Source organism: Veillonella sp. VA139, assembly GCF_003992005.1.
Classification (GTDB): domain Bacteria; phylum Bacillota; class Negativicutes; order Veillonellales; family Veillonellaceae; genus F0422.
In genome coordinates this window covers 1-95313 of the sequence record NZ_RQVL01000005.1, presented here as the reverse complement: position 1 = coordinate 95313, position 95313 = coordinate 1, and the positions used below count along the sequence as shown (strand labels likewise).

Here is a 95313-nt window from a genome sequence, read left to right as displayed (position 1 = left end):
ATTGATTATGAAGTACATAGGTTACGTTACGAGTACTCTTTTGATGAAGCTTGTTATACACAGGATAAATTTATGACTTAATACTATCTTGATTTCCAATTACGCCTATGTTTAGTTATTTTTTATGACAAATTAATTTGTGCTTGACATATATTAACCTAGCTATGGAGTATATATAATGTATAGCACTATCTAATACGTCCTGTAGCAGATTATAAGCCGACCTTCTTGTACTATCTTAACATCAACTTTATAGTATTTACATATCGCTAACACATCTCACAGATATATCCACATTCCTCTTATCTTCTTATTTTGCAAAGGATACATTCATTTCATCTAAAGACTTAGTCAAACTAGGCACATAGACTTTCAAAAATAGATCTACTTCTGGCAATTGCATCTGTACTAATCGTTCGTGAATCGTATCATAGGCTGCATTGAATTCATTATTGCCAGCAGATTTTTCCGCCACGCATTTCATGAATGCTGATAAAGTGTCCGCTGCTTTCACAAGTACTTCGTATTCCTCTGGAACAGATACTAAGGCTTCCTCATAGGCTGGTTGCACCGGTTCTGGTAACGTACGCCATAAGGTTTCATTGGCCAACTGTTCCACTTCCCCATAGAGAGCACGCAATTTAGGATTAAAATATTTCACTGGCGTGGGCATATCCCCAGTGAACACTTCACTCACATCATGGTACATGGCAAGCACTGCCAAGCGATTCACATCCAATGTACCATTAAAATATGTGTTACGTAGTACTCCCAATTGATGAGCAATCATAGCCGTTTCTAAACTATGACCTTGCAAGTTTTCTACTTCTGTATTACGCATCAAGCTCCAACGTTGAATATATTTCATACGCCCTAAAAGAGCAAAAAAATGACTTTCTTCCATGGTACACGCCTCCTTAATCCAATATATTCATTATACAAAAAAAAGCCCGTTACCGCCATTCTGGTAACGAGCTATCTAGTTCGACACTTTCCTTTATACTTCATACATATCTCTACTTTCCTATTCTATTAACTTACACACATGGGTCATACACTTCTGCAGAAGCAAATACGTCTATATACATGACATCCTCCTTTATATTCACACTATCAACAATATACTTTTCTGAATACTTACACCTCTACGACACCTTCCCAATATCCATCATCTAACAATTCTACCCAATATCCTTCCTCATCTTGTACAAACCATGGTTCACATACATATTGCATTTCTAACATAGTATTTCTCCTTTTTACAACACACATTTCTTATACTTCTTACTTTTACTATTACAACACTAACAATACATACAAGCTCATCTTATCACCACCTTCGCTATATCACTACCCATCTATCTTACCACTCTATATATACATCTATTTCAAAATCCATGTTCTCATCTCCTTTCATCTATATCATCACACCACACTTCTTACCATTCTATGTATACTTCTAATTCCATATTCTCATCTCCTTTCACCTATATCACCACTTCACACTTCTTACCATTCTATGTATACTTCTAATTCCATGTTCTCATCTCCTTTCGTCTTACCTCGTGAACATAGTATACTTCATCTCAAATCTTACTTTTTATAAAAGTCCCGATAGTTACTATATTAGCCATTGATATATAAAATATACTAAAATCAATATCCCCTAGGTTCCATTTTATGGTACTATAACTATATACTAACAGACTTTATTGCTCACTAACTACAGATACACTGAAAGGAGCTCACATGGCAGGGAACACAAATTTTTTTGCTACTAGCGATGAAACAGAATCCCGCTTTTACCGATTCTTAAATTTAATCGCTAAAGGTGGGGTGTATAAAAGTGCAGATAAGGATTTCCATCCTTTTAAAGGTACTTCCTATCAGGAAAAAACAAAGCAAGCTCATTTTTTTATAGATGCCTTATCTCCCCAATCACTGTACGAATTTTCCTATGGTCGCGCTAAGCTATTAACATTACCTGGTCTAAGCTATTCTCCTTATAACCTAAATCCCTTAGCCTTTGCCCATGCAGTACGCAAAATGTTGCCTACAGACCTTCGTCGCAGTCTATTGCTATACCATCTAATCGCTACAAAAGATGTTGGTGAAGATGATACTGCTATAAATACCTATCAAAATGGCTTACAATACCCCTTGTCATATTATGCTAGCCATTTAGATACCGCCAACAAGGATGAAGCCCTATTAACAACAAAAAAACTAAGACGGTACTTAACATCTATTCACCAAGATATACTGTTGACCCAAGATGCAAGCAACGAGTCCATAATTAACAGTACTCAACTCTTCGACAGTGCCTTCGGTACGCTACAAGCAATGGGAGTCATAGCTCCTCATCCTACCACCAAAGATGCCTATGATATCACACCTAACCCTATCAGTGAATCCAATCTCACCGAAGAAGAGCGGAAAGAATTAGTCTATGCCTTAGACTTTCAAAAATATCTATCGCCTATCTCATCCTATGCTCATTATGTACAGTTTAAATTATCCCTAAGAAGTTTAGACGATGATGCGCCGGAAGATATCCTCAGTGATATCAATTCTGGGCAAATGCCACAAGTACCTTCCCCTATCTTGGTGCGCCAAGTGCCTCCTTTCAAAACACTACTGGATGACAAACGATTGTCTTTCTTAGCCGGCATGAATACATGGACCACGGTAACAACCATTGATCGGAGCAACCCTAAATCCACTTCCAAATTACACACCACTAAAACGATTGTGCACATAGATAACCTCGAAGAACATCGAAATGATTCTAGAGAATACATATACAGCACCAGCAAGCATGGTCGCCCTATGTCGCCAATTTCATTAGATGCCGTACATCACATCGACCTATACCCATCTACACCGCATTCACGAAAGCAGACTAAACCACCTACTACCTATACGGTGTACTTCGCATTTCATTCCTCCCCCTATAACGGGACGGAATTACAACAAGCCTTACATCAATTTCGTACGAAGCGTCTATCCATTGATTGCATGCACGAAGTTTCAACAGAAGATTGTCCATTTCTCGTAAAAGTCACCTACCTAGAGCCTTCTGCAGTATTACCATTGCTCTATCAATGGGGACCTTATCTTCATTTTGCCACCTCCACGGGAGAACCCCTCACAGAAGAGGACTTACAAAGAGACCCTATCAAAACATTACAAGACCTGGTATTAACTAGAGTAAGGAGTATCGTATCCCATTATGAATCCTAATCCATTTCTCCAATCCTATACGAATCCAGACCACGCCTCAGTCGGTGCCTATACCTTTTATTATATCCGGTTCATGCAACTTCTCCATTTCATTTATGTAGATCGTTTGAATTGTGATGATTTAAAAGTAGAATATAATCATTTAGACCCTCAAGAAATCACTGCTTGGTTGCTACAGGACTATCAACATACAATGGACAATGGCAGTGCTGCGGACATAGTAGAAAAAATCATTGAGTTATTCTTTCACCCTAGTACCGAAGCAGGAAAAGTACAACCTTATTTTATTCCACACATGCCAGAACCCTATCTATTCACAGACCGTGAGGTCCTAGCACTGTATTTACTCATCCACGATGAACGGGTATTCCCATTCCTATCACAATCTGTACGAGATAAACTAAAAGCTGCTATGGAACAACATCCCTTTCACCAAACGTTCAAAACGATCCTAGAGAACTATCAATCTACTCGACCAGCAACGCAAATCGATGCCCATACGTTAGAAATAACGCATACCTTGTTCCGTACCATTATAGAGGAGTCGCATACGGTAGAAATAGCTACCACAGATGGTAACCATATGGTAACCCCTTGTCATTTGCGATACTTTGCCAACACCGAGGACTATCACCTGTTAGGATTGCTCAATGAAAGCAAATACATCTATGTCCCTGTGAAAGATATACAAAGTGTCTGCCTTCGCGAAGACAAAACTGTATCCAACCGTTACACCATACTCACAGAGTTACTCGAACAGGATGCGATCACCCTCAAACTACGTGTAACGAACGATAAAAATGCCCTAGAGCGGGCCTATCATCTATTTGCCGATTATACAAAGGAAACTACCTTAGTGGAAACTATACTCGATGACGAAGATGAACTACAAGATCATACCTATCATCTGAATATCACCTATTATCCATTCGATGAAGATGATATATATCAAAATATACTCGCCCTCAGCGCTATGGTGACGGTCTTGGAACCTATATCCATACGGAATCGCGTTCTACAACATTTCACCACATTCCTAGAAAGATGGGGATAACCTACATCCAGATTAGACACCCCTACTACACCCTTAGGGAGCTACGTAACACCCTAGCCATAGATTCAACCATAGGAGGATTCATGACAACTCAAAACTCACATCTTGCCCCGTCTACACTACGTAGTGGTGGCTATGTCGATATACACAATTCCGCCATCACTGTGACCTATGACATGCCCTATTATGCCATCAGCACAAGTCCTTTCAACGGTGGCTTGCATCATGTCATGGCAGTGCGCAATCAACAACTCACATTTTTCGTCAACGATGAAAGTGAATTGCCTGGTGGATCCACCTCTGCTTATTTAGCAAAAGAATGCGTACAACAAGACCTACCGATTCATTTTTGTACAGCCTTATTGACTAGCGCCTCTATGGATCGACATGCCTATGTATGCTTACAAGAGGGAAGCATCATAGTCGAAGTCATTGCCACCGCTGGCGTTGAAAAAACAGCGCATCGAGCAGGTGATGGCTATACCTACTACGAAAAAGATGGCGCCTTCCATGCTGGAGGCACCATCAACCTATTAGTATTTACCAATTGCGCCCTCACCGACGGGGCTCTCACAAAATCATTGCTAACCATAACGGAAGCCAAAACCGTAGCACTCCAATCCAAGGGGATTACTAGCATCCTATCTGGACAACCTGCCACAGGCACATCCACAGACGGCATCATTATGACCATCGACCCGAACGGAGAACTCCTCACAGACTCAGGCACATTCTCTCAATTTGGCGACACCTTAGCGAAAGCTGTACGATCCGCCATTGAAACAGCATTAGAGAACGCAGCTACCTTGGATCTATAAATAGTACGAGCTTATTTTGCTACTATTCTATTGACCTAAACCGCCGTAGACTGCATAGCACAACAATAGAAGATTTAATAGAGTGCAAACACGTTCTCTAAATCTTCTCGACTTCGTTCTTGTTGTAACGCTAACATCAATAAGATTCTAGCTTTCACAGGCGACAGGGAATCGCTAACGATCAATCCCTCTTTCACATCCGATGAATTGCTAGATACAATACCATTTCCAATGCGGGATGACCGCACTTTGGGAATGGTAATTGTTTTGAGCGTATCACGAACACCCTGTGGCAATGTGCCATGGCCAAAACCACCCACAATTAACCCTTGTGATCGATTTGCTACCATAGTGAGTATTTCTGTATCCATCCCCCCATAAAGATTCACAATCCCTACGGATGGCAATTCCACTTCCTCACGTAAAATAAATTCGCTGTCACTCGTATGCTTACGACATGGAGTATAGTAAAAATAAGCTGTTCCATTTTGTACGCACCCCATATGACCTAATTGGGCATTTCCAAAGGTAGCCACATCGGTAGTGTGTAGCTTTGCCACCTCTCTGGCACTATCTATGTAGCCATTCATGACCACTAATACCCCTTGATTCCACGCACTTTCACTACGCGCTACTTGCACTGCTTGCAATAAATTTACAGGACCATCTGCACTAAGTGCTGTTGCAGGACGCATGGAACCAGTCATCACAACTGGTTTCTTCGTATGCACCGTCAATTGCAAGAAATAGGCAGTTTCCTCCATCGTATCTGTGCCATGGGTGATGACAATGCCACCAACATCCTCCCGATCAGCCACTTCATTGATAAGTAGTGCTAACCGTACCCAACGATAGGGGCTCATTTCAGAACTGTCTATATTAGAGAATTGCACACTTTCAAACGGTCCATACCCCTCCAAGGCTGGCACAGCTTGCATCAAATCATCCACACCTATGGATCCCGCTCTATATTCCGTTAATGCACTAGACCCATTTCCAGTACCTGCAATGGTGCCTCCTGTGCCTATCATTATAATCTTTGTATCCTTCATGTGGTAACCTCCTTTACAATCATTACTTGTATTATAGCATTCCCCACCATACACTTTCACTAGGAAAATATCATTTCTGAAAGTACCCTACTCCCTATATATTGACCCATTACAATGAAAGGAGTATAGTTAATGTATTAAATATTTCATCCATAATTAGAAAGGTACAATTATGACGCATACAAAGTATACAGCTAGTGTATTACACTGGTTCCATGAAATCAGTCAAATCCCTCGTGAGTCTGGCAACGAGCAAGGCATTAGCGATTTTCTAATGCAATTTGCCAAAGATAGAGGTTTAGACGCAGAACAAGATGAAGAATTAAACGTAATCATTCGTGCTAATGCAACTGCGGGCTATGAAAATCATCCACCGATCATTTTACAAGGTCATATCGATATGGTAGCAGAAAAATCTGACACATCCACTCACGATTTTTCCAAGGATCCTATTGAGCTCATCGAGGACGGTGAATGGTTACACGCCAATGATACTACTCTAGGTGCCGATAATGGCATCGCCGTAGCGATGGCACTGGCCGTGCTAGATGATTCAACCATCCCTCATGGACCTTTAGAATGTCTATTTACTACGAACGAAGAAACCGGTATGAATGGTGCTATGGCTGTGAAAGGTGACCGACTACACGGACAATATTTGCTCAATATTGATACAGAGCAAGAGCATGAATTTATCGTAGCCTGTGCCGGGGGCTGTCGTTTGGACCTTACATTACCAACGAACCCCGTACCAACACCAGAGGGATTAAGTGCATTCCACATCACTGTAGACGGCTTACACGGAGGTCACTCTGGCATTGAAATTGGTGAACAACTTGGTAATGCTGTGACAATCCTAGCTCGCTTATTAGTGGAAGCACAACAAGCATCTCCTATTTCTTTGAGCCATTTTACAGGCGGGTCCAAACATAATGCCATTCCTCGCTTTGCTGAGGCCACTATTCTTTGTCGCCCAGCTGATGCAGCTACATTGCAAGAACATATCCAAGCCAATGCCGAGATCATTCGTCACGAATTATCTCCACAAGATCCAAATCTACAAGTGAAAGTCACTCCTTGTGACACACCTGCTACAATCTACGCAGATACACAAGCACAAGCGTTCTTGCAATTCTTGTACTTAGCACCACATGGTGTATTCGGCATGAGCAAAAAGTTAGAAGGATTAGTAGATACTAGTAACAACATTGCCATCGTAGAAGACCATGGTACGCAATTAGACGTGCTCATCTCCGTGCGCAGTTTGACTATGAGTCAATTGACGTACCTACGTGACCGCATCATGACATTGGCAAAAGTACATGGCTTCACTGCTTCCGAGCAAGGTCGTTACCCCGCTTGGGAATACGAACGCGGTAGCCATTTAGAAGAACAAGCCATCGCACTCTATAAAGAGGTCATCGGAGTAGAACCACATGTAACAGCCGTTCATGCTGGTCTTGAATGTGGCTTATTGAAAGCACAATTACCACATACACAAATGATTAGCTTTGGTCCTACTATCTTAGGTGCTCATACACCAAAAGAACGACTACACTTACCATCAGTAGATACAGTGTCCAAATTCTTATTAACCTTATTAGAAAAATTACAATAACACCATGCGTAAGGGGAATCGCCATGCGATTCCCCTATGTCATATACAAATCACTATCCATGCACCTAGCTTTCAGATTCGTCATCCACCTAAAAAGATCTGTACTCACATGTAATATATACATGCAGTACAACTCTTTTGGGGTAATGACTCGGTGCACTATCTATAGTGGCCGAAGATAAAACTAGTTATGTTGCAAAAATCCAAGACGACTGAGATCCGCGAGGATACCATCCACCACAGAACGTCCTTGTAATGGAACTACTTGTCCATCTTCCTTTGTTTCATTCACAGTTAGCACGTCGTCAGCCAAGGTATATAGCTCATCCAACGTCTTAGGATCTGACAAGGCATTCATGATGACCACATGACCTGCATGTAAGCCTTCAATACTATCGTTGAATCGATCTGATACATTGATAAATTCATTTCCATTGCGATTGACAACGGTTTCCACATACTTTGCTGACTCTTTAGGTACCCTGGAGATACCCTCTTGGAATGGTTGCACATCTTTCGTTTCTGTAAAGACCGCTACTAAACCACATAATAAGAAACGAATTAGCATACTGTACATATCTACCTTAGGAAACTCCTCATTCTCCAGTAATCCTTTAATCTCCCTTTCATAGTCTGCTACAGTAAAGAATCCACCTTTTTTACATACGTTCACTAAACCCTGTTCTATCTTGTATTCTGTATCTTTCAAGTCCTCTACCCGACGGGTATAAATAAAATACAATTCATCTAAGGTACTCATGAGAAACTCTTCTTGATGGCGCAGCTTATGGGCTTGCGAGGCGTGACATAACATAGAGCGTCTAAACTGCGTATCATAATAATAATCTAAGATTTGTTCTTTTGTATTCCAGTCTCCACCAGATAAGGCGTCAATCATAGCTCTTTTTTCTGATTGTATCCAGCTAATAGCCGACAACTGAAAGTCCGTATCTGCCACATAGACCAAATGATGTGTTTCAGCCCGCTCTATAAATTCATGAATATACACTGGGTCATTAATAGGTTCCAAATACTCATGAGCAATGTAATAGCTCTTATGTGCCAAAGCAGAATCAAAGCTATCTGTTTTCCATTTCAGCTTCGGTACTACTTCCTCAGATTTTTTCAGTAAAGAATTTATCTGTTCTACAAACGCAATCCCTTTTTCTGTTTGCTCTAATAAACCCATGTCCTGATCATCTCTGATAGCATACTTCATCATTTCACGGACTTGAGATAAACGATGCCATCCTGGATACACATTATAGGATACATAGGCTACCCCTCGTTCTGAAAGGTTCACATCACAAATTTCTAGAATTTTATCTTTCACCATATCTGGTACCCAAGACCAAATGCCATGGACAATGATATAATCGAAGGTACCAAAGCTTGCATCAATGCTCATAATATCGCGTTCCAAAAGGGTTATATTTTGCAGTTCCATGGACTGAATCAACTGGTTTCCTATGTCGATTTGAGAGGCACTCAAATCCACTCCCACATAGGTTCCCTTAGGATGATGCACAGCTTGCCCTATTATATTACCGCCCATAGAGCAACCCAATTCTAGGACACGAGCCTCTGCCACAGGCACTGGATCTAAGCCCCATATTCTCGCTTTTGCCTCTAAACTATTCACCGATGTGACCCCAAATGATTTGGAATGATACACCAATTCATTATAGGAATCTTTTGTTTTCTCTATAGTTGATACTTCTTTCTTCTTCATTGATGTCGTTTTGCGCATTTTCATGACAGAGTCCTTTCCATCTTCCAGATTTTACATATCCATACAACAGGATACACCTCTTAATTGCATTGCACATAATATAGGTTAATTATATCAAACTATTCGCACTTTGGCCAATAATAACCTAGAAATTCTCTGTCATTCTAAAACATACATCTACCCTATTAGAGAATATGTAACAACTGTAAAAGAATAACAATCGTATATATGGCAAATCCCGCATATAAAACATGCAATATCCGAATTACCACAACCTCAATATCTATACGACCTTTTTTAAATATCCTTTCATGGCGCACTAAAAAGAGGTCTGGATGACGAGAATTAGATGCACTTAAGACAATGCGATATCCCTCAACAGCAGAACGAATTCCCGCTATAATACTCGCACAAACAAGACCTAGTAACATATAATCTAACCATTGTGGATCACGTATGAAGCCTTTCACAAGCAAGACCCCTAACACATCTGCTGCCCCCGTAAAAATAATTCCACTCATGGCCAAAATTGCTACTGCCTTAGGCGACACAAAGTCTAACACATCCTGCAATGCATGACCAGCAGTTTCAGCTTTTTCCTCTTTTGATTCTGATTTCATCCATCTATGGATGGACCACAACTGATACATCGCCCAGGCTATTAAATACGCTAAATACATGTGTAATTCTGTCATACTATCCCTCCGTTCTACTGATTGTTATCCCCTTAAATTTGATGCGATAAGCTTAAAAATAATGCGTTATTCTATCCTATGATTAATACTACCACAGTACGTTAAAATGTACTACTAAAAAATGATTGATACTATTGTTTTAGACTCACTTATTTATCCATTGCAGAAGTAACTCAATAATTTTTTCATGTATTCTTGTGCGACTTTTGCTTATGCTGGTATTCAAATTCCAATTAGAATCTCACAGTACATCATAGATTTTATAATGCCCTAAGACCTGTAAATAATTGGAAAGCTCTCGTACTTCTGCTAAAGCTTGTTGTAGGTCTGCTTCGCGGTCTTCCCCCTCAATGTCGATGTAGAAAAAGTACTCCCACGGTGTATGCATGGATGGTCGTGACTTGATGTTGACCATGTTCAGTTGGTGGTCCTCGAAAACTCGTAGGACTTTCACCAGTGCCCCTGGTGTATTCGGCGTTTGTACGATGATGCTCAACTTGTGTGCATCATGAATCATTACGTCCTTATGGGTGATGATGAAGAATCGTGTAAAGTTTTCCTTAAAATTTGCAATGTCTGGCGCCAACAGAGTTAGGCCGTATAGTTCTTGAGCAGATGCATTGGCGATGCATGCTTTCCTCACATCCTGTGTATCACTTACATATTTCGCACTCATAGCGGTATTGTTCATCGGTCCCAATTGCCAGGAACTGTGCGTCGCCAAAAATTGCGAGCATTGCATGAGGGCTTGTTCGTGAGAGTACACTTCTTGAATCATATCTAGGCTAGCACCTGGTACGCCTAGCAAACTATGACTAATGCGGTGGCGCACTTCCCCAACGATGTGAATGTTCTTATCTTTGATTAAATCCGTGCTGTCCCTCACTTCTCCAACGATAGAGTTTTCAATGGGCAATATAGCATAATCGATGCGCCCTTCATGAACAGCCTGTACGAGCTCACGATGGCTTTGACACCGTTCAATCTGTTGCCCTTCCACGGAGCCCCCTTTTTCTATATATTTTGAAAGCAAGTTCTGCAACACTTCATAGGCATAGGCACCAGGTACACCTGTATAGCCTAGCACAGAGTGTGCCAACTGTAGATCTGTAACTCTTTCATCTGCCATGGTTAACCCTCCTACTTTCCTGTTCCTAACATTAATATATGTAGTCTATTATACACAAAAGTACATGAAAACTTAACTAGAATATACATCTACCCCCTTTTATGATTCATAGACGTCTCATACGCTAGTACTCTTATTGATCAAGTTTCCTTCTGTTATACCTATGAACTTTCTTATAAAATACCCTTGTTATCTGAATACACCTATGCTAGAATTTAGTTAGCCGAGTCATGTCTCGGCTTTTCTTTTTATCTGATAGAAGATTACGTCCAACTATAAAGGAGGATACTATGCAACGAATTATCTATCTCGCTGGGGGCTGTTTTTGGGGCTTAGAGGCCTATTTCAAACGCATTCCTGGCATTGTAACAACATCTGTAGGCTATAGCAACGGACATCATGCCAACCCTTCTTACGAAGAGGTCTGCCGTGGCAGTGGTCATGTAGAAACTGTAAAATTGACTTACGATGATGCAACCATATCCCTGTCCCAAATCATTCAATATTTTTTACGGGTAGTGGATCCTTTCAGTATCAATAAACAAGGTGGAGACGAGGGCATTCAATATCGTAGTGGCATCTATTATGAAAACCCTGATGATAAAAGCACTATCGAGGAGTTCTTAGCCCTAGCCAACTCGCACTATCGTGAACCCTTTGCCATTGAAGTACTGCCCCTCGATTCCTTTTACCCTGCCGAAGACTATCATCAAGATTATTTAGACAAGAATCCTGGTGGATACTGTCATATCAATGTAGCCAAAGCCTATGAGCCTCTCATTGAGGAAGATGGGTATACGAAAAAATCTGACGAGGAGCTGCAACGTGAATTGGATCCTTTAGCCTACGCAGTAACCCAACAAAGTGACACCGAAAGGCCTTTCTCCCATCACTATACCGATGAGTTCCGCCCTGGCCTCTATGTAGACGTAACTACGGGAGAACCTTTGTTTATTTCCGCTGAGAAATTTGATTCTGGCTGTGGTTGGCCTAGCTTTGCCAAGCCTATCAACAGCGATGTCATTCGGTACTATCAGGATGAGAGCCTCTTTGGCCATTCCCGCATCGAAGTGCGTAGCCGCATTGGTGATGCCCACTTAGGTCATGTCTTTGAAGATGGACCTAGAGATATGGGTGGCCTTCGATACTGCATTAACGGTGCTGCCCTCCGCTTCATTCCCCTCGAAGAACTAGAGGCACAAGGCTATGGGGCTTTACAAGAAATAGTGCGAAAATCGATGGATAAATAGATCTTCACTCTAGTTGACATGCCTATACTTCTGTGATAGGATTGACTTGTAAATGTATATCTACAAGTGCGGAACTTTATCGTTGGTGATCCCCACCATAGAATGAATTATCATTCTGAAAGCGAGGGATTTTACTGTTGGTGCACCCCCACCATAAAATGAGTTATCATTTTTAAAGAGAGGCCCATAAAGATGGTGCTCCCCACCATGGATATACTTTATTTGCAATATAAGCCGGGATGTATCTCGGCTTTTCTTTTTTATCCCACTTTATTCGTCCCCTAGAGCCCCACCATAGCGCACTTAGGCTAGGCAATGCTTATATAGATGGAAATCTAACTTACACAAACGAAAAAGAATGCCATATACTCCGGAGTAAATCTCAGTGGAACGTAAATTTACGGAGGAGTATATGGCATTCTTTCATTTGCTATATAAAGGATTTTCCCAGAAGGTAACGCTTACCCTAAGTGCGCTATGACCGCGTCAGTCATACCTTGAGTATTTACTTTCGTGAATCCTTCACGATACATATCGCCTGTACGGTATCCCGCATCAAGAACAGCTGTCACCGCTTCTTCAATGGAGTCTGCTACTGTTGGCAAGTCCAAGGAGTAACGACACATCATGGCAGCAGACAAGATTGTTCCTAGTGGATTGGCAATGCCTTGTCCTGCAATATCTGGTGCCGATCCATGAATTGGTTCATACAAAGAAGTGCCTGTACCAATGGAGGCAGATGGCAATAAGCCAAGAGAGCCAGAGATAACAGCTCCTTCATCGCTCAAGATGTCTCCAAATAAATTCGTTGTCACTAGCACATCAAATTGACCTGGGTTCGTCACCAGTTGCATGGCTGTATTATCTACATAGTAGTAATCCATGTTGATGTCTGGGTTTGCCTCTGCTTTTTCTTTCGCAATTTTACGCCATAAACGAGAAGATGCCAATACGTTAGCTTTATCTACGCTCACCACTTTGCCAGACCGTTTACGTGCTGTTTCCACTGCTACGTCCATGATGCGTTCCACTTCATAACGAGCGTAGGTCTCTTTGTCCCAAGCAAATTCTGTTGGGCCTTCTCCTTGTGCTTCTTCCCGTTCCCCAAAGTAGATGCCTCCTGTTAATTCACGAACGATAACGAAGTCAACATTTTCTACTAATTCTGGTTTTAACGGAGAAAATTCACGCAATGCTGGGTAAATTTTCACTGGCCGCAAGTTACAGAACAAACCCAATGCTTTACGCAAACCAAGGATGGCTTTTTCAGGACGGATGGATGGATCTACATCATCCCATTTAGGACCGCCTACAGCACCTAATAATACAGCATCTGCTACTTGGCATGCATCGATGGTATCTTGTGGCAATGGTTCACCGAAGGCATCGATGGCCGCACCACCCGCTTTTTTCTCAATCCAGTTGGCTGTTACACCAGCTTTGGCAAAGGCTGCGTCCACCACGGCACGCGCCGAATTTGTTATCTCTTCCCCAATGCCGTCGCCAGCAATTAGGACAATTTGTTTTTCACTCATAGTATTCCTCTTTTAAAAGTCTCTACACATCTACAATATACCAAGATATTCTACCTAGTTAGTATCCATACTATAGGGAATACCTCTAGGCTAATCAATAGTAGCATTGCCTAGGGCCTCCTATTAGATATATTAGTTTTGTCTTGTTTTTGCAAAGTTTACCAATCCACCTGCTTTGGCAATATTTTGCACAAATTGTGGTAGTGCCGTTCCTTGGTAGCTTTCACCGGTAGTCACATTATGAACAACACCTGTGGCTATTTCCACAGCAATTTCATGACCCTCTTGAATACAGTCCACAGCCTCACCAATTTCGATCACAGGCAAACCGATATTGATAGCATTGCGGAAAAAAATGCGAGCAAAGCTATCTGCTACGATACAAGAAATGCCTTTTTCTTTAATCACTGCTGGTGCATGTTCACGAGAGGAACCACAACCAAAGTTTTTGCCAGCTACCATAATTTCACCAGCTTTCACATTCGGTGCAAAGGTAGTATCAATGTCTTCCATAGCATGTTCTGCTAGTTCCGCCATATCCGCGATCGCCAAGTAGCGCGCTGGAATGATTACGTCTGTATCTACATTGTCGCCGTAGCGCCAAATCGTTCCTTGAAAGTCTGCCATATTATACCTCCTCAGGGCTTGCTAAATACCCTGCTACTGCACTTGCTGCCGCCACATAGGGGCTTGCTAAATATACTTCACTGTCCACGTGTCCCATACGACCACGGAAGTTACGGTTTGTGGTAGATACGGTACGTTCGCCCTCTGCCATGATACCCATGTAACCACCTAAACACGGACCGCAAGTTGGTGTACTTACGGCACAACCTGCTTCGATAAAGATGTCCATTAAGCCTGCTTTTACAGCTTGGTTATATACATCTTGGGACCCTGGGATCACGATGCAACGCACGAAGTCCGCCACCTTGCGACCTTTAAAAATTTCTGCACACATTTCTAAATCTTCAAAGCGACCATTTGTGCAAGAACCGATGATGACTTGGTCGATTTGAATGCGGTCTTCTTTCACAATATCTTTCATGTAATGCGTATTGGAAGGAAGGTGTGGGTACGCCACCACTGGTGTTAATTCGTCTAATTGAATGGTCACTACTTGGCAATAGTCTGCATCTTCATCTGCTGCAATCGGTTCAATAGGACGTGTAATGCGACCTTGGATATACTCCTCTGTCACTGCATCGTATGGGAATACACCACATTTACCGCCCGCTTCGATAGCCATGTTACAGATGGTCAAACGGTCTGCCATTGTCATATATTGCACACCAGAACCATGGAACTCAAGAGCTTTGTAACGAGCGCCATCCACACCGATTTTACCGATTAAGTCCAACACAATATCTTTACCAGAAATCCATTTCGCTGGTTTTCCTTCTAACACGACTTTGATTGTTTCTGGCACTTTGAACCAAGTTTTACCTTCTGCCATAGCCACCCCTGCATCTGTAGAACCCACGCCGGTAGCAAAGGCATTCAATGCACCGTACGTACAAGTGTGAGAGTCAGCGCCAATGATCATTTCCCCAGGTCCAATCAAACCTTGTTCTGGCAACAATACGTGCTCAATGCCCATACGACCTACTTCAAAATAGTGCGTAATCTTATGTTGTCGCACGAAATCGCGCATCACTTTCGCTTGTGTAGCAGATTTAATATCTTTATTTGGCGTGAAATGGTCTGGTACTAAGTAAATGCGGTCTGCATCGAATACAGGTTTACCGATTTTTTCAAACTCTTTTTTCGCTGGTGGAAATGTAATATCGTTCATCAAGATGAAATCTAATTGACACTCGATCATTTGACCTGCTTTTACTTCTGCTAGCCCTGCGTGACGAGCCATATTTTTTTCTGTTATGGTCATACCCATGACATTAACCCTCCTGGTTTCCAAACTCTTGTTCTAATTCTTTTGCTAAATAAATTGCATTGACTGCGTTAATATAGGCATTTACACTGGATTTTACGATATCTGTGCTCACCCCACGGCCTTGGAATCTGCGGCCATTATAATTGACTTTTACAACCGCCTCACCAAGGGCATCCTTACCCACTGTTACGGAACGGATTTGGAAATCTTCCAACACAAATGGTGTGTTCACTAGTCGTTCGATGGCTCTGAAAGAAGCATCTACCGGACCATCACCGACAGCGGCGTCCATGCGTTCCCCACTCGGTGTTAATACACGAATGCTAGCAAGAACATAGCCATTTTGATCGGAATGGTAATCGTGTTGTACCACGTGGAATGCTTGTTCGTGATGCATCGTATCCATCACCAAAGCGTAAATATCTTCATCATAGACTTGTTTTTTCTTATCTGCTAAGGCTTTGAATTGAACGAACAACTCATTCACTCGTTTTTCTTCTAACTGAAAGCCTAAATTCACTAGATGATCTTCGAAGGCATGACGACCAGAATGTTTACCTAATACGATGGACGTTTTTTCCGCTCCTACACTAGCTGGGGTCATAATTTCATAGGTGGTTGGATTGTTCAACATACCATGTTGATGAATACCGGACTCATGAGCGAAGGCGTTAGCACCTACGATGGCTTTATTAGGAGATACAGCCACACCACAAAGTTTGCTCACCAATTTGCTAGTACGAGTAAATAGTGGTGTGTTGATGTGTACATCAAATGGATAGTGGTCATGACGAGTTTTAATAGCCATCACGACTTCCTCGATAGCCACATTACCAGCTCGTTCACCTAAGCCATTCATAGTACATTCTACTTGGCGAGCCCCTGCTTCGATAGCTGCCAACGTGTTCGCATTCGCAAGGCCTAAGTCATTGTGACAATGTACACTGATGATTGCCTTTTCAATACCTCTTGTATGCTCTTTAATGTAGCGAATACGATTGCCAAACTCTTCTGGTGTCATATAACCAACTGTATCTGGCACATTCAAAATAGAAGCTCCACCTTCGATAGCCACTTCAAAGACACGGCATAAATAATCTAAATCTGTACGAGATGCATCTTCTGCGGAGAACTCGATTTCATCGAATTTACCTTTCGCAAACTCAAGGATATGTTTCACAATGTCTAACACTTCTTCACGAGTCTTTTTCAATTTATATTCTAGATGAATATCGCTAGTAGCGATAAACACATGTAGACGGCTGCGTTCTGCACCTGCTAGTGCTTCTGCTGCTTTCGTCACATCATTCTCATTGGATCGAGCAAGCGCTGCAATCGTACATCCACGTACTTCTTTAGCAATTGTGGATACTGCTTCAAAGTCACCTTCCGATGCCGCAGGAAACCCCGCTTCTATAACATCTAATCCAAGGCGTACAAGAGATTGTGCAATTTCTACTTTTTCTGGTGTTTGAAGGGAAACACCTGGAGTTTGCTCCCCATCGCGAAGTGTAGTATCAAAAAAATAAATTCTGTTATCCATGATTGTTCCTCTTTCTGATTAATCTATATCTGTTCGTATTTCTATTCTAACGAATGATTCTAAGAAAACTGAATATGTGGCCTCCATATCTCACCTTTGATAAAATCATTCCTATGGTGGTTTTGACTACGTGACGCTGAAATTGCTTTCAGAGAATAGAAAAACGCCCCCAGAGATGACAATGCATCCCTAGGGGCGTTATATGTTGCGTATTGGCTTCATAGAGGTTTTTACATTTTACATACTGTATGTTCTAGTCGTACTACATCATAGATTCTGCCTCTATCTTGTGCGTTGTTTGTCACAATCAACGGCATATTCTGCTATTAGTAAACTGTGCTTAAAACTATCAGAACATTCTAATAGAGTTTACATGTACTGTATACCTTATACAGATCTCATCGTAAAATGTAAGAAACACTAATCAACCTATGATACAAAAAAGCCCCTCAATGTGCAGTGCACATCAAGGGGCATTATCATTTCAATAACACGGTCCCACCCTAGTTGGTTCTCACAGTTATAACGGAACTACCGTCGATGACTACTCGGTTTCACCATCGCTGCTCACAGGGGAGTTTCAATATAACCGTTCTACTACTTCACACCAACCAGTAGCTCTCTGAAAGCAACTAACTATATCTTTATACCTGTTCATCGCATTTGCTTTATGTAACTGAAGACTATTCTATAGCATTTCCAGTCGCTTGTCAATAGACTAATGTATTTTTTATTTATGTGTATACACAATACGAATAGATTCTGCTATAATAAAATCACAGAAAAGTCTTCAACGTGCGTTGGGCTCATCTCTTCCTACTCTATAGGAGGAGGTGGTACTATGAAAAAGTTTTTTAAAAAAGTCAATATATTGATTTTGATTTTAAAACTAATAGTACAAATCATTGATTTGTTCAAATAATTAATGATGAAGCCTAACGAAAGAGGTTCGCACCCTCTACACGTTAGGCATCATCAATTTACGCTTTTGAGATGAGCCTAACGCCAGCACACGTTGATGGCTCTTCTTGTTTGTGTCTTAAGTATAGCACTGTTTGGAATAAAAGACAATAGAATAGCTGCATCGTAGGGCTCAAAATATCCTACAACTCTTCTGTTTTATACAAGGTATACCCTTCATAGTAATAACTATGATCAATGCCCTTCATATAAACTTCTCTATCATCTATCCGATCAGTTAATGCTCTTTTTAAAAGATGCTTGATTTCAATATCTTTAATAGGGCTTCGTTCCATGGCTAGTAAATAATCGTCTTTATCTACTAAGCTCCAATCTACAACGTGATGTAGTTCTTGCTTCAACATTAGGTCTAGCCAGATTCTAGCACTTCTTCCATTGCCTTCTCTGAAAGGATGTGCCACGTTCATCTCCACATATTTTTCAATAATTTCATCAAAAGTAGATTGTGGCATGTTCTCTATACTTTCAAGGGCTGCCTGTAAATACATTACAGGCGCAAACCGGAAATTACCTTTTGCTATATTAACAGACCTAACTTTTCCTGCAAAGTCATAGATACCTTCAAATAAATATCTATGTATCGCAGCTAATTGTGCAAAAGAACCTACAGCATACTTCTCTAGTACAGCAGTATCAAACAGATCTAACGCTTTCTTCTTACTAATCCGTTCTTCCTCCCTAGCAAGTTCTACAGAGTCTGTAAGTCCCAACTTATTTTGCAATACCATATCATCACCACCTTCTAGCATAAAATATGCAGATGCCTCTAACATTCATCATTCCGATAAAAATCTTACAAAAGGACTGCACCCAGAATCTATTGTATTCTGTTGCAGTCCTTTCTATGTTACATACTCACTATGTCTTATTTTTTATTATCAATAGCCGCTTTCACAAATCCTTTGAACAATGGATGTGCATTGTTTGGACGAGATTTCAATTCTGGATGGAATTGTACGCCTACGAACCAAGGATGATCCGCTACTTCAACGCATTCTACTAGACGATTATCAGGGGATGTACCGGAGATAATCAAGCCTGCATCTGTCAATTGTTGACGGTATGCATTGTTGAATTCCCAACGGTGGCGATGGCGTTCGTAAATCAAATCTTCGCCGTATGCTTCATGTACTTTTGTACCAGGTACTGTTTTACATGGGTATACGCCTAGGCGCATTGTACCACCTTTTTCATCTACATCTACTTGGTCATCCATTAAGTCGATCACAGGGAACTCACAGCTTTCATCAAATTCTGTGGAAGTAGCGCCATTCATATCCAATACAGAACGAGCAAATTCCATTACAGATGTTTGCATGCCCAAGCAAATGCCAAGGAACGGCACTTTGTGCTCACGAGCATATTGGATGGTCGCAATTTTACCTTCTACACCACGGCAACCAAAACCGCCTGGTACCAAGATACCGTCTACATCTTTGTATACTTCCGCTAGGTCTGTACCTTCTGCTTCTACCGCTTCAGAGTCAACCCATTTAATGTTAACTTTTGTATCTTCTACGATACCTGCATGACCCAATGCCTCGGCTACAGAAATGTACGCATCATGTAATGCTACGTATTTACCAACAAGAGCGATAGTAATTTCTTGTTTAGGATGTAAGATTTTATGAACCATGTCTTTCCATTCTGTCATGTCTGCAGGACGATCTTCAAGGTTCAATTTGCGTACAACAATGCTATCTAATCCTTCCTCTTGCATCATCAATGGTACTTCATAGATGGTGCTGCAAGTGCGGTTTTCCACGATAGCATCTGGATCCACGTCACAGAATAATGCCAATTTATCTTTCATGTCACGGGAAATTTCTTTTTCTGTACGGCATACGATGATATCTGGTTGGATACCAATACCACGAAGTTCTTTTACGCTGTGTTGTGTTGGTTTTGTTTTCAACTCGCCAGCTGCGCTGATGTATGGTACCAATGTAACGTGGATATATAACACATCATCACGGTTGACTTCTTTTTTTACTTGGCGGATAGCTTCCAAGAACGGTAAGCTTTCAATATCGCCCACAGTACCGCCGATTTCTGTAATCACCACATCTGCATTATCTTCTTTACCTACACGGAACACAGCGTTTTTAATTTCATTTGTAATATGAGGGATAACTTGTACTGTGGAACCAAGGTATTCCCCTTTACGTTCTTTATTGATGACAGACCAATACACTTTACCAGCTGTAATATTGGATGTTTTACCTAAGTTAATGTCAATGAAACGTTCATAGTGACCTAAATCTAAGTCAGTTTCTGCACCGTCGTCAGTGACGAACACTTCACCATGTTGATAGGGACTCATGGTACCTGGGTCGATATTGATATATGGATCAAATTTTTGAATTGTCACCTTATATCCACGATTTTTCAACAAACGTCCCAAGGATGCTGCAGTAATGCCTTTACCTAATGATGATACGACGCCACCTGTTACGAAAATATACTTTGTTGACATGATGCCTCCCTAATAATTATATGCTTCTGATTACATTTTTTCAGGAGCGGAAATACCTAAGATACCTAGACCATGTTGCAATACATGTGCTGTTGCCGTAATCAAGCCTAAGCGAGCTTGTTGCAATTCTGGCTCAACGCCCATGATACGACCTTGTTTATAGAAGGAATGGAATAGACTGGCTACATCGTACAAGTATTTAGCAATACGATGTGGCGCTTTATTATTAGCAGATAACTGAATTTCTTCTGGATAGGCTGCTAATTTTTTAATCAATTCCACTTCTTGTTCGCCTTGCAATGCTGTGAAAGTAGTATTCGCCCAGTCGCCATAGGCAATACCAGCTTCTTTCACTTGGTTGAAAATACTGTGAATACGAGCATGGGCATATTGGATGTAGTACACTGGATTATCGTTAGATTTAGAGGATGCCAAATTGATGTCGAAGTCCAATTGGCTATCTAAGGAACGCATCAAGAAGAAGTATCTCGCTGCATCTACCCCTACATCTTCGATTAATTCGTCCAACGTAATGGTTTCTCCTGTCCGTTTAGACATTTTCACAAGTTCTCCATCACGGTATAAGAATACCATTTGTAATAGTAGAACCTCTAATTTATCTGGGTTAAATCCAAGCGCTTCCATAGCTGCTTTCACACGGGCAATATACCCATGATGGTCAGCACCCCAAATATTGATTAATTGTTTGTAGCCACGTTCGTATTTATCTTTGTGATACGCAATATCTGCCGCCAAGTACGTTGGTTCTCCATTGTCACGGATAACTACACGGTCTTTGTCATCCCCATATTGCATAGATGCCAACCAGTAGGCCCCATCTTTTTCATACATTCCGCCAGATTCCAATAGCTGATCCACTAATGTGCGAATCTCACCACTTTTATGTAAACTACGTTCGCTAAACCAACGATCAAATCCTACACGGAAATTACGCAATGTTTTACGTAATCCATTTAATTTTTCTGTTAAGGCAAATTCTTTAAAGAATGGAACACGCTCTTCTTCTGGAAGTACTGCAAAGAAATCGCCTCTCCAGTTAATCAATTCCTGCGCTGTATCAATGACATCTTGACCACGATAGCCAGACTCAGGGAACTCATGTTTCATATCTAATAATTCTAAATACCGAGCATTCACAGAGGCCGCTAAGTTATCGATTTGCTTACCTGCGTCATTAATGTAATATTCAGCAAACACATTATATCCAGCTGCACGCATTAAATTTACCAAGGCACTACCATAGGCAGCACCACGACCATGACCTACATGTAACAAACCAGTTGGGTTCGCACTGACATACTCAATTTGCACAGTATCTTCTTCACGAAGTGGTGCACCACCATATGTGTCCCCTGTTGTTAATATGTTTTTTAAAGTATCGTAAATCACATCAGAAGCTAAGAAGAAATTAATAAACCCAGCACCTGCTACCTCTGCTCGTTCCAACCAATCGTAGTTCATATGGGAAATGATCGTTTCCGCAATGGCCCTTGGATTAGATTTCGCCACTCTTGCAGATTGCATAGCAATATTGGTGGAAAAATCACCAAACTCTTTCTGCGGTGGCACTTCCAAATGTGCCTCTGGATAGGTACCTTCTGGTAACTCTCCTTGTTCCAGAGCTATCTGCAAAGCATCCTTAATGGCTGCTTTCAAAACTTCTTTCATGTCCATAATGTACATCCTCCCGAATCTCTACATACAGTTGGTTGTAAAATTGCCATTCACCACCAACAGAGATATCATATCCTAAACAAATATGGCCCTTGCCATCTTTCAAATCTATGTCTAATTCATGGGTTAGCATAGCTAGTTCTAGCGCCCCATATGGGGTTTCCAAACTTGCAATATTAGTCTTCCCCAGTTGATACTCATGGCGCATAGAAAATTCACCAGTTCTTAAGAGTACCACCGAATCCTTATAGGCTTTAATGGTTGTTTTCGTATTCCCCAAACCAGTGACTTCACTTTCATCATAAATGATATGTTTCGCCAAGGCTGTTTCATAATACTTACCAGAGGATACTAATTCCACCACCGTATCTTCTCCATCCGCATCACGTTGCGTACTTTTCACGGACACAATGACTCGTTTCATTAGCATTCCTCCTCTCGTATTCACGCACTATCTGTATCATTTCATTATATCACAATTTGCCGCAATGAGGGCATCTTTTTGAGACCGTTCCATGCGCTTTACTTGCTGTTCCATAGATTGAGCATCTTGCTTTCTACTGAAAGCTGTGCTCCATACCAAAGTGACTGGTCTTCGACTTCGTGTATACTTGGCGCCCCCTTTAATTTCACCATTATGAGCTCGTATACGTTTTTCTAAATCTGTAGTCCATCCCGTATAGAGAGATCCATCTGCACAGCGTACCATATAGGTATAAAATTTTTCTTCCATCTTATTCACCAGCTGGGATTGGTGCTAAATCAACAGACTGAATCACCACTGGTTCTTTTGGTGCATCCCGTTTATCTCTCGGCACACGACTGATCGCTTCTACCACATCCATACCTTGTACCACTACGCCAAAGATGGTGTGTTTGTTATCTAACCATGGGGTTGGTGCCACAGTAATAAAAAACTGCGCATTCCCTGTATTGGGGCCTGCATTAGCCATCGCCAAGATACCCATTTTATTAAAGTGCAAATCATTGCTCACTTCATCAGGAATTGTATACCCTGGACCACCCTTTTTATTATCTCCACCTTGAATCATGAATCCATCGATAACACGGTGAAAGGTTAAATTATTGTAATATCCTTGCTCAATTAAACTTTTAAAGTTTTTCACAGTAATAGGTGCCTTACTACCATAGAGACGGACTTTGATATCGCCTTTATTTGTATGAATCGTTGCATATTCATCGGCGATTGGTGTCGCATCAAAGCTAGGCATTTTTGTTTCTACTTTTACGTTCTTTGTCACTTCTGACTTTGCTTGCTCAGCAGCGTCAGTACCACAAGCGGCCGTCACTACCAGCGTGGCTCCTAATAGTGCACTCAATAAGATTCGTTGTATATTCATTAGTAATTCCCCATTTCTAAAATAAAAAACCACCGTTAGATGAAACCTCTAACGGCGGTCTTTATTTATTGTATCATACTTGACGCAGATGTGCAAAAAGAATCTACCCTATCTCGCTAAGACTTGACGAATATAATAGCCACGTGCTCGCAAGGAACCATTCAAGTAAACAATCTCATTCGATTTCACACGAATCAAATACAATGCATCATCACGTTCTAAAAGTTTTTCCATACCAATTTCTGTTAGTACCTTAGCATACGCTTCATCATCAGGGCCTAGCACCGTTGCTACACCTTGAATCTGAACACTCTTTGCCGTACCTGGACCCTCATAAGGATCGAACACAGTAAGCGATACATTTTTATCTTCTTCTAAGTGAAAGAATTTCTCACCACCTTCAGAGAAAATATCAATATATCCACCATGTACAGTATACGATAATGGCGTGCATCGTACACCCGTTTCACTATGCGTTGCTAACGCACACGTATGATGAGCTTTCAAAAAATCAACAATCTCAATATGCAATTCATCTGGGTCCATCTTTCTTGCAGTTTTATCCTTCTCTGTCCAAAAAGAAGCTGCCACTTTATAATCCATCAGTTCTCCTTTCAACCCCTGCACGAACTTACCTCATTCTATTATAGCACTAACAGCCATGTCCATTTCAAGTACTTGCAGAATAATTTTGAAAGTTATTATTAAAAACAGACCTCCACCCATTGAGGAACGCCGTTACGAGTAGCAGCCTTATGGCGTTCCCTTACTGACCAAATCACACAAACACAAGAAGAGCACGGCATGTTCTCAAACAACACCATCTTCCCCCCAAAGGAACGCAGTTAGGCGTAGCAGCCTTGTGGCGTTCCCTTACTGACCAAATCACACAAACATAAGAAGACCGCAACATGCTCCTGAACAAACCTAACCACTGTATCAGTTTGAGAAGGAGTATGTTGCGGTCTTCCCTTTATCTTATTTAGTTACGAACGCCACAAAGCAAATAGCGTCACAAGGGTCGCTCCCAACATAACAAGAACTGCCACATAATCAATGCCCTGCAAGCTCACTTTCCGCATAAATGTATGTTGCTGATTTCCAAATCCTCGAAGTTCCAAGGACAATGCCATTGTCTCCGAACGACTCAAAGATTTCAGCATCAACGGTTGGATTACCGTCATGTAAGATTTTATCTTTGTCAGCCAATTCCCTTCTAAGGACATACCTCGACATGCCTGCGCCTCTTGAACGGCTTTACTTTCACGTAAAAAGTCAGGCACAAAGCGTAGGGCCGCTGTAAACATAAAGGCATAGGCATAGGGAATGCGACATTGTTGAACCAGCGCCACTGTTAAATCCTGCGTTTTCGTTGTCACGATAAGCATCATAAAGATGGTAGTCATCGTCAACATACGTAAAGCTGTTACAACCGCGGAGTCCACAGACCAGCTACCCAAGTACTGTACGATACCTAAGAACGCAGAAAACCCGATTAAGGCGAATAATGCTTTCCATTGACGGAACAAAATACCACCTATGAGCATTACCAGCAATTCTACTCCAAATAATGCTAACAATAGTTCCGGAGTTTTCATAGCAATGGCTAAGATGGACACGAAGATGGTTGCCCAAATTTTTGTTAATGGTACAAATTTCATCGGTCTCCTCCTATCCTTTCACATACTCTGCATAGCGCAGTTCAAACTCTTTCATAGATTTGCAATACCCTAAGGCTGGCACCGCTTCACTAAGCACCACGCTCGGTGGCTTCGTTAAACCCAGTTCTAACAGATCATCACGATGTGTAAATAGCTCTTCTGGGGATCCATCAAAAGCTTTTGTGCCATATCCCATAATGATCACTCGTGTAGAATATTCTGCCATAATTTCCATATCATGGGTAATGAGTAATATGGTCAAACCTTGGGCTTGCAATTCTTGCAACAACACAAGTAAACCTTTTGTTTCCGTCCCATCTTGACCGCTCGTTGGTTCATCAAGAATCAACAGTTTAGACTGCATCGCTAACGCTGAGGCGATGGCTACTCGTTGCTTTTCTCCACGGCGTAAGCCTAATGGATAGGATTCTGCTAAATGGGAAATGCCTACTCGTTCCAACGCATCTTTCACGATACTACGAACGGTTTCTTTGTCATACCCCAATTGTTCTGGCCCAAATGCCACCTCTTCTGCCACAGTTTGGCGGAACATTTGACGATCTGGCTGTTGAAATACATAGCCAATAAAACGCCCTCTTTCAGAGGTAGGCATATTCGTAATATCTTGACCGTCGTAAGAAATCTTACCTTCTACAGGCGTTTCTAAACCGACTAATAAACGGGTCACAGTGGTTTTTCCACAACCATTTCGACCGCCTAATGTAATGAACTCACCATTCCCAATTGTGAAAGTTACGTCTTTCATAATATCTTGTCCTGGTACATAGGAAAAGCGCAAATTTTCAACTGTCAACATATTAGCGTTCTCCTTTCATAAGACTAGACTGCGCAGATGCTAAAGACAACCATGGTGTATCTAAATCAATCCCTTTTGCTACTAAGGATTTATAGGTTACAAATAAGGATGGCAATGCATCTACGTATGTGTTCGTATCATACATATAAGACAATACATCTTCTACAGAGCTGTCGATTTTTAGCTCCCCACCATCGATTAATACCATACGATTTGCGTATGGTAAGACAGCATGTAAATCGTGGTCAATAACCACAACAGTAATACCATGGTCACGATTCAAGGAACCTACTAAGCGATATAACTCTTCTGTGCCTTCTGGATCTAAAGAGCTTGTGGGTTCATCTAAGACCAAAATAGATGGGTTTACAGCTAACACAGAGGCAATTGCCAACCGCTGACGTTGCCCCCCAGACAAGCTGTACACATTGCGATCTTCCAATCCAGTTAAGCCTACTTGTTCTAACACGATGGCTGTACGCTCTTGAATCGCCTCCGCTGTATAGCCACGATTTTCAAGGGCAAAGGCTACTTCCTCTGCCACCGTCATGGTCACTAGTTGTGTATCATAGTCGGCTAAGACGATACCGATATCATCTGCGACGTCTGGAATTTCTAATTGCGTCACTGCTTTGCCGTTGATGAACACCATACCTTCCATAGTTCCGCCATAGAACTTCGGTACCGCTCCTGCCATAGCCATACAGATGGTAGATTTACCACAGCCTGCTGGTCCTGTAATGACAAGAAAATCTCCTTCATGTACTACTAAGTTAATGTCTTTCACGGCATACTTTGTTTGGTTTCCATAGCGATAACTCATATGGTCAATGACAATTGGTGCTTTCACAGATGGTACAATATGTAAATCACTGTGGTCACTACTGTCCGTCAATTGTTGACCTTTCACAGTTTGACGAGCCAATAATTTTTGCGCCGGAATGTACAAAAATGGTGCCACTACGGCATTACAAAGGGCCACCATCAATACCAATGGCCACATAGCGTTCCAATACACATTGCTCGGCAATCCTAACACGAGGTATAAACAGGTAATGAAAGCTCCACCAGACGCCACGGTACTGATGAAAGCACTCAATATAGGCATCAAATTTAGTTTACCAATTTTTAGATTAGAAATGTAATGTACTAACACGGCGCATGTGAAAGCCCCCAAAGGCTCACTAATCAGGTTCCCGTAGGGCAATGCCGATTTTGACGTGAATACATTGATTAAAGCTGCTACCAAACCAATCCCCAAACTTTGTCTCAGTGTGGGACGTGTTAAGTTGATAGCTACACAATAGGTAGCTATAGTCCAGTTCGGCGTCACCCCTGCCACACTTGGCGATACTGCATGCAAAATCGTTCCCAATGCTAGCATGATGGTACTTACTGTTATCCAACGAAACTGACCGCCTTGTACATGCGTATAAGTCAATTTCGACACATCTTTGATTTCTTTCATTCCATCCTCCCTATCTTCCATATCACTTGTATTGTATATTCTAAAATACAATTATACTATTTTTTTACGATTCATGCTATCACTAGGGTAATATTTATTTCAACAAAAAACCGCAACACTTTCTTCAATAAGAAACTGTTGCGGTCTTTACCACTTCATAGACGATAGCCATTTACCCACGGCTAGCTGCCAATAATTGTTTTGTATACGGATGCGTTGCCAATCCCAAATCTTTTGATGCCAAAGTTTCTACAATCGTACCTTCTTTCATCACAATAATACGATCCGTAAGGGCTTGCAAAACGCCTAGGTCATGGCTGACGAACACATAGGTAAACGGTTGCTCTTCATAAACATTTTGAATGAGTTCGACGACCCGCGCTTGATTGCACACATCGAGGGCACTGGTCGGCTCATCAAATAAAACAAGCTCAGCGCCGACTGCCATCATACGGGCTAAAGCCAATCGCTGTAACTGACCTCCGCTCAATTCATGGCGGTATTTCTTCCACACCGATGTATCCAATCCCACCTTTGAAAGCCACCATTCACAGCGCTCTTTCGCCTCTTGTTTTGTGCCTATCCCAAAATTTACGCAAGGCTCTAGCATAAATTCTCCTAATGCCATACGAGGGCTAATGCTGTAAAAGGAGTTTTGGAACATCACTTGCAAGGAACGATAGAGCTCTCTCTCATTTCCTTTCCATTGGGAGGTAGATTTTCCAAACAAAGAAAGGGTCCCAGAAGTTGGCTCTTCTTGCAAGGATAGCAATCGCAACAAGGTACTTTTACCAGATCCACTGCCACCGGCAATTCCGATGCGCTCTCGTTCTTGTACAGACAAACTCACATCTTGCAGTGCTGTCACCGTTTCCCCTTTGCGGGTATATAGTTTGCTGACGCCCTGAACTTCTAGTATCATACTTTCACCTCCTGCAAGGACTGTAAAAGCAGTTTCGTATATTCATGTTGCGGATTCGATAAGACCTCTTCGGTCTTACCGATTTCCACTAACACACCTTCATGCATAATGCCTACTCGATCCGCCAATCTACGGGCTATCTGAATATTGTGTGTGATAAACAGCAACGTATTCTGCAACCGCTGTTGCACCTCTTCTAGGACTTTTACAATATCCTGTTGCACCAATACATCAAGAGCACTAGTCGGTTCATCTGCAATCAGTAGTTGTGGATGTATGAGTAAACTCATAACGATGGCCACACGCTGTTGCATGCCCCCACTCAGTTGAAATGGATAGGACTCAAGTAGTGCCTTTCCTTGTGGTAAGGAAACAGCCTCTAGCAGGTTCAAAATGTCGCCTTCATCGTAGGCCTTTCCATGGGAGGCTAAGATTACTTTCATCTGCTCTCCAATGCGTTTGAATGGGTTTAAATAATTACCTGGATTTTGATAAATCATGGCTATATGTACACCACGTACACCCTGCCATTCTTTAGGTCCATAAGTGAGCAAATTATCTCCCCCATAGTGGATGGCTCCCGTCAGGTCTGCCTGTTCTAACAAACCTAAGAAAGCTTTCGCTACAGTAGATTTTCCGGACCCACTTTCACCAATGATGGCAAAGATTTCATTCTGTTTTAACGTGAAAGATACTTCTTTCACGACCTTTACTCCATCGTAAGAGACGGATAAATTATCTACGCTTACTAAATCTGTATTAGTCAATGGTACTATCCTTTGTCATTACATAAGAATCAAATTGGGCTAATATTTCGCCCTTTACACATGCCTACCATCTTGTAAGGCATCACTAATGTAATTTAATAACACAACAGTGATAAAAATTGCTAACCCTGGATAGATTAATAGCCAAGGCGCTGTTTGCAAGAAATCTCGAGCATTCAGCAAGATAGCACCCCATTCTGGTGTAGGCGGTTGTACGCCAATGCCGATCAAGGAAAAGCTTGCCACCGTAATAATCGTGTCTCCCATATGTTGAATGATGACCAACAATAGAGTCCCTCGAAGATTGGGAATCATGTAGCGACGGATAATGCGCCACAAGGATGCCCCAGACATGCGTGCTACAACCACATATTGTGCTTGCTTTTCTAAATTCACCAAGTTCCGCGTAATCTTTGCGTATTCTGCCCAACGAGTTAAACACAGTGAAATGATAATATTTTCCACAGACGGCCCCAATATACCGATGCAGGCAATGGCCACGATCATGCTAGGGAACCCTAGTACCATATCGATGCAACGCGATCCCAATTCATCAATATACCAAGGGCTCATACTTAGCAAACCACCGATACAAATGCCAATGATACTGCTAATGGCAATGATGGATATGGCTATGAACAACGAATCTTGTCCGCCCCATAATATCCTTGAAAGTACATCACGCCCCAATTGGTCCGTGCCTAATAAATGCGTTGCACTTATATCTTGTAATCTAGCCCCTAAATTTGTCTCATTAGGGTCAAAGGGAGCTAAGTGAGAACCAAATAGAAAGAGTCCCATCCAAAGTATAGTCAGTAAAATGGCCCCTAAGAGTAGCTTATCTTGTTTCCATATACGAATCATGGGCGCCCTCCATATCTTCTTTCAGGATGAAGTAAGTACATCCATATATCCACCGATGTATTGACTACCACATAGACTAGAGAAATCCATACGATATAACTTTGAATCACAATATAATCACGACTAATAATACCATGCACCATGAGTTGGCCCATCCCTTTGACAGAAAATACCGTTTCAATCACTGCAGAACCGCCCAACATAGCACCGGTCGTAATCCCTAACATGGATAACAGCACAAGGCGCACCTGAGGAATGATGTAATCACGATAGATATATGCCGTACGTATACCCATCGTTTTTGCTCCTATTACCGGCAACGACGCATAGGCTTGCACCACTGCGTTGCGAACACGACGAATGTATAAGCCACAAAACCAAATCGCCAAGGTAATACTCGGCAACACGTAAGCACTTAGCCCCTTCGTATTTGTCACAGAGAAAATAGGAATCTTCACAGCTAGGGCATATAATAATAACAAACCTACCCAAAATGCTGGTACCGCCAATGCTAGAAAGGATACTATACGCACCACATAATCGATCCAGGTATCTTTATAATGCGCTGCCAGTCCCCCTAACCCTATGGATAGGATACTGCCTAAACCAATGGAAACTGCCACCAAGGCTAAGGTTCTTGGCAAAGCACTTTGCAACAAATCTACAACAGGCACATTCAGGAAGATAGACTGCCCAAAATCTCCATGTAACATTTGCCACAACCAACGACCATATTGTATATACCAAGGGTCATTAAGGCCTAACTCTTGTCGAATTTGTTCCACTATAGTGGGATCTGGTGTCATACCTTGCAGATAAAACCGTGCTGACACTGGATCTACAGAAGACATTTGCATTAAGAGAAACGTTCCCAATGTGACTGCCAATAATACACCTACCATAGATGCCAATTTATATAATAATATTCGTACCATATCAATCCACCTTTCTTATATACATTCTCTATTAAAGTATATAGGATAGGACCTCTCTTTGTAAATATAACAATTTAATTTTATTCCTTATGTTGATTAAATATATAATTACAAAGGTATTTAACAACTTATACCCTTCCAATATGCATCCATTTTTATGAGAATTATTGTCTTTTATAGAGGAATACAGTATACTATAGTTGTTCTTTAGTTTTTTATAAGGAGGATATATGAAAAAATGGGTTGCATTAGCAATGACGCTGTTTGTTGCTATCGGTTTAATTGCTGGCTGTGGTTCTGATGAATCAAGCAAAAATGGTAAGCATTTAAATCTTGGTTTATATTGGTTTGGTGAAACATTGAATCCTACACATGAATGGGATGCTTGGACATTGACACGAATCGGTGCCGGTGAAACGTTGGTAACGGTAAGTTCAGATATGAAATTCGAACCTCAGTTAGCCGATTCCTGGGAAGTGGTGGATCCTTTAACATGGAAATTCCATATTCGCGAAAACGTAAAATTCCATAATGGTTCTATGATGACACCTACGGCGGTAAAAGCATCTCTTGAGCGCACAATTGCCGAAAGCAAGCGTTCCAAAGAAGCTGTAAAGATAGACTCTATTACAGTGGATGGTCAAAATCTAATTATTAAAACAACAGAACCAAATGTTGATTTACTAGCTAGTTTAACTGAGCCTGCTTTTGTCATCGTAGATGTACAAGGCACAACAGATATGGATAATACGCCAATTTTGACTGGCCCTTACAAAATTGTAAAACATACTAAAAAAGAAGAAATTCAGTTGGATCAGTTCAAAGAGTACTGGGGTGGAACACCTGCGTTAGATTCTTTAACAGTTAAAGATCTAGAAGATAATAATAAACGTGCTATGGCTCTACAGTCTAAAGATGTAGATATGATCCAAAAGGTAGATAGTGCTAATCGAAGTTTATTTGAAAAGGGTGATTATAACATCATTGAGTCCGCAGGGGTTCGCACATATATGCTACAGCTAAATGTTCGTGAAGGCAATGTATTATCAAATCCAACCGTACGAGCAGCTATCGCAAATATGATTGATTATGATGCATTAGCAAAAGTAATCGGTAATGGTGCCGTTACTGGAGGTGCGCCATTCCCTCCAACAGCCAACCTAGGCTTTGACGAACTAAAAAATAAACAGCATAAAGATTTAGCTAAAGCAGATGAATTACTAAAACAAGCTGGTTACACAAAACAAGGTGCTACCTACATGAAAGATGGCAAACCATTACACTTAGTGTTAGCTCTTTTTGGTAAAGATAGTAGCGTTTACGAAAAACTTCAAGATGATTTAAAACAAGCTGGTGTTGAAGTGGAATTAAAACGTGTACAAGGTCCTGATGAATTACTAACTTTAGCTCCTAATGGTTTTGATATGGGCGAAACAAACTGGGTAACAATGTCCACAAATGATCCATATTGGTTCCTTAGCCTAGCTTTCAAAAGTGGTGCCAAATCCAATCGTGGCGACTATTCAAATCCGAAGGTTGATGAGTTAATTAATAAAATGACAACCACATTTAACGAAGAAGAACGCACAGCGATTGTCAAGGATATTCAAAATGTGTTGCTAGAAGATAGTGCTGGTTATTTCTTATACTATCCAAGTGCTAATGTAGTAACAACAAAACGAGTAAAAAATGTGAAAGTATTCCCTATTGACTACTATGTGATTACAAAAGACACCACTGTAGAATAACGGTATACTAGATTCAATTTCTTGCATATAAGAGCTGTATAAAATGTAACTACAATAAAATAAAAAGAAACATAAGTGAGATGCATGATATATATCTGATTTCAGGTATAACAAAGTAGCCTCACTTATGTTTCTTTTTTTTATAGTTTTACGTTTCTCATCAAAAGGACATCATGAATACAATTGGGGTTATAGTCCAAACCGCGCCACTTCTGAAAACTTTCATCCAGTTTCAGAAATGACGCGGCTTTTTGCACTATTATCAGAAGTGCTACATCATGTATTCAGTTCTTCTTAGAATTTATATTCCACTTGTCCGAAGTATTTCGCAGCAGGTGCCACAGCGCCATGATAAATTTCCACTGGGCTGCCTTTGAAAGCATATCCCACTTTCACATTTGCATTTTTATCAAATGCATAGTTTACAGTGGCTACGAATCCTTTCCAGTTTTTAATATACCGAGCGTCATAAGTAGAAGATGCTAAGATTGGACTGTTTTGTCCCAAATGGAAGTATTGCAAGCCTAGAGTTACATCACCATAGTTGTAGCGAGTACCTACCATCCATGCATTACGTCCTTTTCCTTCACGAAGCACTGGCAATGCCATTTTATTGTCTTCCCCAGCTGTACGTTTTGCGTATTCTCCGTTCCAACCAAAACGACCATGGTCACCTAGTAAGGCTACTCCATAAATACGGTGAGAGAATCCTACATGACTACCGATGAAAGCTTGTGCCAACGCATTATTCGGCGCTTTATGAGAGTTTAAGGACGCCATGTAGACTTTACCAGAAATATGTTTTGTAATTGGCGCTTGCAATTGACCATAGGTCATGATTTGACCAATTTCCTTCGCATTTGTTGTCAATTCAGTTGGATAACCATACCCTACAGTAAGTTTTGTTGTACCAAGTTTAGTCGTTCCTATGATGCCGTCAAAGTCTCCATCAAAGACTAAACCGTCACCAAACATGGCCCCTAAACGACCAGCCATCACTTGCGATGTACCGAAGCGATGAGATACCCATAAACGATCTACCTCTGTTTGCTTTTGCGTACCTGCACCAAACTCACTTTCCTGAGCCAAACGAATACCGAATTTTGTGTGTTCGTTCACATCTGCCATGGCATTTACACGCACACGATAGGACGTAGTAGATTGCTTTTTGCCTTTTAGACCGTATTGCTGGGATAAATTGTAGATGTATTCTGGGAGTTTGGAACCTTCGTAGTAAGCTTGATACCGATTCTCTATCTCGGTATACTTGTCTCCCAAGCCTTTTTTATGTGGCTGTGCAGCTTCATATACCATTTTCATAGCTTCATAGTTTGTCGCTGTATCTGGTATGTTTAAATTCACAGTGAATACTCTAAGTGCATTTTTCCATAATTCAATCTGATCTTTAAAATCTGGATTCAACGGCTTATTTGCCTCTTTATAACTTTCGACAAAGCCTTGTCCATTATGAACTTGATCACTAGCAAGACCTCTCAAAAAGGCCGTAGCAGCTTCATTTCCATCAACACTTGGGCCTATTGCATCAGATTGGACATCCAACTTCCCAGCCCCATCAATGGTATCTCCAGAGAAGTGCACTTCATGCATGCCTTTGTTCAAAGTCACTTCTTTACCGTTTACCTTAATTTTTGTATTATCTGCCGGTGCATTGAGGTAAATGCCATGCTCCTGTTGTCCATCGAAGCGGAAGCGCATCTCCCCAGTAAAGCTAACGTTGCCCACTTTACGTTCTAAGTTTTCCACTCGAACTCCAAGATTGTGTAACTCTTCACTGAACTCTTGAGCCAATTTATTCAATACCGCTTGTTGCTCCCCATTCATGCGATCTTGTTGATTCAAGGCTTTTGCTACCATTTGTGCCATTTCAAAGCGAGTGATATTATTACCACCTTGGAACGTGCCATCAGGATAGCCATTCACCACCCCTTGCGATGCCAATCGTGCCACTGCTTGATACGCCCAGTCCTGTGGTGTTACATCCGTGAAAGGATTAGCCCCTAACACAGTAGTCATACCTAGCATAGTCGTTACCGCTAACGCTGAAATTGTTTTCTTCATAATTATACCCCATCTCTAAATACACAACTACTACATATACAGCATACAATCAATTCTACATATATTACAAAAAGTCTCCATGTTTCCTTTTTATGATAATCTATCTCCTTTTGATTATATACTTATTTTTATGTTACCATATGCCAATTCACAAAATCAACACTAACCTTTTTAAAACCATAACAATTGTTCATAATTCAGTTGCAAATAATACGTATCGAATAATAAATTAACAACAATACCCCTATATAAAACTTAATACATCGTCTATTGTACACAGACTTAGTATAATGACACCAGATTTTACTTATGCTATACTATAGACGTATAGGTTGAGTGTTTCCATCAAAACAAAGAAACCCCACAGCGCCTACTGTGGGGGTTTTGCTTTTTTTAGATGACAATTCTCTCTATTTGTGATAAACTATAAGCAACAAGTTGATTAAGTTCCATTGGGACGACGAAACCCCACAGCTGCTACTGTGGGGTTTCTACTTTTTAAAGAGAGCTACCTCCATACTAGGCTAGTTACCCTTAAATCTCCTGTCTAACCATTTGCAGAAATAATAACTAACTATTCCTGCCACAACAGAGATTGTAAAGCTGATTAAGAAATCCATTGGTTCACCCCCTTCCTGTCACCAGTATTGGGGAGGTAACATCTACAGTATAGCAAAAATTCACAAACTATAAAACAAATATTCCAAACAAACTATACAATCCCCCTAAAAACACATCACTCCACAAAACATCTATCAAGAAAAGCCGCGTTACTTACTAAAAACTTTAGCGTAGGTCAGTTTTTAGAAGTGACGCGGCTTTTCCTCCCCCTCGAGTCCCCCCAATAGAAACAACATATCTCACCACATACTATAGTAATGCAAAAGAAAAGCTGTGTTGCTTACTGAAAACTTTCGCCAGTTTTCAGAAGTAACACAGCTTTTCTATCACTCATACTTTTAATGGAGATATGTTGTTTCTATTTAAACTCGTTGCAAAGAGCTTCAAACATCTCTGCATCTGGTTTCACCACGTCATGCACTAATGCACGAGCATGTGGACCACCATTAGCAGCATATAATGCTTGTTCAAAGGATGGTTTTGTTGTATCTTGATAAATCAAACCTGTTACAAGACCATTAGTTTCCCCTAACATAGCAAATGCTTCTGCACGGTTTGTTGGATCGTAACCTTCTGGCAAGTTTACTAGATTATCTTTGAAGTAATCATAACCATTTTGTTTATTGTAGGTTACGCAAGGGCTGAACACGTTGATGAAAGAGAATCCTTCATGTTGCATACCTTGTTTAATCAAGTCCACCAATTGTGCACGGTTTACCATGTAGCTTTGTGCTACGAAAGTAGCCCCAGAAGCGATAGCTGTTTCACAGATTGGCAATGGACTTTCAAAAGAACCATGTGGAGACGTTTTTGTCACAAAACCCACGTCAGAACGAGGAGATGTTTGTCCTTTTGTCAAACCATACACATGGTTATCCATAACTACATAGGTAATATTCACATTACGTTTGAAAGCATGGATGGTATGGCCCATACCGATAGCGAAGGCATCACCGTCACCACCACAAACTACAACGTTCATATCTTCATTCGCCAGTTTCACACCTTGTGCATAGGGAAGTGCACGACCATGTGTAGTATGCGCACCATAGGCATAGAAGTAACCACCGATACGGCTAGAGCAACCGATGCCGGAGATAACAGCCAATTTTTCAGGCGCAATATCAAGAGCTGCTACTGCATCAGCGATAGCTGCTTGAACCCCATAATGACCACAACCTGGGCACCAGTTAGGGCGGATGTCATTTCTATATTGATTTGCTGTTGCCATTATAAAACCTCCTTAATTGCCGCTTTTACATAAGATGTTGTAAATGGATTACCATCGTATTTTAAGCAACTAGAAAGTTTTTCTTTATTCGGCATGTTGATGCGGAACAAATTAGTCAATTGACCTGTTGCATTTTGCTCACAGATCACAACTTTTTTAGCACTGTTATAGAATGGTAGCAATTGTTCTTTCGGGAACGGTTTAATCAAACGAAGTTGTAAATGGTTCACTTTGTGGCCTTCTGCCTCTAATTCCACCACTGCTTCTTCGATAGCACCACGGCTAGAGTTAATACCGATCACAAGAACATCTGCTTCCTCATGTTTTGCATTCTTTAAGAATGGTTCATATACGTCCGCTACTGTAGATAATTTACGGAAACGTTTATCTGTTTGTGCCACGTGCATAGAAGGCGCTTCTGCTGGTTTACCTTCTTCATTATGCTCAAGACCAGTAGACAAGAATAGACCGTTTTTCATGCCTGGGATGGTACGAGGGGAAATGCCGCTTTCAGTCAATTCAAAACGTTTGAAATATTTAGGATTTTCCAATGCTGGTAAATCTTCTTCTTTCATCAAATTGCCACGTTCAATACCAACACGGTTCAAATCGAATGTTGGTACAGATTGTTTATTCAAACCTTGTTGTAAATCAGGCATGAAAATTACTGGACATTGATATTGTTCTGCCAAGTTGAAAGCATGTTGAATTTCGTAGAAACATTCTTCAATGCTTGTTGGGGCGATAACGATATTGGAATAATCGCCATGCGCATTGTAGCAAGCTGCATCAATATCGGATGTTTCCACTTTTGTCGCCATACCTGTAGATGGGCCAGAACGTTGTACGTCGATAATGAGCATTGGCAATTCCGCCATAGATGCCATAGACAAGGATTCAGCCATCAAGCTCAAGCCAGGGCCAGATGTACATGTAAAGCCCCGTACGCCAGCGTATACACCACCCATCGCCATCATGCAAGCTGCAATTTCATCTTCTGTTTGTACCACAGTAGAACCAACTTTATCCATTTTCTTAATCATGTATTCCATGACTTCAGAAGCTGGAGTAATTGGGTAAGATGCCATGAAACGGGAACCCGCTGCGATGGCACCTAATGCTAATGCTTCATTACCAAGTAAGAACATTTGGTCTTTTGGTGTTGGTTTATCTAATGTATCTACTTCTACATCACCCAATTGTTCTTTCACAAGATCATAGCCCAATTGGAATGCTTGTAAATTTTTGGTAATAATATCTTCGGATTTTTTCGCAAAACGAGCTTTAATAGCTGTTAAGAACAACTCTGTTTCAAAGCCCAATAAGGCAACAGACATACCTAATGCCACGATATTACGCATCAACAAGGAACCTTGTTGTAATGCTGTTTCAGAAATTGGCAAGGAAAGACATGTGACTCCAGTACCTGTGAACGCTTCAAAATTAGGATTTACTTTGCTGTCGCAAATGATAAAACCACCTTCACGTACTTCTTTACCATGCATATCTACAGTTTCTTGGTCAAGTGCTACCAAGAAATCGATATGCTCACCCACTGTCATAATTTGTTCTAATGCGATACGTAATGCAAATGTTGTGTGACCACCTTTGATACGAGATGCAAATAAACGTTGGCTGTACAAGGAATATCCTTCTTTGGCAAGTATGGTTGCTAAAATTTCGCCGCAACTTTCAATACCTTCACCTTGCTGACCGCCCATTTTCCAGATAAAATCTTTACGTTTTTGCAAGAGATTCACCCTCCTTAGGATTGTAATATAGGACTACAGAAAGACTGTATTTACTATGTGTTTTTCATACACATCAATCTCTCAAAGCTTACTTCTAATGATAGCATTTTTACCGCTTTTCATCAATCATATTCCCATCATTTATATTCTATTTTCTATATCTCTCTTCGTCGTTCTCCATATCTATGTACCACTATAGGTCATTCATTAATACGTATTACATCCTACCTAGATTGGAGAGTAGCATACATCATACCAGTGATACCACAGATAGAAAAAATACAAAAACCCCGACCAAGAGAATAAAGCCGAGGTTTTTGTATTTGAGAAAAAAGAGAGAGAACATTTGAAATAGATTCAAATGTTTGTTGGGGCAATGGGGGGCGCCCCTTCGGTAAAAGTAGGGTCTTTTACCTGGGAAGGTATAAGATGAATCCTTCCCTATTGTAAGTTAGGTAGATAAAGAGAGAGATCTTTATCTTGCAAAGGTAGTGTGAACCCTTTGCTTAGTCATTATAGCAAATGCTTGTGTAAAAGTAAACACATGAATTTATAAATTCCTAGCCTTTTTATATATTTTTTATTTATTACCGCTATTAACTTACTAACATCGTAACCTATAAACGCCGTAATGACTGGATTTCTTACTTCTCCTTTTGCTTTGCTAATAGCTCTGCATGCGCTTTTTTAAATACGAAGGCATTTCGCACGTGAGCTCGCATCCGTTCTTCTGCTAATTGCCCATTGCGTTCATGGATAGCTTCCATAATTTGTTGATGTTCTAAATCGCATGAAATAGTACGTGTCTTATCTGATGTACTGATATACATATCACGATTCACCATTTCCCGAAAATCTGCTAAATAATCTGCCACACGCTCATTACCCGAAAATTCTGCAATCAATGTGTGAAAGCGACTATTAATGGCAACCCGTTCTTCTGGCTCTTCCGTCTGAATCCCTGCATCGCACACTTCTTGTAACTCTGCTAACTGCTCCTCTGTACATCGTTCTGCACAAAGTCTAGCCCCCAAGCCTTCCATTACTTCACGACATTGATACATGGCTACAATTTCCTCTGGAGAGTAGCCTTTCACCGTCACACCTTTCCATGGCTTGATAACCACCAAATTATCTTTCGCTAGTTTACGAAATGCTTCACGTACTGGTGTAGCGCTCACATGTAATTGTTCTGCAATACGCACTTCACTCAATTTCATATTTGGTTTTAAAGAACCCGTCAAAATAGATTGCTTTAACGACATATACACTTGTTCACTCAACGGCAGTCGCCCAATTGAAATACTATGTAAACGATATTCTTCCGTCTTATCCATCAAATCACCCTCCAGGATGTTACCGTTCTATACTTTCACCTACTCTTGGCATGCGTAACATTGTTCTTTCATTATACGTGAAATAGCTCCTAAAAATCAATGAAATCTACAGAAATAACCCTTTTCCACAATCAAATTTCCTATGATATAATAGTCATAACAAATGTATCTGTGTATAGAATAGGAATCAACCATGAGTCGTTGTCTAATTATTATAAACCCTGTATCAGGCGGTGGTCGGGCTCGCCGATACGTAATGGAACTACAATGGCAATTAAGTGCCCTCTTTGATCGCCTAGAAGTAAAGTTTACCCGACAAGCTGGTGATGCAACCCGCTTCGCCATCGAAGCCTCCAACGAAGGATTCGATGCCATCTTTTGCATGGGCGGTGATGGCACCATTAATGAAACTGTTAACGGCATTGTAAAAGCTGGCTGTCGCTCCAAGTTCGGTTTCATACCCCTTGGCACTGTCAACGATATGAGCCGTGCTTTAGGTATCCCCTTACAACCATTAGAAGCTATTCACGGCTTAAAAAATAGTACTATCCGTCATGTGGATGTGGGTCGTTGCAATGATTCATTTTTTTGCAACAATATTGCCATTGGGGTCATCCCCGAAGTAGTGGCATCCGTCACACCAAAAGAAAAACAACTATTAGGACCTCTAGCCTACTTCGCCAAAGGTGGACAAGCCTTATTTACAACCAAGGATTATAAGTTCCGCATCACCACCGAAGAGGGAACCAAAGAGTTTATGTCTCCATTGGTCATCGCCTTACTAACCAATGTAGTTTCTAGCTTTGAACATTTCATGCCTACCGCTTCCGTAGATGATGGGTATATGCGTATTATTATTTTCAAAGAATACTTCATCATGAACCTATTCTTCATCTTGCCACTCATTCTAAGCGGTTCTATTTATAACTCCAAATATGTCACCATCCTAAAAGTCAAACAAGCTCGCATCGAGGTGTGTGACACCATGGATGCATCCACCAACATGGATGGCGATATCGGACCTGATGCGCCAATAGACCTAGAAGTATTACCTAAGTTTTTACAAGTCTACGTGCCTAGCAAGCGCCGCAAAAAAACACAGGGCTTATTCCACAATCCATTGCAACCATAAATCTAACCCTAACCGATAGTGAATAGACAAAAACAGAGGAAAGTTGATGCTTTTTAATCAACTTTCCTCTATTTTATTGAGAACTATGTTGTTACAGCCCCTATGTTTTTGTTGGTTTTACAATTCCACCGTACTGTGAATCCATTCCACCGGACTATTCCGTTTAGTCCCTGCATCGATTTGTTGTGTAATGCCCTTTAAGTATGCCTCTTTCACAACAATATCACGAATACCTCCACCTATGGTTGTAGTCTCCCGAACACGCATAGCTAGTAGTACATCTTCCATAGTCAATCCTTGTAAATACATATGTTGAATCCAAGTATTTCCTGTATTGGCAAAGACAATGCCTACACGACTATGGAGAATCTGTAAATTGTACGCATTCCACTGCTCCGTTACACTAGATCCTACAGGATGTCCTGCTAATACCACAATCCCTTGTTGCATGCGTTCCATGATAAGGTTGTGCGTCAGTAACCCTACCCCATCCCAATGCAAGCCATCGCCACTATGCATGCCTTCCATACGTACATCTTGGATGTTCAGCCCGTCTACTTGTGTAGCATCCACCATATGAGCCGCTGCATTTCTTAACACCGTATGTTTCAGTAAAATATCCTTACCATAATGGATAACCACTAAAGACGACAGTGTGGAATTTCCTTTTTCATAACTAGCCCCTCTACGCATCGCAGCTTGCACTTCCGACTTACTTAATAAACCAGTATGATCAAGAATATCGTGCGTCACTGCATCCGCTTCGGGTGCGCTCTCCTCTTGTAAAAGGTCTTCTTTCCATCCATATCCATCAATGGTCCCACCACGAATAACAACATTTTCAATAGGTCCTTGCTCATCGCCTTCTAACTGTAAAAGTCCTAAATATGGCGTACCTCCAGTCACCACATAATTAGGCTTTACAAAGGCGGAACTATCATTGACCGCCATCAGCACAGCATCCTCATCTAATTCTAAGGTCATATAGCTGTGCAAAAATAGCGTTCCTGTGCGATATACACCTTTACTAAGATGTAAGATACCTCCAGCTGGGGTATCATGTATCGCTTTTTGCAACGCTAACGTATTGTCCGTGATTCCATCTCCTACAGCACCATAAGCGGTAGCCTCTAAACGCGGTTCTTGAGGTAATGTTTTAACTGGTACCTTGGAAGAATCCGACAAGATAGCACCCCTATCATCCACAGCTTTTACTTGCACTAAGTATACCGTATCGGATTCTAATCCATTCAACTCTAGTCTAGGAATGATAGATATGCCCTTTGCACTAGGACGAATTTCTTTCACTTTTTCTTGATTAACGTAAATATCATACCCCGCCAATCTGTCATCATTCACTGGATTCCAAGCTAAAGAGATAGTTGTACTCGTTACACCTAACTTAGGGATTTGCAATTCAAAATCGCCTGCTTCTACCACATATTTCGTCACCGGCGTTGTATATTTCACATACATATTCCAGCCTAACCCTAGCAACGCCAAGATGAGGCTCAACCCTATGGCCCACCACCCATAGGTTCTATATCGTTGTTGTTTCATTATGTCCATCCTGTTCTCATGTATTCACCATGGCTCGCCTATCTAGCACATAGCGTATATGTACCATTCTACATGATTTACAAAAATGGTCAATACTCAACCAATGGTGGTAACCCGCATAATATGAGACATAGGTACAAGCACGTCTCCTACCGTCATCGTTCGATACACTGTATCAATTTGTTGTAATCGCCCTTGCACCGTGTCATAGGCTCGTCCATTATGATAGACTACACTGACTACATTCCCTATCACTAGTCCCTTACACTGTGCATCTAATACTTCCAATTGTTCCTCTGAAAGTTCTTTACGATTCTCTTTATATCGCGCTGTTTCTTCCAATAACTCCTGAAATCCTTTCAAAGCAGCAAAGGGCATAAATTGTTTAGCCCTCTGTAACAATGTCATCTTCGGTCGTTTATGTTGCATTATGTCCTCCTACCAAGGTATTACGAAACTGCATGGTCCCCTCTTCTTGCAAACTGCTAGCACGAAGTATGGCATTACCGCCAAACTTTTCCTTTATGGTCAATACGGTCCGTTCCACTTGGTATGCCTTTTCTTCCCTATCCTGAGACGTAGAAAACAAATCTTCTTCCCAAGGTACGGCCTCACGGTTCACTAAATCATCAAATCCCACCGACAACTGCCGTATCTCCTGATGAGGATAAGTAGTTTCTTTATACAGTTCCAATACTGCCTGTGAAAGTACCTCTAAGGAGCACGTATACTTCGATAATCGTCGTGACCCGCCGGTACCTTTCACTGTCCTATCTGCATACCGTACCCCTAAGGAAATATATTTTGTCAGTGCCTCCTCTGCAATCAATTCCAATAATAAAGATTCCACCATCTCCCGAAGAGGGACAAAACACTCCTCGTAGGAATAATTTCGCAGCAAAATTTGCCCTCTCGACAAGGAATGTTTCGCTGGTCGGTACGCATGAATCTCTTTCATGGTGCACGTCTCACGCCCCCAAGCATGATCGATGAGCAATTCTGCATTGACCCCAAATTCCTTGTACCAGCGCTCCTCAAGCACAGTCGTAATACCATGTAAATCCACTACGCCATACTTATGTAACCGACTTGCGATTCCCCTTCCGATTTGCCAAATATCTGTGATGGGTTGATGATGCCATATCTTTTCTTTAAATAATTCCTCATTAAGAATACCAATTCCTTGCGGTGCATGCTTAGCCAATACATCGAGGGCGACCTTAGCTAAAAACAAATTAGTTCCTAATCCAACCGTAGCATGAATATGAGTCCGTTCCAGTATCTTATCTTTGAATAACAAGGCTAATTCCTGCCATGTTTTCTTATACAATCGGCTATAGGGGGTCACATCAATAAAATATTCATCAATGGAATACACATGAATATCTTCTGGTGCCACATAGTCCAATAAGACGCCATAAATAGCGGCAGATACTTCCATATATCGTCGCATCCTAGGCTTTACCGCCATATACTCAATAGTAGATGGAATCTCAAACAATCGACATCGGTTCTTGACGCCTAATTGCTTTAACGCAGGAGAAATAGCTAGTGTAATCGCTCCTAGCCCACGTGATGCATCCGCCACAACCAATGGGGTTGTAAAAGGATCTACCCCCAAATCTGCACATTCTACAGAAGCATAAAAACTCTTCAAATCTAAACACATATACACTGCCATACTATCCCTCCTCTATCGTAGTATAGTAGTATATTAGCATATTTGTTCTATTTTTTCAATATATATGTTCTACATTTTAACACAAAAATACTATCGTAATTAACTATATTCTTATAACATCACTATACATTAAGTCCACATGTGACTTGATACATCATTGGTAACACTAGATCATTTTATCTTTCTCAAAAATTCCAAAGCAACTTTAACATTCAACCCCTCTAGTATATGACAGTCTCATCGCTATTAAACCCAACTCATTTTGTCCTATAACCCCATTTTGTCCTATAACTCTATGACTCTATAACCCTATAGATCCCAAAAACAGGTTGCCCCGAGGGACAACCTGTTGTAAGTTTGTGTAATTCAATTGTAAGTTTACGATTATAAGAAACGGTTCAAGGAAGCAGTGCTTGCCAAGTGACGATCTGTCATACCCATTTCTGCTGGAGTGCAACCCAATGCAAGACCAATTAATTGGCTCATGTGGATGATAGGCATATCGCCATTCATTGCAACAGTTGCTTTTGCTTCTTTTTGGAACATATCCAATTGCATTTGGCAAAGCGGGCATGGTGTTACTACACAATCAGCACCTTCTTTTTGTGCATCTGCATTGATAGAACCAGTCATTTGCATTACAGAATCATGTGCAGGGTATACTGCATGGAAACCACAGCAATCTAATTTACGGGAGAAATCGATTGGAGTAGCACCTAATGCTGTAATCAAATCTGCCAAACTTGTTGGGATTTGCATATCTTCGAAGCCCATTTCCTCTTCTGGACGAAGGATATGGCAACCATAATATTCAGCAACACGAAGACCAGTCAATGGACGAGTTACTTTTGCTTTCAAATTATCTAAACCATATTCGCGGATAAGCACCCACAAGAAATGTGTTACTTCGCTAGTACCTTTGTAGTTCATACCAGCTTCGCCAAGGATGTTATTTACTTTTTGACGAGTTACTTCATGATCATCAAGCTCTTTTTTAGCTTCACGAAGCATTAATGTACAAGTGTTACAAACTGTAAGAATATCTAAGCCTTCTTTTTCAGCTAACGCGATGTTACGAGCGTTAGTGGAAAGAGCCAATAATGGATCGATATCTTGAACATGGGACGCGCCGCAGCAAGTCCATCCGTCTAATTCTTGGATTTCGATACCTAATTTTTTCGCTACTGCAACGGTTGCTAAGTAGTCTTCTTTAGATGCGCCTTCTAATACGCAACCTGGGAAAAATCCGTATTTCATTATTTTCCAGCCTCCTCTACTGCACGACCGATTGTACGAACACCTTCAATACCATTCACTGGTTTATGAGGAACTACCAATTCGAATGGATTGATTTTACCATGTTTCCATAAACGAAGAGCATATAGACCTTGTTTTGCGGAATCCAATAATCCGTCTGTTTTCAAGCTCATTGTTACTTCGTTTAGGCGACCAGTTTTTAACAAGTCTTGTTTGAACGCGATCGCATGACGAGTACCTTTGTTGGACAAGCCAGCTTGTGTCGCTACACGGCGAAGGTTGGAAATATCTTTTTCTGGTTTCAAATGTTTAGGACAACGAGTGATACAGTTCATACAATGTACACATTTCCACAAGCCATGGTTGAAAGCTGGTGTAGTATGCGCCATTGGAGACACATCACGGGAATCCATTACAAAGCGGTTAGCTTTTGTATATACATATGGATCCAAGAAGTCTTCACGGTTAGCAGACAATTTGTTACATTCGGAAGCACAGCATCCGCAAAGGATACACTCTGTGTTCATAACGAATTTTTTGAAGTCTGCAGCAGATTGACGAGTACCAGTTTTAGTTGTAAATTCTGGTTTTACGAAAATCCAAGGAGCTACTTCTTTCAAGCGGCTAACTTTTGCTTCCCAGTCAACAACTAAGTCACGGATTACATCGAAGTTACCGATTGGTGCTACTGTGATTTCATCAGAACCAAAACGTTCAGTTACTTCGTCGATTTTAGCTTCACAACCAAGCATTGCTTGACCGTTAACTTTCACAGAGCAAGCGCCACATACTGCGGAACGACAAGCTGCAACGAAAGTTAATGTTGGATCGATTGTATCTTTAATTTTTTGTAAGCCCCAAAGGATAGTACGGTCTGCTTCGTAATCGAAAGTATAAGACTGTACATACGCGCGGCCTTCGTTAAAGCGGTGGATATGATAAGTAATTTGTCTCATCTTAGTACTTCCTTTCTTGTGGTTCGTATTTAGTGAACACTACATCGCGTTCGGACATTTCGTATTCGCCATTTGCGCCAAGTTTCCAAATTGTATGTTTTAAGTATTGGGAATCATCACGTTTAGGGAATTCTTCACGAACGTGAGCACCACGGGATTCTTTACGGTTTAACGCACCTAAAGCGATAGCTTTCGCAACTGTTAACATAGATTTGATTTCTACATAGTTAACGAATGCCATGTTATAAGTACGGTTGGAATCGCCTACGTAGCAAGTTTCATACTCTTTTGTTAAACGATCAATCACTTCAAGAGCTTCTGTGATACCTGCTTCATTACGGAAGATACCTACTTTATTCCACATAGCTACTGCCAATTCATCACGAATTTCAGCTACTGGACGACCAGAAGTACGGGATGTAACTTCCACGAATTTAGCTTCCCATTCGTCAGCTTTTGCTTTCAATTCAGCATCGCAATCTGCGAATGTGCTAGCTTGTGCATAGTCAGCAGCGCCTGCACCGGATACCTTACCGAATACAACGCCGTCTGCCAAGGAGTTACCACCTAAACGGTTAGCACCATGGATAGAGATACAAGAAGCTTCACCAGATGCGAAGATACCAGGAACTTCTGTAGCACAAGTTTTGTAGTCAACTACGTCGATACCGCCCATAATGTAATGGCAAGTAGGACGAATTGGCACTGGATCAGTTAATGGATCGCAATGTTCGAAGCAAAGAGCCAAGTCACGGATACCATGAAGTTTTTCGATGATAACTTCTGGTCCTAAGTGACGAAGGTCAGCTACTACGTATGCATCAAGGCCAGAACCATTGAAACCACGACCAGCTGCGATTTCATCTTCGATTGCTTTCGCTACAACGTCACGAGACGCTAATTCCATTTTGTTAGGAGCGTATTTTTTCATGAAACGTTCGCCCTCAACGTTTAACAAGTATCCGCCTTCACCACGAACCGCTTCGGACATCAAGATACCAGTTTTACCAAGACCAGTTGGATGGAATTGAATCATTTCCATATCTTTCAAACCTACACCAGCACGGAAAGCTACTGCCATGCCGTCACCAGTAGAAAGGAATGGGTTAGTTGTACGAGTCCAGAATACACGGCCAGCACCACCAGTGGATAATACGATGGATTTAGCTTTGATAATTTCTACTTTACCTTTTTTCATATTCCAGATAATAGCACCACCAGCTTTACCGTCTTTTACAACGATATCTAATAGGTACCATTCTTGTAAGAAATGTACGCCTTCTTTAAGACATTGTTCATATGTTGTATGAAGAATTACGTGACCAGTTTTATCCGCACTGTAGCATGTACGTGGATAGGATTGTCCACCAAAGTTACGTTGTGCGATTTTGCCTTCATCTGTACGAGAGAAAGGAGTTCCCATGAAATCCATTTCTAATACGCCTTCTGGGCAACGTTGACAGAAGAACTCGATAGCATCTTGGTCGCCAAGATAGTCAGAACCTTTTACAGTGTCGAATGTGTGAACTTCTGTGGAGTCTTCTTTTGCTACGTTATTCAACGCCGCATTAACACCACCTTGTGCCATTGCTGTGGCAGAACGTGTTGGGAAAATTTTTGTGATCAATGCTACACGCAAACCGTCGCGTCGTGCAGCTTCTAAAGCAGCTCGTTGGCCTGCTCCACCACTACCTACTACGAGAACATCATATTGTTCCATACGTACCTCCTCAAAAACACTTGTCTTATTTTGAACTATACCTCTTACATACTGTTCTTAATAAGTAAATATTTTTACATTGCATATATGACTGATATATGCACCAATCTATAGCCTTATTATATACGGTTATCTCAAGTGTTACAATTGTCACAGACAGCGTTAAAACCCCTATTTTTACAAGGGATTAGCCCGTTTTGATAACGTTTTTCACAGGCTTTCGGGGCATGTATAACCGCATGCCATTTTCAAGGTGATTATCATTTAATTTATACTTATACAGTGTACTTTTATCTTTTGCCCCAACTATCTTGTTATTACACAATTTTTTAGGTTATATAATTTTTTGTCATTATTAAATTTCATTTCAACAACATATTATTAAAATACTTTTAAAATGTTTATTTTTTTCTATGTGATATTTTTTCTCATTAATTATTTTTACATTCTATTATACTTATTTAGCATTAATAGTATGACTTTAATTTATAACACAATATATTGATTTTTATCATGCATAAGCTACAAGCCATATCTATTTTTTTCCATTTCTTTTTTTCTGAAAGTACCCATTACAAACTATCTGATACAAAAACAGCGAAATTTTTCATCCTCTTTATTTTGTAAAGTATCTTTTCCTCATTATGGTATGCATTTTTGACATTGCTAAACCATTGTGAAAAAAAGACTGGTATAGTATAATTTTAGAAGATATTGTGCCAAAGCACTTTATCTCTATACAATATATTGATATTGAGTCCATGTGAAAACATATCTATGCACTCTCATTTGCGATTCGTAAATGGGAGTCCTTTTATGGCCAAGGCCTAATACATATGTTAAACGGATATGCTTTCACATATATTCAATATATGTGAATACTCTTTACAATGGATACAAACATTACATCGTCAGTAAAAGGAGACACTCATGAGCATTATGATCAAGAAACGTGATGGCCATTATGAGCCATTGTCGGTAGAAAAAACGAAGAAAATGGTTGCCTTTGCTTGTTTAGGTTTAGATTCTTGTGACCCTATCGAGCTAGAAATGGACTGTAAATTGCAGTTCGTGGACGGTATGACTACGAAACAAATTCAACAAACTCTTGTTCAAACTGCCATCGAGAAAGTCATCCAAAAAGTAGACGATGGTTTTGGCAACATGGTAAACCGCATGAACCAAGACTGGCAATTCGTGGCTGCTCGTCTATACTTATTCGATTTATACAAAGAAGCTGCTATTAACCGCAAATATAAGGCCTTTGGGTATGGCAACTTCACTGATTTAGTAAAAACCTTAGTGGATGCTGGTCGCTATGCGGACTTCTTCTTAACACAATATACGGAAGCTGAATTGGAAGAACTTGGCGACTATATTAAGCCTAAACGTGATTACCTATTTAACTATGAAGGTATTAAACTATTAGCAGACCGCTATTTAGTGAAAGGGTTCAATAAAGAAATTTTTGAACTTCCTCAAGAGCGTTTCATGGCTATCGCTATGCACCTAGCTGTCATTGAAGGTGACAAAAAGGTATACTACGCAAAAAAATTCTATGACTTAATGAGCGAGTTAAAGATGACTACTGCTACTCCAACATTGGCGAATGCAGGTACACCATTCCATCAATTGAGCTCTTGCTTCATTTCTGGCGTAGAAGATAATCTTTGGTCCATTTACGATGTGAACGCAAAGTTCTCCCGTGTATCTAAACATGGTGGTGCTCTTGGTATTTATCTTGGTAAAGTACGTGCCTTGAACTCCGACATCCGTGGCTATAAAAATTCTTCTGGCGGTGTCATCCCTTGGATTCGTTTATACAATGATACTGCCGTTGCGGTAGACCAACTAGGTAAACGCAAAGGTGGCGCTACGGTAACACTTGACGTGTGGCACAAAGACTTCTACGAATTTGTTGAACTTCGTACGAACAATGGTGATGACCGTCGTAAAGCGCACGACATCTTCCCTGCTCTATCTGTACCAGATATTTTCATGGAACGTGTTATCAATCGTGAGCATTTCACATTGTTCGACCCACACGAAGTCTCTCGTGTGATGGGCTTTCAATTAGAAGACTATTACGATGACGATACGAATAAAGCTTTCACAGAAAAATATTTAGCTTGTGAAGCTAGTCCAGATCTACACGGCATCGAAGTCAGTGCTTTGGATATGATGAAAAAAATCATGCGTTCTGCTGTAGAAACAGGTACGCCGTTCATCTTCTTCCGAGATACTACGAACCGGGCGAACCCTAACAAACATGCAGGTATGATTTATGCTTCCAACTTGTGCCATGAAATTGCTCAAAATGTTGGTTTCACCGATTTAGACGAAGAAATTATCCAAGACGATGGTTCCATCGTGACTCGCACGAAAGCGGGGGACATGGTAACTTGTAACTTGAACTCTATCAACCTAGGGCAAACCTCTGATGAAGAATTGGAAGAAAATATCGCTTTACAAGTGCGTATGCTGGATAACGTTATTACTATCAACCAATTCCCGGTGCCTGAAACACGTGTGACTAGTGAAAAATATCGTGCCATTGGTCTTGGAACAAGCGGTTACCACCACTATTTGGTGAAACATAAAGTACAATGGGAAAGCGATGCACACTTGGAAATTGCTGATACATTGTTTGAAAATATCGCCTACGCTGCCATCAAGGCGTCCATGGAATTAGCGAAAGAAAAAGGTGCTTACCCTGCTTTCAAAGGTTCTCAATGGGAAACTGGTGAATATTTTGAACGTCGTGGGTATACCTCTGAAAGATGGCAACAACTGAAAGCCGACGTGGCAAAATACGGTATCCGTAACGGTTACTTAATGGCTATCGCTCCTACAGGCAGCACATCCAATATTGCTAATACTACCGCTGGCATTGACCCAATCTTCAAAAAGTTCTTTATTGAAGAGAAAAAAGGTAGCTTCACTCCGAAAACAGCACCTGATTTGAGCAACGAAACGATGTGGTTCTACAAAGAGGCCCACACCATCGATCAACAATGGTCTATCAAGGCTTGCGGTATCCGCCAACGCCACATCGACCAAGCACAGTCTTTCAACTTGTACATTACACCACAAATGAAAGCGAAGGAAATTCTCGATTTATATGTGGAAGCCTATAAACAGGGTATTAAGACAATTTACTATATTCGTAACCAATCCTTAGAAATGGATGAATGCACTAGCTGTTCCTCCTAATCTTTGGAGCGTATAAGCCTAATGAATGGAAAGAGCACGGCATGCTCCTCACAAACGACATTTCATGATGTTTGTTCGGAGCACACCGTGCTCTTTTTGCATATTTCGAGTTAGGCAAATCCCCCGCCAAAGATGTAGGAGGAACGACGTCGTTTCTTCGGGGAGAGGGGGATTTGTATTCTGTAAATAACTATGGTATACTTTACTTAGAAACAAGAAGAGCCTTCAACGTGTGGTGGCGTTAGGCTCATCTCAAAAAAATGGTGAAATGAAATGGCCTAACGTGTTGAGGTGGTGAGATACCTCTTTACGTTAGGCGTTTTCATTATTTATATAAAGCAATAATGTTGACTACTAATGATAAAATAGAAATGATTAAGCTGATTTTTTCGTATTTCGTCATAGTACCACCTCCTTCCATAGTAGGAAGAGATGAGCCCAACTCACGTTGATGACGCTTCTTTGTCTTTTTATATCACAAATGTTTGCAATATGTTAATAATTCAAAGGTTTTATATATAGTACGATTGATATGTATTTTGTTTATGATCGAAACTATACTAATATCCTATAATACTTTCGACTATAATCGAAATGGTATGCATAGTCTTTAATGGTTTCGACTATACTCGAAATTATTATTGGAATATGCATCTATTTCGAGTATAATAGAATCAATGAAAGTGAGGTGTTAGTTATGGAATATATTAAACGCCCTAAGTACTTAACGCAAATAGAACCATTCATTGATAAGCCTGTAATTAAAATTCTCACAGGTATGCGCCGTGTTGGGAAGTCTACGTTATTAACGATAATTAAAGACACTATCTTACAAGAAGTGCCTGATGAACGTAAAGTTTATATTAACTTTGAATCCTTAGAGTTTTTAGAGATAAACAATGCCACATTATTGGCAAAATATCTCATAGAAACAACGAAACACTTAAATGGGAAGCTTTACTATTTCTTTGACGAGATACAGTTAGTGGAAAATTGGGAAAAAGTTGTAAATGGTCTACGTGTTGATAAAGATTGCGACATCTATATTACTGGTTCCAACTCCACCTTAATCTCTGGCGAACTTGCTACGCTCCTTGCGGGTAGATATGTAGAGTTTGAAATACAGCCATTTACATTTGATGAGTTTATTGAAGTATTCCAAGAAAAACAGCTTAGTAAGGAAGATCTATTCACTAAGTTTATCCAATTAGGTGGCATGCCTACCTTAAAATACTTTAACTTAGAAGAAAACAGCAGTTATAAGTATCTAAATGATGTGTATCATACAGTTTTGATCAAAGACGTGTTGACCCACAATAAGATTCGCGATGTAGATATTTTCAATCGCATCTTATCATTTACTATACAAAATATAGGGTCCCCCATTTCTGCAACTAGTATTAAAAAATATTTAAAGAGCGAGCATCGGGATGTTTCCATTGATACGATCCTGAATTATCTAGACTATTGTCAGCAAGCTTTCATCCTGAAAAAAGTGCCTAGATTCGATACCGTCGGCAAGAAGAACCTTAAAATAGACGAAAAATATTACCTTACAGATCATGGATTTCGGGCTGCCAAAGGATATTCTAACACAAAAGATATTGAAAGAGCCCTGAAAAATATCGTATATATTGAGCTGATTTCCAGAGGATATACTGTACAAATCGGTAAAGTAAAAGATATGGAAATCGATTTTATCGCTATGAAAGATAAAGAGCGACTATACTTTCAAGTATCCTATCTCATGGAAACAGAGTCCACTCGACAACGTGAGTTTGGTGTGTATGCGCATGTACAAGATAATTACCCTAAGTTTGTTCTCTCCATGGATACCGTTGACTTTAGCCAAGATGGAATCGTTCACAAACATATAGTGGATTTTTTGTTGGAAAACAGTCTATATTTATAATCGTTCATTCTTGTCTACAACAAGGGATTGATTATTATTAATAAAAGTGATAGACAACTATATATGAATGTATTATCTGACTTAGATATAAAAGGATTAACCAGTATGGGAATACAATTGTCAAAAGAAGAGAATACCAGGATGAAGATTATTAACAATGCTGAATCCGCGTTATAAAAAAGCACAGGGCACCTGTCCCTGTGTTTTTTATTATACTATGCAAACTATAGCGTTCTGCATTCCCTTATGTATTGTTTAATTTTGCGTAAATATCTTGCAATGCTGCTTTTACTTGTGCATTTTCTGCTTTTATTTCTGCATTTTCAGCGATTAAGCGGTCCACTGCTTTTTGTAACATGTCTACTTTGGATGATTCTGTTTGTGCTGTTGCACCTGGTCCAAATCCAAGTGTTACACCAGCATTCCCCATAAAGCTATGTGCACCACCTAGGCTTACACCGGCATGGTACATGAGGTTTTGACTCGTATAATGAGCTACCCCCAAGGCACCTGCTGTTTGTCCACGGTATGTACCAACCCCTGCCATGATTTGTGTCGTTTGTCCTGCATTGTATTGCAATGGTTTCAATGCTGCCAATGCCGCTGCATTTCCACCTACTTTTCTCACTTCCGTTTTATTAGCATTCACATCATGAATCAAACCTGTCATAATATCTGCAGCTGGATCAGGTGGGTAATAGAACTCCTTTTCGGCGCTTCCTCCGGTTTGAATCTGTCCATGTACCACCCCTGTGATGACGAGCAATGCAGCTGCCAACATGGTAGCCTTCTTCCCTTTTTGTTTCATAATTTCGAGCATACTACTCTTCCTTTCAAACTACTAATACCTCCTATAGAGGTTTCATACAATGTGACTGTGTATCTACTGTCACAGTATTTCCTCTTGTATACTATCATTTATAAGAAAGAAAAGCAATCACCTGTATGGCAGTATACATAGAAATTTTATTTCTCTAGCAACGCCTGATATAGTTTCATTAACTCTGCTACGCATTCTTCTTCTGTCATTTTTAAATCAAAGCCATAGGCTCGCATCACAGCTCGATTGTTATCACGATGGGCTTCTCTTAATTCGATTGGCATAGTCACTTCATCATATAACTCTGCCAAGGTAGAATTAGGATACAGTTTTCTAGCCTCTAAAATCTGCTTTGCAGTCTTTTCAATGGCTACTCGATGTTGCTCCTGTAATTTTGGCCATGGGAATGTGTTATATATAACATCTTTTGAATATCTATAATCACTCTTCAATCGTCCTGCAAAGGCACGCATCCATGCCATGTGGACATTAGATGTGATGATACCAAAATCATATAAAGTAGCATTAGGAACGATTTGCACCGCATTAGTCACCTTTATATTACCATCCATAAACCCAATTGGAATATATCGTCTTTTTTCAGATGATGTGCAAGGTATAATTAAATAGTTACAATCTTCTGGTTGTGTAATCTGAGCAAAGATAGCTGGCACATCGGCAAACTTCCGAATCCCTGCAGCTTTACTATTAGTCCTTACTTCCTTACACTTAGAAACTCTATCATATAGAAAGGGATTATTTTTAATAATGGATGGATCTACTCCTTTTAACCATAAACAATATCTTTCTTCATTATATAAATACTCCTTAGCGCCTACTAAAGGATGTATATATTTCACAATATCAGGGTAGTTTTCACAAATTTGAGGATATTCATCCGCTTCAATAATCAAATTGCCTCCGTCTACAGGTTTATTTCCATACGCCATTGGATTTACATTTGAAAGAGGTTTATTTCTACTTTGAATCAGAATATCTGGTCCATCCATTAAATATTTATTAATTGACTCTACTTTCAACGATTTCCCATCATCAAATAGCCATTTGTCGCCATTCCCTTCCATGGAAAAGCCTATAATCACGCAGTGAACATTGGCACTATTTTTAGATTCACTGCTCCAAATAAAACTTCTATGTGCAAAGTTTATACAAACAGGTATGTCTTCCCACATTCTAGCAACCGTTTCTCCTTGGACAATAGAATTAGTCGATACGAAGGCACACTCTACTTCTGTATCCTTCATATACTCATAGGCCTTTTTATACCAACAGCAAACATAGTCTAAATTTTTCTTTTTAGGGAATAATAACTGTAGATCTTGTTTCTGAAATTCATTCATGTACGTAAACCCTAAAAACGGAGGGTTTCCCATAATATAAGTTAGTTCTGCAGCCGGAATCACAGTTTCCCAATCCATTTGCAAGGAGTTTCCTTCGTGAATATTAGCATTCGTATGAAGTGGTAAGAAGTCCATCTCTTTATGAATAATCGCTTCTGTTTCCTTAAACATCTGTGCCTCTGCAATCCAAATGGCAGTTTTGGCAACAGATACAGCAAAATCATTAATTTCGATTCCATAAAATTGTTGAATACTCACCTTAATAGGGTTAAATTCTTCTTCATCAAATCCAAGTACCCCTGTACCAGCTGCATCTGTTATGGTTTCTCTAAGGATATCATTTTCTAATCTTCGTAAGGATAAGTAAGATTCTGTTAAAAAGTTCCCCGATCCTGCAGCAGGATCAAAAAATGTTTTCGACGACATTGATTCTTGCAACTGTTTCAGAGCTTTCATTCTAGCCTTGCCAGTTTTTAATGTCATAGCTTCTTTATATTCATTTTTGAATGCATCTAAAAATAATGGATCAATGAGTTTATGAATATTTTCAATACTTGTATAATGCATACCTCCGTGACGTCTTGTTTCCGGATTCAATGTACTTTCAAAGATAGCACCAAATATGGTGGGAGATATTTCACTCCAATCAAAATTACATGCATCTTGTAATATTAGCTGAATGGCTTCTTCTGAGAATTGAGGAATTTCTACAGCATCGCTAAATAAACTACCATTGACATAAGGGAAGGCTAACAAACTTTCAGTTTCATAGGGACTACGATTACTTTCTGGCGTATCCAAAATACGAAACAAGTCCATCAAAGCGTTACGAACTTGATGAGGTTGGAAATCTTTTAAATAATCATGAAATATATTTTTCTTACCAAATAAACCAGAATCTTCTGCATATAGACAAAATACAAGTTTTACACAGAGCTTATTAATATTATGCAGAATCTCAGTTTCTGTTAACAGAGCATTAATTTTGTATTGTTGTAATAAACAATCATATAGTCTACCAACTAATTCGCCAGCGCCTTTTGAGATTTCCATCTCACGCTCAATATGGCTACTTTTCACGTCTACCAAAAAATTAAGTCGATAAAAGTCTGTCCCTAATTGTTTTAATTCTATAATTTCCACTGAATCATTAGGCCGTTCCATATCTAATACATGAAACTCTTTGAAATTACAACTCACAATCCATCTAGCTCGTTTACTATAGGACAAGTTAGCTGCGTACCGTTTTGCTTGCTCTACTGGTGTCAATTCAGTACCATCTGATTGACGAATAGGCGCATGTAAATCCTTCCCTAAACTTTTTTGTTCAATCAGTGTATGTGTTGCGGGAATCATAGCATCAATATAGCTAGTATGCTCCAGTTGCACACGTTCTTCAAAGCAAATTATATCAGCAGGATTCTCCACCCCATACACGGTTTGCAATAATTCCATCCAAAACCTTTGTGTATCCTGCTTTTCATCGCCCTTATTTTCCCATTTTTTAGCAAACTCTTTGGCTGCTTTTTCTTGTTGCTTCAGTGTTAATTGCATCATATATCCCTTTATAGAAAACTGCCATCACCTAAATTTGTATCTGTAGATATTCTTTTTACTCGCACCCGATTCAATGTATCTCTTTCTTATATCATTGCTTCTATTATATCATATGCGTATCTAATACTAGCTCTACTGAAAGCTATTGCAACCCATTTTGCCACTTTTTATTATCTGCTACTATTCTAGCAACAATGGCCAGTTTCCTCTTCCAATATCTCTACTATCATGCTATAATAAAAACGTACTAAATTAACAGGAAACGTATTCTAGCGTAGGGTACACAAAAAAGCACAGGACTCGTACTCCTGTGCTTTTTGCTTGTTATCCGATAAAATAACAATAGGCCAGTCACTATTTATTGTTACTATCTAGCCATTTGCAAATGAAATAACTAATTACATTTGCCATGATAGAAACAATTAACAGGATAACTAAATCAAGCATAAGATACACCTCCTTCCTGTCACGGAATAGGCATAGTGACACTTTTAGTATAACATAAATATTATGAGTTTTATTCTTATTTTCTGCCAATATACTAAATAGAAAAATTTGAAACTTTCATCCCTGTTTAGTATAATAAAAATAATCCCTAAGAGGGCAAAATGTATATTATGTAATTGTATTAGTGAATGTCATCTCCTATGTTGACTTTCACCTAAACACATAGGAGATCTTTCATGGAAAAGAAACTGATTTTTAATGAACATGGCGACCGTGGCACGCAAAGTATGGTGGGCGGTAATACGACGAATTTACGGGAATGGAATCGTATTAAGTACGATTGGGCGAATACATTGTATCGCACGATGCTGAACAATTTCTGGATTCCTGAAGAGATTTCTTTGAACGAAGATATTAAGCAATTCCCTTATTTAACGGATAGCGAGCGCCGTGCCTTCGACAAAATCATTTCTTTTTTAAACTTCTTGGACTCCATTCAAAGCGAGAACTTGCCAAACTTGAGCCGTTATATTACAGCATCCGAAGTGGCTTCTTTATTGAACATCCAAGCCTTCCAAGAAGAAATTCACGCCCAATCCTATTCTTACATTTTGGATACGGTAACAAATCCAATTACTCGTGACCGCATTTATGATGAGTGGCGTACAGATGAACATTTACTAGCTCGTAACCGCTTCATCGCTGACATTTACCAACGTTTTAGCGATGAGCCATCGGAACACAATTTGATTCGCACGATCATGGCAAACTATATTTTAGAAGGCATCTATTTCTACTCCGGATTTAGCTTCTTCTACACATTGGCTCGCCAAGGTAAAATGACCGCAACTTCCACGATCTTTAAATACATCAATCGTGACGAAGTAACTCACCTAGTGTTGTTCCAAAACATCATCCGTGAACTTCGCATCGAACGTCCTGAACTCTTCACTGCTGAACTAGAGGCTGAATTGACACAAATGCTCCGTGAAGGTACAGAAAATGAAATCGCTTGGGGTCAATACATCACTGATGACAAAATCCTTGGCATCAACAACACATTGATCGAACGCTATATCAAATACTTAGCAAACCAACGTGCTGATTCCATCGGCTTGCAACCGTTATATCCAGACATCAAAGAAAATCCTATGGCTTGGATTGAAAGTTTCTCCAACTTGAACAGTACGAAAACTGACTTCTTCGAGGCAAAAGTGACAAACTATACAAAAGCAGCGGCTTTCGACTTCGATGATTTGGAATAAGAATGCCTATAAGGTTATATACATAAAAGCTACACGTAGATACATTCTACTGTGTAGCTTTTTGTGTTTCCTTATTATATAAAATACTCTTAGTTAGCTTTCACCAACGCCCGATGGATCATTCCAATCACGAATCCTACGCCGCCGAATACAATCCAATCCATTCCGATGCCGTGCATTGGCACTTGTGTAGCGAAGAATTGTCCTACGCTACCTAAGTCTACGCTGGCTGTTTCTAAGCCAGATACAAGGGCTGTGATAAACGTTGCCCCTACTGTCCAAGCATATACGCATTGGCGACCGTTGAACAAGGGATGTAAGAATGCCAACACAATCAATGCGATGGATAATGGATAGAGGAACATCAACACAGGAATGGCTGCGGTAATGATGGTTTTCAATCCAAACATGCCTACGCCGAAAGAAATCAACACGAATAGCACTGCATAGGCTTTATAGGATAAGCCACCAAACTGTGAGCTAAAATACTGCGCACAAGAGGTAACAAGTCCGATACTCGTCGTCAAGCACGCTAATAATACGATGACTGCCAAGATCATAGCCCCTAAATCGCCGAATAACAAACGAGCAGATTCCGCTAATACTGGTGCGCCTGTTTCCAAAATGCCTAACTGTTCTACGCTGGTAGCGCCCAGGCTAGCAATGAAGATGTACACCACACCTAAACAACCTACGGCGATTAAACCCGCTTTCATCGTAGCTCGTGTTATTTCATCACGTGTTTGTGCCCCTGAAAGTGTGACAAATTCGATAACCAAAATGCCAAACACGAAGGATGCCAAGGCATCTAATGTGTTATATCCATCTAGGAAACCTTGCAGGAATGCAGTACCACTAGTTGCGTACGCCTCTGTCGGTGTGCCGTAGCCACCTAATGGGGTAATCAAGGATTTAATAATTAACACCACGATTGTCACTAGCAAGGCTGGTGTTAAGATTTTACCAATGCGATTCACCAATTTTTGGGGATTAATGGAGAGCCACAATGTGACTACGAAGAACCCTACAAGGAACAAGGATAATGATGTATCTGAGGCAGCGCCGCCTAAGAATGGTTTCACTGCAATTTCATAAGATACTGTGCCCGTACGAGGGATAGCAAAGGCCGGGCCAATGGATAAGTATAACGCCAATGTAAATAAAACCCCAAATACTGGATGCACGCGGCTTGCCAAACTTTGTACGTTGCGGCTGCCGGAGTATCCCATGGCCATAACCCCTAATAATGGTAAACCTACACCAGTTACGATAAACCCTAAGATGGCCCACCACACATTGGTACCTGCATGTTGACCTAAAGTAGCAGGGAAGATTAAGTTACCTGCCCCAAAGAATAAAGCGAAGAGCATAAGTCCTATAGCGATATAGGCTCGCCCCGATAGTTGAGTATGATCTGACATACTTCCTCCTTTCAAATACATCCTATAATAACAAATATACACTGTATAAAAACACTTTTTATGCTTATTTTGTTATTATATCTAATTATAGATAAAATAAAAAGCCATTTTCTTTGTAGAAAATGGCTTTTTCTATGCTAATTATGCATATATGCTCGACCTATCATTGATAGATACACTATATCTATTAACTATAACCCAAGCATCACTCTTTTTTAGTCACAGGATTCCACATTTACTTTCACATCATAAAAGGTGCTGCCCCAACCATAATCGGTAGGTCGTGAGGCAGTTAATACATTGATTGTATGCTCTGAATCATGGGATTGAGATTGCCACCACACACCACTACTCACAATGGTCCCCTGTGGTACTGTATCGTCAATGACTAAGGCAATCCGTAAAGAACCACGCTCATTAGACAAACGCACAAATTCACTGTGTAATACCCCTTTGCGGTTCGCATCCTCTGGATGCATACGAGCGACCATCTTTGGTGTATCCTCTTGGTTCTCACAAAAGGACGAGTCTAGTATGCGTGGATCAGCCCCATTGATGAGGAAGAACTCCCCTGTATCTCCATAAGCTTCATGATATACAGGATAGGGCTCACGCTCTAGTGGATTATATAATTCAATCTTACCAGATGGTGTACCGTACTCTAGTTTATATGTATCTGATAAATCCATCTCTACCAATTCCCCCGATAAGATTCTGTCTTGCACTTCCGTTGCAATTGGAGCATGTCGCACAATATCTTCAATCATCTCTAGTTCCGACATAGCAAACACAGGGTTGTCGATGCCCATCACTCCAGCAATACTACAAATGGTATTCCAGTTAGATCGGCTTTCACCTACCGGAGGTATGGCTTGGTATCCACAACCGATAGTGTAATGTCCATAGGAATTATAGATATCATTATGCTCTACGGACGTCGTTGCAGGGAGCACAATATCTGCATATTTCGCCGTATCCGTCATAAATCGTTCGTGTACCACCGTGAACAGGTCTTCTCGTGCCAATCCTTTGCACACCACCATTTGGTCCGGCGAGGTCACTGCAGGGTTGCTGGAATATACATAGAGGGCTTTAATCGGTGGATTGTCGGCCTCTGTTAACATGGGCCCTAAATGAATCATTGGGTTCAGCCGTGTTTCTTTTACCTGAAAGCGCTCCCAGCTAACACGTTGTCCCCCTACAAATGTACTGCCTGAGGCGCTGGATAAGAGTCCGCCCCCTTTGTGCAAATACGCCCCCACTAAGGCAGGCAATGCCACCACACATCGCACCGTATTCGCTCCGTTTCCATATCGTGAAAGTCCACTACCTAAGCGAATAAAAGGTGCTACTGCTTGTCCATAGGCACGAGCAAACTCAATAATACGCTCCTCTGGTACGCCTGTGATCTGCGCCACTTTCGATAGTGGATACTGCGAAATAATAGAATCACGGAATCCCTCATAGCCTTGTACATACTGATGAATAAACTCTGTATTCACCAAGCCTTCTTCTGCTAACACATGAGCCACACCCAACGCAAAGGCGCCATCTGTACCTGGTCGTATGATAATGACTTCATCTGCTAATTTCGTTGTCTCTGTATAGTACGTATCAATTACCCAAAGCTTGGCACCTCGTTGGCGAGCTATGGTCACATCATGTAGAACATGTACGTCCGTAGCCACTGCATTGAGGCTCCACAACACTACGCAATCACTGTGTTGTATATCTTGTGGACGATTCCCCAAAGTATTCCCCATAAGGCTAACCCAGCCATAGCGTTTGGCAGGGGAACAAATGCCCTTGTCTTGGCGGGTAGCGCCTAATATGGCAAAGAGTGGATCCCCTGCACTTTTTTGTAAGATTCCCATGGTCCCTGCATAGGAATAGGGCATAATACTTTCAGAGCCGTACGTATCAATACAATATTGAAACTTCTTAGCAATTTCTTGTAGTGCCTCATCCCATGTGATGGGTGTAAACTGTCCACTTCCTTTAGGGCCTGTACGGCGCAAAGGAGTTGTTAAACGTCCACTGTGGTGGACAGTTCGTTCGTAATATTGCATTTTTTGACACAAAGTTCCTCTCGTGAAACTGTGCGTTTTCATGCCTCGCACCTGTTGCAAACGGTCTCCCTCAACGGTCAAGGTCAATCCACAGGCATCTGGGCAATCGTAGGGACATACTGATGTCCTTGTATGTATGGGCTTCATCATCATTCATTCCTTAATCATCATCAAAGTTATCAAACAAGTCGAAATCAACGTCAAAGTCGAAATCAAAACTATCTCCAGAATCGTAATCATAAGAACTATCAGCCTCGTGCTCGTCATATTCTAACTCATCTTCCATAATATCATTGTAGTTGTTATGGAAAAATCGATCCTGTTCTGTTTCATTCGCACTAGAAAAACCATACCCTTCATCAGAGTTCTCTGGCAATACATCCAATTGGCTATAATCTCGAATCGTCATTGATTCATAGGGATCCACAGGTACACGATTTTCTTCTGACTCTTCCATCTCCACCATATCCATAGCTCGGTTCAAATCCTTTGGCGACCCCTCTTGTTGTACCATGTCCAAAAACTCATCCGAACTCACTTCACTCACCAGCGTATTCATGTCTTCTACCACGGATGGATCCTTCTGTGATTCTATGGTTTGTAATTGTCCTCGTCGTAAAAATCGATTCATCCTCTATCGCCCCTTTCTCAATCCCTCATCTAGTATTTGTATTGTACCACCTGGCAATGAAATTTTACAATATACGGTTACTATCACCTTTCAAAGGTATGCCTTATATATTAAAAGAACCCCCAGCAGGGGGTCTCTTGTCTAGTTCTCTAGTTGTATCGTGTTAGTCATATTCAGGATGTTATCCAAAAAGTTCCCGCTACCTTAGGGTAACGAGAACTTATAGTATATATTATTCACGTTTCTTAATGAGCCCCTGTGTAGCGCTATACAAACAGAACCACACAAAGAAACTAGCCCCGGTGATAATCAGATACATAGTATCCGTTAATTCCCCCGAACGATACATGGCCAATGTGTAAAAGAAAGCTGTCATGGTCATCAGAATATAGGACAATACATAGCGCATGCCACGTTCTACCTCTGCATCGGTAAACATGTCTTTCTTAAAACGTATCCAGTAAATCCCACAAAGGGCAACGCCACCCAACATATTGGCGGCTAGTAAACTCGTGTCAGCACGACCATTAAAGAACCAGCACAAAGCCAAATGATTAATACACAACATCCATTTCATCATAGTGGTCAAACGGGCTGTCGTAATCGTTGGCTGTGGTTGTGATTCATGTTGTTTCCGTTTCTTTCTCTTTCCCATAGTATCCTCTCCATTGAATCTATTCTCTATGTTTTAGAACAATACGTGGGATGTGTAAATCAAACGCAAGGCTAAGATACCAACCCCAATAGATAAGCCAATCAAAATTGTTTTTGCACGCAAGCGTTTTGCAATATAGGCTCCTAATTGACCACCTAGTAAGGCACCAATACCGCAAGGGATAGCCACTTCAAAATGAATATGTCCACTCAAAAAGTGAGTCAGCGTACCAACAGATGTGGAGGTAGCTAAAATAAAATGGCTTGTAGCTGTTGCCATATGGGTAGGGAACCCCATCATATAAATTAATGCTGGTACATGGATTAATCCACCACCAATGCCAAACAAACTAGACAAGAAACCTACTACTACACTAACGAGGACACCTACCACTTTATTATAGGTCAACTCTTCTAATTGCAAGGACTCTTCTTTGCGCTCCCCTTTTCGCATGTTTTTGTAGCCAATAAAGCCAGACATGATGAGCAAGAAGGAGCCAAACCAGAATCGGAATCCATTACCATCAAAATATTCCGCCACATAAGCGCCAACGATAGATCCAGGGAAGGTAGCAATACTAAACAAAATGGCTGCACTATAGAGAATTTTTTTCTGCTTCACATAGGCAATAGTACCCGAAATGGCATTACAGGTTACCGTAAACAAGGATGTACCTACCACCATGGCTGGCGTCCACTCTGGAAAGAAATATAAAAATACAGGCACAAAGATAATACCACCACCAGCACCAATGATCGTTCCCAAGGTAGCTACGGCAATACCTAACAAGATAAATCCTAATATACTTACTACATCCATACCTTAGTCCTCCTTAGTTAGCTTCGCAAATCGATCTAACTTATGCTTCTTAAAGAGCGCTTTCATGCCCCGCTTTTCCGCTTTTTTCTCCGCCTTTTTGGCTACTTTTTGCAAGACTTTTTCTGTCCACGCATCGCCATGCTCTTCTGCATAGCGTTCCCATTTGGATAACTTTTTCGCCCATTTGTCTACAGAAGGAATCTCTTTGTTAGATTTTTTCTTATCTTTGCTTTTTTCCTTTTTTTTCTTTTTTTCTTGTTTCACAATGCAACATTTTTCTCGTTCTTCTGGGATGGGAGAATGTTCTGTGCAATGTTTACAACGTTTTTTATGTTCTTTTTTAGGTTTTCCCATCTCAAAGGTATCATACAAATTAGACTCTGTATGAGTTTGTTTTGTTAAGTCTATAGAAGTATCCTCTTCTTCAGTAGAATCCTCACTATCATCGGAAAAGTCCCAATCCTCATAGTCATACTCTTTGATACGCTTCGTTTCACTAGTATTACTGAATAAATCCATAAAAGAACTCGATGCTGGTTTCGGTTCTGCTGTCTTTGCAGCTACTTCCCCTTGCCAACGATCAGCCATCACAAAGTCTACTCCTAATGCAACCCCTACATCATAGCCTTCCACACCTTCATCCGCCACAGTTTCTACGGTTGGTGTCTCTTCTAAGGAAGAGATCATATCATACAGATAGTGCTCTGTTACCATATGTTGGAGCCCACGTAGTTCTTCCCATTGTTTTCCCAATAGAGCCAACATATGCGCAAAGTTTTCTAAGTCTTCTACCACTTCCATAGCCATTTCAGGGGACTCCATATGGTGCGCCTCTAAATTCGCCACATATTGCTGTTGTATTTCTTTGCAATGACTATACGCTGTCTGCAAGCCTTGTAACAATGTTTCAATCTGTTCCTGGTCCAATATATATTGTTGCATACTATCCTCCTAGGACGATGTGGTATCATCCTTCCATTTTCGTTTCCACATAGCTCCCGTGGTAACAATATCTTCTCCAAACCGTTCTTCCAAAGTATCTAGCACTTGTGCTAACCGATCTGGCTCTGTTTCTTCACGCTGAAAGAGCGACTCTTGCTCCACCTCTTGGTGAAAGCCACTAACCGTAATCCCCAATAAGCGGAACGGCCCCTGTACATTAAGTTTATTATATAATACACAGGCCGTCTCATACAATACAGTTTCTCTATCTGTCTGATAGGATAATCGTTTTTGCCGTGTCTTCGTAGTAAAATCTGGCAACCGTACTTTGATGGCTATGGTATGACCTTTCAGACCTTTTTGTCGCAACCGCTTAGCCACATGATGCGCAAAATAGCGCCATTCGTTGTCGATTTCCTCTGGGTCCATTAAGTCCCTTTCATAGGTCAATTCATTGCCTACGGATTGCAACTCACGATTCCACTCAATAGGACGATCATCAATGCCTTTGGATAATAAATAGATCCGCTCACTTTGATGACCGCAATAAGGTTCTAACTCATGATACGAATCTAACTGCGCAATATCTTGAATCCGATGAAAGCCACCTCTTTGTAACACTTGCTCCATATGAGCCCCTACGCCCCACAATCTACGTACAGGTAAGTGTTTAATATGATCTACCTCTTGTCCATGGGGGATAATATATAACCCATCTGGCTTTTGTAAATCTGATGCTAGTTTGGCTAGAAACTTATTCGGTCCAATGCCCACAGATGCGACCAACCCCGTTAGATCCTTAATTTGTTCTTTCACGGCACGCCCCACTGCCATAGGGGAATGATAGAGTTTTCCTAGCCCTGAAATATCTAAAAAAGCCTCATCCAAAGAAATGGGTTCTAAATAGGGACTAAACCGATGCAACACGTCATGAATTTGTTCAGAAACTTCATGATACCGCTCCATTCTTGGCAATAGATAGATACCATCTGGACATAATTGTCTAGCCTTCCCAATGGGCATAGCAGAACGCACGCCAAATGTCCGAGCTTCATAACTGCACGTAGACACTACACCACGTGAAGAAAGGCCACCCACGATAACTGGGTGACCTTGTAGTTCTGGACGATCATGTTGTTCTACAGATGCAAAGAAAGCATCCATGTCTACATGCATAATCCAACGTTTCATATTATTCTGCCACCGCTTGAGGAGCATCTTCAATACGGCAGTATTTGATTTGTGCACAAATACACTCATCTTTTGTTTTATATAATTCAGGTAAGAATTTAACAAATTCATCAAACGCTTCTTCATTAATAGAATAGCGAGTCCACAATCCACTGCGCACAGAATTCACAATACCTGCATCAATTAAAATTTTCATATGATAACTAAGGGTAGATTGAGATAACTCAAAGCTAGCCAAAATATCACAAGCACATAGTTCATTACAGGACAACATATCTACAATTCGTAATCTTGTTTCATCACTTAAAGCTTTAAAAATTGCCGCCAATCGTTCGTATGTAACTTCTAACATTCTCATTCTCCTATATGTGTTCTAGCTGTAACCTTACACTCTTATTATATACAAAATTTCAAAGTAAATCTAATACTTTAAAATACTAAAAGTATACTTTTTAGGTATACTACTATATGTTTTTAGAAAGATAAAGACGACAAAGCATAGCCTTGTCGTCTTTATGGGAAGTAAAGGATCTAAGATGTGTTCTTAGGAAAGTTTACAATTATCGTCAACATACTAATTTAATGAGGTGGTTTAAGATTCGAGAGAGGGAGAGGAGACTTAAACCATGAATAAATTAGATGTTTATTTACTTTAGATTTTGCCAACTAAGCCAAGATCAGCTGGATTCAATGTCTTTTCACCAGGAGTCCATTTAGCTGGGCACACTTCACCATGTTTCGCAACAAATTGACAAGCTTGTACTTTACGTACTAACTCAGCCGCGGATCGACCAACGCCCATGTCGCAAATTTCTGCGGCACGAATGATGCCATCTGGATCGACTACGAAAGAACCACGATACGCTTGACCAGCTTCTTCACAGAATGTACCGAAGAAATCAGCTAATTCATGCTTAATATCGGATATCATAGTGTATTCGATTTTATTGATAGTAGGAGATGCATCGGACCATGCTTTGTGAACAAATGCAGAGTCAACAGATACGGAGAATACTTCTACGCCCAAGTCTTTCAATTGTGCATATTGATCTTGTAAGTCTGCCAATTCTGTTGGACATACAAATGTGAAGTCTGCTGGATAGAATACAAACACGCTCCATTTACCTTCGATATCTTTATTGCTAACTTTAATGATTTCTGGTTTACGGAATGCATCTAATTCAAAAGCTGGTAGTTGTTTACCGATGATTGCCATTCTAATATCTCCTTTAACATTACAAATTACGCATAGCACATACTAGGTATGTGACTATAGAATTAATCTATGTATCTATCATACACTATACTTTTAGAAAAATCAATATATAATTGTTCTCATTCTCTATACCAATAATGCATAGATTACTTTTCTAGCATAGTTTCTAAAATGACAACATCGGTTTGTTTCATCCCTTCACGAGCAATGGTTGCCACCGTTTGTACGGTCTTGTCAATATCTTCTTTTACAATACCTTGGCCCGCTTTAAAACTATTATCTGTCCTTGCCTGTGTATAGGCTAACAAGGAATTACCAAGGGACATACCAATTTTCATCGCACAGGACGCTTTTGCTCCATCACAAACCACACCAGATGTGCCTGCCAATGCATTTGATAATGTTTCCCAAACCACTTCCTTGGATTCATTGAGCAAGAATGCTACACCAGCGGCCGTAGCAGAGGCAGCACTCACTACGCCGCAGTACGCACTCAAACGACCAATATATTGTTTGATGTATAAGGCTAACACATTGGCTAAGGCTAAAGAGCGCAACGTATGGTCACGATCGATACCGTATTCTTTAGCATACATCATGATGGGTACGGAAAGGGTAATCCCTTGATTGCCACTACCGCAGTTAATCATAACAGGCATGGAACAACCGTCCATCCGTGCATCAGAACCAGCTGCTGCATAGGCACGAGCTTTATCTGCAATGGATGAAGAATTGGAAATAATCAATTTACCAATGTTAGATCCATAATTATTTTTCATACCTTCTTCGGCAATGGCCATATTCAAATCTAATTGTGGTCCTAAAATATCTTCCAACTCTTTCGCATCTACAGTACTAGCAAATTCATAGCAAGAGTCAAAGCACAATTCCATGGAATGTTTTGCCACGTCTTCCGCAGATAGAGCAATGAGCACTTCCCCATCTTTTTCTGCATAAGAAATCGTAGTATGTGTATTTTGAACAATAACCTTAGATGTATGTTCACCAGCGACGGCACTAACTTCGATAAATAAGTTTTCTACTCCTTCTGCTAGTTCAATATCACAGTAATCCGCTTCAAATAGACGGTCTGCTTCGACCACTTGTTCATGGGTAAGGTCTTCTAACACTTCCAGCTCTTTTGCTGCCGTACCCACTAAGGTTCCTAAAATGAGGCTATAGTAAATGCCTGTGCGACCTTCTGAATTAGGAATGGTGACGCTTTTCGCATTTTTAATAATATTACCACTTAAACGACCGTGAATATGATCTGGTCGAACGCCTAATAATTCTGCCGCTTTCGCCGCTGCAAAGGCCAACGCAATTGGTTCCGTACAACCAAATGCGGGTTTCACCTCTCGCTTTAACAATTCTATATATTCGTTCATCATAACCTCCTATCGTCTTGCTTCCCCTTCTAAAAGGGTCCCCATATATAGTACCACGAGTTGTCATACTTGTATAATAACTACTAGTCCTAGATTAGCCTACCAACACACATATACATCAAATGTTCTCGCTCGAACCATTACAATGTTCCGTGCACGCAATTTCGCACTGTCACACCTCACTATGCACCCAGTCCTATGCCATTATATCTACCGTGCCCCCATTGTATATGTCTTATCTCATACTGTATGTCCATGTTTCCTTGGCTATACTATAGTGTTCTAGCAACGTTTCTTGTACCGTCGCCCCTAGACCTATTCCATTCGGCACTGTCATATACCCATCTGTGAAAGTTAACCCGGGGTCTGTTAAATCTTGGTGAAAGTATCGCAAGGAGTCCGACAAATCCCCTGCCATATAGGCATCACCCAAGGCAGCTAGTTGCACATGTAACAACTTGGAAATACTGGATTCCACCATGGATCCAATCCAATACCCAATCCCATGAGTACGGCAATACTCAATGGCTTGCTTTGCCATCCGTAAGCCCCCTAAACGACCTACTTTCACATTCAATACATCGAGTAATCCATGCGTGTGAGCATAGACCAAGTCTTCGAAGGAGAGTACGGATTCGTCCAAGCAAATCTTTGTTTCTATGTTCCACTTCGTGCCTAGACTCTGTTTCCATTGGGAGTACTCCTGTAAGTTCACCATCTGAAAGGGCTCTTCTAGGCAGGCCAAATGAAACGCATCATAAGCCCGTACACTCTCTAAGTCATCATAGGTATAACTTTGGTTGCCATCCACTGCCAACGTAAGGTCTGGAAAGGCACTCCGCACTAATGCCACACGCTCATGACCATCCTTAGGGGATACTTTCAGTTTCATACGCTCGCAACCTAGGTCCACATAGGCTTTTACAGCGGGTACCACTTGGTCTAAAGGAATGTCCCCAATGACGACCCCCATAGGGATTCGTGTTCCCAAGGGCTGACCCATCACATATTCTACAGTATTCACGCCTAGGCTCGCGCATTTCACGTGAAACAGAGCGTTTTCCACGGCTGCCACCGTCATAGGGCATCCGTCTTGCGCCCAAGATGCCACCACATTCGGATCTACCTGCGCCCCTAACAAGGTGGGCAAATATCGTTCTTTCAACGCACGCCAACAGGACCCGACGGTTTCCGCCGTATAAAAAGGGTCTACAAAGGCCACGCATTCCCCGTAGCCTACATGACCCTTGTCATCTTCTAGACGAATCACGATGGTGTCTCGCACCTTCACCTCGCCCTTCGCAGTTTTGAAAGTAAACTTCATCGGCAGTTGCACATGGTACAAGGTAATATTTGTAATCATAGGCGCCTCTCATTTCTATCCTGATAACTAGCACTATATACCTAGTTCACTTCATAACACAGTCCATCTATGTCCCTAATACACAGGAGGATACAAGTCTGTCACGGTAGTATCCTCTATCAGTCATGGGTACACAAAAATTCTTCCAACATGTGCTGATATGCCGTTGGTGCTTCCACATGTACATTATGCCCCACCTGTGGCACGATGCGATGGACATCACCAAAATACCTAGCCCCAATAGTTGTATATTTCGTATCTAATTCTCCGCTAATATAACAAACAGGCATGGTTAATTCCCACAAACGATGACCTACGTAAGGCATAGTCCCCTGTCCGCTTCCTTCCAATGTGAAAGCCAACGCATGAGGACTATTGAGTACGCGCCGTCCTTGAATCTGCTGTTGTACCTTCAGAGGTAAACTTTGTTGGGTCTTGAAGATATCTAGTTTCGCCCAAGTCTCACTAAACCAAGTAATATCACGTGCCCGAATCCGTTCAGCCAAAGCACGATCCGCTACATACCTCGCTTGTCGTTCCCCTTCCTCTTCTATGCCTACCGACCCACTTTCCAAGACTAGGTGCGTCACTTCTTCTGCATACTCCAATGCATATAATAAAGCCATCCTCGCCCCCATGGAGTAGCCTAGAAGGCCGTATCTTTCACCAGCTACGGCGTAGATAACCGTATGCAAATCGCTAAGCATCTGAGGCAATGTGTAAGGTTTTACTTCCATAGGTCGAGCCGACCTACCATGGCCCATACTATCAATGCGTATCAGTCGATAATCTGGTACCTCAAGACCATCCCAGGTAGACCCAGATTCGGAAAATCCATGGAAACAAACCAGCGGTTTTCCTGTACCTATTACGCTCACCCCATAGTGGTACTCCCCTATGTTAATCTGCATGCGTTGCATATCTAAGGTTCGTATATCTTGAATCATTGACTTCATATTATTGCACCCGATACACCTTGTGCAGTTCACGGCTAATTTCTTTAGAGGTAGGCACTTCGATAATATGAACCCCCTCTGTACCGATGTACTGTTTCATAGCTGAGTCTAGCTCTGCATTGGTGGTGACTTTTACATAGTCTAAGCCGTACATGATTGCTAAACCGCTGTAATCAATACCTTGCGGTGTGTTGAAGAGGTAATCGAAGTCATCCGTTCCTTTTTGTGGCAAGTATTGAAAAATACCGCCGCCATCATTGTTATGTAAAATGATGGTCAAATTCATACCATGTGTCTTGCCAATGGCTAGACCGTTCAAATCGTGAAAGAAACTTAAATCCCCTGTAACCATGACGGTAGGTTTGCCATTCGTGCTAAGCCCTAAGGCCGTAGACACAGTCCCATCAATACCATTGGTGCCACGATTGCCATACACCATAGCTTGGGAACGCCCAGAAGCCCAAAAATAATCCATATCACGAATAGACATGCTGTTCGCCACAAGAATTTGGCCTTCATCAGGCATCATTTGTTGTAACATGTGGATCGTACGGCCCTCAAATAGAGTTGGTTCATGTTGTACCTTGTCCAACTGTTGACGGCTGTTGGATTCGATTTGTTGCCACACTCTCACATACTCTGTATTAGCTATAGTATGGTAAGCAGATACACCTTTACCGTCCTCTTCTCTATGTTTTTTATCTATATCTATATTTTCTTGTTGCAATCCTAATTCATAGCCGACAGTGCTTAATCCATCGTCTTCCGCATCACGCTTATCTAGCGATTCCTGCACTGTATCTCCGATTCTACTACCTAGACCCAATACAGCAAACAAGCCACGATAGAGCTCCGATAAGAATACCTCTACACTCGCCATCACATGTATGGTAGTCGTCAAACTAGGATTCACCACATCTGCATTAGGGCTAACAGTCATATAATCGATATCCGTCAAAGTCGCCATCCATTGTTGAATCCGCTTTGACACAGGAATTTGCCCCAATTGGATGACCACATCTGGTCGCAATATTTCCCATCGTTCATGATGAGCCAAGAATGCATCATAGGTACTGATAACGCTCTCGTATTGGCGCAAATTGGACAAAGGATCCCCTATGACAACGGCGCCAATCCGGTCTGCGAAGTCCACCACTGCTTTCGGATTCATCACAGTAGGACCACCCAAGATGAGCACACGTTTTGCATTTAGCAATGTTCCCAAGGATGCAATCTCCTGATGTTTCACCAGTCGGAACGGTTTCGCACTTCGACCTTGTTTAAAATACTCTTCCTCACGATGGGGCACCAAGGGCTCAAACAATGGCACATTGATGTGTACCGGTCCCAGTTTGTGATCATTCGCTTTCAAATAGGCACGGCGTGCTACTTGACGAGGGTATGTGTAATAGTGACTTTCACTAGGCACAGACAGTTCCTCATAATAGTTCACGGCGGTGCCAAAATATTTCTGTTGGTCAATGGTCTGCGGTGCCCCCACCTGTTGCAAGGTGTACGGACGGTCCGCAGACAAAATAATCATAGGTACGCCGCTGTGCTTTGCTTCCACCACAGCAGGACCATAATGGGTCAACGCAGACCCCGATGTGCACACCAATACGGCAGGCTCGCCCTGCGCTTTGGCAATGCCCAACGCCATAAACCCAGCAGACCGCTCATCAATATTCATATACGTGTGAAAGCCCCCATGACTTTGAAAAAGCATGGCTAATGTAGTGGACCGTGAACCAGGGCTGAACACTGCATGGCGCACCCCTAATTGGTGCAACTCATCCACCAAACTTGCTATATATTCATTCATATCGTATCTCCCATACCAATCTGTGGTATTACCTTATCGTTACTAGTGACTATCTACTAGTATTATACCATTGTTTAGGAGTTCTGAAACGCAAAAAAGGAATGCTGATCACTCAACATTCCTTTTCATCCTATAACGCATCCAATATAGTACCCATTTTATTAATCGTTTCTTCGTACTCTTCATCGCTATTGGATTCGCTCACAATGCCACATCCTGCATAGGCATAGAGGATATTTCCCATGATAAGGGCAGACCGAATAGCAACCACTAGAATGCCATCCCCCATATCTTTCATAAATCCGAACGGCGCCGCATACATGCCACGCTCATGGGCTTCATACTTCGCCAGTAAATCCATGGCCAGTTCTCGCGGCTCTCCCCCTAATGCTGGTGTTGGGTGCAATAATTGGCCCCATTCGATGAGAGATTTCGTGCTATCCTTGGCGGTGATGATGGTCCGCAAATGGTATAACCGTGAAAGCTCCATAATCCCCGTCTCTCCTACGGTCACATCCTCCGTCACTTGTCGCATCGTATGCACAATACGATCTCGCACAATATTGTGTTCCACCCGATTTTTATGGTCATTTAGGAATCGCTCTTTCGTCCACGCTTTAGGGCCAAACTTCGGTGCCGTTCCTGCCAAGGCATAGCTTAGAATTTCATCCCCCCGATGGCGCACGAGAATTTCAGGGGATGCCCCCACAAAGGTGCGCCCCTCTTTCTCATACCCAAAAATAAAGCAATTCGGGTTGTTCTCCACCAAACGGTCCAATATGCTCACCACATCAAACGTTGTAGGACTGGTAAACTCTACCTCACGCGAGGAAACCACCTTCGTCATGCGCCCTGCGTGAATATTCGTCAAAATGGCATCCATCAAGGTATCCCAATCTTGTTTATCGTCACTGGTTTCCGTGAACGTATGGTCCACGCGCTCAATCCTATGGCGCTGTATATCTACACCCTCCCCCGCATGCAGGTAAAAGGACTCCCCATTTTCTACGATATAGTAATGGGTGAAAGCCACCATTTCATGGCCCATATTGCGCCATTTTTCGTCTTTCACAGTTGGAAAGAAGGTTCCCCCATAAAATACATACGCATATTGTTCCCGATCAACATCGTCTTTCACCACCGCCAATCGTTTGGCACCTACCACCACACGATCACTTTGACGGTCCACCCAAAAGACCCGTTCCTCGCCCTCGAAATTTAGCCAAAACTCCAAAGGATTATCTAATTGTAAAGGCTCCTTAGTATATTTCATATGACACCTCATCATCAATTGCTACATCATACTTTATTACAATTATACCACATCTACAACAGCTAATCGGGTCTCAAAATTAGCTGCGACCATTACACACTTTTTTTCACAGCACCTCGTGTAAACAAAGGCCCTTTTACTGGTTCTATCAACGATGTATCAGATTGCTGTTTAAATAAATAGTCTTCTCGGATACGTTGGATACGATTTACTTTGATGAAAGGCTTTTTAAAAAATTCCTCTGATGCATCATTGATCATATTCAACTTCTCATTCACCTCAGAATCAGTACCTTCATTGGTATCAAAGGATAATGTATAGGTCTGCTCTGTACGGTGATCATAGTACTCTGCCTTCCGTGCGTGCTTATCAAAGGTAATGGTAAAATCATTATTTTCTTTTACCCACCAAAAGTACCATAGGAGATGGCGCATTTGCAAATGATGACCATTCACCACCTGTACATCCCCTTTGTCCTCAAAGGTCTGTTGTGGTACATAGCTCACATAATCAGGAACAGTCCCTCCTCTATGAACATACCCTACAATCCAGCCTGGAGGCGATGTTATCGTTTCAACGCCTCGCATACTAAACAGCATACCTACCGTAAAAACAACTCCAAAAATAGCACAAATCCACTTTTCCTTCTTCGTGAAAGTGAACAGTTCCCGCAAACTCATGTCCCCTAATTCGTTCCATGCATCTTTCCATTTGTCTTTCCAATTCATGTTCATACCTCTTTCTGTCTTTACAACATACTATAAAACTATTGATGCTTTCAGTATATCGAAGAGGAATGACAAAATATGTCATTAGGAAGGAAAATATTTTTATAACTGTCATAGTTGGGTTATAGGACAAAATGAGTTGGTAGACTAATCCCAGCCTTTTGTCAAAGATATATCATAATTATGTAAATCACTCCATACAATTTCATCGCTAGTAATATAAACTCTTTGCTCTATAGATGTATGCTAGAGCAAAAATACATGCTAGGATACACCGTGGAGTATACCTAACATGTATTTCTGCTTATAGATCTAGTTTGTATACAAAAAGGAAAGGAACCCATTGTATGGATACTATATTCGACTTATTTAGCTTGTAATTTTACATAAATATCGTGCAATGCTGCTTTCACTTGTTCATTTTCAGCTGTTAATCGAGCTACTACACTTTGCAATGCAGCTACTTTCGATGATTCTGATGTTGTGGTTTCGCCACTACCAAAGCCGATTGTCACACCCGCATTAGCCATAGTCCCATGCGTCCCACCAAAGCTAATACCACCATGGTACATCAGATGTTGGTTCGCATAATGTGCTACCCCTAAGGCCATCGCAGTTTGCCCACGATAGGTGCCAACACCTGCCATGACTTGTGTTCGTTGCCCACCATGAAATGGCAATACTTTCAATGCCGCTAATGCTGCTGCACTGGCACCGACTTGTTTCACATCTTTTTCTACATTGGCAATACGCACTTCATGGGCTTGTTCAACCGCTTTCAGCTGAGCAATATCTTTATTATGTTGCTCAATCTTAACGGTTTTGTCACTTAAATCCTTTAATTTTCCATTAAATTCCGTCTTTGTGGCTGTAATCTTCGCATCCGTCTCCTTACCAGCTGCTCCAATAGCTTCCGTTTTGGCTGCTGCAATATCATTAGCAATGTCAGCCTTTGCTTTGGCAATCTTCGTATCTGCCTGTGTACCTGCCTCAGCGATGGCTTCTGTTTTTGATTTGTTTATCTCTTTAGTAATATCAGCCTTAGCTTCCGTAATTTTTTGATCAGCTTGCTTTCCTGCCGCTGTAATAGCATCTGTTTTAGCCGTAGCAGCTGCTTGCGTTGCTTCTTGTTTTGCCGCATCGATTTTAGCTGTTAACTCATTTTTGGCAGTAGCTATTTTTTCATCAGCTTTATTACCAGCTTCTGCAACTGCGGCTTCTCTAACTCCATCGATTTTATTTTCTAACATTCCTAGCTTATTGGTATTTGCTTCTACTTTTGGTTTTAGGTCATCAATATCTGCTTTATTTTGTATCGATTTATCTTTATTATCAGCGATCCATTTGTCTTGAAGTTGTTCTTTTTGCTCTGCAGCCTTGCTATTTGCTGTCAATGTATCTACTTTGCTAGATAATGCTTGTGTTTCTGTATCTAATTGTTTTACTTTATCCGTTAATTTATACGTTGGTGCAGTTCCTTTCGTTCCCACAATATCTTCTAATTTCGATAACCGTTCTGCCGTACTAGGATCCGTCTGAATCTGCGCACTCACTACTCCACTTGCGAGCAAAGTAACTGCTCCCATAACAGCCACTTTCTTCCCGCTCTTTTTCGCAAACTCTGACGTTACTCCACAACACTGTTTTGTCGTGGTAGACACAATTTGATATAACCGTTCCATAATAGCCTTTCTCCTTTTTTAATTACTACTACTTACATGCCTTTCATAACACTGTAGGAATTTCTTAATCCCATATCTCCCACAGTGCATCCGAGCCCATAATATCAGCTATAGATACAGGTGTCAAAAGGATTTTTCTTCATGAAATCTTCATAAATGCTCTTACTATATATAACAGTTATGACATACATAAACCATTTTTATCGGTTATCATTATTGTATATTCATGTGTGCACTGAGTATACATTTTATTCCCCATACTATGCCAATTATAGTATGTATCGGCTATCTCCCCCTGCAATCAATCCCTACTTTTAGTTATAACCAATTCAAAATAGCACTATGGTGTATCATTTTATCCATATCTGATATACTTATAGGTATATTACCGTACAAGATACACCACTCACAGCAACCTATGAGTGAAATGTTACATGACAGAACAAAGGAGTTTATATGAAATACAACACACGAATGACTAAAGAGCAAGCCAAAGAAATCTATGCTGACCTAGGGTATCTGTCTCAGCCTTTTCCCTATGCGTCTGCTCCCTTCCTTGAAAGTTACGCTCGTCTATTAGGTCTTTCACCGGCCCCTGCTAGCACAGCGCGCATTTTGGAAATCGGATCTTCCTACGGCGGTAATTTAATTTCCCAAGCCCTGTTCTATCCGAAGGCTACTTTCACAGGCATCGAAATTGCCCCCACCCAAGTGAGCGTAGGCAAGACCTACATCGACCAATTGGGCATCACTAACCTTGACTTGTTAGAAGGCGATGTGAATGAAAGTCACCAGCACCTCGGCACCTATGATTACATCATTGCCCATGGCTTCTATTCTTGGGTGGACGAGGATACAAAAGATAATTTTCTCCGCCTCTGCAAAGAACATCTAGGGGCGAACGGTATCTTGTACATGTCCTATAACACTTACCCAGGTTGGCATAAGATGGACAGCGTTCGCGCTCTCTTAGAGTTTGCCAACAAAGATGTGGACACATTAAACCATCGCGAAAAAGTACGTCACGGTAAAACAGTGGCGAGTAAACTAGGGGCGCTCATGCTCGAATACGACTCGGTAAAAAACCAACAAGCATCCTTTTTACAGTCCTTGCGTCAAACATTACAAAAACAAGATTGCTACGTCGGTCATGACCATTTAGAGCCAGTGAACACGCCGGTGTACTTTCACCAATGCATGGACCATATGGCAGAGCATGGGTTTACCTACCTCTGCGACTGCGATTTGAATTTATCTTTCCCCGATGTGTATGACGAAACATTGCGCGCTAAATTACAAGAACTGGCCCCACACGACCCATTGGCACGAGAACAGTACATCGATTTCATGCTGAACACAGCATTCCGCAAATCCTTATTCACCCACAAAGGGGCTACACCAAAACGCATTACCGAAGCATCTGTCACAGATGCAGGATTCCAACACAGCTTGGAGCAATTCCTATTCACCTTACGCATTCCATCGGAGCATTTAGAACCAATCTTTGAAGACTTAGCGAAACGGATGCCAATCTCGGAAGACATAGTAAACCAAACACCAATATCTGATAACTTAGTAAACAAACTGCCGATTTCTGGTGACTTAGTAAACCGAGCGCCAATCTCGGAAGACATAGTAAACCAAGCACCAATATCTGATGATTTAGTAAGCCGAGAGCCAATATCTGATGATGCAACTACTAACACAACTAACAATAGTGAAAGTTCTCATTCCCTGTTTGCTACTCCAGAATCAGACCAAACAGATATAACTAACATTCATGATTGCCGACGTGAATTAACAACAGTTCCTTCCTCTATTTCTCACTGCCAAGGTAGTTCAGACACAACTAAACAATCTAATTTTATAAATTCAATTTCTACAAATCCATTCACCATGAAAAGACTTGTACATATTTTTCAACAAGAAGGCCCTCATTTCTACTTAAAAGGAAACACATTAGTAACCTATACAGGGGAACATGCAATCCCAGACATGTGTTTGCCATGGTTCTATCAATTCTTGGTAGAACACATCATTCAAAGTGGTATCAGCCTGTCCGTATTGGAAGCAGATCATCCTTTTAAACATCATATTTTTGAAGAAAAGAAAAGCTACATCCCTGATCGATACATCCCATTCGTAGAGATTATGCCACAAGAAGGTGTGAACGCCTACATCTACCCTGGCAATCGCTACAATGACCCTATCTCCGATTTTAACGAAGAAGATTTAGAGTTCATGAAACTCCTCAGCAAACCAACCACAAAACATGATGTAATGTGCAAAATCTACGAGGCTATGACAGAAGAATCCATTAGCCCTCTAGCCTTACAACAATCCAACAAATATACCATGATTTTGGCTTTCTACGAAGAAATGATACTCCGTATGGAATACTTTGGCTTCTTGGAAGTGGACGAAACACAATTTAGCTAAATATTAAAAAATTCATCAGTTCTATGATACTAGTAACAACATAAATTAAGCGCTAAATAATTCTCTATATACGGATTAAAATGATTCTATATTTACGGATTAAAATGATTCTTGTATAAGTACATCAATATTTGACAATCAGCAACATAGACAATATATTATGAGCAAAACAGCGACTCCATCCCACGGGACAGAGTCGCTATTTTCATATATTCAATTCATTTTATTTCGGATCTATACTCTATTTTATGGAACTAAAAAAGAATCTATACTAACATTAACGTATGAAAGAGAATAAGTTATGGGTTGCGTCATTTTGAACGTTTCAGAGTTCGTATACTTCTATTAAGCAAAAAGAATAGCACTAGCTATTTAGATAGCTAGTGCTAAGAACTTCTTATATGAACAGCCCACACATTTAATAAAGAGCCCCTATAACGCAAAAAAGGCTGCAACAGAATGAGTGGAACTCATCCTATCACAACCAGATTGCTGTTGATTATACAAGCTCAAGAATAGCCAATGGAGCTGCATCGCCTTTACGAAGGCCAAGTTTAATTACACGAGTGTAACCACCGTTGCGCTCAGCATATTTTGGAGCAATTTCATCAAATAATTTTTTAACTGCATCTTCGTTCATAAGAAAAGCAAGAACTTGACGACGAGCATGTAAGTCGCCACGTTTGCCCAATGTAATCATTTCATCAACATATTTACGAAGCTCTTTTGCTTTTGCTTCTGTTGTTTCAATGCGTTCATGTACGAAGAGAGATGTTACCATACCGCGGAACAACGCTTTACGAGCGGAACTGTTGCGGCCTAATTTTCTGTATGCCATTAGTCTTTCTCCTCTTATTCGCTTTGAGATGTTAAGGAATCATTACCCTCATTGTAAGATTGTAATTTCTCTAGAATTTCTTCTACAGATTTTTTCCCTAAATTGCGGATTTTTCCTAATTCGTCTTCTGTTTTACCAGTTAAGTCACCGATTGTATGAATGTTAGCGCGTTTCAAGCAATTGAAAGCACGAACAGACAACTCAAGATCTTCAATAGGAATTGTCGTTGGTCCTTTAGGTTCAGCATCAATATCGCCACCTTCTTGACCATTTGCACTTGTTAATTCTACTTCACTTTCCCCTACATCGATCATATCAAGAGAATGAGCTAATCGAGTAAAGTTTCCTAAATAGGAAATCATGATAGCTGCAGATTTAGCAATTGCATCAGTTGCTGTAATAGAACCATTAGTCCAAACTTCTAAAGTAAGCTTATCAAAGTCCATTTCATTGCCCACACGGACATCGCTGACTTCATATTTTGCTCTTAGAATTGGCGAGAAGATCGAGTCAATTGGAATTTGACCAATCATATCATCTTCACGTTTATTCTTAGTAGATGGTACATATCCTTTACCACGTTCGATACGCACATCCATTACAAGATGAGCTACTTCATCCATTGTAGCAATTACTAATTCTGGATTTAAGACTTCGATTTCAGGAGGCATAAATTGAGTCAAATCACCTGCTGTTAATACTCCATCTTTACGAACATCAATATGTACATCCATCGGTATAGGTGCTTCATCTTCAAGACGAATGCACAACTGCTTAAGGTTCAGAATAATATCGGATACATCCTCACGAACACCTTCAATCGTAGAGAACTCATGAAGTACTCCGTCAATCTTGATGGAAGTAATTGCTGCTCCATCTAAGGATGAAAGCAAAATGCGACGCAAGCTATTACCGAGAGTAATCCCATAACCACGATCTAATGGTTCGCAAACGAATTTACCATAGCGACCATCTTCGGTCATTTCTACTTTCTCGATTCTAAGTTTTTTTTCTTCGCTCATCAGGTATACCCTCCTCTAAAACTTGTCACTTTTCTAAGTATATAGCTCAGATTATACGCGACGACGTTTTGGAGGACGACAGCCGTTATGAGGAATTGGAGTCACATCTTTAATGCTTGTTACTTCAAGACCAGCTGCTTGCAACGCACGAATCGCTGCTTCACGACCAGATCCTGGGCCTTTAACAAATACTTCTACAGTGCGAAGACCGTGTTCCATAGCTGCTTTTGCCGCTTGTTCAGCTGCCATTTGTGCTGCAAATGGAGTGGATTTACGGGAACCACGGAAACCTAGACCACCAGCAGATGCCCAAGAAAGAGCATTACCGTTTACGTCTGTTACTGTAACGATAGTGTTGTTAAAAGTGGAGCGAATATGCGCTGCACCAGATTCGATATGTTTCTTTTCTTTTCTTTTGGATCTAACTGTTTTCTTAGCCACAATATCCCTCCTTTATTATTTCTTCTTACCTGCGATTGCTTTACGAGGACCCTTACGAGTACGAGCATTTGTCTTCGTACGTTGACCACGACATGGAAGTCCCATACGATGACGTTTACCGCGATAGGAGTTGATTTCAATTAAGCGTTTAATGTTAAGGGCTTCTTCACGACGAAGATCACCTTCTACTTTATACTCTGCATCAAGAAGTTCACGGATTTTAGCTACTTCATCTTCACTTAAATCACGAACGCGAGTATCTGGATTGATACCAGTTTTTGCTAATACTTCTTTAGCAAGAGTAAGACCGATACCGTAAATATAAGTTAAACCAATTTCCACACGTTTGTCACGTGGTAAATCTACACCGGCTATACGTGCCATCTATTCATCCACCTCCTATCAATTATCCTTGTTTTTGTTTATGTTTTGGGTTTTCGCAAATAACCATTACACGGCCTTTACGTTTAATAATTTTACATTTTTCGCATATCTTTTTAACTGATGGTTTAACCTTCATAAGTACCTCCTTTGTGGATCCTATGCTTACTTAAAGCGATAGGTGATGCGACCACGGCTTAAGTCATATGGTGTCAGTTCCATAGTAACTTTATCACCAGGAAGGATACGGATAAAATTCATACGCATTTTACCTGACACATGAGCCAAAACAGTATGCCCATTTTCCAATTCTACTTGGAACATGGCATTCGGTAATGCCTCAACGACCGTACCTTCCACTTCAATAACGTCTTCTTTTGACATATCTTTCATCCTCCGGTTACTGGTTATTGTATTAACCTCGGTGTATCACGCATAGTAAGAATTTCTGTACCATTTTCAGTAATGGCAATGGTATGTTCAAAGTGAGCAGCCGGCTTACGGTCCATTGTAACCGCTGTCCAGTTGTCTTCAAGCACTCTTACTTTGTGCGTCCCCATAGTAATCATTGGCTCAATACAGATGACCATTCCTGGTCTAAGTTCTGGACCTTTGCCCTTAGTACCATAATTTGGAACTTGTGGATCTTCATGCATGTTTTTTCCTAAACCATGTCCTACAAAGTCTCGCACAACGCCATATCTATGACGTTCTGCATGAGATTGTACTGCATGGGAAATATCTCCTATATGATTACCCGCTACAGCTTGTTCAATCCCTTTAAAGAGACATTCTTCTGTAACCTTTAGCAATGCATATACTTTAGGACTTACTTCTCCTACTGGAACAGTAATCGCAGAATCTCCATGATATCCATCAATAGATGATACTAAATCGATGCTGATGACATCACCATCTTTGAGTATACGAGATGCGCTAGGAATCCCATGTACTACTTCATGATTTACGGAAGCACAGATAGTTGCTGGATACCCATAGTAACCAATGCAGCTTGGAATTCCTCCATGACTACGAATATATTCTTCGGCAAATTGGTCTAACTCAAGCGTTGATACGCCCGGCTTTACTAGTTTAGCAAGCTCGGTTAACGTCGCTGCTGTCAGTTGAGATGCCTTTCGGATATGCTCAATTTCTTCGGGCGATTTAAAAATAATCATTGATTATTTCTCCAAAGCCGTAACGATATTTGCAAATACTGTGTCCACATCCTGTAAGCCGTTGATTTCTACATATTGACCGCTATTACGGTAGTAATCGATCAATGGTTTAGTAGACTCTTCGTATACAGCAAGACGTTTCTGTACTGTTTCCGGTTTGTCATCATCACGATTTTCAAGACGTGCTCTTTCACTGATGCGTCGAACCAACTCTTCAGATGGAACACTCAAATTAAGTACAGCATCAAGAACGATATTCATTTCTTTTAAAATCGCATCCAAGGAAACAGCTTGTGCTGTAGTTCGAGGGAAGCCATCTAAAATGAAACCTTGTTTACAGTCATCCTTGGACAAGCGTTCACGAACGATGCCAATGGTAACGCTATCTGGAACAAGTTGTCCAGCATCCATATATTTCTTAGCTTCTAATCCTAATGGAGTAGATTCTTTTACAGCGGCACGGAACATGTCACCTGTAGAAATTTGAGGGATACCATATTTTTCAATCAGACGAGCTGCCTGCGTGCCTTTACCAGCACCTGGAGGTCCCATTAATAAAATATACATATCATAATCTCCTATTTCACAAAGCCCTTATATTGGCGTGTTAATACTAAAGATTCTACTTGTTGCATTGTATCTAATGCTACGCCCACTACGATGAGTAGTGCTGTACCACCAAAGTACACACCTTGAATGCCTGTCAATCCACCTATCATATTCGGCAAGATTGCAACGAAAGCTAAGAAAAATGCACCTACTAGTGTAATTCGAGTCATTACTCGGTCTACATAGTCAGCAGTCGGTTTTCCTGGGCGAATACCTGGGATAAAACCACCGTGTTTTTTCATATTATCTGCCATATCCGTAATATTGATTGAGATAGCTGTATAGAAGTATGTAAAAAATAAAATCAATACAGCATACAAAATTGTTTGTATCGGCGTTCCCCATTGGAAATAACTTGCTACAGTTTGTACCCAAGGTACTTGTACAAATTGTGCCAATGTAGCTGGGAACATCAATATGGATGACGCAAAGATAATTGGGATAACCCCTGCTTGATTGACTTTCAAAGGCAGGAATGTTGAGTGACCACCATACATTTTTCGTCCTACCACACGTTTAGCGTATTGGATAGGGATACGACGTTGGCCTTGTGTCACAGCAATTACAAGAACGATCATAGCTACCGCGATGATAGCAAATAGAATCGCTTGAAATACATTAATTGTACCTACTTGTAGGTATTGGTATATAGTTTGAACCCCATCAGGGAATCGTGCTACGATACCAGCAAAGATAATGAGTGAAATACCATTACCTATGCCATGAGCTGTAATTTGTTCCCCCACCCACATCAACAGACATGTGCCTGCTGTAAGGATGATAGAAATCAAAATAACAGACATGAAGCTATTGTCTATAAGCGCATTGCTTGCACGTAGTGCATAGGTCATACCAAAGGCTTGGATAAAGCCAAGGATCACTGTGCCATAACGTGTTACTTTTGCAATTTTTTTACGCCCTTCTTCTCCATCTTTACTCCATGCTTCAAATGTTGGTACTACAGCCCCTAACAATTGCATGATAATCGATGCGTTGATATAAGGTGTAATACTCATTGCAAAGATAGAGAATTTACTTAACGCACCACCGGCGAACAAATCTAGTAAACCAAATAGGTTACCACTGGTGAATAAGCTTTCAATAACAGATGCCTCTACGCCAGGTACCGGGATATGGATACCTAAGCGAAAGACAATGAACATAAGTAATGTATAGACTACTTTGTTGCGTAATTCCGTTACTTTTGTGATGTTCAAGAGGCTATCTAGCACCCTAGATCACCTCTACTTTTCCACCTGCTGCTTCGATTTTTTCTACTGCAGATTTTGTAAAGCCGTTAGCGATAACAGTTAATTTACGTTCTAAAGTTCCGTTACCAAGGATACGGATACCATCACGTACGTTTTTCAAAATACCAGCTTCAATAAGAGCTACTGGATCTACAGTTGCACCGTCTTCGAAACAATTCAATTGAGATACATTAACTTCTGCATATTGAAGTGCAAAGATATTTTTGAAACCACGTTTTGGTAAACGACGATAAAGAGGCATTTGGCCACCTTCGAAGCCAGTGCGCACACCGCCACCACTACGAGAGTTTTGACCTTTTTGACCACGACCGGAAGTTTTACCTAAACCGGATCCAAGACCACGACCTACACGAGTACGAGTTTTTTTGGAACCTGCAGCCGGAGCTAATTCATGAAGTTTCATTCGTGCACCTCCTTATCTATTATACTTCTTCTACTTTTACTAAATGTCTAACTTTGTGAAGCATACCTTCGATTTGAGGTGTCACTTCTTTCACTACTTGGGAGTTAGTTTTTTTCAATCCAAGAGCTTTAACAGTCGCACGTTGATCTGCAGGACGACCGATTAAGCTTTTTGTTAATGTTACTTTAACTTGTGCCATTATTGGTCTCCTTATTAACCGTAAATTTCTTCAAGAGTTTTGCCACGAAGTGCCGCCACGTCTTGAGCTCGTTTTAATTGAGCTAAACCTTCTAGTGTTGCGCGAACCATGTTGTTAGGATTAGAAGATCCTAAGGATTTAGTTAAGATATTACGAACACCAACTAATTCCAATACGGCACGAACTGGGCCACCAGCGATAACTCCAGTACCTTCTGCAGCTGGTTTCAAGAATACGCGACCTGCGCCGAATGTCCCTGTAACTGTATGAGGGATTGTACCATTTTTAATAACAACATGAATAAGGTTTTTCTTAGCATCATCAATGCCTTTACGGATTGCATCAGGTACTTCCGCAGCTTTACCTAAGCCAACACCTACATGACCGTTGCCGTCACCAACAACTACAAGGGCGCTGAAGGAAAAACGACGACCACCTTTAACAACTTTGGCTACGCGGTTGATGAATACTACTCTTTCTTTAAGATCAAGAGTTGTGTAATCAATTCTTGCCATGTCTATAGTTCCTCCTTCTTAGAATTTTAAGCCTGCTTCACGAGCGCCTTCTGCAAGGGCTGCTACACGACCATGATAAATGTAACCACCGCGGTCGAATACTACTGTATCGATACCTGCAGCAATTGCTTTTTTCGCAACAGCTTCACCAACTGCTTTAGCAGCAGCTACGTTACCGCCGTAGGAAAGATTTAATTCTTTATCTTGAGAGCTAGCAGATACTAATGTTTTGCCAGCTACGTCATCAATGACTTGAGCATAAATATTGCTTAAAGAACGGAATACGTTCAAGCGAGGACGTGCAGCCGTACCGGAAATGTGACGACGTAAACGTAAATGACGTTTTGCACGAGCAATTTTGCGTTTGGATGTTCCTGCCAAGATGTCCACTCCTTTCTAATGTAAACTGTTATTACTTACCTTTAGCGCCAGCTTTACCTGCTTTACGACGAACAACTTCGCCTTCGTAACGGATACCTTTACCTTTGTAAGGTTCTGGTTTTCTCCATTTACGAATATCAGCTGCTACTGCACCAACAACTTCTTTGTCAGCACCAGAAACAACGATTTTATTAGGAGCTGGGACATCGATTGTAATACCAGCAGGAGCTTCCATCTCTACTGGATGGGAGAAGCCCAATGTTAAAGCAAGTTTGTTACCTTGCTTAGCCGCTCTGTAACCAACGCCATTGATTTCTAAAGTTTTAGTAAAGCCTTCATGTACGCCTGTTACCATATTTGCAACAAGAGCACGAGTTAAACCGTGTAGAGAACGGTGTTCTTTTCCATCGCTAGGACGAGTTACTGTGATTACATTTTCTTCAACAGCAATGTTAATATCCGGATGGAAAGTACGAGTTAATTCACCTTTTGCACCCTTAACTGTTAACGTATTCTCGTTTTGAGATACTGTTACGCCAGCTGGGATCTCGATAGGCATTCTACCGACACGTGACATTCTTTCTACCTCCTATTGCTATGATTACCAAACGTAAGCGATTACTTCGCCACCTAAACCTTCTTTACGAGCTTGTTTGTCACTCATAATGCCTTTAGATGTAGAAATAACTGCGATACCTAAACCACCAAGTACGCGAGGAAGTTCTTCCTTTTTCGCGTATACACGTAGGCCTGGTTTAGAGATACGTTTAATACCGGTAATTACTTTTTCATTATTAGAACCATATTTCAATGTTACTTTTAAAGTAGCATGTTTTTCATTTTCAATTGTTTCAACTTCCTTAACGAAACCTTCGTCTTTAAGGATAGCTAAAACAGCAGCCTTCATTTTAGAAGCAGGGATTTCAACTGTTTCATGAAGTGCAGAGTTTGCATTACGGATGCGAGTCAGCATATCCGCAATCGGATCTGTCATTACCATCTTCTAAAAACCTCCTCTCGTTATCCTATTACCAACTAGCTTTTTTCACGCCAGGGATTTGTCCTTTGTACGCCAATTCACGGAACGCAATACGGCTAATACCGAATTTACGCATATAACCATGAGGACGACCTGTTAAGTTGCAACGGTTGTGCAAGCGTGTTGGGGATGCGTTGGCAGGTAATTTGGATAAACCTTCGTAATCGCCTGCTGCTTTTAACGCTTCGCGTTTTGCTGCATATTTTGCAACGATACGTGCACGTTTTTTCTCACGTTCGATCATAGATTTTTTAGCCATCTATCGTTTCCTCCTAATTATTTTTCAAAAGGCATGCCGAATTGTGCCAATAATTCACGAGCTTCTTCGTCAGTCTTAGCTGTTGTTACGAAGATAATATCCATACCTGTTACTCGTTCTACTTGATCGTATTCGATTTCAGGGAAGATTAATTGCTCTTTTAGGCCTAATGCATAGTTACCACGACCATCAAACGCTTTAGCGCTGATACCACGGAAGTCACGCACGCGAGGCAATGCCGCATTAATCAATTTATCGAGGAATTCATACATGCGTTCGCCACGAAGAGTTACTTTTGTGCCAAGAGGCATGCCTTCACGAACTTTGAAGTTCGCAATGGATTTTTTCGCGCGAGTTACAACTGGTTTTTGACCAGCGATAATTTCTAAATCTTTAACAGCTGCGTCCAATGCTTTGGAGTTACCAACAGCATCGCCTACGCCGATATTGATTACGATTTTTTCTAATTTAGGAATTTCCATTACGTTGCCATATTGGAATTTCTCTTGTAAAGCCTTCTTAATTTCAGAAGTATATTTTTCTTGTAAACGAGACATTTTGTAAAAGACCTCCTTTCCTTATCAATTAAAGTTTAGCGCCACTTTTAACAGCTACACGAACGAAAGAACCATTTTCCTCAACTTTTTTAGTACGAGTTGGAACTTTTTGTTCAGGATCTAACACCATTACGTTGGATACATGGATTGTACCTTCTTTTTCAATGATGCCACCTTGAGGGTTCGCTTGGCTAGGTTTTGTATGACGCTTAACTAGGTTAAGACCTTTTACAGTTACTCGTTCTTTTTTGATATCAACAGCGATGATTTCGCCTTGTTTACCTTTTTCCTTGCCGGAGATAACAACAACTGTATCACCTTTTTTAACATGTAGTTTTTGGGACATGTTGAGCTCCTCCTTCTTATAACACTTCTGGAGCAAGGGAGATAATTTTCATGAAGTCTTTTTCACGAAGTTCTCTTGCTACAGGTCCGAAAATACGAGTTCCGCGAGGGCTTTTGTCGTCTTTAATAACTACAGCAGCGTTCTCATCGAAACGGATATAGGAACCATCTTGACGACGGATGCCTTTTTTTGAACGAACAATAACGGCTTTTACAACGTCGCCTTTCTTGACAACGCCACCGGGTGATGCATCTTTTACAGAAGCAACGATTACGTCACCAATATTGCCAAATTTACGGTAAGAACCGCCCATCACTTGGATGCACATAATGCGTTTCGCACCAGTGTTATCGGCAACATTCAAAATTGTTTGTTGCTGGATCATGACTTTTCCTCCTTACATCACTGATTATTTTTGTCTTTCAATAATTTCTACAACTCTCCAACGTTTATCTTTAGATAATGGACGAGTTTCTACGATTTTTACGATATCGCCAACTAAGCATTCGTTATTTTCATCATGAGCTTTAAAACGTTTGCTTGTTACCATTGGCTTGCTATATAATTCGTGAGGTACTTTACGATCGATTTGTACAACAACTGTTTTGTCCATTTTGTTGCTTACAACTTTACCTACACGTGCTTTTCGTACATTTCTTACTTCTGCCACGACTTTAAGCCTCCTATTCAATCCAAACAAAATTTGTTATTATGCGTTACCTTTAATTTCTTCTTCTCGTTGTACAGTTTTGATACGAGCGATAGTTTTCTTAACTTCACGGATACGCATTGGATTTTCTAATTGACCAGTAGCGAGTTGAAAACGTAGGTTAAACAACTCTTCTTTCAATTCGGAAACTTTAGTGTTCAACTCGGCAGCGCTCAAATTGCGAATGTCATTAACCTTCATTTACGTCACCACCCAATTCTTTACCCTTAACAACGAACTTAGTTTTGATTGGAAGTTTATGGCTTGCAAGACGCATAGCTTCACGAGCCACTACTTCTGGTACGCCGTTCATTTCAAACATTACACGTCCTGGGCGAACTACTGCTACCCATTTTTCTGGAGAACCTTTACCAGAACCCATACGAACGCCTGCTGGTTTTGCAGTGATTGGTTTATCAGGGAAAATTTTAATCCAAACTTTACCACCACGTTTAATGTAACGTGTCATAGCAATACGGGCTGCTTCGATTTGACGGTTTGTGATCCAAGATGGCTCTAATGCTACTAAACCGAAATCACCATGAGCAACTTTGTTACCACGCATTGCACGGCCTTTCATACGACCACGGAATTGTTTACGATGTTTTACGCGCTTTGGAATTAGCATTAGTTGTCACCTTCTTCCTTTTTAGATGTTTGTTTAGCTTCTGGCAACACTTCACCTTTGTAGATCCATACTTTAATACCGATGCAACCATATGTTGTATGTGCTTCTGCTGTTGCATAGTCGATATTTGCACGAAGTGTGTGAAGTGGAATGGAACCTTCACGGTAGGATTCGCTACGAGCGATTTCCGCACCGCCAAGACGACCGGATACCATTACTTTGATACCTTTAGCGCCTAAACGCATAGTACGACCTACTGCTTGTTTCATTGCACGACGGAAGCTTACACGGCGTTCCAATTGTCCAGCAATGCTTTCAGCAACAAGTTGAGCTTCCATGTCTACTTGTTTAATTTCAGCAATGTTTACATCGATTTGTTTATCTGTAAAACGTTTCAATTCTTTACGGATATCTTCAATACCTTGTCCACCTTTACCGATAACCATACCTGGTTTAGCTGTGTGGATAGTTACTTTAATACGTTTGTTTGTACGCTCAATTTCAATGCGGGAAATACCAGCAATGAAAAGTGTTTTCTTCAAGAAGGTACGAATTTTTACGTCTTCATGAAGGTTAGATGCGAAATCTTTATCAGCATACCATTTTGCGTCCCAATCTTTTACGATACCAACACGCAAGCCATGTGGATTTACTTTTTGACCCACTCTGTTTCCCTCCTTCGATTAAGCTCTTTCTTTAACAACTACTGTTACGTGGCTAGAACGTTTCAAAATTTTGAAAGCCTGTCCACGGGAACGAGGATGAATGCGTTTCATTGTTGGACCTTGATCAACGAAGATCTCAGACACATAAAGATTTTCTACATTCATGTCAAAATTGTGTTCTGCATTTGCGATAGCAGATGTCAAAACTTTAGTTACTACATCGGCGCCAACTTTCGGAGTAAACTTCAAGATGGCAAATGCTTCGCCGATGTTTTTACCGCGCACTAAATCTGCAACGATGCGGATTTTACGAGGCGCAATACGAATATGTCTAGCGATTGCTTTTGCTTCCATGTTAAATCCTCCTATTTTCTGCCTGTAGTTTTTTCGTCCTTACCATGACCTTTATAAGTACGTGTAGGAGCGAATTCACCTAATTTATGACCTACCATATCTTCTGTAATGAATACAGGTACATGTTTGCGACCATCATGCACAGCAATCGTATGGCCTACAAATTGTGGGAAAATAGTAGATGCACGGGACCAGGTTTTTACTACTTTTTTATCATTAGTTTCATTTAAGGCATCAATTTTTTTCAGAAGAGATTCTGCTACAAAAGGGCCTTTTTTAATTGATCTGGACACTGTTATATCTCCTTCCTATATCCTATTTTGTACGACGTTTAACGATTAACTTGCTAGAAGCTTTTTTCTTGTTGCGAGTTTTAACGCCATGAGCTGGTTTACCCCAAGGTGTAACAGGATGTTTACGACCAACTGGAGATTTACCTTCACCACCACCATGTGGATGGTCACAAGGGTTCATTGTAACACCGCGGTTGCCAGGACGAATGCCTTTCCAACGTTGACGACCAGCTTTACCAATAGTGATATTTTCATGGTCAATGTTAGATACAACACCTACTGTAGCACGGCATTCTACACGTACACGACGAAGTTCACCAGATGGTAAACGAAGTAATGCGTAGTTGCCTTCTTTCGCCATTAATTGAGCGGAAGTACCAGCAGAACGAACGATTTGTCCGCCTTTACCGATTTTCATTTCGATGTTGTGTACTTGAGTACCCAATGGAATATTAGCCAATGGTAACGCGTTACCTGGTTTAATATCGGATTCAGGACCGGAGTAAACTACATCACCCACTTTAAGACCATGTGGAGCAATGATATAACGTTTTTCGCCATCTGCATAGTTTAACAATGCAATACGAGCACTACGGTTAGGATCGTATTCGATTGTAGCTACGCGAGCTGGGATATTATCTTTAGTACGTTTGAAGTCAATAATACGGTATTGACGTTTATGACCGCCACCTTGATGACGTACTGTCATTTTACCAGTGTTATTACGACCACCTTTAGAAGTTACTTTTGCGAGCAAGGATTTTTCAGGTTTGCTTGCTGTAATTTCAGTAAAGGCAGACACTGTCATAAACCGACGACCAGCGGAGTACGGTTTAAATGATTTAATTGCCATTATTGGGCCTCCTTACTAGACTCTTATACACCTTCAAATAATTCAATAGATTCGCCAGCTTTCAATGTTACGATAGCTTTTTTGTAATCGCTACGTTTACCCATTGTGCGACCCATGCGTTTAGTTTTTCCTAATACACGGATAGTGGCTACTTTTTCTACTTTTACGTTGAAGATAGATTCAACAGCTTTACGGATTTCTACTTTGTTCGCAGTCAAAGGAACTTGGAAAGTGTATTTGTTTTCTTGCATTAACAAAGTTGTTTTTTCTGTAATGATTGGACGAATTAATACATCAAATTTGTTCATTATCCAAGCACCTCCTCAATTTTTGCAATAGCACCTTCAGCGATGAAGAGTTTGTCGTGATGCAATAAATCGAAGATATTGATGTTCGTGTATGGAAGCGCTTTCACACCTTGAATGTTACGAGCGGATAATTCCACATTTACATCACCGTCAGTGATGAAAAGAACTTTTGCGTCACCTACTTGGAAGTTGTTAAGAATATTTAATACTTCTTTAGTTTTTGGTGCAGCTAATTTCAATTCGTCGATTACGAACAATTCGCTGTTATTTACTTTATCAGATAATGCAGATTTAACTGCTAAACGTCTAGCTTTACGAGGCATAGCTTTATAGTAGCTACGTGGTTGTGGACCAAAAGTGATACCACCACCTACCCAAATTGGGGAACGGCTAGAACCAGCACGAGCACGGCCTGTACCTTTTTGTCTCCAAGGTTTTTTACCGCCACCGCGTACTTCTCCTCGAGTTTTAGTTGCATGTGTACCAAGTCGTTCGTTAGATAGTTGACGAACTACGGCTTGATGCATAACAGCAGCGTTTACTTCAACACCGAATACTGCATCATTCAACTGGATTTCGCCGACTTTAGCGCCGGACATGTTGTATTTAGTTACTGTTGGCATTATGTATCCTCCTTTCGACAATTAGTTATTTAACAGGTTTTACTGTGTTGCGAACCATCACTAGGCTACCTTTAGCACCAGGGATGCCACCTTTGATTAATAAAAGGTTACGTTCAGTATCAACTTTTACAACAGATAGACGTTGTACAGTAACTCTGCCACCACCCATTTGTCCAGGAAGTTTTTTACCTTTAAATACTTTACCGCCGCCACCGGAGATCATTGGACCGATGGAACCTGGTTCACGATGAGATTTGGAACCATGAGTTTCAGGACCACGGCTAAAGTTATGACGCTTGATTGTACCAGCGAAACCTTTACCTTTACCTGTACCCACAACATCTACTAGCTCACCTTCTGCGAAGATATCAGCTGCCAGAGTTTGGCCCACTGTGTAATCAGTTGCTTCAGCAAGGCGAAGTTCACGAAGATATTTAACTGGCGCTACGCCGGCTTTATCGAACTGGCCTTTTACAGGTTTAGTTAAATGTTTTTCTTTAATGGAACCGTAACCAAGCTGTACTGCATTGTAACCGTCGGATTCAACAGTTTTTACTTGCACTACTACGCTAGGTGTAGTTTCCACTACAGTGACAGGAACTAGTTTGCCTTCAGTTGTGAAGACTTGAGTCATTCCTAACTTTTTACCCAAAATAGCTTTAGACATAATCGCACCTCCTTATTTCTTATAATTTTATTTCAATAGATACACCAGCTGGCAAATCTAAGCGAGTGATTGCATCTACTGTTTTCGAATTTGGTTCAATAATTTCTACTAAGCGTTTATGTGTACGCATTTCGAATTGTTCACGGGAATCTTTGTTAACATGTGGAGAACGAAGAATCGTGAAAATATTTTTTTCTGTAGGCAATGGAATTGGTCCAGAAACCAATGCGCCATTGCGTTTTGCAACGTCTACAATACGTTGAGCACTTTGATCCAATGCTTTGTGATCATATGCTTTCAAGCGAATACGGATTTTTTGTTGTTTTGCCATTGTTATATATCTCCCTTCGTCCATTTCCAGAATGAACTGCTCCATAGAAATTCTCCCTCGCGAGGGCAACCTTCTATATCATAGTTTATACACAACCTAAGAGCGGCATGTTTGCCGCTCCTTGATTGCACGGTTTATATAGATAATCTTTCAGTTAGATTATTCTTCGATAGCTGTAACAACACCAGCGCCTACTGTATGGCCACCTTCGCGGATCGCGAAACGTAAACCTTCTTCAATAGCGATTGGAGTGATAAGCTCGATGTTCATAGTGATGTTATCACCAGGCATACACATTTCTGTACCTTCTGGTAAGTTGATAACGCCAGTTACGTCAGTTGTACGGAAGTAGAATTGTGGACGGTAGTTGGAGAAGAATGGAGTATGACGGCCACCTTCTTCTTTTGTCAACACGTATACTTCTGCTTTGAATTTAGTGTGAGGTTTGATAGAACCTGGTTTAGCCAATACTTGACCACGTTCGATGTCTTTACGGTCGATACCGCGAAGCAATGCACCTACATTGTCACCTGCTACTGCAGATTCCAAGATTTTACGGAACATTTCAAGACCTGTAACTGTAGTGCTGGATGGTTCTTCTTGAAGACCTACAATTTCTACTACGTCACCAACGTTGATTTGACCACGTTCTACACGGCCAGTTGCTACTGTACCACGACCAGTGATTGT

The 95313-nt window shown here is 40.8% G+C and carries 93 protein-coding genes and 1 other annotated feature; of the genes, 11 read left to right on the top strand and 82 right to left on the bottom strand.

The features are described 5' to 3' along the window. Positions 1-310: 310 nt before the first annotated feature. Complete coding sequence (yfbR, locus tag EO125_RS03900; protein WP_127147747.1) at positions 311-904, bottom strand: 5'-deoxynucleotidase; 594 nt, start codon at positions 902-904, stop codon at positions 311-313. A gap of 845 nt (positions 905-1749) precedes the next feature. On the opposite strand from yfbR, the gene EO125_RS03895 reads away from it, so the two are divergent. From EO125_RS03895 to EO125_RS03885, 3 genes are all read left to right on the top strand, one after another. After that, positions 1750-3243, top strand: coding sequence for a hypothetical protein (locus EO125_RS03895; protein ID WP_127147746.1), 1494 nt, complete (start codon positions 1750-1752; stop codon positions 3241-3243). Beyond that, positions 3233-4297: a hypothetical protein gene (locus EO125_RS03890; protein WP_127147745.1), complete on the top strand. Its 1065-nt coding sequence runs from the start codon at positions 3233-3235 to the stop codon at positions 4295-4297. Before EO125_RS03895 ends, EO125_RS03890 begins: the two co-directional genes overlap by 11 nt. 83 nt (positions 4298-4380) lie before the next feature. Continuing rightward, positions 4381-5115 carry an adenosylcobinamide amidohydrolase gene (locus EO125_RS03885; RefSeq protein ID WP_127147744.1) on the top strand — a complete coding sequence of 245 codons (735 nt, stop codon included), beginning with the start codon at positions 4381-4383 and terminating at the stop codon, positions 5113-5115. A 74-nt stretch (positions 5116-5189) separates the two neighbouring features. Here the strand turns inward: EO125_RS03885 and EO125_RS03880 are convergent, their stop codons facing one another. Then, on the bottom strand, positions 5190-6167 hold the full coding sequence (locus EO125_RS03880) for an asparaginase (protein ID WP_127147743.1): 978 nt from the start codon (positions 6165-6167) through the stop codon (positions 5190-5192). 172 nt (positions 6168-6339) lie between these two features. Between EO125_RS03880 and EO125_RS03875 the strand changes: the two genes are divergently transcribed. Then, positions 6340-7785: an aminoacyl-histidine dipeptidase gene (locus EO125_RS03875; protein WP_127147742.1), complete on the top strand. Its 1446-nt coding sequence runs from the start codon at positions 6340-6342 to the stop codon at positions 7783-7785. A gap of 184 nt (positions 7786-7969) precedes the next feature. On the opposite strand, the gene EO125_RS03870 is transcribed toward EO125_RS03875, so the two are convergent. The 3 genes from EO125_RS03870 to pheA all read right to left on the bottom strand — a co-directional run bounded on the left by EO125_RS03870 (position 7970) and on the right by pheA (position 11341). After that, positions 7970-9541: a methyltransferase regulatory domain-containing protein gene (locus tag EO125_RS03870; RefSeq protein ID WP_127147741.1), complete on the bottom strand. Its 1572-nt coding sequence runs from the start codon at positions 9539-9541 to the stop codon at positions 7970-7972. A gap of 161 nt (positions 9542-9702) precedes the next feature. Continuing rightward, entirely contained in the window at positions 9703-10212 is a 510-nt protein-coding gene (locus EO125_RS03865) for a hypothetical protein (RefSeq protein WP_127147740.1), read from the bottom strand. Between the two features lie 241 nt (positions 10213-10453). Next, a complete protein-coding gene (pheA, locus tag EO125_RS03860; protein ID WP_127147739.1) occupies positions 10454-11341 on the bottom strand; it encodes a prephenate dehydratase in 888 nt (295 codons plus the stop codon). A gap of 290 nt (positions 11342-11631) precedes the next feature. Between pheA and msrB the strand changes: the two genes are divergently transcribed. Continuing rightward, entirely contained in the window at positions 11632-12591 is a 960-nt protein-coding gene (gene msrB / locus EO125_RS03855) for a peptide-methionine (R)-S-oxide reductase MsrB (protein WP_127147738.1), read from the top strand. A gap of 461 nt (positions 12592-13052) precedes the next feature. Here msrB and leuB read toward each other — a convergent pair whose 3' ends face one another. The 18 genes from leuB to EO125_RS03765 all read right to left on the bottom strand — a co-directional run bounded on the left by leuB (position 13053) and on the right by EO125_RS03765 (position 31510). After that, the gene (gene leuB / locus EO125_RS03850; protein WP_127147737.1) at positions 13053-14126 is read right to left on the bottom strand and encodes a 3-isopropylmalate dehydrogenase; all 1074 of its coding nucleotides are present in this window, start codon (positions 14124-14126) and stop codon (positions 13053-13055) included. A 132-nt stretch (positions 14127-14258) separates the two neighbouring features. Beyond that, positions 14259-14753, bottom strand: coding sequence for a 3-isopropylmalate dehydratase small subunit (locus EO125_RS03845; protein ID WP_127147736.1), 495 nt, complete (start codon positions 14751-14753; stop codon positions 14259-14261). A gap of 1 nt (position 14754) precedes the next feature. Next, on the bottom strand, positions 14755-16020 hold the full coding sequence (leuC, locus tag EO125_RS03840; RefSeq protein ID WP_127135659.1) for a 3-isopropylmalate dehydratase large subunit: 1266 nt from the start codon (positions 16018-16020) through the stop codon (positions 14755-14757). 4 nt (positions 16021-16024) lie between these two features. Continuing rightward, positions 16025-17563 carry a 2-isopropylmalate synthase gene (locus EO125_RS03835; RefSeq protein ID WP_127147735.1) on the bottom strand — a complete coding sequence of 513 codons (1539 nt, stop codon included), beginning with the start codon at positions 17561-17563 and terminating at the stop codon, positions 16025-16027. A gap of 466 nt (positions 17564-18029) precedes the next feature. Beyond that, positions 18030-18230: a binding site (T-box leader), on the bottom strand. Positions 18231-18666: 436 nt separating this feature from the next. Continuing rightward, positions 18667-19272, bottom strand: a complete 606-nt coding sequence (gene fic, locus EO125_RS03830; RefSeq protein WP_127147751.1) for a protein adenylyltransferase Fic — start codon at positions 19270-19272, stop codon at positions 18667-18669. A gap of 137 nt (positions 19273-19409) precedes the next feature. Continuing rightward, the gene (locus EO125_RS03825) at positions 19410-21020 is read right to left on the bottom strand and encodes a CTP synthase (RefSeq protein ID WP_127147734.1); all 1611 of its coding nucleotides are present in this window, start codon (positions 21018-21020) and stop codon (positions 19410-19412) included. Positions 21021-21050: 30 nt separating this feature from the next. Then, the gene (argS, locus tag EO125_RS03820) at positions 21051-22715 is read right to left on the bottom strand and encodes an arginine--tRNA ligase (protein ID WP_127147733.1); all 1665 of its coding nucleotides are present in this window, start codon (positions 22713-22715) and stop codon (positions 21051-21053) included. Next, the gene (locus tag EO125_RS03815; RefSeq protein ID WP_127147732.1) at positions 22681-23139 is read right to left on the bottom strand and encodes a DUF1934 domain-containing protein; all 459 of its coding nucleotides are present in this window, start codon (positions 23137-23139) and stop codon (positions 22681-22683) included. The genes argS and EO125_RS03815 overlap by 35 nt, the downstream gene beginning before the upstream one ends. A gap of 36 nt (positions 23140-23175) precedes the next feature. After that, positions 23176-23448 (bottom strand): GIY-YIG nuclease family protein, encoded by a 273-nt coding sequence (locus tag EO125_RS03810; protein WP_062401102.1) that lies wholly within the window; start codon positions 23446-23448, stop codon positions 23176-23178. 1 nt (position 23449) lies between these two features. Next, positions 23450-24076, bottom strand: a complete 627-nt coding sequence (locus tag EO125_RS03805; RefSeq protein WP_127147731.1) for a peptidylprolyl isomerase — start codon at positions 24074-24076, stop codon at positions 23450-23452. A 108-nt stretch (positions 24077-24184) separates the two neighbouring features. Further along, positions 24185-24679 carry a pyridoxamine 5'-phosphate oxidase family protein gene (locus tag EO125_RS03800; protein ID WP_127147730.1) on the bottom strand — a complete coding sequence of 165 codons (495 nt, stop codon included), beginning with the start codon at positions 24677-24679 and terminating at the stop codon, positions 24185-24187. A gap of 383 nt (positions 24680-25062) precedes the next feature. Beyond that, complete coding sequence (locus EO125_RS03795) at positions 25063-25737, bottom strand: energy-coupling factor transporter transmembrane protein EcfT (protein ID WP_127147729.1); 675 nt, start codon at positions 25735-25737, stop codon at positions 25063-25065. Positions 25738-25747: 10 nt separating this feature from the next. Further along, complete coding sequence (locus tag EO125_RS03790; RefSeq protein ID WP_127147728.1) at positions 25748-26554, bottom strand: energy-coupling factor ABC transporter ATP-binding protein; 807 nt, start codon at positions 26552-26554, stop codon at positions 25748-25750. Between the two features lies 1 nt (position 26555). Further along, complete coding sequence (locus tag EO125_RS03785) at positions 26556-28022, bottom strand: energy-coupling factor ABC transporter ATP-binding protein (RefSeq protein ID WP_127147727.1); 1467 nt, start codon at positions 28020-28022, stop codon at positions 26556-26558. Between the two features lie 172 nt (positions 28023-28194). Then, entirely contained in the window at positions 28195-28941 is a 747-nt protein-coding gene (locus tag EO125_RS03780) for an ATP-binding cassette domain-containing protein (protein WP_164726429.1), read from the bottom strand. Then, entirely contained in the window at positions 28941-29711 is a 771-nt protein-coding gene (locus EO125_RS03775) for an ABC transporter ATP-binding protein (protein ID WP_127147725.1), read from the bottom strand. Before EO125_RS03775 ends, EO125_RS03780 begins: the two co-directional genes overlap by 1 nt. A gap of 54 nt (positions 29712-29765) precedes the next feature. Further along, positions 29766-30575 carry an ABC transporter permease gene (locus EO125_RS03770; protein WP_127147724.1) on the bottom strand — a complete coding sequence of 270 codons (810 nt, stop codon included), beginning with the start codon at positions 30573-30575 and terminating at the stop codon, positions 29766-29768. Next, entirely contained in the window at positions 30572-31510 is a 939-nt protein-coding gene (locus EO125_RS03765; protein ID WP_127147723.1) for an ABC transporter permease, read from the bottom strand. Before EO125_RS03765 ends, EO125_RS03770 begins: the two co-directional genes overlap by 4 nt. A 230-nt stretch (positions 31511-31740) precedes the next feature. Between EO125_RS03765 and EO125_RS03760 the strand changes: the two genes are divergently transcribed. Then, complete coding sequence (locus EO125_RS03760) at positions 31741-33258, top strand: ABC transporter substrate-binding protein (RefSeq protein WP_127147722.1); 1518 nt, start codon at positions 31741-31743, stop codon at positions 33256-33258. Positions 33259-33552: 294 nt separating this feature from the next. Here the strand turns inward: EO125_RS03760 and EO125_RS10160 are convergent, their stop codons facing one another. The 4 genes from EO125_RS10160 to EO125_RS03740 form a co-directional block, all read right to left on the bottom strand. Beyond that, a complete protein-coding gene (locus EO125_RS10160) occupies positions 33553-35337 on the bottom strand; it encodes an S-layer homology domain-containing protein (protein WP_127147721.1) in 1785 nt (594 codons plus the stop codon). Positions 35338-36316: 979 nt separating this feature from the next. After that, entirely contained in the window at positions 36317-37189 is an 873-nt protein-coding gene (locus EO125_RS03750; RefSeq protein ID WP_127147720.1) for a 2-oxoacid:ferredoxin oxidoreductase subunit beta, read from the bottom strand. Beyond that, positions 37189-38940, bottom strand: a complete 1752-nt coding sequence (locus EO125_RS03745) for a 2-oxoacid:acceptor oxidoreductase subunit alpha (protein ID WP_127147719.1) — start codon at positions 38938-38940, stop codon at positions 37189-37191. The genes EO125_RS03750 and EO125_RS03745 overlap by 1 nt, the downstream gene beginning before the upstream one ends. A gap of 644 nt (positions 38941-39584) precedes the next feature. Next, complete coding sequence (locus EO125_RS03740; RefSeq protein ID WP_127147718.1) at positions 39585-40277, bottom strand: GntR family transcriptional regulator; 693 nt, start codon at positions 40275-40277, stop codon at positions 39585-39587. A 193-nt stretch (positions 40278-40470) separates the two neighbouring features. On the opposite strand from EO125_RS03740, the gene EO125_RS03735 reads away from it, so the two are divergent. Next, on the top strand, positions 40471-41409 hold the full coding sequence (locus tag EO125_RS03735) for a diacylglycerol kinase family protein (protein WP_127147717.1): 939 nt from the start codon (positions 40471-40473) through the stop codon (positions 41407-41409). A 117-nt stretch (positions 41410-41526) separates the two neighbouring features. Here the strand turns inward: EO125_RS03735 and EO125_RS03730 are convergent, their stop codons facing one another. The 6 genes from EO125_RS03730 to EO125_RS03705 all read right to left on the bottom strand — a co-directional run bounded on the left by EO125_RS03730 (position 41527) and on the right by EO125_RS03705 (position 48583). Beyond that, positions 41527-42969: a glycosyl hydrolase family 28-related protein gene (locus EO125_RS03730; RefSeq protein ID WP_164726428.1), complete on the bottom strand. Its 1443-nt coding sequence runs from the start codon at positions 42967-42969 to the stop codon at positions 41527-41529. Between the two features lie 96 nt (positions 42970-43065). Next, positions 43066-43398, bottom strand: coding sequence for a hypothetical protein (locus EO125_RS03725; protein ID WP_240630431.1), 333 nt, complete (start codon positions 43396-43398; stop codon positions 43066-43068). Then, positions 43388-44650: a DNA repair protein gene (locus EO125_RS03720; RefSeq protein ID WP_127147715.1), complete on the bottom strand. Its 1263-nt coding sequence runs from the start codon at positions 44648-44650 to the stop codon at positions 43388-43390. The genes EO125_RS03725 and EO125_RS03720 overlap by 11 nt, the downstream gene beginning before the upstream one ends. A gap of 384 nt (positions 44651-45034) precedes the next feature. After that, complete coding sequence (locus EO125_RS03715) at positions 45035-45907, bottom strand: CoB--CoM heterodisulfide reductase iron-sulfur subunit B family protein (protein WP_127147714.1); 873 nt, start codon at positions 45905-45907, stop codon at positions 45035-45037. Next, a complete protein-coding gene (locus EO125_RS03710) occupies positions 45907-46863 on the bottom strand; it encodes a succinate dehydrogenase/fumarate reductase iron-sulfur subunit (RefSeq protein WP_127147713.1) in 957 nt (318 codons plus the stop codon). Before EO125_RS03710 ends, EO125_RS03715 begins: the two co-directional genes overlap by 1 nt. A gap of 1 nt (position 46864) precedes the next feature. Beyond that, positions 46865-48583 carry an FAD-binding protein gene (locus EO125_RS03705; protein ID WP_127147712.1) on the bottom strand — a complete coding sequence of 573 codons (1719 nt, stop codon included), beginning with the start codon at positions 48581-48583 and terminating at the stop codon, positions 46865-46867. 930 nt (positions 48584-49513) lie between these two features. Here EO125_RS03705 and EO125_RS03700 point away from each other — a divergent pair. Continuing rightward, positions 49514-51796 (top strand): ribonucleoside-diphosphate reductase subunit alpha, encoded by a 2283-nt coding sequence (locus tag EO125_RS03700; RefSeq protein ID WP_127068825.1) that lies wholly within the window; start codon positions 49514-49516, stop codon positions 51794-51796. Positions 51797-52493: 697 nt separating this feature from the next. Beyond that, complete coding sequence (locus EO125_RS03695; protein WP_127147711.1) at positions 52494-53708, top strand: ATP-binding protein; 1215 nt, start codon at positions 52494-52496, stop codon at positions 53706-53708. A gap of 244 nt (positions 53709-53952) precedes the next feature. On the opposite strand, the gene EO125_RS03690 is transcribed toward EO125_RS03695, so the two are convergent. Then, positions 53953-54528, bottom strand: a complete 576-nt coding sequence (locus EO125_RS03690) for a YadA C-terminal domain-containing protein (protein WP_127147710.1) — start codon at positions 54526-54528, stop codon at positions 53953-53955. Between the two features lie 146 nt (positions 54529-54674). After that, positions 54675-57446: a DNA methyltransferase gene (locus tag EO125_RS03685; protein WP_240630430.1), complete on the bottom strand. Its 2772-nt coding sequence runs from the start codon at positions 57444-57446 to the stop codon at positions 54675-54677. A gap of 683 nt (positions 57447-58129) precedes the next feature. Between EO125_RS03685 and EO125_RS03680 the strand changes: the two genes are divergently transcribed. Next, positions 58130-59158, top strand: coding sequence for a ribonucleotide-diphosphate reductase subunit beta (locus tag EO125_RS03680; RefSeq protein ID WP_127068821.1), 1029 nt, complete (start codon positions 58130-58132; stop codon positions 59156-59158). An 89-nt stretch (positions 59159-59247) separates the two neighbouring features. Here the strand turns inward: EO125_RS03680 and brnQ are convergent, their stop codons facing one another. From brnQ to EO125_RS03600, 16 genes are all read right to left on the bottom strand, one after another. Then, positions 59248-60579, bottom strand: a complete 1332-nt coding sequence (gene brnQ / locus EO125_RS03675; RefSeq protein WP_127147709.1) for a branched-chain amino acid transport system II carrier protein — start codon at positions 60577-60579, stop codon at positions 59248-59250. Positions 60580-60794: 215 nt separating this feature from the next. After that, the gene (locus EO125_RS03670) at positions 60795-62798 is read right to left on the bottom strand and encodes a molybdopterin-dependent oxidoreductase (RefSeq protein WP_127147708.1); all 2004 of its coding nucleotides are present in this window, start codon (positions 62796-62798) and stop codon (positions 60795-60797) included. A 10-nt stretch (positions 62799-62808) separates the two neighbouring features. Further along, positions 62809-63279, bottom strand: a complete 471-nt coding sequence (locus EO125_RS03665) for a hypothetical protein (protein ID WP_127147707.1) — start codon at positions 63277-63279, stop codon at positions 62809-62811. A 232-nt stretch (positions 63280-63511) separates the two neighbouring features. Further along, the gene (locus EO125_RS03660; RefSeq protein ID WP_127147706.1) at positions 63512-63934 is read right to left on the bottom strand and encodes a hypothetical protein; all 423 of its coding nucleotides are present in this window, start codon (positions 63932-63934) and stop codon (positions 63512-63514) included. 33 nt (positions 63935-63967) lie between these two features. After that, positions 63968-64753, bottom strand: coding sequence for a sulfite exporter TauE/SafE family protein (locus tag EO125_RS03655; RefSeq protein WP_127147705.1), 786 nt, complete (start codon positions 64751-64753; stop codon positions 63968-63970). A 3-nt stretch (positions 64754-64756) separates the two neighbouring features. Beyond that, a complete protein-coding gene (locus EO125_RS03650) occupies positions 64757-65695 on the bottom strand; it encodes a hypothetical protein (RefSeq protein ID WP_127147704.1) in 939 nt (312 codons plus the stop codon). A 9-nt stretch (positions 65696-65704) separates the two neighbouring features. After that, positions 65705-66886, bottom strand: a complete 1182-nt coding sequence (locus EO125_RS03645) for a DNA polymerase IV (protein WP_127147703.1) — start codon at positions 66884-66886, stop codon at positions 65705-65707. A gap of 1 nt (position 66887) precedes the next feature. Further along, the gene (locus EO125_RS03640; RefSeq protein WP_127147702.1) at positions 66888-67238 is read right to left on the bottom strand and encodes a helix-turn-helix transcriptional regulator; all 351 of its coding nucleotides are present in this window, start codon (positions 67236-67238) and stop codon (positions 66888-66890) included. 300 nt (positions 67239-67538) lie between these two features. Continuing rightward, on the bottom strand, positions 67539-68102 hold the full coding sequence (locus EO125_RS03635) for a redoxin domain-containing protein (RefSeq protein ID WP_127147701.1): 564 nt from the start codon (positions 68100-68102) through the stop codon (positions 67539-67541). Between the two features lie 146 nt (positions 68103-68248). Then, positions 68249-69490: a serine dehydratase subunit alpha family protein gene (locus EO125_RS03630; protein WP_127147700.1), complete on the bottom strand. Its 1242-nt coding sequence runs from the start codon at positions 69488-69490 to the stop codon at positions 68249-68251. A 235-nt stretch (positions 69491-69725) separates the two neighbouring features. After that, positions 69726-70853 carry an o-succinylbenzoate synthase gene (menC, locus tag EO125_RS03625; protein ID WP_127147699.1) on the bottom strand — a complete coding sequence of 376 codons (1128 nt, stop codon included), beginning with the start codon at positions 70851-70853 and terminating at the stop codon, positions 69726-69728. 119 nt (positions 70854-70972) lie between these two features. Further along, positions 70973-71809, bottom strand: a complete 837-nt coding sequence (gene menH / locus EO125_RS03620; protein ID WP_240630429.1) for a 2-succinyl-6-hydroxy-2,4-cyclohexadiene-1-carboxylate synthase — start codon at positions 71807-71809, stop codon at positions 70973-70975. A gap of 1 nt (position 71810) precedes the next feature. Next, positions 71811-73631: a 2-succinyl-5-enolpyruvyl-6-hydroxy-3-cyclohexene-1-carboxylic-acid synthase gene (menD, locus tag EO125_RS03615; protein WP_127147698.1), complete on the bottom strand. Its 1821-nt coding sequence runs from the start codon at positions 73629-73631 to the stop codon at positions 71811-71813. Between the two features lie 130 nt (positions 73632-73761). Further along, positions 73762-74904 carry an isochorismate synthase gene (locus EO125_RS03610; RefSeq protein ID WP_127147697.1) on the bottom strand — a complete coding sequence of 381 codons (1143 nt, stop codon included), beginning with the start codon at positions 74902-74904 and terminating at the stop codon, positions 73762-73764. 92 nt (positions 74905-74996) lie between these two features. After that, on the bottom strand, positions 74997-75632 hold the full coding sequence (locus EO125_RS03605) for a hypothetical protein (protein WP_127147696.1): 636 nt from the start codon (positions 75630-75632) through the stop codon (positions 74997-74999). A gap of 365 nt (positions 75633-75997) precedes the next feature. After that, positions 75998-77314, bottom strand: coding sequence for a YadA C-terminal domain-containing protein (locus tag EO125_RS03600; protein ID WP_127147695.1), 1317 nt, complete (start codon positions 77312-77314; stop codon positions 75998-76000). A gap of 456 nt (positions 77315-77770) precedes the next feature. Between EO125_RS03600 and EO125_RS03595 the strand changes: the two genes are divergently transcribed. Beyond that, entirely contained in the window at positions 77771-79753 is a 1983-nt protein-coding gene (locus EO125_RS03595; RefSeq protein ID WP_127147694.1) for a class I SAM-dependent methyltransferase, read from the top strand. A gap of 499 nt (positions 79754-80252) precedes the next feature. Here the strand turns inward: EO125_RS03595 and rplQ are convergent, their stop codons facing one another. The 31 genes from rplQ to EO125_RS03440 all read right to left on the bottom strand — a co-directional run. After that, positions 80253-80591, bottom strand: a complete 339-nt coding sequence (gene rplQ / locus EO125_RS03590; protein WP_009353923.1) for a 50S ribosomal protein L17 — start codon at positions 80589-80591, stop codon at positions 80253-80255. Between the two features lie 14 nt (positions 80592-80605). Then, positions 80606-81613 carry a DNA-directed RNA polymerase subunit alpha gene (locus EO125_RS03585; RefSeq protein ID WP_127147693.1) on the bottom strand — a complete coding sequence of 336 codons (1008 nt, stop codon included), beginning with the start codon at positions 81611-81613 and terminating at the stop codon, positions 80606-80608. A gap of 51 nt (positions 81614-81664) precedes the next feature. Beyond that, positions 81665-82054: a 30S ribosomal protein S11 gene (gene rpsK, locus EO125_RS03580; protein WP_009353912.1), complete on the bottom strand. Its 390-nt coding sequence runs from the start codon at positions 82052-82054 to the stop codon at positions 81665-81667. A 15-nt stretch (positions 82055-82069) separates the two neighbouring features. Beyond that, positions 82070-82438, bottom strand: coding sequence for a 30S ribosomal protein S13 (gene rpsM / locus EO125_RS03575; protein ID WP_126939407.1), 369 nt, complete (start codon positions 82436-82438; stop codon positions 82070-82072). 22 nt (positions 82439-82460) lie between these two features. Beyond that, on the bottom strand, positions 82461-82574 hold the full coding sequence (gene rpmJ / locus EO125_RS03570) for a 50S ribosomal protein L36 (RefSeq protein ID WP_007391661.1): 114 nt from the start codon (positions 82572-82574) through the stop codon (positions 82461-82463). A 26-nt stretch (positions 82575-82600) separates the two neighbouring features. Further along, positions 82601-82819 (bottom strand): translation initiation factor IF-1, encoded by a 219-nt coding sequence (gene infA / locus EO125_RS03565; RefSeq protein WP_127147692.1) that lies wholly within the window; start codon positions 82817-82819, stop codon positions 82601-82603. Positions 82820-82842: 23 nt separating this feature from the next. Next, complete coding sequence (map, locus tag EO125_RS03560; RefSeq protein WP_127147691.1) at positions 82843-83613, bottom strand: type I methionyl aminopeptidase; 771 nt, start codon at positions 83611-83613, stop codon at positions 82843-82845. Between the two features lie 3 nt (positions 83614-83616). Next, on the bottom strand, positions 83617-84180 hold the full coding sequence (locus EO125_RS03555) for an adenylate kinase (protein ID WP_009353894.1): 564 nt from the start codon (positions 84178-84180) through the stop codon (positions 83617-83619). A gap of 11 nt (positions 84181-84191) precedes the next feature. Beyond that, positions 84192-85454 carry a preprotein translocase subunit SecY gene (gene secY / locus EO125_RS03550; RefSeq protein ID WP_127069344.1) on the bottom strand — a complete coding sequence of 421 codons (1263 nt, stop codon included), beginning with the start codon at positions 85452-85454 and terminating at the stop codon, positions 84192-84194. Between the two features lies 1 nt (position 85455). Further along, on the bottom strand, positions 85456-85896 hold the full coding sequence (rplO, locus tag EO125_RS03545; protein WP_127147690.1) for a 50S ribosomal protein L15: 441 nt from the start codon (positions 85894-85896) through the stop codon (positions 85456-85458). A 19-nt stretch (positions 85897-85915) separates the two neighbouring features. After that, a complete protein-coding gene (gene rpmD / locus EO125_RS03540; RefSeq protein ID WP_009353936.1) occupies positions 85916-86095 on the bottom strand; it encodes a 50S ribosomal protein L30 in 180 nt (59 codons plus the stop codon). Positions 86096-86109: 14 nt separating this feature from the next. Next, complete coding sequence (gene rpsE / locus EO125_RS03535; RefSeq protein WP_009353893.1) at positions 86110-86610, bottom strand: 30S ribosomal protein S5; 501 nt, start codon at positions 86608-86610, stop codon at positions 86110-86112. A gap of 18 nt (positions 86611-86628) precedes the next feature. Continuing rightward, positions 86629-86991, bottom strand: a complete 363-nt coding sequence (rplR, locus tag EO125_RS03530; protein WP_126939411.1) for a 50S ribosomal protein L18 — start codon at positions 86989-86991, stop codon at positions 86629-86631. Positions 86992-87022: 31 nt separating this feature from the next. Beyond that, complete coding sequence (gene rplF, locus EO125_RS03525; RefSeq protein ID WP_009353919.1) at positions 87023-87568, bottom strand: 50S ribosomal protein L6; 546 nt, start codon at positions 87566-87568, stop codon at positions 87023-87025. Positions 87569-87592: 24 nt separating this feature from the next. Beyond that, positions 87593-87991 (bottom strand): 30S ribosomal protein S8, encoded by a 399-nt coding sequence (gene rpsH / locus EO125_RS03520; RefSeq protein ID WP_009353887.1) that lies wholly within the window; start codon positions 87989-87991, stop codon positions 87593-87595. A 28-nt stretch (positions 87992-88019) separates the two neighbouring features. After that, positions 88020-88289 (bottom strand): 30S ribosomal protein S14, encoded by a 270-nt coding sequence (rpsN, locus tag EO125_RS03515; protein WP_126938385.1) that lies wholly within the window; start codon positions 88287-88289, stop codon positions 88020-88022. Between the two features lie 17 nt (positions 88290-88306). Continuing rightward, a complete protein-coding gene (gene rplE, locus EO125_RS03510) occupies positions 88307-88846 on the bottom strand; it encodes a 50S ribosomal protein L5 (protein ID WP_127147689.1) in 540 nt (179 codons plus the stop codon). A gap of 28 nt (positions 88847-88874) precedes the next feature. Then, positions 88875-89192 (bottom strand): 50S ribosomal protein L24, encoded by a 318-nt coding sequence (gene rplX, locus EO125_RS03505; protein WP_126939413.1) that lies wholly within the window; start codon positions 89190-89192, stop codon positions 88875-88877. Between the two features lie 16 nt (positions 89193-89208). Then, positions 89209-89577: a 50S ribosomal protein L14 gene (gene rplN / locus EO125_RS03500; RefSeq protein WP_009353930.1), complete on the bottom strand. Its 369-nt coding sequence runs from the start codon at positions 89575-89577 to the stop codon at positions 89209-89211. A gap of 24 nt (positions 89578-89601) precedes the next feature. Further along, positions 89602-89862 carry a 30S ribosomal protein S17 gene (rpsQ, locus tag EO125_RS03495; RefSeq protein WP_009353932.1) on the bottom strand — a complete coding sequence of 87 codons (261 nt, stop codon included), beginning with the start codon at positions 89860-89862 and terminating at the stop codon, positions 89602-89604. Positions 89863-89901: 39 nt separating this feature from the next. Then, positions 89902-90102, bottom strand: coding sequence for a 50S ribosomal protein L29 (gene rpmC / locus EO125_RS03490; protein WP_009353915.1), 201 nt, complete (start codon positions 90100-90102; stop codon positions 89902-89904). Continuing rightward, positions 90092-90529, bottom strand: a complete 438-nt coding sequence (rplP, locus tag EO125_RS03485; RefSeq protein WP_009353916.1) for a 50S ribosomal protein L16 — start codon at positions 90527-90529, stop codon at positions 90092-90094. The genes rpmC and rplP overlap by 11 nt, the downstream gene beginning before the upstream one ends. Continuing rightward, positions 90529-91194 (bottom strand): 30S ribosomal protein S3, encoded by a 666-nt coding sequence (gene rpsC, locus EO125_RS03480; protein ID WP_127147688.1) that lies wholly within the window; start codon positions 91192-91194, stop codon positions 90529-90531. Before rpsC ends, rplP begins: the two co-directional genes overlap by 1 nt. An 18-nt stretch (positions 91195-91212) precedes the next feature. Beyond that, complete coding sequence (rplV, locus tag EO125_RS03475; RefSeq protein WP_126939415.1) at positions 91213-91548, bottom strand: 50S ribosomal protein L22; 336 nt, start codon at positions 91546-91548, stop codon at positions 91213-91215. A gap of 11 nt (positions 91549-91559) precedes the next feature. Then, positions 91560-91841: a 30S ribosomal protein S19 gene (gene rpsS / locus EO125_RS03470; protein WP_126938380.1), complete on the bottom strand. Its 282-nt coding sequence runs from the start codon at positions 91839-91841 to the stop codon at positions 91560-91562. Positions 91842-91863: 22 nt separating this feature from the next. Next, positions 91864-92694, bottom strand: a complete 831-nt coding sequence (gene rplB, locus EO125_RS03465) for a 50S ribosomal protein L2 (RefSeq protein WP_127147687.1) — start codon at positions 92692-92694, stop codon at positions 91864-91866. A 23-nt stretch (positions 92695-92717) separates the two neighbouring features. After that, positions 92718-93002: a 50S ribosomal protein L23 gene (gene rplW, locus EO125_RS03460; RefSeq protein WP_126939416.1), complete on the bottom strand. Its 285-nt coding sequence runs from the start codon at positions 93000-93002 to the stop codon at positions 92718-92720. Continuing rightward, positions 93002-93625 (bottom strand): 50S ribosomal protein L4, encoded by a 624-nt coding sequence (rplD, locus tag EO125_RS03455; protein WP_009353880.1) that lies wholly within the window; start codon positions 93623-93625, stop codon positions 93002-93004. The genes rplW and rplD overlap by 1 nt, the downstream gene beginning before the upstream one ends. Before the next feature lie 25 nt (positions 93626-93650). After that, a complete protein-coding gene (rplC, locus tag EO125_RS03450; RefSeq protein ID WP_009353879.1) occupies positions 93651-94292 on the bottom strand; it encodes a 50S ribosomal protein L3 in 642 nt (213 codons plus the stop codon). A gap of 19 nt (positions 94293-94311) precedes the next feature. After that, the gene (gene rpsJ, locus EO125_RS03445) at positions 94312-94623 is read right to left on the bottom strand and encodes a 30S ribosomal protein S10 (protein ID WP_009353924.1); all 312 of its coding nucleotides are present in this window, start codon (positions 94621-94623) and stop codon (positions 94312-94314) included. A gap of 159 nt (positions 94624-94782) precedes the next feature. Continuing rightward, on the bottom strand, positions 94783-95313 hold a 531-nt coding region (locus tag EO125_RS03440; protein WP_240630428.1), incomplete at its 5' end, for an EF-Tu/IF-2/RF-3 family GTPase.

Coding starts and splice junctions, on each gene's coding strand:
- EO125_RS03600 (WP_127147695.1), bottom strand. CDS start 77,314: ATGGAACGGTTATATCAAATTGTGTCTACCACGACAAAACAGTGTTGT.
- EO125_RS03810 (WP_062401102.1), bottom strand. CDS start 23,448: ATGGAAGAAAAATTTTATACCTATATGGTACGCTGTGCAGATGGATCT.
- EO125_RS03795 (WP_127147729.1), bottom strand. CDS start 25,737: ATGAAATTTGTACCATTAACAAAAATTTGGGCAACCATCTTCGTGTCC.
- rplV (WP_126939415.1), bottom strand. CDS start 91,548: ATGGAAGCAAAAGCAATCGCTAGACATATTCGTATTGCGCCTCGTAAA.
- rplP (WP_009353916.1), bottom strand. CDS start 90,529: ATGCTAATTCCAAAGCGCGTAAAACATCGTAAACAATTCCGTGGTCGT.
- rplC (WP_009353879.1), bottom strand. CDS start 94,292: ATGTCTAAAGCTATTTTGGGTAAAAAGTTAGGAATGACTCAAGTCTTC.
- EO125_RS03735 (WP_127147717.1), top strand. CDS start 40,471: ATGAGTCGTTGTCTAATTATTATAAACCCTGTATCAGGCGGTGGTCGG.
- EO125_RS03725 (WP_240630431.1), bottom strand. CDS start 43,398: ATGCAACATAAACGACCGAAGATGACATTGTTACAGAGGGCTAAACAA.
- msrB (WP_127147738.1), top strand. CDS start 11,632: ATGCAACGAATTATCTATCTCGCTGGGGGCTGTTTTTGGGGCTTAGAG.
- EO125_RS03870 (WP_127147741.1), bottom strand. CDS start 9,541: ATGAAAATGCGCAAAACGACATCAATGAAGAAGAAAGAAGTATCAACT.
- EO125_RS03785 (WP_127147727.1), bottom strand. CDS start 28,022: ATGAAAGAAATCAAAGATGTGTCGAAATTGACTTATACGCATGTACAA.
- EO125_RS03605 (WP_127147696.1), bottom strand. CDS start 75,632: ATGAATTGGAAAGACAAATGGAAAGATGCATGGAACGAATTAGGGGAC.
- EO125_RS03555 (WP_009353894.1), bottom strand. CDS start 84,180: ATGTATATTTTATTAATGGGACCTCCAGGTGCTGGTAAAGGCACGCAG.
- EO125_RS03770 (WP_127147724.1), bottom strand. CDS start 30,575: ATGATTCGTATATGGAAACAAGATAAGCTACTCTTAGGGGCCATTTTA.
- menC (WP_127147699.1), bottom strand. CDS start 70,853: ATGATTACAAATATTACCTTGTACCATGTGCAACTGCCGATGAAGTTT.
- EO125_RS03695 (WP_127147711.1), top strand. CDS start 52,494: ATGGAATATATTAAACGCCCTAAGTACTTAACGCAAATAGAACCATTC.
- rpsE (WP_009353893.1), bottom strand. CDS start 86,610: ATGGCAAGAATTGATTACACAACTCTTGATCTTAAAGAAAGAGTAGTA.
- rplQ (WP_009353923.1), bottom strand. CDS start 80,591: ATGGCATACAGAAAATTAGGCCGCAACAGTTCCGCTCGTAAAGCGTTG.
- rplN (WP_009353930.1), bottom strand. CDS start 89,577: ATGATCCAGCAACAAACAATTTTGAATGTTGCCGATAACACTGGTGCG.
- EO125_RS03595 (WP_127147694.1), top strand. CDS start 77,771: ATGAAATACAACACACGAATGACTAAAGAGCAAGCCAAAGAAATCTAT.
- EO125_RS03670 (WP_127147708.1), bottom strand. CDS start 62,798: ATGATGAAGCCCATACATACAAGGACATCAGTATGTCCCTACGATTGC.
- rpmD (WP_009353936.1), bottom strand. CDS start 86,095: ATGGCACAAGTTAAAGTAACATTAACAAAAAGCTTAATCGGTCGTCCT.
- EO125_RS03880 (WP_127147743.1), bottom strand. CDS start 6,167: ATGAAGGATACAAAGATTATAATGATAGGCACAGGAGGCACCATTGCA.
- EO125_RS03825 (WP_127147734.1), bottom strand. CDS start 21,020: ATGTCAACAAAGTATATTTTCGTAACAGGTGGCGTCGTATCATCATTA.
- argS (WP_127147733.1), bottom strand. CDS start 22,715: ATGGACATGAAAGAAGTTTTGAAAGCAGCCATTAAGGATGCTTTGCAG.
- rpsM (WP_126939407.1), bottom strand. CDS start 82,438: ATGGCACGTATAGCCGGTGTAGATTTACCACGTGACAAACGTGTGGAA.
- EO125_RS03630 (WP_127147700.1), bottom strand. CDS start 69,490: ATGAACGAATATATAGAATTGTTAAAGCGAGAGGTGAAACCCGCATTT.
- EO125_RS03805 (WP_127147731.1), bottom strand. CDS start 24,076: ATGAATATACAACGAATCTTATTGAGTGCACTATTAGGAGCCACGCTG.
- EO125_RS03815 (WP_127147732.1), bottom strand. CDS start 23,139: ATGAAACGAGTCATTGTGTCCGTGAAAAGTACGCAACGTGATGCGGAT.
- yfbR (WP_127147747.1), bottom strand. CDS start 904: ATGGAAGAAAGTCATTTTTTTGCTCTTTTAGGGCGTATGAAATATATT.
- EO125_RS03800 (WP_127147730.1), bottom strand. CDS start 24,679: ATGGATTATAAAGTGGCAGCTTCTTTTTGGACAGAGAAGGATAAAACT.
- EO125_RS03865 (WP_127147740.1), bottom strand. CDS start 10,212: ATGACAGAATTACACATGTATTTAGCGTATTTAATAGCCTGGGCGATG.
- EO125_RS03895 (WP_127147746.1), top strand. CDS start 1,750: ATGGCAGGGAACACAAATTTTTTTGCTACTAGCGATGAAACAGAATCC.
- EO125_RS10160 (WP_127147721.1), bottom strand. CDS start 35,337: ATGAAGAAAACAATTTCAGCGTTAGCGGTAACGACTATGCTAGGTATG.
- EO125_RS03885 (WP_127147744.1), top strand. CDS start 4,381: ATGACAACTCAAAACTCACATCTTGCCCCGTCTACACTACGTAGTGGT.
- brnQ (WP_127147709.1), bottom strand. CDS start 60,579: ATGTCAGATCATACTCAACTATCGGGGCGAGCCTATATCGCTATAGGA.
- EO125_RS03645 (WP_127147703.1), bottom strand. CDS start 66,886: ATGAAACGTTGGATTATGCATGTAGACATGGATGCTTTCTTTGCATCT.
- EO125_RS03845 (WP_127147736.1), bottom strand. CDS start 14,753: ATGGCAGACTTTCAAGGAACGATTTGGCGCTACGGCGACAATGTAGAT.
- rplO (WP_127147690.1), bottom strand. CDS start 85,896: ATGAAACTTCATGAATTAGCTCCGGCTGCAGGTTCCAAAAAAACTCGT.
- leuC (WP_127135659.1), bottom strand. CDS start 16,020: ATGGGTATGACCATAACAGAAAAAAATATGGCTCGTCACGCAGGGCTA.
- EO125_RS03650 (WP_127147704.1), bottom strand. CDS start 65,695: ATGCAACAATATATATTGGACCAGGAACAGATTGAAACATTGTTACAA.
- EO125_RS03710 (WP_127147713.1), bottom strand. CDS start 46,863: ATGAGACAAATTACTTATCATATCCACCGCTTTAACGAAGGCCGCGCG.
- EO125_RS03680 (WP_127068821.1), top strand. CDS start 58,130: ATGGAAAAGAAACTGATTTTTAATGAACATGGCGACCGTGGCACGCAA.
- EO125_RS03640 (WP_127147702.1), bottom strand. CDS start 67,238: ATGTTAGAAGTTACATACGAACGATTGGCGGCAATTTTTAAAGCTTTA.
- EO125_RS03760 (WP_127147722.1), top strand. CDS start 31,741: ATGAAAAAATGGGTTGCATTAGCAATGACGCTGTTTGTTGCTATCGGT.
- rpsJ (WP_009353924.1), bottom strand. CDS start 94,623: ATGGCAAAACAACAAAAAATCCGTATTCGCTTGAAAGCATATGATCAC.
- EO125_RS03665 (WP_127147707.1), bottom strand. CDS start 63,279: ATGAATCGATTTTTACGACGAGGACAATTACAAACCATAGAATCACAG.
- infA (WP_127147692.1), bottom strand. CDS start 82,819: ATGTCAAAAGAAGACGTTATTGAAGTGGAAGGTACGGTCGTTGAGGCA.
- fic (WP_127147751.1), bottom strand. CDS start 19,272: ATGGTATTGCAAAATAAGTTGGGACTTACAGACTCTGTAGAACTTGCT.
- EO125_RS03685 (WP_240630430.1), bottom strand. CDS start 57,446: ATGATGCAATTAACACTGAAGCAACAAGAAAAAGCAGCCAAAGAGTTT.
- pheA (WP_127147739.1), bottom strand. CDS start 11,341: ATGGCAGATGAAAGAGTTACAGATCTACAGTTGGCACACTCTGTGCTA.
- EO125_RS03705 (WP_127147712.1), bottom strand. CDS start 48,583: ATGGAACAATATGATGTTCTCGTAGTAGGTAGTGGTGGAGCAGGCCAA.
- rplE (WP_127147689.1), bottom strand. CDS start 88,846: ATGTCTCGTTTACAAGAAAAATATACTTCTGAAATTAAGAAGGCTTTA.
- EO125_RS03765 (WP_127147723.1), bottom strand. CDS start 31,510: ATGGTACGAATATTATTATATAAATTGGCATCTATGGTAGGTGTATTA.
- rplB (WP_127147687.1), bottom strand. CDS start 92,694: ATGGCAATTAAATCATTTAAACCGTACTCCGCTGGTCGTCGGTTTATG.
- leuB (WP_127147737.1), bottom strand. CDS start 14,126: ATGAGTGAAAAACAAATTGTCCTAATTGCTGGCGACGGCATTGGGGAA.
- EO125_RS03890 (WP_127147745.1), top strand. CDS start 3,233: ATGAATCCTAATCCATTTCTCCAATCCTATACGAATCCAGACCACGCC.
- EO125_RS03720 (WP_127147715.1), bottom strand. CDS start 44,650: ATGGCAGTGTATATGTGTTTAGATTTGAAGAGTTTTTATGCTTCTGTA.
- rplX (WP_126939413.1), bottom strand. CDS start 89,192: ATGTCCCAAAAACTACATGTTAAAAAAGGTGATACAGTTGTTGTTATC.
- EO125_RS03730 (WP_164726428.1), bottom strand. CDS start 42,969: ATGAAACAACAACGATATAGAACCTATGGGTGGTGGGCCATAGGGTTG.
- EO125_RS03690 (WP_127147710.1), bottom strand. CDS start 54,528: ATGCTCGAAATTATGAAACAAAAAGGGAAGAAGGCTACCATGTTGGCA.
- menD (WP_127147698.1), bottom strand. CDS start 73,631: ATGAATGAATATATAGCAAGTTTGGTGGATGAGTTGCACCAATTAGGG.
- EO125_RS03610 (WP_127147697.1), bottom strand. CDS start 74,904: ATGAAATATACTAAGGAGCCTTTACAATTAGATAATCCTTTGGAGTTT.
- EO125_RS03835 (WP_127147735.1), bottom strand. CDS start 17,563: ATGGATAACAGAATTTATTTTTTTGATACTACACTTCGCGATGGGGAG.
- EO125_RS03790 (WP_127147728.1), bottom strand. CDS start 26,554: ATGTTGACAGTTGAAAATTTGCGCTTTTCCTATGTACCAGGACAAGAT.
- EO125_RS03750 (WP_127147720.1), bottom strand. CDS start 37,189: ATGGCAACAGCAAATCAATATAGAAATGACATCCGCCCTAACTGGTGC.
- rpsN (WP_126938385.1), bottom strand. CDS start 88,289: ATGGCTAAAAAATCTATGATCGAACGTGAGAAAAAACGTGCACGTATC.
- rpmJ (WP_007391661.1), bottom strand. CDS start 82,574: ATGAAGGTTAAACCATCAGTTAAAAAGATATGCGAAAAATGTAAAATT.
- EO125_RS03635 (WP_127147701.1), bottom strand. CDS start 68,102: ATGGCAATCATCGGTAAACAACTACCAGCTTTTGAATTAGATGCATTC.
- rplF (WP_009353919.1), bottom strand. CDS start 87,568: ATGTCACGTGTCGGTAGAATGCCTATCGAGATCCCAGCTGGCGTAACA.
- menH (WP_240630429.1), bottom strand. CDS start 71,809: ATGAAGTCAATGATTCAAGATATACGAACCTTAGATATGCAACGCATG.
- EO125_RS03875 (WP_127147742.1), top strand. CDS start 6,340: ATGACGCATACAAAGTATACAGCTAGTGTATTACACTGGTTCCATGAA.
- EO125_RS03740 (WP_127147718.1), bottom strand. CDS start 40,277: ATGGATAAGACGGAAGAATATCGTTTACATAGTATTTCAATTGGGCGA.
- rpsH (WP_009353887.1), bottom strand. CDS start 87,991: ATGGTAATGACAGATCCGATTGCGGATATGCTGACTCGCATCCGTAAT.
- EO125_RS03700 (WP_127068825.1), top strand. CDS start 49,514: ATGAGCATTATGATCAAGAAACGTGATGGCCATTATGAGCCATTGTCG.
- EO125_RS03655 (WP_127147705.1), bottom strand. CDS start 64,753: ATGGATGTAGTAAGTATATTAGGATTTATCTTGTTAGGTATTGCCGTA.
- rplD (WP_009353880.1), bottom strand. CDS start 93,625: ATGCCAACAGTAACTAAATACAACATGTCCGGCGCTAAAGTCGGCGAA.
- rplW (WP_126939416.1), bottom strand. CDS start 93,002: ATGAACAAATTTGATGTATTAATTCGTCCAATCATTACAGAAAAAACA.
- map (WP_127147691.1), bottom strand. CDS start 83,613: ATGATTATTTTTAAATCGCCCGAAGAAATTGAGCATATCCGAAAGGCA.
- rpmC (WP_009353915.1), bottom strand. CDS start 90,102: ATGAAGGTTAATGACATTCGCAATTTGAGCGCTGCCGAGTTGAACACT.
- EO125_RS03660 (WP_127147706.1), bottom strand. CDS start 63,934: ATGGGAAAGAGAAAGAAACGGAAACAACATGAATCACAACCACAGCCA.
- EO125_RS03715 (WP_127147714.1), bottom strand. CDS start 45,907: ATGAAATACGGATTTTTCCCAGGTTGCGTATTAGAAGGCGCATCTAAA.
- EO125_RS03585 (WP_127147693.1), bottom strand. CDS start 81,613: ATGAGCGAAGAAAAAAAACTTAGAATCGAGAAAGTAGAAATGACCGAA.